General features: G+C 50.8%; 88 protein-coding genes, 1 tRNA gene and 1 pseudogene (1 of these 90 cut by a window edge). 48 read left to right on the top strand and 42 right to left on the bottom strand.

The window, feature by feature from the left end:
• Window positions 1-51 precede the first annotated feature (51 nt).
• The 3 genes from AC5JLP_RS34390 to AC5JLP_RS34380 all read right to left on the bottom strand — a co-directional run bounded on the left by AC5JLP_RS34390 (window position 52) and on the right by AC5JLP_RS34380 (window position 4,024).
• Window positions 52-1,221: an SMI1/KNR4 family protein gene (locus tag AC5JLP_RS34390; protein ID WP_496072383.1), complete on the bottom strand. Its 1,170-nt coding sequence runs from the start codon at window positions 1,219-1,221 to the stop codon at window positions 52-54.
• Between the two features lie 48 nt (window positions 1,222-1,269).
• On the bottom strand, window positions 1,270-3,315 hold the full coding sequence (locus AC5JLP_RS34385; protein WP_496072382.1) for a M48 family metallopeptidase: 2,046 nt from the start codon (window positions 3,313-3,315) through the stop codon (window positions 1,270-1,272).
• 118 nt (window positions 3,316-3,433) lie between these two features.
• Window positions 3,434-4,024 (bottom strand): LemA family protein, encoded by a 591-nt coding sequence (locus AC5JLP_RS34380; protein ID WP_496072381.1) that lies wholly within the window; start codon window positions 4,022-4,024, stop codon window positions 3,434-3,436.
• A 356-nt stretch (window positions 4,025-4,380) separates the two neighbouring features.
• On the opposite strand from AC5JLP_RS34380, the gene AC5JLP_RS34375 reads away from it, so the two are divergent.
• A complete protein-coding gene (locus tag AC5JLP_RS34375) occupies window positions 4,381-6,192 on the top strand; it encodes a M3 family oligoendopeptidase (protein ID WP_496072380.1) in 1,812 nt (603 codons plus the stop codon).
• Between the two features lie 69 nt (window positions 6,193-6,261).
• Here AC5JLP_RS34375 and AC5JLP_RS34370 read toward each other — a convergent pair whose 3' ends face one another.
• From AC5JLP_RS34370 to AC5JLP_RS34360, 3 genes are all read right to left on the bottom strand, one after another.
• Window positions 6,262-6,957 (bottom strand): Uma2 family endonuclease, encoded by a 696-nt coding sequence (locus AC5JLP_RS34370; RefSeq protein ID WP_496072379.1) that lies wholly within the window; start codon window positions 6,955-6,957, stop codon window positions 6,262-6,264.
• A gap of 220 nt (window positions 6,958-7,177) precedes the next feature.
• Entirely contained in the window at window positions 7,178-8,431 is a 1,254-nt protein-coding gene (locus tag AC5JLP_RS34365; RefSeq protein WP_496072378.1) for a hypothetical protein, read from the bottom strand.
• Between the two features lie 84 nt (window positions 8,432-8,515).
• A complete protein-coding gene (locus tag AC5JLP_RS34360; RefSeq protein WP_496072377.1) occupies window positions 8,516-11,053 on the bottom strand; it encodes a tetratricopeptide repeat protein in 2,538 nt (845 codons plus the stop codon).
• Between AC5JLP_RS34360 and AC5JLP_RS34355 the strand changes: the two genes are divergently transcribed.
• Together AC5JLP_RS34355 and AC5JLP_RS34350 are read left to right on the top strand one after the other, a co-directional pair.
• The gene (locus tag AC5JLP_RS34355; protein ID WP_496072376.1) at window positions 11,031-12,068 is read left to right on the top strand and encodes a leucine-rich repeat domain-containing protein; all 1,038 of its coding nucleotides are present in this window, start codon (window positions 11,031-11,033) and stop codon (window positions 12,066-12,068) included. The genes AC5JLP_RS34360 and AC5JLP_RS34355 overlap by 23 nt on opposite strands.
• Before the next feature lie 45 nt (window positions 12,069-12,113).
• Complete coding sequence (locus AC5JLP_RS34350) at window positions 12,114-12,758, top strand: Uma2 family endonuclease (RefSeq protein WP_496072375.1); 645 nt, start codon at window positions 12,114-12,116, stop codon at window positions 12,756-12,758.
• A gap of 152 nt (window positions 12,759-12,910) precedes the next feature.
• Here the strand turns inward: AC5JLP_RS34350 and AC5JLP_RS34345 are convergent, their stop codons facing one another.
• Window positions 12,911-13,099: a hypothetical protein gene (locus AC5JLP_RS34345; RefSeq protein WP_496072374.1), complete on the bottom strand. Its 189-nt coding sequence runs from the start codon at window positions 13,097-13,099 to the stop codon at window positions 12,911-12,913.
• 51 nt (window positions 13,100-13,150) lie between these two features.
• Window positions 13,151-13,537, bottom strand: a complete 387-nt coding sequence (locus AC5JLP_RS34340) for a hypothetical protein (protein ID WP_496072373.1) — start codon at window positions 13,535-13,537, stop codon at window positions 13,151-13,153.
• Window positions 13,538-13,593: 56 nt separating this feature from the next.
• On the opposite strand from AC5JLP_RS34340, the gene fbp reads away from it, so the two are divergent.
• From fbp to AC5JLP_RS34315, 5 genes are all read left to right on the top strand, one after another.
• On the top strand, window positions 13,594-14,646 hold the full coding sequence (gene fbp / locus AC5JLP_RS34335; RefSeq protein ID WP_496072372.1) for a class 1 fructose-bisphosphatase: 1,053 nt from the start codon (window positions 13,594-13,596) through the stop codon (window positions 14,644-14,646).
• Window positions 14,647-14,737: 91 nt separating this feature from the next.
• Window positions 14,738-15,886 carry a transaldolase gene (gene tal, locus AC5JLP_RS34330; protein WP_496072371.1) on the top strand — a complete coding sequence of 383 codons (1,149 nt, stop codon included), beginning with the start codon at window positions 14,738-14,740 and terminating at the stop codon, window positions 15,884-15,886.
• 106 nt (window positions 15,887-15,992) lie between these two features.
• Window positions 15,993-17,522, top strand: coding sequence for a glucose-6-phosphate dehydrogenase (zwf, locus tag AC5JLP_RS34325; protein WP_496072370.1), 1,530 nt, complete (start codon window positions 15,993-15,995; stop codon window positions 17,520-17,522).
• A gap of 180 nt (window positions 17,523-17,702) precedes the next feature.
• Complete coding sequence (opcA, locus tag AC5JLP_RS34320; protein ID WP_496072369.1) at window positions 17,703-19,034, top strand: glucose-6-phosphate dehydrogenase assembly protein OpcA; 1,332 nt, start codon at window positions 17,703-17,705, stop codon at window positions 19,032-19,034.
• Between the two features lie 240 nt (window positions 19,035-19,274).
• Window positions 19,275-20,747, top strand: a complete 1,473-nt coding sequence (locus tag AC5JLP_RS34315; RefSeq protein WP_496072368.1) for a cobyrinic acid a,c-diamide synthase CobB — start codon at window positions 19,275-19,277, stop codon at window positions 20,745-20,747.
• 15 nt (window positions 20,748-20,762) lie between these two features.
• Here AC5JLP_RS34315 and AC5JLP_RS34310 read toward each other — a convergent pair whose 3' ends face one another.
• Both AC5JLP_RS34310 and AC5JLP_RS34305 read right to left on the bottom strand, forming a co-directional pair.
• Window positions 20,763-21,326 (bottom strand): helix-turn-helix transcriptional regulator, encoded by a 564-nt coding sequence (locus tag AC5JLP_RS34310; protein WP_496072367.1) that lies wholly within the window; start codon window positions 21,324-21,326, stop codon window positions 20,763-20,765.
• 489 nt (window positions 21,327-21,815) lie between these two features.
• Window positions 21,816-21,950, bottom strand: coding sequence for a hypothetical protein (locus AC5JLP_RS34305; protein ID WP_496072366.1), 135 nt, complete (start codon window positions 21,948-21,950; stop codon window positions 21,816-21,818).
• A gap of 566 nt (window positions 21,951-22,516) precedes the next feature.
• Here AC5JLP_RS34305 and AC5JLP_RS34300 point away from each other — a divergent pair.
• From AC5JLP_RS34300 to AC5JLP_RS34285, 4 genes are all read left to right on the top strand, one after another.
• Entirely contained in the window at window positions 22,517-22,747 is a 231-nt protein-coding gene (locus AC5JLP_RS34300; protein WP_496072365.1) for a hypothetical protein, read from the top strand.
• 183 nt (window positions 22,748-22,930) lie between these two features.
• Window positions 22,931-23,983 (top strand): cation diffusion facilitator family transporter, encoded by a 1,053-nt coding sequence (locus AC5JLP_RS34295; protein ID WP_496072364.1) that lies wholly within the window; start codon window positions 22,931-22,933, stop codon window positions 23,981-23,983.
• A 68-nt stretch (window positions 23,984-24,051) separates the two neighbouring features.
• The gene (locus AC5JLP_RS34290; RefSeq protein ID WP_496072363.1) at window positions 24,052-24,267 is read left to right on the top strand and encodes a hypothetical protein; all 216 of its coding nucleotides are present in this window, start codon (window positions 24,052-24,054) and stop codon (window positions 24,265-24,267) included.
• Between the two features lie 241 nt (window positions 24,268-24,508).
• The gene (locus tag AC5JLP_RS34285; RefSeq protein WP_496072362.1) at window positions 24,509-26,473 is read left to right on the top strand and encodes an alkaline phosphatase; all 1,965 of its coding nucleotides are present in this window, start codon (window positions 24,509-24,511) and stop codon (window positions 26,471-26,473) included.
• Window positions 26,474-26,637: 164 nt separating this feature from the next.
• On the opposite strand, the gene AC5JLP_RS34280 is transcribed toward AC5JLP_RS34285, so the two are convergent.
• A complete protein-coding gene (locus tag AC5JLP_RS34280; RefSeq protein ID WP_496072361.1) occupies window positions 26,638-26,985 on the bottom strand; it encodes a hypothetical protein in 348 nt (115 codons plus the stop codon).
• Window positions 26,986-27,662: 677 nt separating this feature from the next.
• Between AC5JLP_RS34280 and AC5JLP_RS34275 the strand changes: the two genes are divergently transcribed.
• The 7 genes from AC5JLP_RS34275 to AC5JLP_RS34245 all read left to right on the top strand — a co-directional run bounded on the left by AC5JLP_RS34275 (window position 27,663) and on the right by AC5JLP_RS34245 (window position 32,757).
• Window positions 27,663-28,040 (top strand): hypothetical protein, encoded by a 378-nt coding sequence (locus tag AC5JLP_RS34275; RefSeq protein WP_496072360.1) that lies wholly within the window; start codon window positions 27,663-27,665, stop codon window positions 28,038-28,040.
• Window positions 28,041-28,404: 364 nt separating this feature from the next.
• On the top strand, window positions 28,405-28,737 hold the full coding sequence (locus tag AC5JLP_RS34270; protein WP_496072359.1) for a hypothetical protein: 333 nt from the start codon (window positions 28,405-28,407) through the stop codon (window positions 28,735-28,737).
• A gap of 139 nt (window positions 28,738-28,876) precedes the next feature.
• Complete coding sequence (locus AC5JLP_RS34265; protein WP_496072358.1) at window positions 28,877-29,506, top strand: thioredoxin family protein; 630 nt, start codon at window positions 28,877-28,879, stop codon at window positions 29,504-29,506.
• A 97-nt stretch (window positions 29,507-29,603) separates the two neighbouring features.
• Entirely contained in the window at window positions 29,604-30,296 is a 693-nt protein-coding gene (locus AC5JLP_RS34260) for a cytochrome c biogenesis CcdA family protein (RefSeq protein ID WP_496072357.1), read from the top strand.
• Between the two features lie 34 nt (window positions 30,297-30,330).
• On the top strand, window positions 30,331-31,056 hold the full coding sequence (gene msrA / locus AC5JLP_RS34255; RefSeq protein ID WP_496072356.1) for a peptide-methionine (S)-S-oxide reductase MsrA: 726 nt from the start codon (window positions 30,331-30,333) through the stop codon (window positions 31,054-31,056).
• A 21-nt stretch (window positions 31,057-31,077) separates the two neighbouring features.
• Window positions 31,078-31,680, top strand: a complete 603-nt coding sequence (locus AC5JLP_RS34250) for a cytochrome b/b6 domain-containing protein (protein WP_496072355.1) — start codon at window positions 31,078-31,080, stop codon at window positions 31,678-31,680.
• Between the two features lie 357 nt (window positions 31,681-32,037).
• A complete protein-coding gene (locus tag AC5JLP_RS34245; protein WP_496072354.1) occupies window positions 32,038-32,757 on the top strand; it encodes a molybdopterin-dependent oxidoreductase in 720 nt (239 codons plus the stop codon).
• Window positions 32,758-32,792: 35 nt separating this feature from the next.
• Here AC5JLP_RS34245 and AC5JLP_RS34240 read toward each other — a convergent pair whose 3' ends face one another.
• Both AC5JLP_RS34240 and AC5JLP_RS34235 read right to left on the bottom strand, forming a co-directional pair.
• A complete protein-coding gene (locus AC5JLP_RS34240; RefSeq protein ID WP_496072353.1) occupies window positions 32,793-33,647 on the bottom strand; it encodes a HEAT repeat domain-containing protein in 855 nt (284 codons plus the stop codon).
• A gap of 165 nt (window positions 33,648-33,812) precedes the next feature.
• Window positions 33,813-35,561 (bottom strand): EAL domain-containing response regulator, encoded by a 1,749-nt coding sequence (locus AC5JLP_RS34235; RefSeq protein WP_496072352.1) that lies wholly within the window; start codon window positions 35,559-35,561, stop codon window positions 33,813-33,815.
• Between the two features lies 1 nt (window position 35,562).
• Between AC5JLP_RS34235 and AC5JLP_RS34230 the strand changes: the two genes are divergently transcribed.
• Together AC5JLP_RS34230 and AC5JLP_RS34225 are read left to right on the top strand one after the other, a co-directional pair.
• Window positions 35,563-35,739: a hypothetical protein gene (locus tag AC5JLP_RS34230; RefSeq protein WP_496072351.1), complete on the top strand. Its 177-nt coding sequence runs from the start codon at window positions 35,563-35,565 to the stop codon at window positions 35,737-35,739.
• Window positions 35,740-36,170: 431 nt separating this feature from the next.
• Window positions 36,171-36,629 (top strand): CAAD domain-containing protein, encoded by a 459-nt coding sequence (locus tag AC5JLP_RS34225; RefSeq protein WP_496072350.1) that lies wholly within the window; start codon window positions 36,171-36,173, stop codon window positions 36,627-36,629.
• A gap of 273 nt (window positions 36,630-36,902) precedes the next feature.
• Here AC5JLP_RS34225 and AC5JLP_RS34220 read toward each other — a convergent pair whose 3' ends face one another.
• Complete coding sequence (locus AC5JLP_RS34220) at window positions 36,903-37,490, bottom strand: (2Fe-2S) ferredoxin domain-containing protein (RefSeq protein ID WP_496072349.1); 588 nt, start codon at window positions 37,488-37,490, stop codon at window positions 36,903-36,905.
• A 239-nt stretch (window positions 37,491-37,729) separates the two neighbouring features.
• On the opposite strand from AC5JLP_RS34220, the gene AC5JLP_RS34215 reads away from it, so the two are divergent.
• The 3 genes from AC5JLP_RS34215 to AC5JLP_RS34205 all read left to right on the top strand — a co-directional run bounded on the left by AC5JLP_RS34215 (window position 37,730) and on the right by AC5JLP_RS34205 (window position 40,959).
• Entirely contained in the window at window positions 37,730-38,155 is a 426-nt protein-coding gene (locus tag AC5JLP_RS34215; RefSeq protein ID WP_496072348.1) for a DUF1824 family protein, read from the top strand.
• Window positions 38,156-38,209: 54 nt separating this feature from the next.
• The gene (locus AC5JLP_RS34210) at window positions 38,210-40,462 is read left to right on the top strand and encodes an ATP-dependent helicase (protein ID WP_496072347.1); all 2,253 of its coding nucleotides are present in this window, start codon (window positions 38,210-38,212) and stop codon (window positions 40,460-40,462) included.
• Window positions 40,463-40,779: 317 nt separating this feature from the next.
• On the top strand, window positions 40,780-40,959 hold the full coding sequence (locus tag AC5JLP_RS34205) for a DUF2949 domain-containing protein (RefSeq protein ID WP_496072346.1): 180 nt from the start codon (window positions 40,780-40,782) through the stop codon (window positions 40,957-40,959).
• A 60-nt stretch (window positions 40,960-41,019) separates the two neighbouring features.
• On the opposite strand, the gene AC5JLP_RS34200 is transcribed toward AC5JLP_RS34205, so the two are convergent.
• Both AC5JLP_RS34200 and AC5JLP_RS34195 read right to left on the bottom strand, forming a co-directional pair.
• Entirely contained in the window at window positions 41,020-41,145 is a 126-nt protein-coding gene (locus AC5JLP_RS34200) for a hypothetical protein (RefSeq protein ID WP_496072345.1), read from the bottom strand.
• A gap of 183 nt (window positions 41,146-41,328) precedes the next feature.
• The gene (locus AC5JLP_RS34195) at window positions 41,329-42,675 is read right to left on the bottom strand and encodes a TldD/PmbA family protein (protein ID WP_496072344.1); all 1,347 of its coding nucleotides are present in this window, start codon (window positions 42,673-42,675) and stop codon (window positions 41,329-41,331) included.
• Between the two features lie 261 nt (window positions 42,676-42,936).
• Between AC5JLP_RS34195 and AC5JLP_RS34190 the strand changes: the two genes are divergently transcribed.
• From AC5JLP_RS34190 to AC5JLP_RS34180, 3 genes are all read left to right on the top strand, one after another.
• Window positions 42,937-43,422 carry a phosphate-starvation-inducible PsiE family protein gene (locus AC5JLP_RS34190; protein WP_496072343.1) on the top strand — a complete coding sequence of 162 codons (486 nt, stop codon included), beginning with the start codon at window positions 42,937-42,939 and terminating at the stop codon, window positions 43,420-43,422.
• 55 nt (window positions 43,423-43,477) lie between these two features.
• Window positions 43,478-43,930, top strand: a complete 453-nt coding sequence (locus tag AC5JLP_RS34185) for a nitrate reductase associated protein (protein WP_496072342.1) — start codon at window positions 43,478-43,480, stop codon at window positions 43,928-43,930.
• 165 nt (window positions 43,931-44,095) lie between these two features.
• On the top strand, window positions 44,096-45,175 hold the full coding sequence (locus AC5JLP_RS34180; protein ID WP_496072341.1) for a BMP family protein: 1,080 nt from the start codon (window positions 44,096-44,098) through the stop codon (window positions 45,173-45,175).
• Between the two features lie 130 nt (window positions 45,176-45,305).
• Here the strand turns inward: AC5JLP_RS34180 and AC5JLP_RS34175 are convergent, their stop codons facing one another.
• Window positions 45,306-45,842, bottom strand: coding sequence for an orange carotenoid protein N-terminal domain-containing protein (locus tag AC5JLP_RS34175; protein ID WP_496072340.1), 537 nt, complete (start codon window positions 45,840-45,842; stop codon window positions 45,306-45,308).
• A gap of 218 nt (window positions 45,843-46,060) precedes the next feature.
• Here AC5JLP_RS34175 and AC5JLP_RS34170 point away from each other — a divergent pair, with 218 nt between their 5' ends.
• The 3 genes from AC5JLP_RS34170 to AC5JLP_RS34160 all read left to right on the top strand — a co-directional run bounded on the left by AC5JLP_RS34170 (window position 46,061) and on the right by AC5JLP_RS34160 (window position 49,591).
• A complete protein-coding gene (locus tag AC5JLP_RS34170; RefSeq protein ID WP_496072339.1) occupies window positions 46,061-46,429 on the top strand; it encodes a hypothetical protein in 369 nt (122 codons plus the stop codon).
• A gap of 395 nt (window positions 46,430-46,824) precedes the next feature.
• Window positions 46,825-47,910, top strand: a complete 1,086-nt coding sequence (locus AC5JLP_RS34165) for a BMP family protein (protein WP_496072338.1) — start codon at window positions 46,825-46,827, stop codon at window positions 47,908-47,910.
• 76 nt (window positions 47,911-47,986) lie between these two features.
• On the top strand, window positions 47,987-49,591 hold the full coding sequence (locus AC5JLP_RS34160; RefSeq protein ID WP_496072337.1) for an ABC transporter ATP-binding protein: 1,605 nt from the start codon (window positions 47,987-47,989) through the stop codon (window positions 49,589-49,591).
• A gap of 17 nt (window positions 49,592-49,608) precedes the next feature.
• Here the strand turns inward: AC5JLP_RS34160 and AC5JLP_RS34155 are convergent, their stop codons facing one another.
• The 4 genes from AC5JLP_RS34155 to eno form a co-directional block, all read right to left on the bottom strand.
• Window positions 49,609-50,331 (bottom strand): SDR family oxidoreductase, encoded by a 723-nt coding sequence (locus AC5JLP_RS34155; RefSeq protein ID WP_496072336.1) that lies wholly within the window; start codon window positions 50,329-50,331, stop codon window positions 49,609-49,611.
• Window positions 50,328-50,990, bottom strand: coding sequence for a glutathione S-transferase family protein (locus tag AC5JLP_RS34150; RefSeq protein WP_496072335.1), 663 nt, complete (start codon window positions 50,988-50,990; stop codon window positions 50,328-50,330). Before AC5JLP_RS34150 ends, AC5JLP_RS34155 begins: the two co-directional genes overlap by 4 nt.
• 528 nt (window positions 50,991-51,518) lie before the next feature.
• Window positions 51,519-52,094 (bottom strand): TetR/AcrR family transcriptional regulator, encoded by a 576-nt coding sequence (locus AC5JLP_RS34145; RefSeq protein WP_496072334.1) that lies wholly within the window; start codon window positions 52,092-52,094, stop codon window positions 51,519-51,521.
• Window positions 52,095-52,313: 219 nt separating this feature from the next.
• Window positions 52,314-53,588 carry a phosphopyruvate hydratase gene (gene eno / locus AC5JLP_RS34140; protein WP_496072333.1) on the bottom strand — a complete coding sequence of 425 codons (1,275 nt, stop codon included), beginning with the start codon at window positions 53,586-53,588 and terminating at the stop codon, window positions 52,314-52,316.
• Window positions 53,589-54,453: 865 nt separating this feature from the next.
• On the opposite strand from eno, the gene AC5JLP_RS34135 reads away from it, so the two are divergent.
• The 4 genes from AC5JLP_RS34135 to AC5JLP_RS34120 all read left to right on the top strand — a co-directional run bounded on the left by AC5JLP_RS34135 (window position 54,454) and on the right by AC5JLP_RS34120 (window position 64,393).
• Window positions 54,454-58,470, top strand: coding sequence for an EAL domain-containing protein (locus AC5JLP_RS34135; protein WP_496072332.1), 4,017 nt, complete (start codon window positions 54,454-54,456; stop codon window positions 58,468-58,470).
• A 246-nt stretch (window positions 58,471-58,716) separates the two neighbouring features.
• Window positions 58,717-61,785, top strand: a complete 3,069-nt coding sequence (pruA, locus tag AC5JLP_RS34130; protein WP_496072331.1) for an L-glutamate gamma-semialdehyde dehydrogenase — start codon at window positions 58,717-58,719, stop codon at window positions 61,783-61,785.
• Between the two features lie 32 nt (window positions 61,786-61,817).
• On the top strand, window positions 61,818-62,534 hold the full coding sequence (locus AC5JLP_RS34125) for a Uma2 family endonuclease (protein WP_496072330.1): 717 nt from the start codon (window positions 61,818-61,820) through the stop codon (window positions 62,532-62,534).
• 221 nt (window positions 62,535-62,755) lie between these two features.
• The gene (locus AC5JLP_RS34120; RefSeq protein ID WP_496072329.1) at window positions 62,756-64,393 is read left to right on the top strand and encodes an ATP-binding protein; all 1,638 of its coding nucleotides are present in this window, start codon (window positions 62,756-62,758) and stop codon (window positions 64,391-64,393) included.
• Window positions 64,394-64,404: 11 nt separating this feature from the next.
• On the opposite strand, the gene AC5JLP_RS34115 is transcribed toward AC5JLP_RS34120, so the two are convergent.
• Together AC5JLP_RS34115 and AC5JLP_RS34110 are read right to left on the bottom strand one after the other, a co-directional pair.
• Window positions 64,405-65,574: a sensor histidine kinase gene (locus AC5JLP_RS34115; RefSeq protein ID WP_496072328.1), complete on the bottom strand. Its 1,170-nt coding sequence runs from the start codon at window positions 65,572-65,574 to the stop codon at window positions 64,405-64,407.
• A gap of 178 nt (window positions 65,575-65,752) precedes the next feature.
• Window positions 65,753-66,046, bottom strand: coding sequence for an ISAzo13-like element transposase-related protein (locus AC5JLP_RS34110; protein WP_496072384.1), 294 nt, complete (start codon window positions 66,044-66,046; stop codon window positions 65,753-65,755).
• Here AC5JLP_RS34110 and AC5JLP_RS34105 point away from each other — a divergent pair.
• Entirely contained in the window at window positions 66,033-66,254 is a 222-nt protein-coding gene (locus tag AC5JLP_RS34105; RefSeq protein ID WP_496072385.1) for a hypothetical protein, read from the top strand. The two genes, AC5JLP_RS34110 and AC5JLP_RS34105, sit on opposite strands and share 14 nt — an antisense overlap.
• 148 nt (window positions 66,255-66,402) lie before the next feature.
• Here the strand turns inward: AC5JLP_RS34105 and AC5JLP_RS34100 are convergent.
• A pseudogene (locus AC5JLP_RS34100) lies at window positions 66,403-66,546 on the bottom strand (hypothetical protein); the annotation flags it as partial.
• A gap of 738 nt (window positions 66,547-67,284) precedes the next feature.
• Between AC5JLP_RS34100 and gorA the strand changes: the two are divergent.
• The 4 genes from gorA (at window position 67,285) to AC5JLP_RS34080 (ending at window position 73,966) form a co-directional block, all read left to right on the top strand.
• A complete protein-coding gene (gorA, locus tag AC5JLP_RS34095) occupies window positions 67,285-68,625 on the top strand; it encodes a glutathione-disulfide reductase (RefSeq protein WP_496072327.1) in 1,341 nt (446 codons plus the stop codon).
• A 740-nt stretch (window positions 68,626-69,365) separates the two neighbouring features.
• The gene (locus AC5JLP_RS34090; protein WP_496072326.1) at window positions 69,366-70,541 is read left to right on the top strand and encodes a transaldolase; all 1,176 of its coding nucleotides are present in this window, start codon (window positions 69,366-69,368) and stop codon (window positions 70,539-70,541) included.
• Between the two features lie 21 nt (window positions 70,542-70,562).
• A complete protein-coding gene (locus tag AC5JLP_RS34085) occupies window positions 70,563-73,100 on the top strand; it encodes a glycogen/starch/alpha-glucan phosphorylase (RefSeq protein WP_496072325.1) in 2,538 nt (845 codons plus the stop codon).
• Window positions 73,101-73,327: 227 nt separating this feature from the next.
• A complete protein-coding gene (locus AC5JLP_RS34080; RefSeq protein ID WP_496072324.1) occupies window positions 73,328-73,966 on the top strand; it encodes a histidine phosphatase family protein in 639 nt (212 codons plus the stop codon).
• Between the two features lie 11 nt (window positions 73,967-73,977).
• On the opposite strand, the gene AC5JLP_RS34075 is transcribed toward AC5JLP_RS34080, so the two are convergent.
• The 3 genes from AC5JLP_RS34075 to eat form a co-directional block, all read right to left on the bottom strand.
• The gene (locus tag AC5JLP_RS34075; protein WP_496072323.1) at window positions 73,978-74,448 is read right to left on the bottom strand and encodes a hypothetical protein; all 471 of its coding nucleotides are present in this window, start codon (window positions 74,446-74,448) and stop codon (window positions 73,978-73,980) included.
• Between the two features lie 61 nt (window positions 74,449-74,509).
• The gene (locus AC5JLP_RS34070) at window positions 74,510-75,952 is read right to left on the bottom strand and encodes an aldehyde dehydrogenase family protein (RefSeq protein ID WP_496072322.1); all 1,443 of its coding nucleotides are present in this window, start codon (window positions 75,950-75,952) and stop codon (window positions 74,510-74,512) included.
• A gap of 3 nt (window positions 75,953-75,955) precedes the next feature.
• Complete coding sequence (gene eat, locus AC5JLP_RS34065) at window positions 75,956-77,476, bottom strand: ethanolamine permease (RefSeq protein ID WP_496072321.1); 1,521 nt, start codon at window positions 77,474-77,476, stop codon at window positions 75,956-75,958.
• A 112-nt stretch (window positions 77,477-77,588) separates the two neighbouring features.
• Between eat and AC5JLP_RS34060 the strand changes: the two genes are divergently transcribed.
• On the top strand, window positions 77,589-77,948 hold the full coding sequence (locus AC5JLP_RS34060; protein WP_496072320.1) for a hypothetical protein: 360 nt from the start codon (window positions 77,589-77,591) through the stop codon (window positions 77,946-77,948).
• Window positions 77,949-78,071: 123 nt separating this feature from the next.
• Here AC5JLP_RS34060 and AC5JLP_RS34055 read toward each other — a convergent pair whose 3' ends face one another.
• The 3 genes from AC5JLP_RS34055 to AC5JLP_RS34045 form a co-directional block, all read right to left on the bottom strand.
• Window positions 78,072-79,538 (bottom strand): AAA family ATPase, encoded by a 1,467-nt coding sequence (locus AC5JLP_RS34055; protein ID WP_496072319.1) that lies wholly within the window; start codon window positions 79,536-79,538, stop codon window positions 78,072-78,074.
• 351 nt (window positions 79,539-79,889) lie between these two features.
• Window positions 79,890-81,953: a thioredoxin domain-containing protein gene (locus AC5JLP_RS34050; RefSeq protein ID WP_496072318.1), complete on the bottom strand. Its 2,064-nt coding sequence runs from the start codon at window positions 81,951-81,953 to the stop codon at window positions 79,890-79,892.
• 187 nt (window positions 81,954-82,140) lie between these two features.
• Entirely contained in the window at window positions 82,141-82,911 is a 771-nt protein-coding gene (locus tag AC5JLP_RS34045) for a hypothetical protein (protein ID WP_496072317.1), read from the bottom strand.
• Between the two features lie 646 nt (window positions 82,912-83,557).
• Here AC5JLP_RS34045 and AC5JLP_RS34040 point away from each other — a divergent pair.
• Complete coding sequence (locus AC5JLP_RS34040) at window positions 83,558-84,673, top strand: RuBisCO accumulation factor 1 (protein ID WP_496072316.1); 1,116 nt, start codon at window positions 83,558-83,560, stop codon at window positions 84,671-84,673.
• Between the two features lie 3 nt (window positions 84,674-84,676).
• On the opposite strand, the gene AC5JLP_RS34035 is transcribed toward AC5JLP_RS34040, so the two are convergent.
• On the bottom strand, window positions 84,677-86,500 hold the full coding sequence (locus AC5JLP_RS34035) for a glycosyltransferase family 39 protein (RefSeq protein WP_496072315.1): 1,824 nt from the start codon (window positions 86,498-86,500) through the stop codon (window positions 84,677-84,679).
• An 11-nt stretch (window positions 86,501-86,511) separates the two neighbouring features.
• Window positions 86,512-87,405 carry a LysR family transcriptional regulator gene (locus tag AC5JLP_RS34030; RefSeq protein WP_496072314.1) on the bottom strand — a complete coding sequence of 298 codons (894 nt, stop codon included), beginning with the start codon at window positions 87,403-87,405 and terminating at the stop codon, window positions 86,512-86,514.
• Between the two features lie 298 nt (window positions 87,406-87,703).
• Between AC5JLP_RS34030 and AC5JLP_RS34025 the strand changes: the two genes are divergently transcribed.
• Together AC5JLP_RS34025 and AC5JLP_RS34020 are read left to right on the top strand one after the other, a co-directional pair.
• Window positions 87,704-87,991: a hypothetical protein gene (locus tag AC5JLP_RS34025; protein WP_496072313.1), complete on the top strand. Its 288-nt coding sequence runs from the start codon at window positions 87,704-87,706 to the stop codon at window positions 87,989-87,991.
• A complete protein-coding gene (locus AC5JLP_RS34020; protein ID WP_496072312.1) occupies window positions 87,988-88,644 on the top strand; it encodes a glutathione S-transferase family protein in 657 nt (218 codons plus the stop codon). Before AC5JLP_RS34025 ends, AC5JLP_RS34020 begins: the two co-directional genes overlap by 4 nt.
• Before the next feature lie 975 nt (window positions 88,645-89,619).
• Here the strand turns inward: AC5JLP_RS34020 and AC5JLP_RS34015 are convergent.
• A tRNA-His gene (locus AC5JLP_RS34015) sits at window positions 89,620-89,692 on the bottom strand.
• A gap of 248 nt (window positions 89,693-89,940) precedes the next feature.
• Here AC5JLP_RS34015 and AC5JLP_RS34010 point away from each other — a divergent pair.
• Complete coding sequence (locus tag AC5JLP_RS34010) at window positions 89,941-90,369, top strand: DUF4359 domain-containing protein (protein WP_496072311.1); 429 nt, start codon at window positions 89,941-89,943, stop codon at window positions 90,367-90,369.
• A 107-nt stretch (window positions 90,370-90,476) separates the two neighbouring features.
• Here AC5JLP_RS34010 and AC5JLP_RS34005 read toward each other — a convergent pair whose 3' ends face one another.
• From AC5JLP_RS34005 to AC5JLP_RS33985, 5 genes are all read right to left on the bottom strand, one after another.
• Window positions 90,477-91,511 (bottom strand): class I SAM-dependent methyltransferase, encoded by a 1,035-nt coding sequence (locus AC5JLP_RS34005; RefSeq protein ID WP_496072310.1) that lies wholly within the window; start codon window positions 91,509-91,511, stop codon window positions 90,477-90,479.
• A gap of 195 nt (window positions 91,512-91,706) precedes the next feature.
• On the bottom strand, window positions 91,707-92,633 hold the full coding sequence (locus tag AC5JLP_RS34000; protein ID WP_496072309.1) for a class I SAM-dependent methyltransferase: 927 nt from the start codon (window positions 92,631-92,633) through the stop codon (window positions 91,707-91,709).
• 58 nt (window positions 92,634-92,691) lie between these two features.
• A complete protein-coding gene (locus AC5JLP_RS33995; protein ID WP_496072308.1) occupies window positions 92,692-95,973 on the bottom strand; it encodes a glycosyltransferase in 3,282 nt (1,093 codons plus the stop codon).
• Between the two features lie 70 nt (window positions 95,974-96,043).
• On the bottom strand, window positions 96,044-97,852 hold the full coding sequence (locus AC5JLP_RS33990) for a methyltransferase domain-containing protein (protein WP_496072307.1): 1,809 nt from the start codon (window positions 97,850-97,852) through the stop codon (window positions 96,044-96,046).
• 12 nt (window positions 97,853-97,864) lie between these two features.
• Window positions 97,865-98,677 carry a TylF/MycF/NovP-related O-methyltransferase gene (locus AC5JLP_RS33985; RefSeq protein WP_496072306.1) on the bottom strand — a complete coding sequence of 271 codons (813 nt, stop codon included), beginning with the start codon at window positions 98,675-98,677 and terminating at the stop codon, window positions 97,865-97,867.
• 631 nt (window positions 98,678-99,308) lie between these two features.
• Here AC5JLP_RS33985 and AC5JLP_RS33980 point away from each other — a divergent pair.
• The 3 genes from AC5JLP_RS33980 to AC5JLP_RS33970 all read left to right on the top strand — a co-directional run bounded on the left by AC5JLP_RS33980 (window position 99,309) and on the right by AC5JLP_RS33970 (window position 104,421).
• Entirely contained in the window at window positions 99,309-102,266 is a 2,958-nt protein-coding gene (locus tag AC5JLP_RS33980) for a PAS domain S-box protein (protein ID WP_496072305.1), read from the top strand.
• 57 nt (window positions 102,267-102,323) lie between these two features.
• Entirely contained in the window at window positions 102,324-103,007 is a 684-nt protein-coding gene (locus tag AC5JLP_RS33975) for a hypothetical protein (RefSeq protein WP_496072304.1), read from the top strand.
• A gap of 493 nt (window positions 103,008-103,500) precedes the next feature.
• Window positions 103,501-104,421 carry a peptidoglycan-binding domain-containing protein gene (locus AC5JLP_RS33970; RefSeq protein ID WP_496072303.1) on the top strand — a complete coding sequence of 307 codons (921 nt, stop codon included), beginning with the start codon at window positions 103,501-103,503 and terminating at the stop codon, window positions 104,419-104,421.
• Between the two features lie 40 nt (window positions 104,422-104,461).
• Here AC5JLP_RS33970 and AC5JLP_RS33965 read toward each other — a convergent pair whose 3' ends face one another.
• The 4 genes from AC5JLP_RS33965 to AC5JLP_RS33950 all read right to left on the bottom strand — a co-directional run bounded on the left by AC5JLP_RS33965 (window position 104,462) and on the right by AC5JLP_RS33950 (window position 108,488).
• On the bottom strand, window positions 104,462-104,917 hold the full coding sequence (locus AC5JLP_RS33965; protein WP_496072302.1) for a Fur family transcriptional regulator: 456 nt from the start codon (window positions 104,915-104,917) through the stop codon (window positions 104,462-104,464).
• A 364-nt stretch (window positions 104,918-105,281) separates the two neighbouring features.
• The gene (gene sigC, locus AC5JLP_RS33960) at window positions 105,282-106,520 is read right to left on the bottom strand and encodes an RNA polymerase sigma factor SigC (RefSeq protein WP_496072301.1); all 1,239 of its coding nucleotides are present in this window, start codon (window positions 106,518-106,520) and stop codon (window positions 105,282-105,284) included.
• Between the two features lie 663 nt (window positions 106,521-107,183).
• Window positions 107,184-107,918 carry a triose-phosphate isomerase gene (gene tpiA / locus AC5JLP_RS33955; RefSeq protein ID WP_496072300.1) on the bottom strand — a complete coding sequence of 245 codons (735 nt, stop codon included), beginning with the start codon at window positions 107,916-107,918 and terminating at the stop codon, window positions 107,184-107,186.
• Window positions 107,919-108,122: 204 nt separating this feature from the next.
• Complete coding sequence (locus AC5JLP_RS33950; RefSeq protein ID WP_496072299.1) at window positions 108,123-108,488, bottom strand: response regulator; 366 nt, start codon at window positions 108,486-108,488, stop codon at window positions 108,123-108,125.
• Between the two features lie 437 nt (window positions 108,489-108,925).
• On the opposite strand from AC5JLP_RS33950, the gene AC5JLP_RS33945 reads away from it, so the two are divergent.
• A protein-coding gene (locus AC5JLP_RS33945; protein WP_496072298.1) for an NAD-dependent succinate-semialdehyde dehydrogenase crosses the window boundary here: on the top strand, window positions 108,926-109,260 show its start. It continues 1,030 nt past the right edge of the window; the window shows 335 of its 1,365 coding nt (coding positions 1-335); the start codon lies at window positions 108,926-108,928; its stop codon lies beyond the right edge, outside the window.

The following is a 109,260-nucleotide window of genomic DNA, read 5'->3' as shown; positions in this document are numbered from 1 at the left end:
CTGTGTCAACAACTCAAACATCCATCGCTCAAAATGGCTTGTGCGTAAGTCCTATTGGTCTATGCCATATAACTCACAATATTCATTCAAAATGGTAAAACCATTAGAGGCAAGAAGGAAGTTTCGGTAGCCTAAAGGTAATTTTGCTTTTAATCGGTTCTCCAATTCAGAAATTTCTTCTTCAGTTGCGCCTTTCCTAAAACAGGACTGACTTTCTAAAACATCTAAATATTGAGAGCTATAGTTATCGATATGTTCTTCATCAAGATTGTTAAATATTGCCTCGTTCCATTTTTCTAAGAACCTATTCCAATCATCTACGGTTAGGACAAAGCCAATGCCTGCAGAAATATAGCTCCTTTTATCGATTGAGTCTAGAAGAGCTTGAACTTGCTCTTGGGAAAGATTAATTCTATTACGCAAAGTGCCTTCTGAAATCCTCTGCATAAAATTAGGCAGATAAGCCAAAAGATATAAACCACTCCTTAAATCTTCTAAAGATTGCCACCATCTTTGGATAAATCCATCAGCACTGATCGTGTCTCCAAGATGAAAGTAAGTGCGTATTCCAAAAACTAATATTTCCTGCTCCACATAACTTGAACAATCAATTTTCCACGTATCAATCACCTCCTCAAAAACTTTCAACCATTTACAGGCTGCTTGCCATTTCCTGTGATTGATGTAAAATTGAGAGATGACTCGGTGAAGCTCCTGCAAAAAACGACGTACTTTGAATCGATCCTCTCCTTCAATATCAACTTTTGGGTGCGTCAGGTCATACAAGAAAGCCTCATCCCAGTTACCTGATGGCATTTCTAGATGAAACCAGCGATCGATGCCTGATACGCCCTCAAATTCTCGAAGTTTACTTTTGATATATTTTTCAAGCTCATCAAACGACATTGCCTGCTCTGAAAAAACAGCAGGACAAGGAAGCCTCATTAAATAGCACAAAGCAGGAATAATTGCTTTTATGGGATGAACAAGTGAACTTGCTTCACTAACTTCTAATTCTCCCTGTGTTAACTTAAGAAAGCCTTGATAGGCAAGCTCAGGAAAGCCCGCAAACAAAAGGATTGTACTAGCTTCTAATAAAAGAGGTGATGCTTCTTCAGGAGACAATGTCTGTATCTTATGCTCTAGCTCAGATAGATACTGGAAGTCTATTGAATTTGCGCCTTTCACATTTACCTCAACAATTAAAACAATCTGAACCACTAAGGGGATATCTCAGCAAAGCTTTTCAAAAGTCAGCCATCACGCAGACTACAGTCCTTTTGCAAGCATTTTGCTGCCAGTGTTTAAGAAGGGTGGCATGGGGCAGTCCAGCAGAATGACGATCGCCCTCAATAATTCGGCTTCTTGCACCGTGACTTTGTTATCTAGCAAGACGGTATGAGCGCACGCATCGACGATCGCTTGCTTGAGTTTCGGGGTCGCCAGATTCAAGCGATCAAGGCTTTGCTTGAGGGTTTTCATATTGCTGGCTGGGGGCACTTCGGGCACCGTCTCCTGTCCCGCTCCTGGCAATCGATAGACACCCGAACGAAACGCGTAGGCGATCGCATCGGCACCCGTTTGGCCCACTTGCGCCAGACTCGACAACAGCAGCAAGCAATCTGACCAGATTTGACCGATCGTCGTGAACTCGGTAGACGTATCGATCACCGCATTAGCAGAAGGCTGCAACCGATGGCGCAACACAGCATACAGCACAAATTCTGACAACGACCAGCGACCGTCTGCATTTGCCAAACCTTGAATGCACTTAAACAGCCGCTGCTGCTGCTCGGTGTCGCGCTGACGCAGCACGGGTACGGTGAGATCTACTAGAGGCAGGCGCGATCGTGGATCGAGCGCATCAATATCAGCACTCAACGTCAGCGTTTTCTCAATCACATCGGCAGGTTCAACCTGCTTGAGCCACTCCAGTTGCTTGGTTCGTACCTGGAGATTTTGGGTGTCGAGCAGCAGTCCATAGACGATCGCGATCGCGCCTTGTGGCTCTCGAATGCCCAACACAAGCGATTCAGGCAACTGCTCCAACAATGCCTTCGCATACGCATAGTGTTCAGGTGTGACAGTGCCAATTTGTTCGATAACCTGGGCCGGATTTGCCTGGATGTGTGACGGCTGTGCTGCTGTTCCACCACTCGAAAACCCCATCATCAAGGATTCCTGCCCTTCTGAACTATGAGAAGAAAACCGAGGTGCTTGTCCTGCATACTGCCGCTTTGAGGCATCCAGACGACGAATGCGTTGTGCCAGCGGTGGGTGGGTGGCAAACAGATCTTCAAAAAAGCCGAAGCGCAAGGCACTGCCGAAGAAAAGGTGACTGTTGCTTTCTGCTGCGGGTGTTTTCACTAACGAACTGTAGTGGTGCTGAGCGATTTTATCCAACGCTCCTGCAATCCCAGCAGGGTTACGCGTAAACTGCACCGCAGAAGCATCGGCTAGAAATTCACGCTGACGAGAAATGGCACTTTTGATTAGCCGGCCGCAGAGCAACCCCAGACTGCCGATGACCATGAGTGCAATACCAAATGCCAGCATGGCATTGCCTTTTTCGCCGCGCGATCGCCAATCAATGACAATACGTCCTGTAATGTAAAGCAGCAGCAGCCCATGCAATACGCCAATGAGCCGGATATTCAGCCGCATATCGCCATTCAAAATATGGCTGAATTCATGCCCAATCACGCCTTGCAGTTCGTCGCGAGACAGCAGTTCTAAGGTGCCACGTGTCACCCCAATGACGGCATTATTGGGTGTGAAGCCTGCTGCGAAGGCATTGATTCCCTGCTCGCCATCCATCACGTACACAGCGGGAACTGAGATGCCTGCCGCGATCGCCATCTCTTCCACCACATTCAATAGCTGACGTTCTTCTGGATGCGCCATTTCTGCTAACAGCAGCCGTCCACCCATTTCCTCTGCAATGACGCTGCCACCCGCTTTCAACGTCTGAATTTTATACAGACTGCCTAACCCTACCAGTACGACGGTACCCGTACTGATCGTGAGAAACAGCGAGGGATTCCACCAGCTAAAGGTTACCTTCCTCGTAACAGGCATACACGGCGGCAATTTCGTTGTTGCGTCGTCAATTTCGAGGGGATGTGTGCGTGTAATCTGGGGGCAGTTGGCCGATTGATAGCGGGACGATCGTGTCTTTCCCTTAAACGAACTCGACAGCGTGATCACCGCCGCCAAATACACCGTAACCGTAATAAACAGCAGCGACAGCCCAAAAAGCAGAATCAGCTTTCGCGTGTTGCCCCGTGCCTGATCTTGATGCTCAAAAAAGTTCATGATGCTCCGTCAGGAGGAGTTTGGCAGGTAGAACCTGCCAAACTCTAAAGGTGAATGGGTTGAATTGACGTTCTTTAGACCTCCGAAGTCTTTGAGACTTCGGAGGTCGTTGACCTACCTAACTAAACGACACTCGTGGTGCTGCTTTCACTTCTGGAGCCGCTTCCTCAAGCAATTCTGCCGCCGTGAAGTTAAAGCCATTTGCCACCAAATTGCTGGGAAACACTTCGCGCTTGGTGTTGTAGAGCGTGACAGCATCGTTGAAGGCTTGACGGGCAAAGGCGACTTTGTTTTCGGTGGACGACAGCTCTTCCATCACGCGCGTCATTGTCTGGTCTGCTTTCAAATCGGGGTAGGCTTCCGACAGCACCATCAAGCGTCCCAGTGCACCTGTGAGGGCACCTTCGGCATTGCCTAACTGCTGCATTGCGCCTGGATCACCGGGGTTGCTGGCAGCGCGACTGCTGGCTGATAAGGCGGCATTCCGAGCAGCAATCACGGCTTCCAGCGTTTCCCGTTCATGCTTCATATAGCCTTTTGCGGTTTCTACCAGATTGGGAATCAAGTCGTAGCGCCGCTGTAGCTGAACATCAATCTGGCTGTAGGCATTTTTATAACGGTTGCGAAGCGTAACAAGACCGTTGTAGCCATCCATCAAGATGAAGCCAACAATCAGTATCAGTACAACGAGAAAAATCAAGGCTCCCATAATGTCTCAGTCCTAGAGTCGATAGGTCGGTGAAGAAAACTTGTGAAGCGGGAACGGTAGCGACGATCGACGGATCGTTAGTGCGAGGTTTTAAGCTGTTTTCGCTTTAATTTGCTGGCAACAGGAAATTTTCGCTCAAGCTGAAGTGTGCCCAATTAGCGCGTTCTTTTAACAGATTCAAGCGTCACATGGCTGAATGCGGAAATTGAACAGCATCAAGCCAATATTTATCAGCGCTTTGCCAAACTGTTTGCTTTATTGAAGTTTGTCTAAGATTGAGAAAGCAGGAATTCGGGTGCTCTCGAATTGCTGCGATCGCCCCTACATGGCCCCGTGATTGAACGAAAGGAATTTTTATGGTACAAGCTGCTTCTCATGTCACCAGTGCCCAACTCGAGAACCCACAAGAATGGAACCTTTCAGATCTATACCAGGGCTTTGACGATCCGCGCTTGACGCAAGATTTGGCAGACTTGGAGCGGACGGCAGCAGCGTTTCGGCAGTCTTATCGAGGCAAGGTGAGTGAGTTGCAGCCGGAGGCGATCGCAACGTGTTTGCAGCAGTTAGAGGCGATCGCGCAGAAATCAGGCTACCTCTACGCCTTTCCCGCGCTGGTGTTCTCGGCAGATACGCGCAATGCTGAAGCCAAGCAGATGCAAGATAAAGTGCTGGAAGCCATCACGGGCATTGAGAACCAGCTTTTGTTTTTTGATCTGGAATTGAAAAAGCTGGACGATGCCACCTTTGCAGCACTTGAAAACGCGCCTGTTCTGCAACCCTATCGCCACTACTTCTACAACATTGCAAAATTCCGCCCCTACACCCTTTCTGAAGACGTAGAGCAGACGCGAAACCAGGATAGCCTTACAGGACGGCAGGCGTTTATTCAACTGCGATCAGTGCATCTGGGTGAGCAGGAATACGAACCCGTCACGACACCCGACGGCAAAAGCGCTAGCACCGATGCGGAACTGAGTGCGCTGCTGTTCCATCCCGATCGCGACATTCGCTACAACGCGTATGCCTCCGTGCGGAAGGTGATGTACCAGCACAATTCGTTGTATGGCTACATTCTCAGCACCGTAGCGCAAGACCACAAGCTTGAAAACCAGATGCGCGGGTACACCTCAACGCTACACAAACAGCTACTTGCAGATGAGGTGTCGGAGCCTGTATTTCGCGCCATTATGGACGGCACGCGCGATCGCTTTGACCTGTGGCAGCGCTACTACACGCTGAAAGGTCAGGCACTGGGGCAGAAAATTCGCACTTGCGATGTGTATGCACCCTGGGGCAGTGATGCCGTGGAACCGTTGCCCTATAAAGCAGGTGTGGAAACATTGCTGACGGCATTGGAGCAATTTGACACAAACTATGCCCGTCGTGCCGAAGAGTTTTTCCTCAACAACTGGGTGGATGCTAAAGTGCGTCCCGGCAAGCGAGGAGGCGCGTTCTGCTGGTACAGTCACGGCAAGCACAGCTATCTGCTGCTGTCCTACACAGACGATTACAATTCGCTGTTCACCCTGGCGCATGAGATGGGTCACGGGCTGCACTTTGCCTGGATTGACGATCGCCAATCCTATTTCAACAGCAACCCGCCAATGGTGCTGGCGGAAATCGCTTCTACCTTCAATGAGTTGTTGCTGCTGGATTATTTGCTCAAGCAAGCCGCAGAGAACCCTGCGTTGAAGAAAACGCTGATTACGCGCCAGTTGGAAGATCAATTAAATCTACTCTTCCGTCAAAGCACGATCAGTCGGTTGGAATTAGCGGTACACGATCGCGCCACACAAGGCAGCTTCGATCAATCCTTTGTCAACGAGCAATGGCGATCGCTGTATCAGGAACTCTGCGGCGATGCTGTAGAAGTCTTGCCCGAACACCAGTATGACTGGGCACGTATCGGACACATCTACTTCAAACCCTTCTACTGCTACCAATACACCGCTTCTAACATTGTTAGCCTCGCCTGCTATCAGAAATATCTGCAAGTGGGCAAAGATTTCATTCCTGGCTATATGGAACTGCTAGCAGCAGGCGGCAGTATGGATCAGGTGGAAGCGTTGCGAAAATACGTGGATGTCGATCTAGAAAATCCTGCGACTATTCATGCCGCCTTGAAGTATGTGGAAGGTCTGCTGGATCAGTTGCAAGCAGCGTTGTAGGTGGCTTGTAGGGGCGCATAGTTGCGCTTAGAGATTAGAAAATCTCAAAGCCAAACGTGCGATCGCCCCTCAAAGCCCTTCTGGGTCTTCTCCTAGTTCTCGCAGTCGTGCCGCCAGTCTTTCTGCTCGCTGGCGTTCTTGCTCCGTCTGTGTTTCCGCTTGTTGCAAAGCGGCTGTTTGTTGGGCTAAGGCAGTCGCTAATTCATCTGGAATGAGTAGCTTTTCTCCAGTATCTAGGCGATAAAAGGCAATCAGCTTGCCATCCACGGCTAGTCGCAACTGTAAGGGCTGACTTTGAGCGTCTGTAATGAGTTCGTATGTCTCTCCTCGCAGACGATAGCCTCGCAACTGTTCGGGTATCCATTCTCCTTTTGGGTCAAACTGCCAGTATTCCTGCACTCCAAGCTGTTCGTAGAGCGTTTTCTTGAAGCCTTCATCCTGCTGCCGAGTGCCTTTAGAAGTCATTTCAAAGATCACCGCAGGCACCTGCCCTTCTTCCCAGATTTTATAGTTGTCTCGCCCACCAGGAGGCACATCAAAAATCACCATGACATCAGGAGCCGTTCGCAGGCGCGGAAACCCCTGGGCATAGTAGAGAAACTGATTGCCTAACACCGTTGCCTGTCGATCGACGAGAAACTGACGCAATACTTCTAAGACGATCGCCAGTACATAGAAATGATCATAAGTTTCGGCCACAGGTTCACCATCACCAGTTGGGTAAAAGGGTTCAGTGGGTGGACGATGCGGTAAGAGTGTTGTCATAGGGTTCTACTGCCTCTGTGCCCCAGTTTTCCAGATTCAGTCCGGTTGAAGAACGCACGCAATGAGTCTTTTGATCATTCTAGCTGGGTTAGTTTAACCGATTCCTCTGAATCGGACGGTGTGTCAGCAGAACTATCACCCGGAAACAGGATCTTTTGTGAGCTACCTCCGGCATCTGCACTTGAGTAATCCACTCCAAAGGTTTTTCCGGTAAATCACCTTAATTGAACCAGGCGGCAAAGCCAAAAAATTGCCCGCGAAAGACCTGGATGAGTTGTGTCCACACAACCCGATCGGTCATCTTGCCCATTTCTAAATACGGTGCGGCGGCTGCTCCTTGCAGCCATAGCACGACATCCATTGTGCGTGGCTCTAGAAAGGCTTTGCGGAGATTGACTCCTCTTATTTCGCGTGCACGCCAGAATGGTACGAGCGTCTTACCTTCTAGCAAACCATCCGCTTCATCTAAAAAGGCTAGCCAGCCATCAATCATCGCCTGGGTGACGCGTGCATTCGGAATCACGCCTGTTTGTTTAGGATTAGGGAGCCATTCGCGATCGTTATCCTTCTCAGCAGCAATCAGCTTCCACGATTGACGGCTTAGCGCTGTAGTGGTCTGCAAATACTGCAAGGCGGTTGTCATCCGCTGGGGTTCAGCGACAGGAAAGCGTAGCAGATGCACAAACGCCACAATATCTACAAAATCGATGCCGCCAAAGCTGTAGGGATTCTGTTCTGGACGACCATCGACTAGAAATTTGTATGGTGTCTCTGGTTTCGTAAAGACCACATGCGCCAATGCGTTAAAAAACTCCTGCCCATCATGCGCCAGGGCAAATTCACCGATCGCGCCGAATAGATTGGTGTAGCCCTGCAACCAGATGGTATCAGCGGTATCAAAGGCGATCGTAAAGCTCTTCGCCTGCTGTTCCGTGACGCGCAGCCGATTAATAGCAGCAAAAATGCGCCACAACGATTCTGTTGATTCAAGCTTGCCATTACCATTCAAATCGAGCCGGATGAGTCCAAGCCTTAGCGGTAGTTTGATCGCAGGATCTTTGATGGGTGCCAGTGTGGTACGAACGGTTGCCAGATCATTCAAAAATGTCTGGAGGATTTGCCGCGTGTCTTCATACCGAATGACCTGAGGGTTAGGATTTTCTGGTATCGGCAGACGCAGAAAGGGCAACATACCCGTCAGCGCGTTGCGGCGCAAGCCATAGCGATAGAGCGATTGCGTCAACCGTTCCACACCACTCATCAACTGCGTGACCCCCAGACTGAACCGCACCTGATCATCCTCTGGTTGTGCCTTTAGTCGTGCCAGCATCGCGGCTTCACCTTCGGCAAACTTGCCTGCTATCAAGAAGGGTTCGATCGCAGGCGGCGTTTCAACGGCTAGAGTGCGGGGCACCCAGAGCGCAAGCAGAAGCAGCGCAGCACAGAACAAAACGCGCACAGATAATTTCAGCATGAGGTTCGCAGTCACCGTAGTTAATAAGGGTCTTACACAACAGTTCTACACTCAAACATCGGACGTTTCGGGCAAAAATAGGCGTTAGTCTAATTGTCCGTCTTCAATCGTCTTCGCCTTTTGCTGATCCGCGATCGCCCCTTGCGAATCTCCCATCTTCAACCGAACTTTGCCGCGCAGATCGTAAGCATCTGACAAATTGGGATCTTGCTGAATAATTTGATTAGCATCGGCGATCGCGCTCTTGTAATCTTTCAACTCATAAAGTGCATCTGCGCGTGCAAAGTATGCGGATAAATTCTGAGGATCTAACCGCAAAATTTGGTTGAAATCTGCGATCGCGCTTCGATAGTTTTTCATGGCTTGATAGGCATACCCTCGGCTGAGATAAGCGCGAATATTTTGTGGATCTAAGCGCAAAACGTGGTCGTAATCTTGAAGCGCTTTTTGCTGGTTTTTGAGCGCAAGATAAGCACCTGCCCGTCTGAAATAGACATCGCTACTGTGCGGATCAAGACGTAGAATTTGGGTGTAATCGGCGATCGCGCCTTGAGTATCCCGAAGCTGTAGACGAAACTGGGCGCGTTCCAAATAAGCATGGGTATTTTTGAGATCTAGCCGCACTGCCTGGTCGTAATCTTGCTTTGCCGCTGCGTCTTCATGCAATTGTCGGTGTGCTTTGCCCCTTCTGAGGTAAGCATCGACATCATTTGGATTCACGCTCAATACTTTATCGGCACTTTCAATATCTCGCTTAAGCTTCTGCTGGTACGCCTCTTTGGGGTTTTGTGTGTAATAGCTGACCATACTCATGAGGAGGTTGACATCAGGGATCAACGCATAGAGGGTGCCAATAATGCCTCCCAGTAAGGTAAACAGATATAAACCCGCCAACCCTGCTCTGGTGCATCGTTTGGCTTTGGTTTCCCGGTGGCTTTCGACCAGGCTGAGCGCTAAGGCATAACGTTTGGCAAAGGGTTTCGTGCCAAAGCCGTTTTGCTGGAGTAAGGTGAAAATGGCGTGTAGGAGCTGATTGCGATCGCCCACGGGTACAGAAGCCAGTTTTTTTCGCAGCTTGGCAACCCGAAAGCTCGTGGGAATCGTCAGCGCAATTAAGGCTGCAAACACCAGAAACGGAGGCTGCCCCAAGCCCAACAGCATGAGCAGCAGCACGCCGATACTTTGAAACACCACTGCCAGATAGGGATGACGAGAAAACAGCAGCAGGTTTGCAATTTGCCCACCATCCAACGGGTAAACAGGCAGCAGGTTGAATAGATTCAAGGAAATCAGGATCATGCTGGTGGTATGCACCCAGTCTGGATAGGCATTGGCATCTGAGCCAGAGAGAGCATGATCACCGATCAGAATCGCTAACCCAATGCCCAGCACCAATCCCGGTAGTGGACCTGCCAGCGACACCCAGAATTTTTGCGTCAGCGTAGCATCATCGTTCCGAGCGGTTGCCAGCGCACCCAAGAATGGCACAAAGAAGACGGTGGTATCCTGGTAGCCCGACAGCTTCATGGCAACCAGATGCCCCCCTTCGTGGAACAAAATCACGCCGACAAAAATCAGCAGCGTCTCCCAGCTAAACAGTTGCGTGTAGCTCACGGCAAACAGAGCGAGGCTGCTCAGCAAGAGCCACACCTTTGCTTTGCGAGAGAATAGCCCCTTTTGCCTTCCCTGCAACTGCTGAAATTCTGCCAGATCAAGGGCGATCGCGGCATCGGTTGTCAGCGTTGCGCCCGCGTCCTGCTGCCCGGTCTGCTTTTTACTCGACCTTTTATACCGTCCGCGTGCCACTTTCAGCACAGCAGTGAACGCCACCCAATTTGTGAGACGGTAGCCGCGATCGTCTTCAACTAAATGAACTTCTCCAGCCTTCCCCAGGCGGTTAATGTTCTCCCTCTCATGCGCCTCAAACGTTTCAACAAACCCGTCAGGCGTTAGATTGAGCGGTGTTTTGGTTTGGCATAGCGCCGCCAGTTTGTCTTTGTGCGCCTGCCACAGCGTTTCTAAGGAAGCATCTTCGATCGCCTGTAGGATATCTTGAGGATTGTCGCTAAAAAACCCGTAGAGCTTGTTGTTGCCCGTCATGAATCGGGTGCCATCGGCAAAGAAGGTCGAAAAGCCAAAGCTAAATGGAGCAGTGGCATTGTAGGGCTGTCGTACTTCAACCCCGGCATAGGTCTGACACGCCTCATGCTGGAGCAGGCTATACCAAACGTGATTGCCCTCGGAGCGCTCAGTCTGATGATAGGTGCAGAACTCAAAGCCCAGGGTTTCTAAGGCGACGATCGCAGGTTGCACCGTTTCTTTGAGGTGATCGGGAACGGCTTCGATGTCTTGCCGCTGAAACCGGGCATAGGGAAATGTTGTTTGGCGCGTTCGCAGATAGACAATGAAATAGGGAAAGGCGTAGATGAGAACAACCAGCAGCAGTGGGTAAAGCAGAGATAGCATGACAGAGCGCGGATGGATGACCGTCGTTAGTATGCCCGTGGTCGATCGTTCGTTAGCACCTGTCAGGGAACCCTGGTGGAAAATCATGACGAGCGTTTTGCCCGTGTGTGTGACAGCAAAGAGGACGATTGGAGTGCCTTTCCGCAAACGTGCCACGATCGCCCTCAGTAGCATTCTCTGCCTCTATCTTGTTTGGATCACACCAGTTGCTCTGGCACAACCCTTACCTGGACAGCCTCCCACGTTCACCGATCTCTGCTTGCAGCGATCGAGCCTACCTGCTACGACAGCGCACACGATCGCTGTATTGTTGCAGAGCGCGCAGACCGCTAGCTGTCTCCAGGCAAACCAAGCGCTTTCACGCCTCACTACGCTAGAACTTACGGATCATCATCTGGTTGACCTTAGCCCGCTGCGATCGCTCACTCGCCTTACCGTACTGAGATTAGATCAAAACCAGATCGTGGATCTCAGCCCGTTGAGCGCACTGACGAATCTGACTGCACTCTACCTGAGTGAAAATCGGGTAAGCGATCTCCGTCCGTTGCGATCGCTGACAAAACTCACCGCCCTCTTCCTCATCAAAAACCGCGTCACCAATCTTGAACCGCTTGAACCGCTGATCGAACTTAGCGATCTGTTTCTGATTGGCAATCGCATTGATGACATTAGCCCGTTGCGATCGCTCACTAACCTGACAACCCTTCTGCTGAGCGACAATCGAATCGATGATATTAGCCCGTTAGAACCATTGCAATACCTGGTTATTCTCGGTCTACGTCGCAACCGCATCAGCGATCTCACGCCGCTCAGTAGACTCACCCGATTAATCGAATTAAATCTTGGCGAGAATGAAATCATCGATCTGGAGGCGTTGCGATCGCTCACTAACCTGTCAGAACTAATTCTTAGCGATAATCAGATTGACAACCTCAGCCCGTTGCAGCTTCTCCGTCAGTTGACCCAACTCAACCTGAACCACAACGATGTTACTGACTTGAAGCCTTTAAGCTCACTGAACAAACTCCGAGAATTGAATCTTGAGGACAATCGTTTGACGGATGTTAGTGCACTGCGATCGCTCACAAAATTGGAGCAATTGGCTTTGGCAAAGAATGCGATCGACCAACCGCTTTGCCCCATCAGACCACCCTCTATCTGTCTTTTTTAAAGCATTTGTTCTACTCTAGAAATACCTCCACTTCAAGCTCTAGTGATGAGTCCACTACAAACTCAACGGCTGACAGATACCTGGGTAGCCGCTCCTTGGAAAGAGTATGCCCAACTCAGTGAAAATCCGGTTTATGAGAAGGCAAAGGGGTACTATTACCGGGGACACATGAGGCTAGAGATGCTGCCTGTTGGGTTTGATCATGGACAAGACCATACAATTGTTTTACTGGCGATCGAACTCTTTGCGATCGTCAAGCAGCTTCCCCTTACGGCGCTTGATAGTGTGAGCTATCGGAAGGAAGGGGTGCAAGACTGTCAACCAGATGTGTCGTGTTACATTGGCACGAATGCACGGGCAATTCCATCGGGTACGAACATTGTGAACTTGAATCAGTATCCAGTGCCGGATTTAGTGATCGAAGTGTCAAAGACAACGCTATTGGATGATTTAGGCATCAAGCGATCGCTCTACGAAGAGTTGGGAGTTGCTGAATATTGGGTCTTAGATGTGCAGAATATTCAGGTTTTGGCTTATGCGATCAGCGATCGAGGTTCCCAACGCATTGACGAGTCGCAAATCTTACCTGGACTCAAACTAACAACGTTAGAAGAAGCGCTTCGTCGTAGTCGCGAAACCGATCAGTCACAAGTTGGAGCCTGGTTGTTGAGCCAATTTCAAAGCTCATAATACCGACGCTAGGATGTGAACTTTGATGATTCAGAGCGATCGCGAATTTTGTAGATTAGGTTGAAGCACAAAACCCAACACGCATCATTTTTTGCTTTGGCAAATTGTCTTATTATTGTCTAAGCACTCTTGAAAAGTTGAATCTCCCTAGTTCATGAAGGATCAAAAATTGCTCTAGAGATTTCACTTCGACCTTCATAGTATTCTTCAACGGCTCTTTTAAAGAATCTTCTCCGCACATCTATAGACATCAGAATATCTCTAAGGGCCAATTCCTTCAGGTACTCATAATCTGGGTTTGCTTTGAAAGCTTCTTCTGAAGCATAGGAGCCATTAGCCAATTGAGCGGTTCCTGTATGGATGTCAAAAGTGGCTTTAACTTCTGGAATGCATCATCCCCATAATTGATCCTTTTCTAGATTGCGAGAAATTTCCTCAACCCTCTTAAGGTCTTTCAACTTTAAATAGTCGCCATCATGCCTCGCTGCCTTAATTTCAAAAGTAATTCCGCTCGGCATTAGTACCTCCTTTTTGAACAAAAACAAACAGCGCGATCGCGCTGTTTGTTTTTGGGGCTTCATCTCCTCAACCTGGTCTACTGGCCTGTGTTTTTCTAAACATTTCGCTTTCGCCTGTGGACTCAACAACGTTACTTCCTGCCCTCTGCCTCCTGCCTTCTCCTCCGTATTCTCCAACACCTGCCAGTAGTCCATTTCTGTAGTTGTTCTAAAGGAAATGCCGATCTTCTCATGGCTTCCTAAGATAGAAGGTGGAATCATACCGCATAATAAAGCGGAGTCATTCCGACCAAGCTCGGCTATCAGGAGGTTAACCAATGGTCGAAGCCTACGAATCACTAGACTACGAATATGCGCTTGATCACGACTGCACCACACTGTCGCGTCACGTTTTTCAGCAACTGCAAACGTTCTCAGCCGATGCTCAGGATCTGAGCGCAATCATGAATCGCATTGCGCTGGCAGGCAAGCTCATTGCTCGTCGCCTCAGCCGTGCAGGGCTAATGGAAGGAGCGCTGGGCTTTACGGGTAGCGAGAATGTGCAGGGTGAATCCGTTAAAAAGATGGACGTGTATGCCAATGAGGTCTTCATCGCCGTCTTTAAGCAGAGCGGGTTAGTCTGCCGTCTGGCTTCCGAAGAGATGGAGAAGCCTTACTACATTCCTGAAAACTGTCCATTGGGGCGTTATACGTTACTGTACGACCCGATCGACGGTTCCTCAAATGTTGATATCAACATTAACGTCGGCTCGATTTTTGCGGTGCGTCAGCAGGAAGGCGACGATCTGGACGGTACGGCGAGCGATCTACTGCAAAGCGGACGCAAGTTGATTGCAGCGGGTTACATTCTCTACGGTCCCAGTACCGTGCTGGTGTATTCGATCGGCAAAGGAGTCCACGCCTTTACCCTTGATCCCAGCCTGGGCGAGTTTATTCTCTCTAGTGAAAATATCCAGATGCCAGAGCATGGTCCCGTTTACAGCACTAACGAGGGCAACTTCTGGCAATGGGATGAGTCTATCCGCGATTACATTCGCTATGTTCATCGGCATGAGGGCTATACCGCTCGCTACAGTGGCGCCTTGGTCGGAGACTTCCATCGCATTCTGTTTCAGGGTGGTGTGTTTCTCTACCCCGGCACGGTCAAAAAGCCAGAGGGTAAGCTGCGACTGCTTTACGAGACGGCTCCACTGGCATTTTTGGCAGAACAAGCTGGGGGCAGAGCCAGCACGGGCACTCAGGACATTCTGGATGCCGTGCCAGAAAAACTTCACGCCCGGACACCACTCATCATTGGCAGTAAAGAGGATGTGGCGTTAGTGGAGTCGTTTATTCAAGAACGATCGCGTCAGGCGATCGCAGCGCATTAGGTAGTTGTTGGTTTTTGGTTGTTAGTTGTTAGACGGAGCTTTGACGCTGATAGCTGGGAACTTGCATTTAGGAGATTTAGGAGAACGTACGATGACAGCGACGAATCATCTGTTTGAGATTAAAGAGTATGGTCAGAGCATCTGGATGGACAATTTGGCGCGGGATCTGATTAAATCCGGCGATTTGAAGAAGTTCATTGAGACCCGTGGACTGCGTGGGATCACATCCAATCCCGCCATTTTTGAGAAGGCGATCGCGGGTAATGCGATGTATGACGCAGACATTGAAGCCGGGATCAACGCGAAGAAGTCCACGCTAGAAATCTACGAATCGCTTGTCTTTCAAGATATTCGAGATGCATGCGATGTTTTCAAGCCGATCTATGACGAGTCTGGTGGCCTAGACGGTTACATCAGCATTGAGGTGCCGCCCGATATCGCGAATGACACTGGAAAAACCATTTCGGAAGCGCGTCGCTATTACAACGCGATCGGCAAAGAGAACGTCATGATTAAGATCCCCGGCACCTCAAAAGGCATTCCTGCCGTAGAGCAAGTGATTAGCGAAGGGATCAACGTGAATGTCACGCTTCTCTTTTCGGTAAGCAGCTACGTCGAAACGTTTTGGGCCTACATTCGAGGCTTAGAAAAGCGCGTGGCTGAAGGGAAGGACATCAGCAAAATTGCCTCCGTCGCCAGCTTCTTCCTGAGCCGCATCGATACTAATATTGACGGCAAGATTGACGAAAAGCTGAAAGAAGGCGTACCCGATCAAAATATTCGCGATCGTCTGGTGGCAGTTAAAGGAAAAGTAGCGATCGCTAACGCAAAGGTTGCTTACCAGGAGTATAAGAAGATTATCCAAAGCGATCACTGGAAAGCGCTAAGTGCCAAAGGTGCGAACGTCCAGCGCCTGCTGTGGGCTAGTACAGGTACTAAAAACCCTGACTACAGTGATGTCATGTATGTTGATGAGTTGGTAGGCCCTGATACGGTGAACACACTACCCCCTGCCACGATCGAAGCCTGTGCCGATCACTGCAGCGTCGATAATCGTCTAGAAACAGGCGTTGAAGAAGCGTACAACCTGATCGAAAGCCTCAAAGACCCTGACATCAACATTAATCTTGACGAGGTGATGGACGAACTCCTCGCTGATGGCATCGACAAATTCGTCCAACCCTTCCAGTCGTTGATGAAATCGCTCGAAGACAAAGTGAATCGCCTTGCTACGGTGTAAGAGTTATGAGTTTTAAGTTATGAGTTTTGAGTTGAATCCAATCACTCAAAACTCGTAACTCAAAACTTTCAACTTCATCCCTCATCCTTATATCCTTCTCTACCTTATGGTTACTCTGCTCGAAAACCCCCTTCGCGTCGGACTTCAACAAGACCGTATTCCCGAACCGCAGATTCTAATCATCTTTGGTGCCTCTGGTGATCTCACTCAGCGCAAGCTTGTGCCTGCCATCTATCAGATGAAGCGAGAGAGACGGTTGCCCCCTGAGTTGACGATCGTTGGCGTGGCTCGTCGTGATTGGAGCCATGACTACTTTCGAGAACACATGCGCGAAGGCGTAGAGGAGTTTGGTGGCGGTCTCGGAACGCAGGCGCTTTGGGATGACTTTGCCAAAGGCTTGTTCTATCATCCCGGTGACCTGGATAACCAGGATGATTACCAGAAGCTCAAAACCTTTCTGGCAGAGCTTGATCAGCAGCGCGGCACACGAGGCAATCGCGTGTTTTACCTTTCCGTTGCACCCAAGTTTTTTGCGGAAGCGATTCAGCAACTTGGCGCTGCTGGCATGATCGAAGACCCCAAAAAGCAGCGCCTCGTAATCGAAAAGCCCTTTGGCCGCGACTTGGCTTCAGCTCAAGCGTTGAATCGAGTCGTGCAAAAAGTCTGCGACGAACAACAGGTCTACCGTATCGATCACTATTTGGGCAAAGAAACGGTGCAAAACCTGATGGTATTCCGGTTTGCAAACGCCATCTTTGAGCCGCTCTGGAACCGCCAGTTTGTCGATCACATTCAAATTACCGTAGCAGAAACCGTCGGTCTAGAAGGGCGGGCAGGCTACTACGAGACGGCTGGTGCCCTGCGTGATATGGTGCAAAACCACTTGATGCAGTTGTTCTGCCTCACGGCAATGGAAGCCCCAAACTCCCTGGAAGCAAACAGCATCCGCAACGAAAAAACGAAAGTGCTGCAAGCCACACACCTGGCAGATCTGGAAATTCTTGGTAATTCAGCCGTGCGCGGACAATACACGGAAGGCTGGATGAAGGGTAAACAAGTGCCAGCATATCGGCAAGAAGAAGGGGCAGCACCCGAATCGACGACACCCACCTACGCTGCCTTGAAGCTGACGATCGACAACTGGCGCTGGAAAGGGGTTCCCTTCTACTTGCGAACCGGGAAGCGCATGCCCAAAAAGGTATCAGAAATCGCCATTCAGTTCAAAGAAGTGCCATTTTTGATGTTTCAATCAGCCGCCAAGCAAGCGAACCCAAACATCCTGACCATGCGGATTCAGCCCGACGAGGGCATCGCGATGCGCTTTGAGGTGAAGACACCGGGCACGTCTCTGAGGACGCGATCGGTCGATATGGACTTTCGCTATGACACGGCCTTTGGACAGGCCAACACCGATGCCTACAGTCGGTTACTTGTAGACTGTATGTTGGGCGATCAAACCCTCTTCACCCGTGGCGATGAAGTCGAAGCGTCCTGGCGCATTCTCACTCCATTGCTCAATGTTTGGGATGCCCCTGCCCCACCAGAAACCATTCCCCTCTACGAAGCTGGCACTTGGGGCCCGGTTGAATCAGAACTGTTACTCAACCGCGATGGACGCAATTGGAGAAGACTTTGAAGAAGGGATGAAAGATGAGGGATGAGGGACGAAGGCTAAAAAGTTGTTAGATGTTAGTTGCTAGCTAACTTTAACTGCTGACTCTTCACTAACCACCAATGCTCTTCCCCCAACTCCCCACTCCCGATTCACGACTCCCTAATGCTTCTAACCACTGACAACTAATCACTAACAACTCTTATGACCACCACTCCACTTGTTGCGCTGCAAAGACCCAAAGATATTTCTCTCGATGAAATTGAGGCAGAACTCAGTGCCATTTGGCAGACTCAGAATGTGGATTCGCCCAATCAAGGCGCTACCAGAGCATCGACGTTTAGCATGGTGATTTATGAACCAGAAGAGTTTCAGCAACTGCTAGCGGTACTGGGTTTTTACGAAGGGCCGATCGATGGTATTCATGGCCCCATGACGAAAGCAGCGGTGCAGGACGCCCAAAAGTCTTATGGGTTGTCTATTACAGGTCGCGTTGATCCAGGTACGCTGGCAAAACTGCGAGAAGAGTTTGCGAAGAAGCCCAGCGATCGTGTCAAGTTTGAAAACTTAAATGCGCGCGGGTTTAGTATTAGCGATGCGATCGCGGTACAAAACCCCTGCCGGATTATTACGGTTTGTCCAATTCTAGGTGAAGACCAGGGTGTCACGGCTCAAGTATCTGCTTACTGTCCGGTGCAGCAAGGCAGCAGCACCCATCTCATCTGCTGCGAGTACATTACCCTACGGGGCACTAAAGCTGCTCTAGAGCGCGTTGGTGAGTTGGTTGCCTCGCTCATGATCCACGATCTTCCCAAATTTGTGTGGTGGAAGGCGACCCCTAACCCTGAGCAAGCCCTTTTTAAGCGGTTAGCTGAGACCTGTAATTGCCTGATTCTAGACTCTTGCTACTTTAGTGACCCAGAATCTGAGTTTCTTAAGATTCAAAATTTGGTTGATGAAGGCACGTATATTGCTGACCTTAACTGGCATCGCCTTGAACCCTGGCAAGAACTCATGGCGGCTGCGTTTGATCCACCGGAGCGCCGTGCGTCCCTGATTGAAGTGGATCAGATTGCGATCGACTATGAAAAAGGCAATGCGGCTCAAGCATTTATGTATCTGGGCTGGATTGCCAGTCGGCTAGGTTGGCAACCTGTGGCCTTTAAAGAGACGGGGGGAGACTATGACCTGAAGCACGTGACCTTTAAGGGAGCGAATCAGCGCGAAATCACAGCTGAACTAGCCGCCATTCCAACCGCTGACTGGGGAGAGATACTAGGCGATCTGGTGGGTATCCGCGTTACCTCCACCAACCTGCAAGCAAACTGCTGCACCATTCTTTGCTCAGAAACAACGGGCTGTATGCGAATGGAAGCCGGTGGCAGCGCTCAAGCCTGTCAGACCGAAATTGTCTCATCCCTTTCAGATCAAAAGGCTGAATTTCTGCTCAGCCAGCAGCTACAGCGCTGGGGACACGATGTTTTGTATGAAGAAAGCCTGTCAGTGGTCGCCAAAGTGTTGGCATTGCACAGCTAGACAGTTTTTAATTGTTCGTTTTTAGTTGCTAGAGTTTAAGACCTGGTTGACTGACAAATCTTTTAGCGATCACCTGACCCGCCCTGCACTGAAAGTGCGGGCTAATGGAAGGAAGTCCTCTCTAGGTTTTGCCTTCCCCAAAGGTAGAGGACTGCAAGCGTTTTGTAACCCGGTTGAAAGGGTTCTCACACCTTGTCAGTCAGATTTAAGGCTATCAGCTAATCACTAACAACTATTGTTATGGTTCTCATTGTTGCAGGCGAGCGCAGTGGGGTGGGCAAAACAACGGTCACTCTTGCGTTGCTGTCCTGCTTACGACAGCGAAATGTGTCGGTGCAATCGTTTAAGGTTGGGCCTGACTACATCGATCCAATGTTTCATCGTTATGTCACGGGTCGCGCTTGCCGCAACCTTGACCCGGTGCTGACATCCGAAACCTATGTGCAGCAGTGTTTCGATCGCCATGCGAAGACAGCTACTCATGCGCTTGTTGAAGGGGTCATGGGGCTATTCGACGGGGCTGCTGGACGCAAAGACTTTGCCAGCACGGCTCATGTTGCCCGGTTGCTAAAGAGTCCCATTCTTTTGGTGCTAAATTGCAGCGGGATGTCTCATTCGATCGCCGCCATTGCCCACGGGTATCGCTCGCTCGATCCGCGCCTTCAGTTTGCCGGAGTCGTGCTCAACCGGGTTGGCAGCGATCGTCATTTGGAACTTCTCACCGCCGCATTGGAACCCCTCGACATCCCCATTCTGGGTGTTCTACGCCGACAGGATGAGATTACCATTCCCGATCGTCACCTGGGCCTGATCCCGACTGCCGAACTGGAAAACCTGAACGCGATCGTCGATCGACTGGCTTATGTGGGTGAAACATGTTTTGACTGGGCACAGTTGATGCCGTTATTGGAGTCGGGAGTCGGGAGTTGGGAGTCGGGAGTCAGAGGGCAGAAGGCAGAAGGCAGAGGGCGGGAATCGGAACTCAAAACTCAAAACTCTCTAGCGTTCGCGAAGCGTGTCCAACGGACTCAGCGGCACGAAGTGCTACTCAAAGCTCTCTCGCTCCCCTCTTCCCCCCGAATCGCGATCGCCCAGGATGCTGCCTTTAGTTTCTACTATGCCGACAATTTAGACTTGCTGGAAGCGTTAGGCGCTGAGTTGATTTCCTGGAGTCCTCTATGCGATCGCGCGTTGCCAGATGGCGTGCAGGGGCTTTACTTTGGCGGTGGTTTTCCAGAAATGTTTGCTGAGCAGTTGGCAGCGAATGTGTCTGCTGGCGACAGCGTACAAGCGGCGATTCAGACTGGCATGCCGACTTACGCAGAATGTGGTGGCTTGATGTATCTCTGCGAAAAAATTACGACCTTTGAAGGACAGTCGTTTCCGATGACGGGCATATTACCGACCACGGCTGTCATGAGCAAGCGCTTAACTCTGGGCTACCGCCATGCGATCGCCCGTCAAAATAGCCTGATGCTAGAGCGTCACTCAACGGTTTGCGGACATGAGTTTCATCGCTCCTATTTGACTCAGGAGCCAACGTCTCCGCTTTTTTCCCTACTCCCTACTTCCCACTCCCCACTTCCCACCCCTGAAGGCTGGCATCGTCCCAATCTCCATGCATCCTATCTTCACTTGCATTGGGGAACGCATCCAGAAAGCCCGGCTCGCTTTCTAGAATGTGCTGCCAGGTATGACAGCCACACGGGATAATGGCAAGATGCTGACCTACGATGCCTGACTCGATCGCCATTCTGCCTCGTCTTCTGCCGCCTGTTGTTTGAGGTGGATGTTCTTCAAGTGTTTTTTGACCGTATCAAGCGCAATATAGAGGTTCGTTGCGATCGCCTTGCGGCTACAGCCCGATCGTCGTTGTGACCAAACTTCTGTTTCACGGGGGGTCAGTCCCCACTTTTGGGCTTCGGCCAGCGCCAGACTTTGTACCGACTGGTTCTGGTCTTGCAGGCGCAGCAGCAGACAGGGCCGTGAGGCAATCTCCAGCGCCAACCACTGTGCCCGAATGCGGAAGGTCGTTTTGGACGTTACCACTTCTGATTCAAGCACGATCGGCTTGGTGGGGCACATGGCTTTACTTTCAATGAGCGACTGATAAACACGCTGAATTTCACGCGGTAGCGGATCAGACGTGTCACGCCATAGCTGGGCATAGATAGCGCGCGCCATCCCGTTGGCATAAACAAGGTCATGCTGATCGGTCATGACCAAAACACCATCAATCAAGCTTTCTAAGATCGATTGCAGTAAATTATCGAAATTGATTGAGTAATTCATAGTTATTGTGTTCATTGGGGGCTGAAATGAACGTTTTGTTGCCTTAGTTGCACAAAAACTGTTTAAGCAAAATGGAATTTAACTCACACACACCACTGTTTGAGATCACAGCGCTTTTTGTCATGGCGGCTTAACCGCATAGTCTTTACCTCCAGTTCTGTATAATGCAGACGTTGGATGATCCTGATCCGGTTGACTGTAAGAAAAAGTAATACATTGAGCCAATGCAATATTGAGCCAATACGAGGCAGCAAACTGCTTTTAGGCGCAACGTTTAACGCTTTTCAGCCTTAAGAAACCGTTAATAATGGTTACAGCTCGAATTGCAAAATTACGCATAGATGATGCAGTTTGTCTGCTGTAGATAATGGCATTGGTGTTCATCACGGCGATTGCTGTAAGGAGATAACCTGTAAATCCTGCGCCGTTGATCCTGCCTTTACAACCTGCATTTCACCTGCTCAAGCAAGACGTCTTGCTTGAGTCAACTTAGCGATCGCCATTATCATCTGGCTGGCTTACAGCACGGTTTTTCGTAATGCGAACGTTTGCTGCTTTGTAACACATGATTAAGCAGACACAGCCCATCCTTAAAGCCTGTGGATTTACCGCTGTTTTGTCCATGACAACCAGACTCAGCAGAGTCTTGGGCTTCCATCTAGCCCCATCTATTAGTGCAGATTTTTCCTCTACCCGTCTACACTCGATTGAGTGATTTCTGCTGATTTTGAAAGTGCAGCTATGGCAATTCTACTCTTTTGGAAAAACGATCCTGGATTGGTCTTCAGCCTTCGCTTTCAGTAGACAGCACTCAATGTCAGGCAAACCAAGAACGACTGTCAACTTACATAACGACGCACCTTGTATCGATAGATCGGAATGTTTTAGCAACTACACTAATACAAACATGTCTTAAAGAACAGAATTCAACAGATAGCTTGAACTCATAAAAGTACGGCAGTAGAAAGACTAAAGCATTTTTTTTATAGCTCCTTTTATAGATAGAATTCAAGCGCAAGCTTACGTACTGTGACAATACAAAATAATTTAAGCTAACTGCCTCTGAAATGTGGATTAATTCGCTCGTTACACACTGGTGCTCTGAGGCAAACCTGATTGACTGACAAAAGTTCTGAAAGGTTACTGGCTTCGTTACTTACCCGCCCGTAATTCAAAGCCAGGCTAACGACATGAAACCTGTTGTAGGCTCTGAAGCCGGATCATTGAAGGCACGATCGCTAGTAAACGCTAGTAAAGCGGCACACAGTGCCTACAGCAATGCGTTTGATGTACAGAATTTAACTGGCAATGAGCATGCGATCGTTCCAGGCACTTTACAGCCATTTGCCACCGCGACGCAGCAATACAGTCTGCTTGAAAGCCGCTTGAATGTTGGCGCAGATCAAAAGTTATCTTCATAGAATCTTCACAGAATCGCTGCTCTACTAAATTCCTTTGGTGAAGTGATTTGTGTGGTTTTACTGAGCTTCTAGCGATGCTCTTAACCAATACCTACGCAATATTAACTAGACCTTATCGCTTTATTAACTGCATCACTGCTAGCCTGTTCAGAGGTTCGTTGATTTATCTACCAGGCCTGCTGAATGACGATCGCGGTGACACAGGGGCGTAATTCTTCTGTTAATGATTGGAACTGTCAATGTTGTGACTTGGATAACCTGGCATCAGGTCAGTCTCGACGAGCCACTCGTCGGTTGTGGCTTGTGCTTGTGCTACTCGTTTGTCTCTGGTTTGCAGAGTTAGGCATTGGTTCATGGAGTCACAGCTTGTCGCTGCTAGCTGATGCAGGGCATCTATTTTCAGATGTGGGCGCGTTGGCAATAACGCTCGCTGCAAGTTGGTTTGCGCGTCGTCCGGCGACGGGTCGAGCCACGTTTGGGCATTGGCGCGTTGAATGGTTGGCAGCTCTAGCGAATGGGTTTAGCTTGCTGGCGATCGCCGCGCTAATTGCCTGGGAAGCTTTAGAGCGCTTTCACTTTCCTGAGCCTGTTTTAAGTTTGCCGCTGTTGCTAGGGGCTGGGTTGGGGCTGCTTGTCAATGGTCTTAATCTTAAACTGCTGCACAAGCATAGTGTCAACGATCTCAATCTTCAGGGCGCATTCTTACATGTTCTTGCGGATGTTGCTAGTTCGGTAGGCCTTTTGGTCGCTGCGCTAGTCATTTATAGCCTGCACTGGCTGTGGATTGATGCGGTTGCGGGTCTGATGATCGCTTGCCTGACTGGGTTGAGCGCACTGCCGCTGATTTGGAACAGTCTGGAAGTTTTGCTGAACTATGCACCGCGATCGACCGATCCAGGAACCGTAAGGAAATGCCTGGAGTCCTTTGCAGGCGTTCATCAGGTGCAAACGCTGAGCATCTGGTTAATTGCTAGCGATCGCATTGGGCTTTGTGCGCAGTTAGCGATCGACCCGTTGACAGCAGCAGAGCGCGATCGGTTGTTAGCAGCGCTGCAAGCTGAACTGAGCCAAACCTTTGGTATTCAGGAAGCAACCTTGCAGTTTAACAATCGCTATGCCGTGAGTTTGGAAGGTTTCCAAATGCTAGACAGCCGTTTAAGTGCCCACGTAAGTGCAGCAACAACGTTGGGTGATTTAGTGACTGCTGAAGGGTCGATGCATCACAGCAGCCAGTAATCATCGTGTGCGGCGATCGTCGCACACTTCAGATAGAGTTCACGATTCGCACAAGGAGACCGATCACAATGTCCTTTTTGAGTAACCGCCAGCGCTGGTTTGCTTGCTTTTTGGGTGGGCTGTTGGCAGCGATCGCGCTGTCTTTCGCCACTATGACGGCAAGTCAGCCATCTGCTGAAGCTGCTACGAAGGTATGGGGCGATCAAACAGCCATTACAGCTATAGGCGTTCGCGTTACGGCTGATGCTGCTAGCTCTCATCAAGAGCCTAATTTTTACCAATAGGACTTACGCAAAAGCGGTCATCTTTCGCCCCCTAGCCCCCAATTTTGGGAGAACAGAGCCAATTAAAGCCCCCAATGCTGGGGGCTAGGGGGCAAGTGCGTAAGTCCTAACCAATAAGTAGTTTGCTAGTCGCTTAGCTGATAGCAGTACGAGTTTACCCGCTGTAGTGGATCGCCAATCCAGCTATCTTCGGCTGCTGTTTTATTTTGCATTTTGTCCTGCACACCAAAGGTCTCTGCCAATGCTTCGCTTTTTTAGCACCTTTTCACGTTGGTTAGCACTGCTTGCGGCTACCGTTTTTACCTCATCCTCACTGTTGTTCAGCCCGATCGGTCTTCCGCCTGCGCTTGCCGACAGTGGTTCCGGTAACGGCGTCAATGTCATTTTAATGATTGGCGATGGCATGGGTTGGGAAATGGCTCGCGCGGCTTCGATCGCGAAGGGTGCTCCTGCCTACAAATCTGGCAAGGGTACTGGGTTGTTCATGCAACAACTGAAGGGCTACACCTACGCCACCACCTACGGCACCACCATTCCTGGTGCGAACGGAGTCTACAACGATGGCAACTCTGCCTTGAATGCATCCGACTCTACCTGTAGATCAACGACCAATCCGACTGGTATTGATTGTGGTGCGACAGGTGCGGCTCCACCCCTTCCTGGCTTCACCTTTAGCCCAGAGTTCAACCCCGGTACACCTGCACGTAACTTGACGGCTGCGGCTCTCCAGCCTTGCCGCACGGGTGGCAGTACCTCTGGTGGTAATTTGGTTGGCTACGACCCAGCGAAGGGTGGCCCTAATCCCTGGACCCCGATTAGCCCTGCGGTTGCCGAAGCTCAAGGGTACGATCGCGACTACATCACGTGTAGCTATCCTGACTCGGCAAACACGGCAACATCGCTGTATACCGGGGTTAAAAGCTACAACAACGCGATCGCTGTTGATATTTTCGAGAAGCTGCTAGAAACCATTCTGCAAGCTGCCAACAAGCTTGGTAAAGCAACAGGGGTAGTGACATCCGTACCCATTACCCACGCAACTCCTGGTGCAGCCATCTCTAGCGTTAACCGCCGTGCCAAATACGATGCAGACTACCCAGCACTGGATAACATTCTGCAAGAGGCCATCCGCTCGGATCTCCCCGGTGAGCCGTACCTACCCACCGTGCTGTTGGGTGGTGGTCATCCTCTAGACTTTGAGAATACGGCTGCTGCTAGCACGATCGTGCCCAAAGGCTTTACGTATATCAGAGAATCAACCTATAACGAGCTGCACAGCAAGCCTGACTCAAACCGTTATGGCTACAAGTTCTTAGAGCGTGATACCCGCGTCACAGACTTGAGTGTCAAAACAAAGGACATTGTGAACGCTGGTAAGCAACTGCTGGATGTGTCTAAAGACCTTGATCCGAATCAGGGACAGCGTTTGCTGGGGCTGTATGGCGCACGCGGTCAAAACGGCAATATTCCCACTCGTGGGTCTACAGGCGATTATGCCTTGACTGGCTTGGATAACTTCTCGGTCTACTCAAGCGCGTCTGCTTCCACTGCTGCAACGGGTCAACCCGCCAACAACGGTACGCAGATTCCGACCCCTGATACCGTGCGTCCGCTTGTGCTAGGTGAAACGCCAACGAACTTCATTCAGCGCGAACGCAAAGCGAACCCAACGCTTGCTCAAATGACTAAAGCGGCACTCAACGTATTGAGCAAGGATAAGGATGGCTTCTGGCTGATGGTGGAAGGTGGCGATGTAGATTGGGCTGCCCATGATAACAACATGGAAAACCTGATTGGTAATGTGATTGCCTTTGACAATGCGATCGGCGAAGTCATTCAGTGGATTGAGGGTCATGGCGGCTGGCGCAAGAATGTGTTGGTTGTCACGGCTGACCACGACCATTACCTGACCATCAACGACAACTTCCCTAAACTGCTCGATCGCTATGGTGCGAAAGATTTGACCTTTGCCAAGCACACTCCTAAAACGGCTGGTCACTTCTGGGGTGCTTACGACACGATCAAGTACGGTTGGGGCAACCACAGCAACCGTCCTGTGCCCGTTTACTACCAGGGCGCACCGCTGAACCTGAAGCAATACGTGGGTAAGGACTTTGAACAGTATGGCTTCACCATTCCTGGTCTGCCCAAGCATGTCGATCAATCGCAAATCTATCAGGCAATGCTGGCAGCGCTGAAAAGCTAACTGCAAACCCCCTTGTCATCGTGACAGTCTTTGGTTGGCACGGTGATGTTAAAGAATGACTGAAGATCTCGATCGCGAGAGCCTCTGTCACTTTAGAGCGTTAAACATGGCTGGGATGGTAGCGATCGCTGCCATCCCAGTCTCTTTAAGCCTTTGCACCCTCCTCAGTAGCGACCATCATCTGAGTCTGGATTACCTTGAGCATGGCTTCCAGTTTGCTCGCCTGCCTGTGGTGGAACGCCTACTTGAGTTGGTGCGGCTTGAGGCAATCGCGTTCTTGGTGTTAACTGATTGGTCGCAGGGTCGAGTTGCGTCGATTGGGGAGGCGTTCGGCTGCAAAGGCTCTGCAAATTTACAATTCTGCCATCCTGGGTTCGCATATAGCATGGCGGCTCATCAATAGGGTTGATTGTTGCACCAGTGGCAGCCGTTGGGGTGATACAGGCGATGAAGCCCAGTGCCGTTGTCCACCTAAGCCAGGTGAGCGATCGAGAAGCATTGTTCAGTTTCATTGTTCGAGCGCTGGTAGAAGTACGAACTGGTTATAAGTAGGAGGATGAAATTAATTGTAAGATGGAGCGCCTGCTCAATACGCGTATTATGCCTGCCCCTTTACGCATTCTTTTAACCCCTATAGGACTTACGCAGTCGCCCCCTAAATCCCCCAATTCTGGGGGACTTTGAGTGCTTGCTCCCCCAAATTTGGGGGCTGGGGGGCTAGTTTTAGAGAATTTGCGTAAGTCCTGCCCTAAAGAAGATCGGATCTTAGAGAATAGTGAAGTATTTGATCAAGCAAACCAGGCAGGAATTGGTTTAACCTCAGCCCGTTCTTACTACACAAAAGATCACATCCACTCTTGGCTTCCAGCGATGCCCCGTGATGGGATGAGTTCGCCAACTATAGAAGCTGGCTGCTGTTCCGTTGACAGGTTTGGTATAAGTGCTAGTTGCTTTTCCATCTCCTGATGGGTTGGCGGTTGAACAGTTAGGATCTGGTCTCATCTAGCCTTCACAAGCTGAGAAATCGCTGAGAGATGTCTGAGAACACTATTGGCTGAATTTCAGGCAATTTCTTGTTGCGCTTCAGACAGGTTTCAGTGCTGGCTGCGATGCTTTGAGTGTGAATCAATGGTGATTCAACTGACAACACGCCGCAATCACTATCCAAATCTTTCAGTAGGAGTGCCCAATGAAAATAGCTTCTTTGCTCACAGGTGTCGCAATGGTTGGTTTGGTTACGATTGGCGATGCATCACTCAAAGCATTCAATCCATCACTGGTTGGTAAGGCGATTGCCGCTGAAGCAAAGCAATCAGGGCCTAGCGTCCAAGAAAAAATTGACCTGATTACAAAAAACAAGGGCCAAATTGGCGGTGGTGACCAACTGCGTCGCTTTTTCTATGGTGACTTGGAGCCGATCGGCATTCAAGTAGGAGGTGCTGGTCACGTCGTAAACCTTTACAACAAAGCGAACGATGTCACGTTTGCATACTGCTCCCATTTTGATGTGGTTGTTGCCGTAAAGAAAGGAAAAATCGCTCAATTTCCTGCTGCCGAAGTGAAGTAACTACGAAATTTGACCCGGCACTAAAAGGTTTTGGCAAAGCCTGTTTTATCGGGTGGTTTTTACCATTGAAATTTCCACATCGGCGAGCGGCTTCAACCTCGTCAATGCTCAAGTCGGTAAAGCCTGGTAAGTATCAGAAGTTTGTCAGGCTGACATTTCTAAGGTGATTGACTCTATACGTACTGAGCCAATCACTTTAGCTCCTGTACAACTGAAACCAACTTTACCAGGCGTAAGTAAGAGCACCGCTGTTGGCATCGCCTTTACAACGAGATCCTACGAGCAATTGTGTTCGTACTCCAAGCATCACCTGATCAATCAAAAGCAGCTTTTCTCATTCCATTACTCTAAGGATGAAATCACCATGAAAGCAAAACTGTTGTGTCTCATTGCAGGTCTAACGATGGCTAGCCTTGCTGCTTGCTCCAGTACGCCAACCGTTAATCAAGCATCTCCTAGTAGTGCTCCCGCCGCTAGTACCAGCCCTGAAGGTGCCATGAAAGGTGATGCCATGAAAGGCGACGCGATGAAAGGCGATGCCAAAGGTGATGCCATGAAAGGCGACGCGATGAAAGGCGATGCCAAAGGTGATGCCATGAAAGGCGACGCGATGAAAGGCGATGCCAAAGGTGGTGCCATGAAAAGTGATGCCATGAAAGGCGATGCCATGAAGAAAGAGACCACGACCAAACCATAATCGATCGTCTCATTAGGGTAAAGCCGCATTGCAGCAGATGGTACCCTCACGAACGCTTGTTGTAACAAACAGCAATTACAAGCATTCGTAAGGGTATCTGTTATGCATATGTCTCATCATGTTTTTTGAGGGAGCAGAAATGGAAAACCTTTCACGGCGCAGAAGGCAACTCCTGTCCTATCTTGGTTTAGGAGTTGCGGGTGCAGGCGTTGCAACGGCTTTGGGCGTCATTTCAAGACGAGCCGTTCCAGAGACGACGATCGCTCCCTCTAGTTCATCCTCTAGCAGCAGCACTCCTGCTGAAGTTGCATCAAGTAATAGTTCTCTAATCGCGTCCAGTAGAGGGTTGCCAGACTTTCAGGGTATCAGTCAGTGGCTTAACTCGGCTCCATTGGCAGTTAGTGATCTCAAGGGGAGTGTTGTGCTGGTGCAGTTCTGGACGTTTGCCTGCATCAACTGTCAGCGTACGTTGCCCTACATTGTGCAGTGGCATCAGCGCTATAGCGATAAAGGGCTGAAGGTGATTGGTATCCACACGCCAGAGTTTGCCTTTGAGCGCGATCTTAACAACGTCAAGCAGGCCTTACAGAAGCACAACATTACGTACCCTGTGCCGATCGACAACGAGTTCAAAACCTGGAGAGCTTACAACAACGAGTATTGGCCGCATTTGTTCCTGGCTGATCGCCAAGGCTTACTACGCTACGACCACATCGGTGAAGGCGCATACGATACCACCGAGCAAACAATTCGCAAGCTATTGGGCTAACGGGGCGTTTGCTATTTCTCTTAGCCTCCTCTGTGACCCCTGCTCTCTCTGTGCTGCTTTTTGTCTTCTGCCTCCTGCCTCTCCCCCCCGACCGCCAATGCCTCCCTCTACTCTCTCTATAGGACTCGCTTTTCTCGGTGGCATTCTGACTGTACTGTCGCCGTGCGTGTTGCCCATCTTGCCTGTAGTGGTTGGACGATCGCTCCAGTCTCATAAGTATGGCCCGATCGCGCTAGTGATTGGGCTGGTGGGTGGATTTGCTGTCGCAGGAAGCCTTTTGGGGATTACAGCAAGTTGGTTTGCCGCGCTGGCAAGTGTGCTGCGGTATATCGCGATCGTCATTTTGCTCTTGCTCGGCCTTTTAGCCATTGTGCCAGCCTGGAGCTACCGGATCTTTAGCTATCTGCCTCTCCACCGTTGGACGAAGGAATCGATGCGCGGTGGGCTAACGGGTGAATTTTGGTTAGGTACACAACTGGGACTTCTATGGACACCATGCGCTGGGCCAGTGCTGGGCGGCATCTTAGTGTTAGCAGCCGTTGATCATCATGTTGGTAGCGCGCTTGGGTTGCTAGTTGCCTACGGAGTCGGTGCGGCTGTTCCCTTGTTGGCGATCGCGTATGGCGGACGTGCTGCCAGCCGACGCCTGCTTAACTTACGCGCTCACAGCGCTACCCTACAACGGGTAGGAGGTGTCATGATCGTGTTTACCGCGATCGCCATCTTGCTTGGTTGGGATGTTCAAGTGCAGCTTTGGCTAGCCCCGTTTTTTCCGTCTCTACCGCTTTGAACGCAACTTACTCCTCACTTACACCACCCACACCATGTCAACATCTACAACGAACCTTATTTTTCGCTCTCTACGTAAGCTATCAATCTTGTCGTTAGTAGCACTCGCACTGATAGGCGGAGTCTCGTATTTGCGGTTCTCTCAGTCTGCCGCTAACTCGTCGATCGCGATGGTGAGTAAAGTCTTTCCTGACCCAGCTGTTAATCTCCCCACTTCAAAAGCAAAGGAACTGCGGACGGCAGTTTTTGCGGGAGGCTGCTTTTGGGGCATGGAAGCTGTGTTTGAACACCTCAAAGGGGTTTCTGATGTCGTGTCGGGCTACTCTGGTGGCAATGCCGAAACAGCCCATTATGGGTTAGTCAGCTTTGGGCAAACGGGGCATGCGGAGGCGGTCAAAATCACCTACGACCCCACTCAAGTCTCCTACGGTCAACTGCTCAAGGTTTACTTTTCGATCGCACACGACCCAACGCAGTTGAATCGGCAAGGGCCTGATGCAGGAACGCAATATCGCTCAGCGATCTTTTTTGCCAGCCCAGATGAAAAGCAGGTGGCCCAGGCGTATATCGACCAACTGAACCAAGCGCATGTGTTCCAAAAGCCGATCGTGACTCAGCTTGCTCCCTTAACGGGATTTTATGAGGCCGAAACAGAGCATCAAAATTTCATTGACAACAATCCAAATCATCCCTATGTTGTCATTCACGATTTGCCGAAGCTTGACCAACTTAAGACCAAATTTGCCGCTCTCTATCAGTAACCTTTGCATTGGTTGTCGCTTATGGATGCATCCGTTCCAACTAAACGCAAGGTAAAAGCGCCCAGCCAAGCGATCGCGGCGAAAGCCTTTCACTGGATCAATATTATTAGCTTGCTGCTCATGCTTGCCAGCGGCTTGCGCATTTACAATGCCAATCCTGTGTTTGGCGGGCGCGCAGGTTGGCATTTTCCACGCGTCTTGGTGATTGGCAGCGGGCTAGCAGAGGGGCGCGATTGGCATTTTGCCCTCATGTGGGTGTATGCGTTGAACCTGCTGGCTTATGGGCTGTATGTGTTTATTACACGTCGCTGGCAGCATCGCTACGCGAGTGGTAATGACGTGAAAGCAATCCAGGTAAGCCAAAATGCCAAACGCAAAACCTATGCGTGGCATCGGCTGGTTTATACCGCAATTATGCCGATTTTGCTGTTGGCGATCGCCAGTGGTCTTGCCATGTACAAACCTGCCCAATTACATTGGCTTGCTGCCCTCTTTGGTGACTGGCAGACCCTCCGCACTATTCATTTCATCACCGTCCCCACCGTGTTGCTGTTTACACTGATTCATTCACTCCTCGCCCTCCGAGTGGGCAACATTCGTCTGGTTAAGTCGATGTTTTTGTAGAGAAGAAAGGCAGAGGGCAGGAGGCAGGAGGAGCGGGGGAGGCAGAAGGGTTAAGTGAGTCCCTTAAACTATACCGATCGACTGTCTAGACTTACCCCTTCGAGTGCAGACCTCGACCTTTCTAGTGAAAAGCTCGACGTTTCGACCTTAAACCTCAACCTTTCGCGATCAAAGCTTCACCTTCCGAGTGCACACCTGCATCGTTCAACCTCTAAGCTCAACCCTTCGAGTGCAGGCCTCGACACTCCGAATTCAAATCTCCCCCGCTTCCCCTGCTTCCCTTGCTTCCTCTGCCTCTTTCTCTCTCCTTCCCCCTGCACCACTTGCTTCCTCCGCCTCTCTATCCCACTCTTCCCCATGAACCTGATTCTCCCCAAACGCACCCTCTCTCGCCGTCGCCTTCTGCAATGGTCTGGGCTCTCTGGTGCAGGGCTGCTGTTAAACGGGTGCGCGTCGTCGTTGTTTGCCGAACAGGTCGGTCGGTTTTCAGAACCGTTGAATGAGCGGGTTGAAGCACTGATGCTTTCTCAGAAACCTGTGCCAGAATTTGCAACCAGTGCCCTTGATCCAGCAGAAAAGCTGCTCATTAACACGTTTGACTTCACACCCAGGATTGATCCAGCGACCTTTCGGTTGACGATCGATGGTGACGTCAATCGCTCCATGCAATTAAGCCTGGCAGACCTGCAAAACATGCCGCTCACGTCGATGAACATTCGCCACGTGTGCGTTGAAGGCTGGGCAGCGATCGTGCAGTGGAATGGTGTGCGTCTGCGCGATTTAGTTACCCTGGCACAACCCAAAGACACGGTTCGCTACGTCTACTTCACCTCAGCCGATGGTTACTATGAAAGCTGGGATCTCGCTTCAGCAGTCCACCCCCAAACGTTGATGGCCTATCAGCGCAACGGGCAACCGCTCACTCCAGACAATGGCGCGCCGTTGCGATTGGCATCCCCTGTCAAGTTGGGCTACAAGCAAAGCAAATGGGTCACGCAAATCACCTTTTTAAGCAAGCTGACACCGATGAAAGGCTATTGGGAAGATCAGGGCTATGAATGGTTTGGAGGGCTGTAGCAAAGGGGCGCTTAGCACGCGATCGCGGTTGCCTGCTACCAAAACCACTCGCGTTCTAATTCTTCTATTACCTGTAGGCCACGAGGATCGCCTACTTTGAGCAGTGCCGCCTTCGCATCTTCTCTCACGCCCAGCTCGCCATCTTCAGCAAACACCTCCAAAAGAGCATCAATGGCTGTTCCATAAATGATGTTGGATGGAAGTTCGCGGCAGAGTTGCCCCAGCGTCCAAGCACAGTTGCTCCGCACAGCCGCGATCGGGTCGTGTCGTACCGACTCAATGAGCGGTGGAATGGCAGCGATCACAGCCTCATAGCTAACGGCTGCAAGCTGAGCTAATGAACTAGCTGCCCACAACCGCACTGCCGAAATATCCGTTTTCAGCGCCTCAATCAAGGTTGGTAGTGCACGGCGATCGCGGCAGTTGCCTAGTGCCCAAACCACCCCTTTACGGACATAGCCATTCCAATCGTCGTTAAAGCGCGTAATCAAAGGCTCTACCGCATCCACACTAGGGTTCCGCCCTAGCGCATAGGCGGCACTCACCCGCACCAACGGACAGGGATCAGTCAAGAGTTGAATCAGTCGGGGTACGGCGCGATCGTCTTGAAGTTCGCAAAACGCCCGTGTTGCCAACATCCGCTGGTTTGGATCCGTGGCTTCTAACAGCCGCAACATTTCCTCCGGATCAGGCTTTGGCTCCTCTAACCCAGCATCAGCAGGCTCCATGTGATCCAGAGGACTCTCCAGATCGTCCTCAAAATCGAGGACACTCAAGTCATCGTCATCATACATATCTGTAACTTTACCGCACCAAGCGACCTCGCTGAAAGGCGGAGAAGGCAAAAGGCAGAGGGCAGAAGGCAGAAGGAGTTGTAAAGCCTTCGGCATGGCTTCACTAGGGTTGTTAGTTTTTAGTTGCTAGACACTGCTAGAAGGTAAGAGGCTGACCGCTGACGGCTGATAGCTCAAAAATGAAAGGTAGAGGGCAGAAGGTAAAGGAAAGAAGTTTTTAGTTGTCGGAAGATACCCCAACCCCCTCCTCCATTTCGACCTCTACTCAACCACATCGTCTTTCGCTATGGTGCTGCTATCGAAGCGTGCGTCTGTTCGCAAAAGCTCCTGAAGTTCAGATGTAGATATAGGTGGGCTAAACAAGGTGCCCTGCATGGCATAACAGCCACTTTGCCGCAAAAATTTAAACTGCTCGATCGTGTCTACACCCGTAGCGATGACTTTAAGCTGTAGGCTTTGCCCGATCGCAATCATCAGTTTGGCAATCGCAGCAGCATCACTATCGGTCAACATTTTTTGAATAAACGAAGAGTCAATCTTCAGCCCATCCAGGGGAAAGCGCTTCAGGTGGCCTAGAGATGAATAACCACTACCAAATTCATCCAGGGCAAGGTGGAGGCCGATCGCCTTGAATGCTTGAAATTTCTCACTGGTCATATCCACTTCTTTCATCGCGTAGGCTTCGGTCAGTTCTAGCATTAGCACCTCTGGGTCAAGCGCGGTTTGCTGCAACACGGCAGAAACGGTAGACACCAAGCGCTCTTGTGAAAGCTGAAACTGCCGCGCTGACAGGTTTACTGCTAGACGGATGGGGCGCTGTGCTACGGTTTGTAACTCTTTTGCTTGCGTGCAAACAGTTTCTAACATCCATTGCTCGATCGGGTCTACAACCGCCTCCTCTGCAACTGGCATTAGCACACTGGGATGCATCAAGCCCCGCTCTGGATGATTCCACATGAGTATCGCTTCTGCGCCAATGATCCGCCCGGTGATTAAATTCACCTGTGGTTGATAGTAAATTTCTAGCTCATGCTGATCCAGCGCAAGTGTGAATTGGCTCTCCATAAAGCGACTTTCAGCCGCTATAGTCGCCATCACGGGAGTATAGACCTGATACTGATCGTTCTGACTGACTGACTGCACGGCCAGATCAGCACAGGTTAGCAACTCGCCAGGGGCGTTACCATGATCTGGGTAGAAGGCAATGCCCGCTCTCATCTGCACTTGAATGCTCTGTCCATCAAGCTGATAAGGCTCAGTGAGGGCAGCCAGAAGTCGTTTAGCCGCATCTGCGATCGCGCTTTCGCTGGGGAGAGCATTGAGCAAAATGCCAAAATCGCTGCCTGCAAGACGCGCTACCGTATAGTTGGCAGCAGCTTGTTTGAGGCGTGCGGCGACCTTTTGCAGCACGTGATCACCGCTAAAGTAGCCCAAGGTCGTGTTGATTGCCCTAAAATCTTTCAAATTAAACTGCACAATAGCTACAAGTCGATTGGACTGCTGTGCATGCTCGATGGCTTTTTGGCATTCAGTATGAAACGAAATGCGATTGGGAAGGCTCGTGAGAGGATCGACATACGCGATTTGCCCCAAAGTACTGGCAGCCCGCTTCATTTCATCAATGTAGGGTTTGGTCAAAGCGGCCTGTTTGTTTAGACGGGCGGCGATCGCACCCAGTAGCTCCGCACGCTTAAAGGGCTTTGTCAGGTAATCATCTGCACCGAGTTCCATTCCCTGCCGGAGATCTGTGCGATCGGCTTTGGCACTCAAAAAAATGAAAGGGATCATGGCCGTTACTGGCTCATGGCGAAGTTGCTGCAAGACTTCATAGCCGTCAAACTCAGGCATCATGATGTCGCAGATGATCAGGTCAGGTTCATATGCCTGCGCCAATTTCACACCTGTAAGGCCATCATCAGCGAACAAGACCTCGAACGCTTCAGCTTTCAGCAGCTTGAGTATCAGCGCGCTGACAAGGGGGTCATCCTCAATCACTAAAATCTGAGCCATTGTGCTTCTCTTTTGCCAACCCGCACGGTTGAGCAGTGGACAATATGACAAGGCGATCGCTCAGCCGTTACAGGCAAAGCTAGCGCTAAGGACAAGCGGTGTCGTGTTAATCAGGAACCGTTGCGATCGTCCAATCGGTTGTCACCTTCCTGGTGATGGCAAACGGGAGCCTGAATGACGTTATGCCAAGCATCTGTGGCACAACGTGTCGCTTTTAGCATGCCCGTAGCAGACGCTAAATTAACTTGAGTAACGTTGAAAACAGGCAATTATGCGCCTGTATAGGCCCAACTGTGGGCTATCTCGCTGTAACCAGCTAACCTTTGTGTTCAAAACGTCTCATTGGAGAGTATGATGCGGTCGGTTGCAGCTAAGATTTTTAATCATTCAACTGCACCAGAACTGACCTGTCTTGCTAAGGTTGAGAGTGCTACGAGCGCGATCGATCGGGTTTGTTGCACTCTTGCTTAATCCGTCTTACTAGTGATAAAACCTGACTTTAAGGTTGTTAGTGTTAAAAAAAGCTGCCGAACCAGACTCGTCGTTCGATTGCTGGGAGATTTCTCTTGATCCAGCACTGCCCAGGTTGTTAATCCCCAGGTTATGAGTATGAACCCTGACGTTAAAGAAACCGAATTTCCTGATACAAGCCCTTCAGACTTTGCTCCTGAGACAAATTTGTCCCTGGAAGAGCCACCATTGTTGCCGCCTGCCTCTGAGACAGAAACAGAGACAAGCCAGCAGTTGAAGCAGGTTGCCGATCGCATTTATGCCTTTTTGTCTGGATTGCCTGACTATTTATCTGACTTTTTTGGTGAGTATAGGCGTCCCATCATTACACTTGGCTTGATTTTTGGGTCGATCGTTTCAGTTAAACTGACGCTCGCCCTCCTGGGTGCCATCAACGACATTCCTTTACTGGCTCCCACCTTTGAGCTGATTGGGTTTGCCTACACAGCCTGGTTTATCTATCGGTACCTCTGGAGAGCATCCAACCGAGAAGAGCTAGCGGCTAGTTTCGGTTCCTTGAGAGACCAGGTATTAGGCAGAGGCACCCCTAAGATCTAGTTCTTGTGCTCATTTGGTAAGACATAAATTGCAAAGCACAAACGGTTGCCCTCATGGAACACAGTTTGGCAATTTCCCTTGGTGGGTAAGCCTACTGGTCATGAGGGCAACACGATATTTGGCTCAGATCTTTATTTCTTTATCTAAACTTATTTTCAAGAGAAGATGGCGTTTCCCGCTCTGAATCAAGCAAAGCTTAAACGCCGTTCTTCTTACCTGCGTACGCTTGGCTTCATAGACCCGAAGCAGTCCAGAGCCAAGCTAAAGTGTTGATCATCCGTTGTTGGCAGCGCTGGCTTCTGGGTGCGATATGCGCGGGAAGTGTTCATCCACCAAAGCTCCGATGTCCTCGGCGGAGACGCGGCTGTAGCGAGTTTTGTCAGGCATAAACACAATGTTAGGCCCCGCCTTGCAGTGCTTCATGCAGCCTGTGCCCTGAATTTTGACATCAGATAGCTCACGATCGCTCAAAGCTGCTTCTAGAGCATGACAGACTGCTTTACCACCTCGTTTCATACAGTCTGACTTTTGACAGACGAGAATTTTGGCGCTAGCGGTAGGTCTGGGCACGGTCACTGATGGCGTTTCTTCTAGCTTTCCAGGCGTAGCAAGGCTCACTCTGTAGGCCTTAAAGGTTGTCTGCTCAGGCTTGTGGCTCAGTTTCTTTTTGCCCAAAACTTGAATCCACGCCCCTGGAACGATCGCTTGATCCAGCGAGAACCGCACCTCTTTTGCCAGCTTCACTACATGCTCTCCATCTGCCGTTAAAAGCCGTAAGCACTTGGGAGTACCCTCTTTAAACACGAAGCCTAAACACCGTCCTTCCAAGCTCAAGGTCGATCGCCGCTCTGTTTTGCTCATATGTTGTTCTAAGGGGTCGTTCTAAGGGTTGTGGGGACGTTTCTATTGAGAAAATTACTCAATAAGTCTATTCACTAAGCTACAACAAAAAAGTGCTCTTGCAAGCCCCCCGTCAGGCGTTTTTTGACAGATTCAACGCGATCGCGGCTGCTCGATAGCTAGTCATGACTCCGCAGCGTCTGCCTATCGGGCGTTACGATGAATGATAGGCTGAGGAGATGGACATTAGTTGAAACGTTATGCCAACGCTTAAATCAGATTTGACTACAGAAACGGCTCAAGGTGTTTTGAGGCCGTTTCTTTGCGTCGATCGATCACCTGAAACCACTCCCGAAGCTGCACTCATACGACAGGCACTCTTGCTCGTTGCTGCCCATTCTGACTATCAAATCTTAGGCATCTGTGCTGACACAATCAACCAGGCCACGATCGCGCTCAAGTCTTACCTCAAAGCGCTAGGCTACGAAGCAACGCCTGAAGTCACCTTGCTAGAAGGCTCTGTGTACGTCAAATTCAACCCGAAGAGCGATCGTTGCCACGTTGCGCCCTATACAGGTACCCATCGAGGCGTCCTTGTTTCCTGCCAGTCTGCTTATGATGGTGACGTGAACGAAACCTTTGGGCATTTGCCGTTAGATTTATTTGAAGAGCCAGCTCAAAGCTAAAACTCCCCCTTCGCCTTCTGCCTCCCCTGCTCCCTCCGCCTCCCCCGCTTCCTCATGTTAGCGACCCCTCTTCCCTTAGCGCTAGAGCAACTCCGCGATACGTTACGTCCAGGGCAGCGAGAGATTGCGCTGTGGCAAGGAGGCCTGTTAGCAGTTTCGGCAGTTCCAGGAGCTGGGAAGTCTACCGGGATGGCGGTAGCCGCCGCGATCACTATTGCTCAGCATCAGCTTAATGCCCGCCGTCAACTCGTAGTCGTGACCTTTACGCGATCGGCAGCCGCAAACTTAAAGGCAAAAATCCGTCAGAACTTGCAGGCGTTGGGGTTACCACCAGGAGGCTTTTTGGTGCAAACGCTGCACGGGCTGGCGTGGGCGATCGCGCGTGCCCATCCAGATTTATCCGGCTTGAACCCAGACAGCGTGTTAGTCACGCCAAACCAGAACCATCGGCTCATTCGTACCTGCGTTGAACAGTGGATCTCGGCGAATGCCCGTCACTATCAACTTTTGCTGGAGGGGCGGCAGTTTGACGGCGAGGAAACCGAGTGCCTCCGTCGGCAATCTGTGTTGCGATCGGAGGTACTGCCAGCGCTGGCAACGACCGCCATCCATGAGGCGAAAAGCTCCGGCTTAGTGCCAGATGAACTGCGATCGCAAAGCAATGAGATTGACGATCCGTATGCTGTTTTGACGATCGCCGCTGGACTATACGAGTTCTACCAGACCCAACTCCGCTTTCGGAACCTGATTGACTACGACGAAATGATTTTGGCGGCGCTGCGCGTGTTGGATGATCCGGTAGTGCGCCAGTTCTGGCAGCAACAGGTGTTCGCCGTCTTTGAGGACGAGGCACAAGATTCCAGTCCCCTACAGACCCAACTGCTAGAGATTCTAGCGGCTGATCCGGCTGATCCAGAAAATCTCGATCGAAAGAATTTGGTGCGCGTAGGCGATCCCAACCAGGCAATCAACTCCACTTTTACCCCAGCAGATCCCATCTTTTTCCGAGACTTTTGTGACGCGTGTCGTGCCCAAAAGCGGCTAGCTACGATGACACAGGCAGGACGCAGCAGTCATCCCATCATCGATGCAGCCAATTTTGCTTTGCAGTGGGTTAACCAATCCAGATTGGCAGGGGACGAGCAACCCTTTAGTGTTCAAATAATTCAGCCAGTTGCTTTAGATGATCCGCAACCCGATGCGAATCCTGCGCCAGAAGGTGTGGGACTGGAGCTACACACGCCAGACGACGTGTACCAAACGGTAGAACGCATCGGGCAACGATCTCTGGCATTGTTCAAAAAACAGCCTGAGCGACGGGCCGCGGTACTGGTTCGAACCAACGAGCAAGGGCGCTTTGTGGCAAAGGAACTGCACCGATGGTATGGCGATACCTTGCGGGTGTATGAAGTTGGTCAACGCGATCGCCAGTCGCATGTACCAGCCGAAATGCTGACCTTACTGCAATTTCTCGATCGCCCCCACTCGCCCGATAACCTGAAAGCGGCTCTCACGGTTCTGGTTGCCCGCAAGCGCATTCCTACTCAAGATCTCAACGCGATCGTCAGCTTTCCAGAACAGTTTCTCTATCCTGGCCCCCTCGACCCCGCCCAACCTGATGCCGTAGCCGAAGCACGCCTCTACTGCACCAGCCTTCTCAACGCCCGCCTACAACTTCCAACCGCCCAACTCATTCCGTTTCTGGCGCAGACACTTGATTATGAGCAAACAGAGCTAGCCACTGCCGACAAGCTCACAGAGCGCCTTGCCCAGCAGACGACTGACAACCACGCTCTTTCAGGCGTTTTGGGGCTTTTGAGCGAGATCGTCACCTCAGAGCAGTTTGAACCCGTCGAGACAGATGATGCGGAAGAGCGCTACATCCGTGCTGGGCAGTTAACCGTCATTACTATGCACAAAGCCAAAGGACTGGATTGGGACTACGTGTTCATTCCCTTTCTGCACGAGCAAACCATTCCTGGGACCCAATGGATTCCACCACAGGCGCAGTTTCTCGGTGACTTTACGCTGGCAGAGATCGCACGCGCCCAGATTCGCGCTAATTTGCATCATCAGGTTTTGCTGTCTTCGATCGAGGATGCCTGGGCGCGCGCCAAACATTTGAAAACGGCAGAAGAGTTTCGTCTGCTTTACGTCGCCATGACGCGAGCAAAACGGCTGTTGTGGCTATCGGCAGCTCAAAAAGCCCCTTTTACGTGGAACAAACCAGAAAATTTGCAAGAACGTGAACCGTCTGCGATCGTACTTGCCCTAAGAGAACGGTTTCCCGCCGCTATTATGGTGTAATACGCATCGGTATCATACGTATTACGGTGTCATACATGCGGTAATCCGAATCAGGAAAATGAGTGTCTAGCCGTGAAGATGAAAGAGTCGCATCACGCCAAGACTCATGGCTTTCTCATTGGACGTTAAGTTAATGCGTCTAAAGTGAGAGTGGAGAATGGTTTAACTGTGCTTAAAGAGCTTACAAAGCTATACCCTGAGGTTGTTGTTTCGGTGGCTTTTTGAGAGAGAATAGTGAGAGCAACATGAGAGAGTGTTGCAAAAGTTAACAAAAACCCTTAAATACGTTTAGTGCCAAATGGCTGGATGGAGGCTCAATGGAAGCCCGTTTGATTAGATTTTTACAAGAAGAACTGGCAATTTCGGATTCTGCAATCGCTACAGTTAAACGCCACCAGGAGTTCAACGCAACCTTGCTGCCCATGCTCCTATGGCAATATGGACTTGTAACGTTAGAAGAACTCGATCGGATTTTTGACTGGCTTGAAACGGCTTAATAGCAAAGGGCAGCGCCTACCAGCAGTAATCTCAAAGTCCGCGATCAACTGCCACGCCTTCTAAATAGCGCTGCTAAAATGCCTGAGTTTGTGCTGGGTTCCCTGCGCGACGCACTGCAACAGAAAGGCAAGATTGTTTAGCCTGACGATCGCGGCCTGGTTTGGCAAAGGCTTGGCTTCAGTCACAACGGGCCGCGCACTAGGCAGTGTTTTAAAACTTCAATCGTTTCATTGCTGATAGCTTCTGCCCCCTTTTCTTGTATGCCCAAAGGGCTTTAAGCCCCCATGCTGGGGGACTTTGAAGCTGGTTTGTAAGCCCCCAAATTTTGGGGGTTGAGGACTTCCGAGGGTTTTAAAACACGCACTAGCCTACTCTCCCGTAATCGACAGTTCCTCGACCCAGATGTATGGGCAAACGCCACCAGGCGTCAGATGTGCCTCTGGCTCAATGTAAAGGATGGTTTTGAGCAACTCCAGAAAATCACCTGCAACGGTGGCAGATTCAATGCTGGTGCGCTGACCGTTGTTAACCAGCCAACCATCAAACGGTAGCGAGAAGGAACCTTGAAGCGCCTTCACACCTGCATGGAGGGCATGGAGGTCGTCAATGAGCACGACGTTTTCGGCAGTCTCTAGACGATACGCTTGCTCGGCCGATTTGCTAGTGAAGACGTGGTAAAAGTGCGGACTGACCGTTACTTTTGCACCCATATTTGCATGTCCTGTGGGCTGGGTGTTGAACCGCTTCGCCGTACCAGCGCTGTGAAGGAAATTGACCAGCATTCCATCGGCAATCAGTGGAATCCGACGAGTGGGTGTGCCTTCGCCATCAAAGGTGGCGATCGCGATGTTGTCTTGATGCAGCGCATCATCCGCTATAGACAGTAAAGGAGACGCAATCTGAGTGCCCAAGGACTCCGGCGTTGAGAGGCTCTGGTGATCGAGAATGCTTTGGGCGTTGAACAAGTTGGAGAACGCGCCCAACAAGCTCAAAAACGCTTCTGGTGAAAAGACAACGCGATATTTGCCAGTTGGAATTTTCTGATAGTCGAGGTGGCTGATCGTTTTTTCAATAGTTTCTTTCAAGCAGCCATCCACATCGAGCGACTCGAGACCGCGACTAATGCGGAATGCACCTGCACTGCGAGGTTTTTTGCCGTCTTCTTCCGTTTTGGTGTAGAGATAGAGCGAAGTGGTAGAGTAGGCTTCTGTCCTCAAAGCACCGTCGCTGTTGAGGTAGAAGTGATCGATGTCGCGTTGTGCGAGTCCGTTATAAGGAACAGACGCGATCGCGGGATGTGCCTCCGTCAGCTCCTGCTCCGCTGTAACCAGTTTTTCGACGAGAGTTGAAATCGGAGCCTGTGGCGCTTTCTCTGCAAATTCGCGTGCGAGGGGAGCCGTCGCTTCAGGGCTAAAGTCCGGAGCGTTTTCTTTGACGCCAAAAAAACTGGCTTCGTAAGCAGTTTTAAGTGCGAGTGCTAACCCGTTTGGATCAACATCGGTCGTGGACGTAATGCCCATTGTTTGGTCGTCGTTCCACACTCGTACAGTCACGCTAGAACGATTGGACGCTTTTACCTGATCGGGTTTACCTTGATCGACCTTGGCGCTGCTTTCATCCACCGTAGAGCCGTAGATGTCGAATTTGTGGATTCCCAAGCGATCGGCAGCTTCTTTTGCCTGCGTCGCTAATTCTTTGATTGTCGGCACAGCCATTCTCTCAACCCTTAAAAACTTCCGATGTGACGGTCTCTTTCAGTATGAACGATCGCGCTTACTTGAGCTTGATTCTAGCAAGTCGCAGTCTTAGAGGGCTAACAAAGCCTGATGAGGGTTTTAGCTCATCCATCGAAAATCCAGGTTTTGGGTGAGCTACCGTCACTTGCGCCCACTCTTTCATTTGCGTTAGCGCATGGCATCGGGTATTCTCACTCCATTAGATATTTTCACTTCGTTAGACATCGGTTTGGTTGAGCTATGCGATCCTGGCAGCGAGTGGCACGCTTCTTCCAACAGACCTTTAGCGACGACAGCTTTCTAAGGGCGTTACGAGGGTTTGAAGGGCTAATCTCTAAGATTTTGTCGATCGCAATGGTGTTTGTGATTCTACTGGCGGTTTACGACTTAGTCACGTTTTTAGGGTCAGATCTTTTTAGGCAGCCTTATGGCCGCTTTGGAACAACCCTATTCACGATCTTTGGGTTGTTCCTAAATGTTCTCATTGCCCTAGAGATTTTGGAGAATATTACGGCCTATCTGAAAAATCACGTGATTCAGGTGGAACTGGTGATTGTCACCTCGCTGGTTGCCGTTTCGCGAAAAATCATTATTTTGGATCTGCAAAAAACAGCAGGTTTAGATCTCATTGCCCTGGCGGCAGCAATCCTAGCGTTATCAATTAGCTACTGGCTTGTGCGCCATGTGAATCGACACGCTAAGACGCGCGATTCGGATGAGTCTTGAGTTGGGTGGGTGTGAATGTGTAGGGTGTAGAGTGTAGGGCAATGAAAGCTAATGTATGACTGAGTTCTTTCAATTTGAAGCCGATTTTGTCGAGTCGCTGCGCTGCATTCCCATGCAGGTACGGCTAAAGCTAGATACCTGCGGCATTAAGCTGAAGCTGCCGCAGTGGCACCAGATGACGCAGGACGATCGTCGATCGCTCCTTGAATTACCCTGCGAAACAGCTTTAGACGTGCAAGCCTACCGCCACTCTCTGACCCAGCTTGTTCGGGAACGAACGGGTGCTGTTGCCTCAACGTTGGCGATCGACTCCGCACCACCCTGGCTGGATACGACCGCTATTCCAGAAAGTGTGCAAACAAAAGCCCTGGAAGTTGGCGTTGCGATCACCCTTGACCAATGGGATCAATTGCTGGTCGTTGAGCGCTTTGCACTCATTAAACTCAGCCGTTCTAACCATGAAAACGCCAATTTTTTACCTGCACTAAAAGAATTTCACGTCATCTAATAGCTGTGGAAAGGAAGGCGCGGCGTGGATGCGGCATGAATGAATGGAAAGATCTGGGTGAAGAGATTCTGTCGCAGGCCTGCCCTGTACGCATGCATAAGCACAATCGTAGAGAGCACCATAACGTATTCTTGTAGAGACTTTATCAAGGCAAGGAGTCTGAGCATGGTTCACCGCTACCGTCGTCGTCAACTGCTGATCTATGCTTCGACGGCTCTAGGGAGCAGTTTGTTGTTGAAGGCGTGTGCGAATCCAACGCCTACGGAAAGTCCAGCGGTGAGTAGTGCTGCCAATTCATCACCCGCAGGAACAGGCTTTAAGGTCGCGATCGTCTTGCCAGGGCCAATTACAGACAAAGGCTGGAACCAGGCAGGCTATGAGTCAATGGCTATCGTTAAAACCAAGCTTGGTGCCGAAACAGCCTATGTGGAAAAGGTGGCTCAGGCTGACCAGGCTGAAGCGCTATCTGACTTTGCTCGACGTGGCTTTAACCTGATCATTGCTCACGGTGGACAGTTTGAAGCCGCCGTTAAGCAGGTAGCAACGCAGTTTCCAAACGCCTTTTTTGTGATTTCAGACGGAGTTGCCACTGGCAGCAATATTGCCTCTCTGCAAGTGAACCATCTACAAATTGCTTACCTATGTGGGATTGTGGCCGCCGAAATGAGCAAAAGCAACAAAGTGGCCTTCCTCACAGCCCAGTCGTTCACCACAACTGATCAAGAACGTCGGGGTTTTGAACTGGGGGCAAAGTCGGTAAAGCCAGCGATCGAAGTCAAAGCCAGTTACACAAACGACTGGAACGATGTCAGCAAAGCAAAGGAGGCAACCCAAGCGCTTTTAGCAAGCGGTGTTGATGTGGTTTACAACATGCTGGACGCCGCCGCCGCAGGTGTGATTGAAACGGTAGCAGACAAGCAAGCCTACGCGATCGGCTACTTTGAAGACCAGCTCAGCCGCGCCCCCAAAACCGTTTTGACCAGTGCTGTGCAAAATTATGGGCTGGCGATCGAGACCGTGGCTGAGATTGCGAAAAATGGGCAGATCAAAGGAGACGTCTATACGCTAGGACTCGATAAACCCGACATCTTGCGCTTGGGTGAGTTCAGCGCGATCGTCTCTGAAGCCACTAGGCAGAAGGCATTACAGGCAAAAGACGCACTCGCCGCCCAAAAAATTGCCTTTGAAGATTGCAAACTAGGTGGGAAAGCGAGTTGGTGTATCAAGGGGGCAAAAACCACATAGAGAACAAGAGAATCTAATAGAAGTCAGGAGTCAGACTGCATTCAGGAGATAAACTGCGCTTACCATCACTGGCTTCTGGCTCCTGACTCCCCTTCCTATCTACACTGCTACAAACGGCACGAACGGTCACTCAAAGGCTAGCCGTTTTGCCTGTTTCTGCTTGCGATGGAATGGGTTGAATATTACTGAAACCCATGCCACTGACGATTTCACGCAGTAGTGAAATTTGCTCCTCAAACTCCAAGCCTTCAATTTGTCCAACCGCTTCTGTAACAGGTTTGGCTGCTTGATAGCCTGCTGGTAACCCAACCACGCTTTGACCCATAGCCTGCGCCCAGGCAAACCAGACCATCAGTTGGTTATTTTCTTTTAAAGCCCCATAAGCATGACCATACTCACTATCCACCCCATTCACAATGTCTCGCATAATATCAAGCTGCGTGTCATGAGACAGGGTGTAGAAGTTGTCCATTAAAAGAGGCGCTAGCTCAGGGTCTGTGGCAGAGGGAGCCGCAGGCGTGATTGAATCTCCCATTTTTTTATACACAAGGTACAGCAACGCTAGCTTTGCGTCAGTATCCAGCTTTTTAAAAGCCTTTAGTACCGCTTGTGTCTTCTCTGGTAAGTACTCACTTGAAGACACATCTTGACTAGCAGATTGAGACATAACAAACTCCGTTAGAGAGGCGAAATAGACATCATTTATAAGGTGTATCGAATCTTACAGTTACTAACCCCTTTCCAAAGGGAGAGGTTCAGCGAACAGTTTTTCTGATTGATGTCTTTCCCTGGAGGAACAGCGAGATCTGCCCAAAGGTGATCAAGTGATGACGATCGCTTTGCTAGGGTATCCATATTAGTCAAAGCGTTCTAATAGGAGTCTTTATGTCTGAAGTTGCCAATAATATCGACACGGCTGAGAATTACGATGCTCAGCAAATGGTTGAAGAGATTGAAACGACTGATCGCAAAGCCCCTGATGCCAATGTGGATGCTGACTACGAAGCGTCAAAACAGTTTAGTGTGAGCAACATTGATCGCACGGAAGAGGGGGCTAATGCTGCCGAGGCGGCGACTGCTCCTAAATTTGAGGTTCCCATTACAGAAGAAGCTACGCTGCCAGCCGATGCGACGGGTAATCCTGACGATTACAAGCAAATAGCAGCCGATGCGAATCCAAACTCACAGGCGACCAGCAATGTGAATGATGACCTGGTGCAAAAGGCGTTAGAAAAAGGCAACGCTGGTAAATAATTCTTTTTCTGTTTACTTGGTTAGTCGAGTTTAGCTAAGGGGCTGGCGATCGTCAGCCCCTTTTTTGGCATAAGGTAACGGCTTGTTTGAGCGCTAAATCGGCGCTTCAGCCATGCTTTTTAGGTCTAGAGCAAGTAAATGTGCTTGAAGATACAGTTTGCTCCTACAGAAGCCGTTTAATGACTGCTTAGAGCACGATCGCATAACGTGAAATTCGCGCAGTGTCGAGTTCGGGCAACGTTGATCGTAGACGGTGAACGTTAGACCATCAGCGCGTTCACTGCTCGACTAAAAGCAATGCCTGACTGAAAGCAAGGTTCTGCTTCAAAACGTACTGCTCCAATCCCGTTCTAACCGCTGCTGTTTAAAGCCCGTCTACAAGGAAGAGAGAAAGCATGGCCGGATTCAATCGTCGTCAGTTTCTGGTGTATGGTTCAGCCGCACTGGGCAGTAGCCTCTTGTTTAACGCCTGTGCCAATAGCCCGACCACTAGCAGCAGTCCTGCGTCATCCGCTGCGTCTCCCTCTGTATCTTCCAGTGCGGCAGGCTCAAAGACTGGGTTCAAAGCGGCAATGGTGCTACCAGGCATTATCACCGACAAAGCCTGGAACCAGGCAGGGTATACCGGGTTAGAAGAAATCAAGTCTAAACTCGGTGCCGAAACCGCTTATGTCGAGAAGGTTGGTCAGGCAGACCAGGCCGAAGCGCTGTCTGACTTTGCTCGACGTGGATTCAACCTGGTATATGCCCACGGAGGGCAGTTTGACGCGGCGGCCAAGCAGGTGGCTACCCAGTTTCCTAAAACGTTCTTTGTCGTGGTCAACGGGTCTGCCACTGCCCCTAATGTGGCCTCTCTGCGGCTGGATAATTTGCAGGTGAGCTATCTGTGTGGCATTCTCGCTGCCTCTGTAAGCAAGTCGGGCAAACTAGCCTATATTGCTGGGCAAGAATTTTTGGCGACACAAGAAGAGCTACGCGGCTTTACGCTGGGTGCCAAATCAGTCAAACCGAGTGTTGAGGTGAAACATACGTTTACAGGCGACTGGAACGATGCGGCAAAAGCCAAAGAAGCCGTCGATGCCCTTGTCTCTGCGGGCGCTGATGTGGTCTATCCCTGGCTCGATAATGCCGCTCCCACTGCACTAAAAACGGCAGAAGAAAAAGGAGCCTACACGATCGGCAATACGGTTGATCAGTATGACATCACGCCAAAATCCATTCTGACTAGTGCGGTGAAGCGAATCGATCTGGCGATCGGTAAACTCGCTGACCTGTCATCCAAAAATGAACTCAAAGGGCAACTCTATTCTTTAGGGCTAGAGGAACCCGAAATTCTGTATCTCGGTAAATACGGCAGTGCGGTACCTAAAGCACTTCAAGATAAGGTGAAAACAACTGAAGACGCCATTCTGGCTAAAAAAATTACCTTTGAAAGCTGCTCTGAAGGAGGCAAAGAAACTCGCTGCGTCAAAGGGGCGTGAGGAGAGAGAAAGGAGTTGTTGGTTGTCAGTTGTTGGTTTTTAGCAAGAGGCAGAAGGCCGCATAAAGGAGGCAACCATGCACCTAACCCCTACACCCCACACTCCCTACCTCCGCCTTGACGGTATCACCAAGCGCTTTGGCAACTTTACCGCCAATGATCAGATTAATTTAGAGATCCAGACGGGGGGCATTCATGCACTGCTGGGTGAAAACGGTGCGGGCAAAACGACTCTGATGAATATTCTGAGTGGGCTGTACCGTCCCGATGCGGGGCAGATCTATCTCAACGGGCAGCCTGTGGAGATCACATCACCCAATGTGGCGATTCAGCAGGGCATTGGCATGATCCATCAGCACTTTATGCTGGTGCCCCAACTGTCGGTCGTTGAGAATATCGTGCTGGGGACTGAAACCACGCTACGCCTGAACTTGCGGCAAAAGGCTCACGAAATTGCCGCGATGTCAGAAGGCTACGGGTTGGCGATCGACCCCTATGCCAGAGTCGGCGACTTACCTGTTGGCACACAGCAACGCGTCGAAATTTTGAAAGCACTGTACCGTCAGGCAAAACTGCTGATTTTAGATGAACCAACGGCGGTACTGACACCCCCAGAAGTCAACACGTTTTTTGAGGTTTTGCGTCAACTAGCCGCCAAAAATCACACGATTATCTTTATTAGCCACAAGCTAGAGGAAGTTCTGAGACTGTGTGATGCCGTGACGGTACTGCGGCGTGGAAAGGTCGTGGGCACAACCACAACGAAAGGCTCGACCCGTCAAGCGCTAGCACGGCTCATGGTCGGTCGAGAGGTTTTGTTTCAAGTCGATAAGCGATCGGGTGATGCCACCCAGCAGGAGACCATCGATCGGGCCCTGCCCGATCGTGTGGTCTTAGAACTTCGAAACCTTCATGTGAATGACGATCGTCAGCTAGCTGCATTGAAGGGCATTTCTTTGCAGCTCCACGCTGGAGAAATTTTGGGTGTGGCGGGTGTAGATGGCAACGGGCAGCGAGAACTGGCAGATGCGATCGCGGGACTCCGCTCGGCCTCGCAAGGCAGCATCACGCTCAATGGCATCAACATTACCCAATGGACAGCGCAACAGCGGGTCAAGCAGCTTAAACTTGGCTACATTCCCGAAGATCGCCAAAAAATGGGATTGGTTATGCGCTTTAGCATCGCCCGCAACCTGATTCTCAAAGCTTTTCAACGGTTGCCCTTTTGCCGCCACTGGTTGCTTCAGCGATCAGCGATCGCCACTAATGCGAATGAAGCCATTCAAGCCTTTGATATTCGAGCCACCAGCGGCGACCTTCAGGTGCATCAATTGTCGGGCGGCAACCAACAAAAAGTGGTGCTGGCTCGTGAACTAGCAGGCGAACCCGCGTTAATTATTGCCATGCAGCCCACGCGTGGTCTAGATGTCGGCGCAACGGAATATGTGCAAAAAGCCCTGCTGGCAGAGCGATCGCGCGGGGCCGCTATCCTCTACATTTCTACGGAATTGGAAGAAGTAATGACCATGAGCGATCGCATCGCCATCCTTTATGAAGGCCAATTTCTGGCAATTTTAGACGCTGAAACCGCAACAGTGGCAGAGATTGGACTTTTGATGGCGGGCGATCGACCAGCGGTACAGCCAACGAGCTTAACGACCACCAGTGAGGGTGATAGTTGAGCTGCTCGTAACAGGCATCAGACGAGGCGATGCCCACTATCCACGTGGAGTACCTCTCCGGTGACAGTGGCGCTGTTCATGAGAAAAATCACAGCTTGAGCAACCTCTGTAGCCAGGGAAAGGCGCTTCACTGGAACCTGAGTTGCCACCCCGCTAAATACCGTCTGCTTCTCTGCACCCAGAATGTTATCCCACATGGGCGTATCCGTCCAGCCTGGAGAGACCGCATTGACTCGAAGGGGAGCTAATTCAAGCGCCAGTGCACGTGCTAGCTGTTCGGCCGCCGCCGTAGCAACCGCCGTAGCCCAGGCTCCTGCGACGGGTCGATCGGTCGATAGCCCGCCTGTAAAGGTCAGCGAACCTGTCCCATTCATTTTAGGCACTGCCGCACGCACGACATGCACTGACCCCCAAAGACGGGTATCGATCGCTCGACGAAAGTCAGCCATGCTTCCTTCCAAGACATTACCGCCCACAAAGCCGCCTGCTGCCACATAGACATGGTGGATAGTAGGCAAGTCTGCAAAGGCCGCATGAATCGCCGCTTCGTCGGCAAAATCAGCGATCGCAAGGCGCACACCACCCAATTGCGTTGCCACCTGCTTTAGTTTTGTTGCCTCACGGCTGATAAGGGTCACATCAGCTCCCAACTGTTTGGCAAGGGTGCCTGTAGCCAGCCCAATACCGCTACTTCCGCCCACAATCACTACGTGCTGATTGTTTAAGGGGTGCAAGCTCATGCTTCAACGCCTCCCATGCTCTTGCCCTGCAACAGGCCAGCCAAACTTTGTTGGAAGCTTTCTCGCTGGCTCAATTGGCTGAGCCACGTAGCCGTTTTGGGCCTTGAGCGGATGAGCGTCGCCCCTTCTTGCGTCATGTTGACGTAGTACACCATCGCGCCTGTAAGAATGTCTGCCAAACTCAAGCGATCGCCCACCAGAAACGTATCGACCAGTTCGCGCTCCAGGACATCCAGTGGTAGTGCGATCGCAGCTACCGCAGCTTCCACAACCGCCTCATCGGGTTGGTTGCCCAGGATGGGAGACATCACCCGTTGCAGAAACAGTTGCATCACCCCCACTGGATACAAATAGTGAGCCGCAATCCCAAACCACTTGTGCATGTGTGCTCGCGCTTTGGGATGTGCAGGTTGCAAAGAAGCACCGTCAAAAGCTTCGTCAATGTAGCTCAAGATAGCAGGGGTTTCATAGAGAACAAACTGCTCCTGCTGCAAGACAGGCATTTTCCGAAAAGGATTGAGTTTGGTGTAGGCATCTGTGGTGAGATAGTCAAACCCAATCTCATTGAAGTGGTAAGCCACTCCTTTCTCAAACAAGGCAATGCGCGCCGATCGCACATACGGGCTAACGGGGAAACCATGCAAAATCAGTTCGCTCATAAGTGTCGTGGGAAATAAATGTTACTTGAATGCGTATTCAATTTTAACGTACATTCAAAATAGCTGCGAAATAATTCATCTGTCAAGCCTAGGCGGGACACAATAACGATTCAACTCATCGCTCCAAAAGGATCGGTTCAAGAGCATGTCATACCGCTTCAATAGTGTTTGTGCCAGATGTTCTAAGCCAGAAATCAGGAGTCAGAAGTTAGAAGTCAGGAGGCATAGTAATTACGGCTTCTGGCTTTCCAAGCCTGCTGCTGTTGCCTTTGCAAATCAAACTGGTATGAGCAAAGCCTTGCTTTATGTCTTCAGCTACAGGGAATCGGGATGACCAAGCTGAAATCTGCGACAGTTTTGCTTCTGATACCGATTTAAAGAATGACGGCTACAGATCAATCAGTGGGTAGGGGCAAGGCAATGCCTTGTCCCTACAGGATGTGTTGCATTTTCAATTCAAATTGGTATGATTCTTGAATAATCTTTCAAATCCGCAAGAGGCTGGCATCGAAAGCAAGCTCAGTTCGGTCAAGCTTTAAGCAGCGCGATCGCCCCTTTGGCAATGCTATGCAGCGTTTGACTATCACGGCGCATTCGTGCCACTGCCAGCATGCCGACGACCGTACCCAACAGCGCTTTTGCTGTCACATCCACATCATAGTTTTTTGGCAAAGACCCATCTAGTCTAGCCTGATGCAGGTTTTGGCGGAAAAATGACTCGATTTCATCCAGCCGATCTTCAATGATAGCGATCGTGCTGGGCGAGTGTGCTTCTCGTTCCATTGCCGTATTGATAATCAGGCATCCTTTCTGTTTTGGGTCTTTTGCCATCGCGTCAGCCAGGTACTCAAACCACTGTTGAATACAATCCAATGGCGGACAGTTGCGAGGCATAAAGGCGCGAAAAAAGTCTTGAGTATACTTACGAAGCGCTTGCTGAAACAGCTTCTCTTTATCACCAAAGGCACTGTATAAGCTTCCAGGCTGCACACCCGTAGCTTGAACCACATCTTTCATTGATGTGTTTGTATAACCGCGCTGCCAGAACAGGTTCATGGCGATCGCTAAGATGTCGTCCGTATCAAACTCTCTTTGACGAACCAAGGCACTAGACTCGGAATTTGGTGATTTACCTGAAGTCCCAGTATACGTTTTTTTGAATGACTATACAAGAATGTCGCTTTGAACGATGACCAAACGGCTCAAATCAACGGATAGCAAAAGTGGTGGCTTTGAGGGTGATGGCTTTTGATACAGCCCCATGCCCCCGCTGATTTGAACCTGTTTGGCTATGCCTAACCTGAACGGTACATCTTTGAGCCGTTACTTAAAGGCCGACTTGCCCGCAAAGCGAGCCGATTTGCCCAATTGCCGTTCAATTCTCAACAACTGGTTGAACTTGGCGACCCGTTCACCGCGACAACCAGACCCCGTTTTGATTTGTCCGGCGCTGGTGGCTACGGCGAGGTCGGCGATCGTGGTGTCTTCCGATTCCCCAGAGCGATGGGAGACGAAATACTTGTAGTTGTTTTTGCCAGCTAACTCGATCGTGTCCAGGGTTTCGGTCAGCGTGCCGATCTGGTTCACTTTGATCAAGACAGAGTTAGCCACACCTGCTTCAATGCCCTCGGCCAGAATTTTAGTGTTAGTGCAAAAGAGGTCATCGCCAACAAGTTCTACCGTGTCACCGATCGTCTCGGTTAACAGCTTCCAGCCCTGCCAATCGTTTTCGCCCATACCGTCTTCAAGTGAGACGATCGGGTATTGCCGTGCCCAGGAAGCCCACAGATCCACCATTTCTTCAGACGTTTTGGTGGATTGATCTGATTTGAAGAACACATACTTACCGTCTTTCCACATTTCGCTGGTAGCGGGGTCAAGACAGATGGAAATGTCATCACCGGGTTTGTAGCCTGCTTTCTCGATCGCTTCTAAAATGACTTCAACCGCTTCGACATTGGACTTGAGGTTTGGCGCAAAGCCGCCTTCATCGCCCACTCCGGTACTCAAGCCTTTTTTGTTGAGAATCGACTTGAGGGCATGGAAGGTTTCCATCCCCATGCGAATGGCTTCGGTAAAGGACGGTGCATTATGGGGCGCAACCATGAACTCCTGAAAGTCCACTGTATTATCTGCATGGCTACCACCGTTGATGACGTTCATGCAGGGTACTGGTAACAATGACGCATTAATGCCCCCCAGGTAGCGATAGAGCGGCAACTGCTGATAGTTGGCGGCGGCTCTGGCAACCGCTAGTGAAATCGCAAGGATCGCGTTAGCACCCATTGCAGCTTTGTTGGGCGTGCCGTCTAGCTCAATCATGGCAAGGTCGATCGCCCGTTGGTCGGTGACAGCCATGCCCACGAGTTCTGGTGCAAGCTTGTGGTTCGCATTTTCGACGGCCTGGAGTACGCCTTTACCGCTATAGCGTTTGGGGTCACCATCGCGCAGTTCGACCGCTTCTTTTTCACCTGTAGAGGCACCAGAAGGCACGATCGCCGATCCTTCTGTGCCATCCTCAAGTACCACGCGTGCCTCGACAGTCGGATTGCCCCGTGAGTCCAGCACTTCGCTGGCAATAATTTCCTCGATGTACATGCTAACTACTCCTTTCGAGTGGGTTGAGAGGGGGTGAAGGACAGCGCATATTGCCCGTGCCGCGTATTGCCTAGACATCGTACTGTACGATGCGCATCTGTAGGGGTACCACAGGCAACAGTTACCGCCAACGCCCAGCGAAAGCCCGTCATGATACCGCTTTAACGAGTGTTTGTGACGAATGTCAGGAGTCAGGAGAAGTACGTATTCTGACTTGATTGACTAACGGGTAAGTAGTTGGACGTCAACCTATTGGCTACCTCCATCCTCAAACGCTCATGCTAGAGAGCCAGGAAGCAAGATGTATGAACAGAAGGCGTTTGAAAGATTTAGTTTTGTGTCGCTTGTTGCTAAAATCGGCATTCGTCTCAAGCTAACGTTAGAGATTAGACTGTATACAAGGAGCTTTCTACCGTATGGCTTCAGGGTGCCAAAATCATAGTGCTAAGGTTAGGGTGCTAAGAAGTTTCACAAGCATCCTTTCATGAACAGGCAAGTGGTGTAACAATGATTACTCCCAATGTTCAGAAGGGCTATGAAGATTAGCTGACATCAAGCGTTGCCGCAGCAACGAGCGGGCGTTGTTTATCTTGCCTCTGGGTTTCGTAGTCAATCAGAAGTCATGCTCATGCTATTGATTTAGACGATCCTTAGATTCAATCCAGTTTTGCTGGCAAATTCTGCATAGACTGTGAAAAACGGGTTTGGTTGTTCACTTAGAGTTATACGCCCCAACAGATGAGGTAACATATATTACTACGTTCCCTGGTGATTCTGCTGAGTTTCTCCGCCTAAATGTTCGGACTTTTGTGAGTGCCCTGTCTGCAGTTAGCGCTATGGTTACGTTCAAGCTTTTACACTGCTGATGTCAACGTCTTCATCAAAGATTGAGCTCGGTAGCACGACTCTCAATACAACCGCTACAGCCATACAGATAGCGGCCTGTGAACGATCGCAAGCAGAAGCTTCCCTGCTGCAAGGAATTATGCACGCGATCGCGGGTGTACGGGAGTTTGAGCTGGCCCTAAGCCTTGTGATGCAGCACGTTTGCCAGAGTATGAACTGGATCTTTGCCGAAGCCTGGGTTCCCAACCAGGATAAAACCCGGCTTGAATGCAGCCCCATCTGGCATGGTAATCCAGACCATTTGCACCATTTTAGAGCGGTCAGTGAGCAAAGCAGTTTTGCTCCTGGTGAAGGTCTGCCGGGGCGGATCTGGCTCACCAAGCAAGCAGAATGGCTTTCTGACGTGAGCCACTCACCTGATCATGAGTTTTTGCGCGTGCGCGTGGCTCAGTCGGCTCAGCTTAAAGCAGCTCTGGCTGTGCCCGTGCTGACTCAGCGTGAGGTCATAGCCACGATCGTTTTTTTCCTGGATACTCCACGACCCGAAGATGAGGAAGCGGTGCGGCTTGTCTGTAGTGTGGCATCACAGTTAGGCAGCCTCATGCAGTACAAGCAAGCTGAGGCTGCACTAGGGCAAAATCAGCAACGCCTGTTTACGCTGATCAACTCGCTTCCGGGCATTGTCTTTACCGGAAGCAATGACCCAGAGTGGTCGATGCTGTATTTAAGCGAAGGGTGTCTGGCGATCACAGGCTATTGCAGCCAGGAACTGGCTGGCAATCAACGTCAGCTTGCTTACAACGACATTTGCCACCCAGATGATCTGTCGCTCGTGCTCAGCCGTATCGAACAGGCGATCGCCCAGCAGGAACCTTACGTGGTTGAATACCGCATTTACACAAAAACCGGGCAGGAAAAATGGCTGTGGGAGAAAGGCCACGGACTTTACGACTCAAGCGGCATCGTTCTGGGCATTGAAGGGTTTATTACCGACATCACCGAACTGAAGCAGGCCAATAAAGCGCTCCTCGAAACGGAAACCTTTCTGAGGCTGGTACTTGACAACCTCCCCCTTGCCATCTTTTGGAAAGACACCAACTCGGTGTATCAGGGCTGCAACAAACAGTTTGCTAACAATCTCAACTTGGGTGCAGTCACAACGGTTGTTGGCAAAACGGATTACGAGTTGCCCTACAGTAGCACCCTCGCAGCACGGTTTCAGCAGCAAGACCAGCAGGTGATCCGCTCTGGTATCCCCCTCTTCAACCTCACCGAGCAGAATACGATCGCCAACCGTCAGCCGAACTGGACTCAAATCAGTAAAATCCCCATCCACGACGCGAACGATCGTGCCATTGGGGTACTCGGCACCATCGAAGACATTACTGATCGCCTACAGGCAGAAGAAGTTATCCGCTTGCAGCTAGCTGCGATCGAAGCCTGTACCGAGGGCATTGCCGTACTCAACGCCAGCGGTGAATTTGTTTACTTGAACCAGGCGCACGCCCAGTTCTATGGCTACGACCAAGCTAGCGACTTGCTAGGCAAACACTGGCGGCTGCTCTGTGATCCGATCGAGGCACAGCGTTACGAGGCTGAGATCCTGCCCGTGTTACAGCAGCAGGGACGCTGGCAAGGAGAAGCCACCGCAACGCGACGAGATGGCAGTACGTTTGCAGAAGAAATTTCCCTGACGCTGTTGGAAGATCAAGGGTTGCTCTGTGTTTGCCGCGATGTCAGCGATCGCAAACGCAGTGAAGTCGATCGCAAACAGGCAGAAGCCGCACTCAAGCAGGCAGAAGAGAAGTACCGGAGCATCTTTGAAAACGCCGTTGCAGGCATCTTTCAAACCACGCCCGAAGGTCACTATCTCACCGCAAACTCAATGCTGGCAAAGATTTATGGCTACGACTCGCCCGCAGAATTAGTCGATACCCTGACGGATATTCGGCACCAGCTTTATGTCGATCCACAGCGGCGGGACGATTTTCGCTGCCTGCTTCAAGCGCAGGATGCTGTACTGGATTTTGAGTCGCAGGTGTATCGCAAAGATCGCCGTGTCATCTGGATTTCTGAGAATGCCCGGGCGTTGCGCGGCTCCAATGGCAGCCTCTTGGGGTACGAAGGCACCGTCGAAGACATTACCAAACGGAAGCAGGCAGAAACCGAACTGCTCAAACGCGATCGACTACTAGAAGGGGTGGCAATCGCCATGACCCATCTATTGACCGACACAAACTATGAAGCGGCGATCGCGAAAGTCCTGGAAACGTTGGGGCAATCTACAGGTGTCGATCGCGTCTACATTTACCAGAATGATCCCCATCCCGAAACGGCTGAGGTGTTGACAAGTATCCGCTACGAATGGGTGCGCGAGTCAATTCTACCCACCATTCACCAACCGTACTGGCAAGACCAGCCTTACAGTACGCCGGGGCTGCATGGTTGGTACGATGCACTGGCAAGCGGCCAATCCGTCGGCGGCGTGATTGACGATTTTGAGGAAGCAAAGCAGCAAGTGCTCCGCTTAGATCAAATTCTATCGGTGCTGCTGGTGCCGATTTTGGTTGATGAGCAATTTTGGGGCTTTATCGGCCTTGACAATTGCAAAACGCAACGCCGTTGGTCAAGCAATGAAGAGTCGATTCTAGTGGCAATGGCTGCCAGTATTGGTGGGGCACTCAAACGCCAGCAGGCAGAAGCCACTATCCGCTATCAGGCGTTTCACGATTTGCTGACAGGCTTACCCAACCGGATGCTCTTCAACGATCGTCTCCCGCTAGCCCTGGCAAATGCCCACCGCACAAATACCATGCTAGCAGTAATGTTCCTGGATCTGGATCGGTTCAAAACCATCAACGATACGCTAGGACACGCGATCGGTGATTTGCTTTTGCAAGCAGTAGCCGCTCGCCTCTCCGATTGCATGCGAGAAGGAGACACGATCGCCCGCTGGGGCGGAGACGAATTCACCCTGCTATTACCCCAGATTAGCAATGCAGAAGATGCAGCCAAAGCGGCTCAGCGCATTAGCGAAGCACTAAAACCTGCCTTTTATCTAGAAGCGCACGAACTTTACATCAGCACCAGCATTGGCATTGCCCTTTACCCTCACGACGGCGAAGATGCGCAGACGCTGCTCAAAAACGCCGATGCCGCGCTCTATCGCGTCAAAGAACAAGGGCGCAACGGCTACCAAATTTATACGCCTGCCATCAACTCTCAAGCATCCGAACTCCTCGCGCTGGAAAGCAGCCTCCACCACGCCTTAGAACGGCAGGAATTTGTGCTGCACTACCAGCCGCAAATCAACGTCATCACTGGAGAAATCACCGGGATGGAAGCTCTGCTTCGCTGGCAGCACCCGGAGTTAGGCTTAATCTCACCCAGCGTTTTCATTCCTCTTGCCGAGGAAAACGGGTTGATTATCGCCATTGGTGAATGGGTGCTACGCACGGCCTGTGCTCAAAATCAAACCTGGCAGATGGCTGGTTTAGCCCCACTTCGTATGGCAGTTAATCTTTCGGCGAGGCAATTTCAGCAGCCCCAGTTGGTAGAAACGATCGCCCAACTCCTAGCAGAGGCACACCTGACCCCAGACTCATTGGAACTAGAAATTACAGAAACGACCGCCATGCAGAATGTAGACTTCACGATCGCCATTTTGAAGTCGTTGCGATCAATAGGTGTCCACATTTCGATGGATGATTTTGGCACAGGCTACTCGTCGCTTGGCTATCTGAAGCGCTTTCCGCTCAATACCATTAAGCTTGATCAATCGTTTGTGCATGAATTGACCACCGATCCCAGTGATGCTGCGATCGCCGATGCCGTCATTGCCCTGGGACGCGGACTGGGCCTCAACGTGGTAGCTGAAGGAGTCGAAACCCAGGCACAAGTAGATTACCTGCAATCGCGCCACTGCGAGGAGATGCAAGGCTATTTGTTCAGTCACCCCATGCCAGCGACAGCAGCGACCCAATTCTTGCAGGCACATCAGCCCCAAATGCTGTTCACCGTCACAAAGGTTGAATAGCGTTGAAAAGTAACCGCTGAGGCGCGGAGAACACAGAGTTAGGATCTTGGCGACCTCTGTGTCTCTGCGGTAGATCATCCGTCATGCTGTCATGCAAGCGTCCGATCCTTGTGAGAGCCGCGCTTGACCAATGGCGATCGACGTTACAATAAATAGGTTCTACAGGCTGAATCCTCCCGCAGCTAGACCGTTTGCAGCATCCGGTCGCACGGATTGTTCGCCGACCTTTGATAGGAGCCCATTGCTGTGGTCGCACAAATTTCTACCGATCGCTACGAAGCTCAAACCCAGGCGATCGCCCGTCAGTTGCTCAGCGCTACCCGCGAGAACCGCTCCTTTTTTGCCCAAATGCGCGACCAGATGCGGTGGGATGACAAGCTGCTTGCCTGGACGATGGGCAACCCTGGCTTGCGGGTGCAGTTGTTTCGCTTCATTGACTGTCTGCCCTCACTCCGCAGCAAAGCTGAGATTGCCCGTCATCTCCAGGAGTATCTGGGCGACGAGACGGTAGAGCTACCCGCCGCGTTGAAAGGAATGCTCAACTTTGCTAACCCCGACTCTGTACCCGGTCAACTGGCTGCAACCACCATTTCCACGGCTGTAGAAACCCTGGCGCACAAGTACATTGCAGGTGAAAGCATTCAGCAAGTGCTGAAGACGATCGAGCGTCTACGTAAGGATAAAATGACCTTCACGGTGGATCTGTTAGGCGAAGCCGTCATCACCGAAGCCGAGGCACAATCCTATTTCGATCGCTACCTCGAACTCATGGCACAACTGACGAGTGCCGCTCAAAGCTGGTCAACCGTGCCCCAGATCGATCAAGCTGATGGTGAAACCTTACCCAAAGCGCAAGTGTCCGTCAAGCTCACAGCCTTTTATTCTCAGTTTGACCCGTTAGACGTGGAAGGCAGTCGCGATCGAGTGAGCCACTCCATTCGTCTCTTGCTACGTCGCGCCAAGGAATTGGGTGCCGCCGTCCACTTCGACATGGAGCAGTACGCCTATAAGGACTCGACGCTGGCTATTTTGAAGGCCCTGCTGCTGGAAGATGAGTTTCGTACCCGTACCGATGTCGGCGTGACGCTACAAGCCTACCTGCGCGACAGTGAACGTGACCTGACGGAACTCGTTGCTTGGGCAAAACAGCGCGGTACTCCACTAACAGTCCGTTTAGTCAAAGGGGCTTACTGGGATCAAGAAATCATCAAAGCCGCGCAAAAAGATTGGCAGCAGCCTGTTTTCAACGACAAAGCCTCGACAGACGCGAATTTTGAAACGATGACGCGCCTGCTGCTAGAGAACCACGAGCATCTCTACGCCGCGATCGGCAGCCATAATGTCCGCTCTCAAGCCTATGCAATGGCGATCGCCGAAACCCTGCAAATTCCACCCCGTCGCTTTGAGCTTCAGGTACTCTATGGCATGGCGGATAAGCTGGCAAAAGCGATCGTCGCTAAAGGCTACCGGGTGCGCGTTTACTGCCCCTATGGCGAACTCATTCCGGGTATGTCTTACCTGATTCGCCGTCTGTTGGAAAACACTGCCAATAGTTCGTTCTTGCGTCAAAATTTGGAAGAACGCCCGATCGAGGAATTATTAGCCGCTCCAGGGAGTCAGGAGTCAGGAGTCAGGAGTCAGGAGTCAGGAGGAGACGCGGAGACACGGGGACATGGGGACGCGGAGAATTTAACTCAAAACTCAAAACTCTCCCCCCCTACTCCCCACTCCCCACTCCCCACTCCCCATTTCCAAAATGCTCCCGATGCCGACTATGCCGATGCCGAACAGCGCGATCGCGCTGTGCAATCCATTCAATTCGTGCGACAGCGATTGGGTAAGACCTATCAGCCCCTCATCAATGGTGAGTACGTGGCAACCGAAACGCACATCAATTCGCTGAATCCCTCTAACTTTAGTGAAACAGTCGGACGGGTGGGACTGATCAGCGTTGAGCAAGCTGATCGCGCGATCGAGGCTGCTCAAGCGGCGTTTCTAAACTGGAAGCGCACTCCACCAACGGAACGAGCCGCCATCCTGCGTACTGCTGCTGATTTAATGACGCAGCGACGGGATGAACTCGCCGCCTGGATGGTCTTTGAAACGGGCAAGCCGTTGAATGAGGCGAATGGTGAAGTGTCGGAGGCGATCGACTTTTGCCGCTACTATGCCGACGAAATGGAGCGGCTCGACGCGGGCGTTGCCTACGATTTTCCGGGTGAGACCAACCGCTACCACTATCAGCCGTTGGGTATCGTCGTTGTCATTTCGCCCTGGAATTTTCCGCTGGCGATTCCCACGGGCATGACGGTTGCGGCATTGGTAGCAGGTAACTGTGTGTTGCTCAAGCCTGCCGAAACGTCGAGCGTGATCATCGCTAAACTCACCGAGATTCTCATTGAAGCAGGCATTCCCAGCGGCGTGTTTCAGTACGTGCCTGGTAAGGGTTCCACTGTGGGCGCGCATCTGGTCAAGCACCCCTACACCAACATGATTACGTTTACAGGTTCTCAGGAGGTTGGGTGTCGCATCTACGCCGATGCCGCGATTCTGCAACCGGGACAGAAGCACCTGAAGCGCGTGGTGGCAGAAATGGGCGGTAAGAACGCCATGATTGTGGATGAAAGTGCTGATCTGGATCAGGCTGTGCAGGGTGTGGTGCAGTCAGCCTTTGGCTACAGTGGTCAGAAGTGCTCTGCCTGCTCGCGTGTCATCGTGCTGGAGCCAATCTACAACCTGTTCTTGCAGCGTCTGGTGGAGGCAACCCGATCACTCAACCTGGGCCGCGCCGATCTTCCCAGTACACGAGTGGGGCCAGTGATTGATGCAGCCGCGCGCGATCGCATTCTGGAGTACATCGAAAAAGGTCGGCAGGAATGTGAACTCGCCCTGGAAATGTCCGCACCTGAAGGTGGCTATTTTGTGGGGCCAGTCATTTTTCATGATGTGTCTCCAACTGCGACGATCGCCCGTGAAGAAATCTTTGGCCCCGTGCTAGCCGTCATGCGCGCGCAGACCTTTGCGGACGCATTAGAGCTGGCTAATGGCACCCATTATGCTCTCACAGGTGGACTCTACTCCCGCACCCCATCGCACATTGAGCAGGCGCGCGCTGACTTTGAAGTGGGTAATTTGTACATCAATCGGGGCATTACCGGAGCGATCGTCGCACGTCAACCCTTCGGGGGCTTCAAGCTATCGGGTGTTGGTTCCAAGGCAGGTGGCCCCGATTACCTGCTGCAATTCCTGGAACCCCGCGTGGTAACTGAAAACATTCAGCGTCAGGGCTTCGCACCGATTGAAGGCGCAGATTAACGTTTAGATCACGCGATCGTGGAGGTCTGCTCATGCTCACCAGTCCTACTCGCTATGCTGTCACCTGGGAGAAACTGCCCGATGACTTTGTGCTACCCGATGATCCTGTAGACAATATCAATCAACCCCTGCTGACAGCCGCTTTAAGCGATAGCCTGGAAAACTCTGGCAAATTGCCGTCGTATGCGTTGACCACTACTAACTATGGCATCTGCGCCACAGTCAACGAGAAAATCGTTGTAAAAGCGCCTGACTGGTCGTACATCCCAGCGATTCGGGTACCGCGAATTGAGGTCGATCGCAGCTACACGCCTCAACTTCAGGGCGACAGTCCTGCTGTGGTAATGGAGTTTCTGTCAGCGACGGATGGTGGCGAGTATTCGGTTAAACCAACCCATCCACCCGGCAAATGGTTGTTTTACGAACAAATTCTGGCAGTGCCCACTTACGTCATTTTCGCGCTGGATACAGGTGTGCTGGAGGTCTATCACCTGAACGACGCTGGGCGCTACCAGTTGAGTACACCTGATGCCAATAACCGCTATTGGATCGCGCAAATGAACCTGTTTTTGGGCGTTTGGCAGGGCACACGCGAAAATCGCACCGGAAACTGGTTGCGCTGGTGGGACGACGCTGGCAAGCTGCTGCTGTGGGGGGTTGAAAAAGCCGCGTTATTACAGGAAAGAGCCGATCGCCTTGCAGCTCAACTCCGAGCCGCTGGCATTGAGCCAGAAACTGAATCTTGTTAGGCGACGCTCATCAAACCTATGAAAAAGACGTATCTCTGACAATAGGTATGCCCCATTACACAAACTGGAGGATTAGAGAGATCACTGCCACATTGCTGTGGGCTTGATAGAATTGCTTCGGAAGGGAACGGGTCGATCGCACATCAGCCGTCACGCTATTTCACTAGCCCCATTTCACAGCGCTTCAGAACAGTGTTCAACTGTTTGCCCTACACTCACTCATGACTTCAACACCCGCTTCAGATGTATCGCTCTATGAGTTAGCGCTCGAAATAGATCCAGCGCTTTCCATTCTTCAGGTTAGTCCCGCAACGCTCAAATCGGTCTTTAGCGCTCTGATGGATCTCCTTACAGAGCGTGAGCTGCCTGCGATCGTGTGGGCAAAGTTACCTAGAGGCGTGGTTTGGCAAACAGAACTGGAACGCTATAGCACATTGGAGGGGGTGCCAAAAGCTATTTACGTCTTTAAAGACTATCGAGATGACAGTACGGACAGCGTGAGTGCAGACCACTCTAGTGCAGAGGTCGATACCTGTGCAGAAGCGACGATCGCACCAGCCTCAGCCGCTATAGAAATGTCTGCTGTGACAAACACTGAAACGACTGACCCTGCGTGGTTAGAAATTCTACTTGACTCAGAAAGCTGCCTGCGACGTGAGTATTTTTTGTTTGTCTGGACTGCGCAATTCCAGGGGAGCGTGCTGGCTCATCGTCCACGATCGGCCCAATTGGCGAAAGCGCCTGAACCCAACGCTGTAGAAGCAAGTGCAGCACTCGTCGATCTATCCCTGGCTGGTGCGATCGAAGACAGTCAAGAGCGGCGACAGCATCTGCTGATTCTATCGTCGTTTGATGGAAACTTAATGCAACGAGTGTTAAGCGGCTTAGAGCAGGCAAAAACTACAATGGGGCGATCGACGACCGTTGATGCCAGCATCTCACCGACTATGCTTTTGCAGGAAGCCGTCGCGCAATGGCAACAGACAATCAGTACCATGCCGAGCACAACGCCCGATCCGACCAGTTGGGGGCAGCTTTTTATGAAGCAGATTCAGCGGCAGGAAGAGGTTTTGCAGCGCAATGCCATCTATCGACGGCAAGCGGATCTGGTGGAAATTCTTCAGTTGCAAAAAGAGGAGTTGACCAATGCACTGCAAGCAAAAGCCGACTTTATCAATACCGTTGGGCAGGAGTTGCGCACCCCTCTGACTACGATTAAAACAGCGCTCACGTTGCTAAATTCGCCTAATCTGAAGCCACCGCAGCGTCAACGCTATATGGATCTCATTGCCAAAGAGTGTGATCGCCAAAGTTCGCTCATTACCAGCCTGCTCGATCTGGTGCAGCTTGATCAGGCTGTGAATCCCGCGGTGCTACAGTCCATTCGCGTCTCTGATGTTGTACCTGGTGTGGTCAGCACCTATCAGCCCCTTGCAGAAGAGAAGGGCGTAAAACTTGTCTATACAGCACCCGAAGATCTGCCCGCGATCGCCTGCATGGGCAACTGGCTGAAACAGATTGTGATTAACCTGTTGCACAACGGCATCAAGTTTACGCCTGGCGGCGGTCAAGTCTGGGTACGCGCTAAGCAGCAGGGCAACTATATCAACTTGGAAGTGCGAGATACCGGCATTGGGATGGCTCCTGGTGAACTACCCAAAATTTTTGACCGCTTCTATCGAGTGCGGCAGTCTTCGCTAGAAGATGCTAGTGGCGCTGGTTTAGGGCTGACTATCGTCCAGCAGTTACTCCTTCACTGTGGCGGCTCGATATCTGTTAAAAGTAAACCAGGTGAAGGGTCTACGTTTACAGTACTGCTACCCGTTCGGAAGCAACAGCCGCCATCGCCACTTCCTTGATGAGAATGCGATCAGCATCCCTGAAAATCCGCTAGCTTGTCATGCTTCAGACGACGCTCTGCGCTAGCGTCGGGCTTTTCCTCTTTGTTTAGCCATCGCGGAATCTCAATGATGAACGTCGCTCCTCCTCCGGGCGTGGTGATGCACTTTAAATGCCCGCTATGCTTCCCAACCACAATTTGGTAACTGATTGAGAGACCTAGTCCAGTGCCTTTGCCCACAGGTTTCGTGGTAAAGAGCGGATCAAAGATCTTGGACTTAATTGCATCACTAACGCCCAACCCATTGTCTTGAATGCTGATCTGTATCCAATCTGAATAGAGCAGACGTGTACTAATTTGAATGGTCGGTGCTAGCTGAACGCCCTGCCGTTGTTTACTGCTAGCGGCTTCTTCAAGTGCGTCGATCGCGTTGTTTAGGAGATTCATAAAGACTTGATTTAGCTGCCCTACGTAGCATTCTACGGGCGGTAGTTCGCCGTAGTCTTTAATGACCTGGATTGCTGGAAGGTCAGGTTTTGCTTTTAGTCTTAATTGGAGTAACAATAATGCACTGTCAATGCCCTCGTGCAGACTAATTGCCTTGATGGCAGCTTCATCCAAACGTGAGAAATTGCGTAAGGACAGTACCATTTGACGAATACGTTCGGTACCTGCCTGAATGGAAGCAATCACCTTAGGCAAGTCTGTTGCCATATAGGCGATGTCGTGATCTGCCATAAAATCAGTAATCTCAGGCACAGGGTCAGGATAATGATGCTGGTAACGCTGAATCAACGCCAAGAGAACTTGCGTGTAGCCATCAACATATTTAGTGTTGCCGTGGATGAAGTTAATAGGATTATTGATTTCATGGGCAATACCTGCGACTAACTGCCGCAAGCTAGACATTTTTTCGGTTTGTACCAGTTGTGCTGTTTGCTGAAGCTTTTGTAGCGAATCTTCTAGCTGTTCTGTTTGCTGTTTGAGACAACCTTGCGATTGTCGGAGGGTCTGTTCAACCTGCGATCGCTCAGTAATCTCCTGCACCAGCGGACGGTATAGAAGACCGTATAATGCTGGGGCAATCAAAATCGACAAGAGTGTCGAATCTAAAAACGCTTCAACCAAATCAGGAAACTTTGGTAAGACTAAGAAAAGCAACATGATGAACGTTTCAGCCAAAAAAACTGAAAGGCTCATTGTAATTAAGAAAAAATAAGGAGATTTCTGCCGTAATCGCCACTTCATTTGGGGTTACTGATTATTGGTTTTTTGCTTTTGAGTTGTTAGTTGCCTAGATCGGCTGCTTGAACCGATGTCTTTATGCTTCCCCTACTGACCTCCCGATCGCCCCAAGGAACGCGAATTCAATCATCTGTCATGCTGGTTTGACTGTGTCATGCCATCGCGGCAGACGTTGGTCGCAGACAAGCTGCAGGTTGGCTTGGCAGCCTGCAGCGACTTTTCGACCGCTTTGATACACTTTAGCGAGCCTTGTCATAATGCTCTTGAGACCTGTACGCGTCGTTACTTTTGCCAGCCATGCTTTGACCAGATGGACAGGCTCCAAAAGGGCTCTTTGACACATTGTTGAGCCGTGAGGGCACAAGCGAGGTTCAAGCGGGTTGGCTTTGGCGGTGTAGGGCGGAGAGTGAGCAATGCAAATTTTCATCCCTAACGCGTTGACCAAGGCTGGCAAGGCTAGCTTGAACATGAGTCATGAGACCTGTTGCTACCGCCGCCCTCGCAGAGCCGCAAAATCGCGTCTGCGAGGGGCTAGCGTCCTTGACCATCGGTGTTCCACCAGTCGCGCATCGCTTCGCAACCTCACTGGTCGCATGACTGGTGCCAATCTGCATGTAGCCGATAGAATCGCTTAAGTCGTACTACCCGTGAGGAAGGGCTACGCCTGCTGCCAGTGTTGCCCAATCATGGTCCAAGCCTGCGACTCCCTGCTCCTGGGTGTACAGTTGCCCCGCTCGAGACAATGTACCCATCAATGCTCTTTTTTGTAGCCATACTCATGAGGGGCTTGCCAGTAGCTTGATCGATGTCTTTCCACGGCTCAAGCCGCTCAAATTGTTCCTTGCGCTGTTCACGCTCTCCGGTCGCCAAAGTTTTCACGGCTTTGCGCTTACGAAAGTTGTGCTTCTCCAACCACGGCTCGACCACTGTCACACTTACCTCAATCCCCTCGTCTTTTCACAAAGCCACCATTTCATGCCGTTTAAGGTTCGTCCATTGCACCGTTGCAGCTATCGGCGAATCGGCCGTGTGTTGCTTCAGCACACGCAAAAATGCTTCATCTAGCCCATCAAGGCTCTCAAAGGCTGACTTGCGCTCACCCCCACTTGACGCCTCCGTTCCGGTTCGAGGACCGTTTCGTCGCCCAGTGCTGCCAGCCCCAACGCTAGGGTTTCATGATGGCAGCCGAATAACTGTCGGATAGAAACTTGCCCTCCGTAGCCAAGTTTGCTCGCTTCAATCGCAGCATAGCGACGGCGTCAAATAACGATTGATAGTACCGTCGCATTTGAGCTTCAATCACAGCAGGGTAGGGTTGCATTGCTTTTCCGGTTCATGGTCTACTTCTCTAGCTTACAAAGGCAAACGGTAGCATTAAATAAGAGCCGAATGCGTTCAATCTCATCGCCATCTCGCAAAGCAACGTAATCGTTCCACGTTGCGGACTGCCACTGCTAAGGCTGGCTGAGAAGGGCGGCCTTCCTATCCTTGGAGATAAATACTCCTGCAGAATTAGAGTAATGCTGCTCCTATTATGGCAAGTTAGTGGCGATCGCACCTACTACCACCATTGCCTCAGAACTCCGACTTTTGACTGTATCGGGATTGCTTGCTAACTCAGTAGGCTAGCAGTACGTTTCGTTACCTGTAAGTGAGCAGCAAGGTATGGGTTATGATTACGACCTGTTTGTCATCGGAGCTGGGCCAGGCGGTCTTGCGGCAGCAAAACAGGCAACAGAGTACGGTGCAACAGTGGCGATCGCTGAGCAAGCGCAGGCTGGCGGCGGGTGCGTCAACCGGGGGTGCATTCCTAAAAAGCTAATGGTTTACGCGGCTGCATTCACGCGGCTCGATCAGGATGCGATCGCCTACGGTTGGAGTGCCTGTGAGCGGCAGTTTGACTGGCAGCGCTTTGTTCGTGCTCGAAACCAGGAAATTGAGCGGTTGCAGCAGACCCAGGTGCAGGCATTGCAGGATGCAGGCATTGCCTTTATTCATGAGCACGCCAGTTTTGTCGATGACCACACGCTGGTAGTGGGTGATCGCAAACTGACAGCCAAAGACATTCTGATTGCGGTAGGTGGTCAGCCCATCAGACCCAAAATCGACGGTATTGAACATGCTCTTGTTTCGGACGATCTGTTTAACCTGGAAGCACTGCCAAAGCATATTGCCATTTTGGGTGGCGGCTATATCGGCGTTGAGTTTGCGAGCATTTTGCGTGGGTTAGGCTGTCGCGTGACGTTGATGAATCGCGAAACGTGCATTCTTCCGGGGTTTGATGATGATTTGGCAACCACCGTACGCCAGGGATTGATCGATCGTGGCATTCAAAGCTTGTGTAGCACGACGATCGCAGCCATTGAGCCAGCTAGTGAAGGCTTTAACCTGACGCTAGAGGGTGACCGTCCGGAAACATTGCTGGTGGATACCATTCTTTGCGCGACAGGCCGCGCCCCACGACTGGATGAGTTAAAACTAGACAAGGCAGGGGTTAAAGCGGATAAAACGGCGATCGCGGTTGATGGTGACAGTCGTACAAATCAGCCACACATTTTTGCGGTCGGTGACTGTACCAATCGTCTGCAACTGACTCCGGTGGCACGAGCAGAAGGAAAGGCCGTTGCCGCCACCATCCTTGGTCAAGACCCTGAGGCGTTGAACTATGACCATGTACCCTCTGCCGTGTGTAGCTATCCAGAGGCCGCTTCGGTCGGTTTAAGCGAAGCGAAGGCTCGCGAAACGTATGGTGATAAAGTGTGTGCTTACCGAACGGAGTTTCAACCCTTGTTTTATAGCCTCACCGATCGCAGTCAAATAAGCTTCATTAAGGTGGTGGCGCAGGGCGATACCGGTCGTGTGCTAGGCATTCATATGGTTGGCGATCACGCGGGGGAAATTATCCAGAGTTTGACGGTTGCTTTACAGCTTGGCGTGACAAAGCAAGACCTCGATCGGACGATCGGCATTCATCCTTCTTCTGCTGAGGAAGTTTTTTCTCTTTGACATGAACGTGCTGACATTGCTAACGATCGCGGCTTAAATAACTTCGACAAGTGAGATGTTCTGTAGGGGACGCACGGCCGTGCGCCCGTACCTCAAGATCACACTTAAAGTAATTCTCGTTCCTAAACAATCGTCGTCAGAAAAGGCTGAAGAGTGATGGTAGTAATCGCGTTCATGACAGCATTGCGGTCTGCGGCAATCAGCGCAGCGCTCATGGGAGCCGTTGACATACGTCTTTCTCTATTAAGAGGGTGGTTTCTCTTATCATTCCCACGCTCACATCACAGTCACACTCCTGACTGACTAACAAAAATCTTGAAAGGCTGATCGCTCGTTGCTCACTCGCCCGTGATTAAAATCTGAGCTAACAGTGTGAAAACCCGTTAAAACGGGTTACAAGACGCTTGCAGTCCTTTAAAGAGGGCTTCCCTTCATGAGCCCGCACTTTCAGCGCAGGGCGGGTCAGGCGATCACTAAAAGATTTGTCAGTCAACCAGATCACACTCGTATCGTAGGGTGCCCTGACTGCCAAAACCTTAAGAAACCTGTTAGGTTTTACCCTGCGGTCAGTAGTGAGCGAAACAGTAGATTAAAGCTTTTGGATGATAATCTCCGTTCTGACAAACGCCCAGTAGTATAGCCGTAGCGAAACTGATCGCGAGTGCGATGGTATAACCTGTACGTCACGTTTAACGCGCTGCCCCACTGCCCACTTTGCGTCCATCCCTTAGGAGTCACTCATGGCAAAGCATTTACTCGAACAACTGCGGGAGATGACCGTTGTCGTCGCAGATACCGGGGATATCCAAGCGATCGAAACCTTCAAGCCGCGCGATGCGACGACCAATCCTTCCTTGATTACGGCGGCAGCACAGATGCCCCAGTATCAGGAAATTGTGGATGGTACCCTGAAGCAGGCAAAGCTGGATGCGGGTGAAAGTGCTTCAAATGAAACGATTTTGACGCTGGCGTTCGATCGCCTTGCTGTAGCGTTTGGACTCCGCATTCTCAAAATTATTCCCGGTCGCGTTTCAACGGAAGTGGATGCTCGCCTGTCCTACGACACCGAAGCGACGATCGCTAAGGGGCGTGCTCTCATTGCCCAGTACGAGGCGGCGGGTGTCTCCCGCGATCGCGTTCTCATTAAAATCGCCTCTACCTGGGAAGGCATTAAAGCGGCTGAAGTGTTGGAAAAAGAAGGCATTCACTGCAACCTGACCCTCTTATTTGGCATCCATCAAGCGATCGCCTGTGCCGAAGCGGGGATCACCCTCATCTCTCCGTTTGTAGGGCGCATTCTCGATTGGCATAAAGCCAGCACGGGCAAAGACTACGTAGCGACTGAAGATCCTGGCGTGTTGTCTGTTACCAAAATCTACAACTACTACAAAAAGTTTGGCTACAAGACGGAAGTGATGGGGGCCAGTTTCCGCAACGTCGGCGAGATTACTGAACTGGCAGGCTGCGATCTGCTCACCATTTCACCTGCCCTGCTCAAAGAACTGCAAACCACTGAAGCCGACTTGCCACGCAAGCTTGATCCCGCTAAAGCTGCTGGGCTGCAACTGGAAAAGATCACGATCGACCAGGACACCTTTGATAAGCTTCACGCTGAAGACCCGATGGCAACGCAAAAACTTGACGAAGGCATTACAGGCTTTACAAAAGCGCTGGTGGCTCTCGAAAAGCTCCTCGAAAAGCGACTCTCGATGCTAGAGGGCGAAGAAGCTGTCATCCATGCCGCCGAAGATATTTTTCATACCTACGACCTGGATGGCGACGGGTTCATCACCCGCGAAGAATGGATGGGCACGGATGCCGTGTTTGATGCCCTGGATGTCAACCACGACGGCAAAATTACACCAGCCGAAATGGGCGCAGGACTAGGAGCCGCGTTCCACCTGGCTGAAGCGTAAATTCTGAAAAGGACTCAAACTATGCAGACCGCACCAAACCAACCGATCGAGTGCGTACCCACAATTGTTGTTGAGGACGATCGCACAGGGCTGAGCATCGAAACCCTGAAACGCGCCTTTCAGGACAATCTCTTCTACATTCAGGGCAAATTTCCCAAGATCGCAACCCAAAACGACTACTACATGGCGCTGGCCTACACCGTGCGCGATCGACTGCTGAGACGCTGGCTCACCACGGCTGAGACCTACACCCAACAGACTGTGCGAACGGTTGCTTACCTGTCTGCCGAGTTTCTCATGGGGCCGCATCTGGGCAACAACCTGATTAGCCTGGGCATTTACGACGAAGTGAAGCAAGCGATCGAAGAACTCGGTCTCAATTTCGCTGAGATTGCCAACCAGGAAGAAGAGCCTGGACTTGGCAACGGTGGCCTGGGGCGTTTAGCGGCCTGCTACCTCGATTCAATGGCAACGCTTGACATTCCCTCGATCGGCTACGGCATTCGCTACGAGTTTGGCATTTTTGACCAAGACATCCGCGATGGCTGGCAGTTTGAAATTACCGACAAATGGCTACGCTATGGCAACCCGTGGGAGATTGCCCGTCCTGAATGGGCCGTAGAAGTCAAACTGGGCGGTCACACCGAAACCTACACTGACGCAACGACGGGTCGCAACCGGGTACGCTGGGTGCCCAACGAACTGGTCATGGGCATTCCCTACGACACTCCCATTTTGGGCTACAAGACCAATACGGCGACAACCCTCCGACTCTGGAGTGCAGCGGCGGCTGAATCATTCGACTTTGCCGCCTTTAACTCTGGCGACTACTTCCGCGCGGTGCAGCAAAAGACCGTTTCCGAAACCCTGACGAAGGTACTCTACCCCAACGACGAGTCGTCTCAAGGGAAGAAACTCCGTCTGGCGCAGCAGATTTTCTTCGTGTCGTGTTCCTTGCAAGACATGATTTTAATCTTGCTCCGCCAAGACATTCCGCTTGACCAATTCCATGAAAAGTTTGCGATTCAGCTCAACGACACGCACCCCGCGATCGCCGTGGCGGAACTCATGCGCCTGCTCATGGATGAACACGCGATGGAATGGGAAGCCGCCTGGAGCATTACCCAAAAAACCCTCGCCTACACCAACCACACCCTGCTGCCCGAAGCCCTGGAGCGTTGGGGACTGAATCTCTTTGGCACACTCTTGCCGCGCCACCTCGAAATCATCTACGAAATCAACAGTCGCTTTCTCGACGAGATTCGCCTGAAGTTTCCCGATGATCTCGATCGCCTCAACCGTATGTCGCTCATCGACGAAGCGGGCGAACGCTATGTCCGCATGGCGCACCTGGCCTGTGTCGGTAGCCACGCTATCAACGGAGTTGCCGCACTTCACAGCGAACTTCTCAAACAAGACGTACTGCGCGACTTTTACGAACTTTATCCCGAAAAGTTTAGCAACAAGACAAACGGAGTCACGCCCCGCCGTTTTATGGTGTTGAGCAACCCCCGATTGTCAAACCTGATCACCAGCAAGATTGGCGATGGTTGGATCAAGCACCTGGACGAACTGCGTCAGCTTGAGCCCTACGTTGAAGATGCCGAGTTTCGTCAGCAGTGGCGGCAAATTAAGCTGGAAATCAAGCAAGATCTCGCGGCTTATATCAAGCAAGTTAACGGGATTGACGTTGATCCCACTTCATTGTTCGATATTCAGGCCAAGCGCATCCACGAATACAAGCGGCAACATCTGGATGTCCTTCACATCATCACGCTTTACAACCGCATCAAAGCCAATCCTGATGTCGAAATCACGCCGCGCACCTTTATTTTTGGTGGCAAAGCGGCTCCTGGCTACTATATGGCAAAGCTCATCATCAAGTTCATCAACTCGGTTGGCGATGTGGTGAACAACGATCCCGATGTGCGCGATCGCCTCAAAGTTGTGTTTCTCAAAGACTACAACGTGAAATTTGCCCAGCGCGTGTATCCTGCCGCTGACCTCTCTGAGCAGATTTCGCTGGCAGGAAAGGAAGCCTCCGGTACAGGCAACATGAAATTCTCGATGAACGGGGCTTTGACGATCGGCACCCTGGATGGTGCCAACGTAGAAATCCGCGAAGAAGTGGGAGCCGACAATTTCTTCTTGTTCGGACTCACGACTCCCGAAGTCTACGCCCTCAAAGCCAGCGGCTATAACCCCTGGCAATATTACAACGGCAACGCTGAACTGAAAGCCGCAATGGATCTCATCGCCTCTGGTGGTTTTTCTAACGGCGATACCAACTTATTCAACGCGCTAGTCAGCACTTTGCTGTATAAAGACGATTATTTACTGATGGCAGATTACCAGTCCTACATCGACTGTCAAGATCGGGTCAGTCAGGCATATCGGGATCAAGAGCACTGGACACGTTTATCGATCCTCAACTCGGTGAGGATGGGCAAATTCTCGTCTGATCGGTCTATCCGGGAATACTGCGAAGACATCTGGCACGTCAAACCCATCACGATCGAGCAAAAGGAATATGTTCAGGCAGGAGCGGCGATCAGCTAATTAGTTGTTGGTTGTAAAGCCTTCGGCATGGCTTCGCTAGAGTTCTTAGTTGTTAGAAGGGAGTCAAGAGTCAGAAGTCAGAAGTCAGAAGTCAGAAGTCAGCTTTCTTTTTAGCCTTTAGCCTTCTTTTTAGCCTTTAGCCTTTAGCCTTCATCCCTTCCTCCCTCATCCCTCACCCCTCATCCCTTCCTCCCTCATCCCTCCCCTACCAGTCCCCCCAAAGCCTCATGAGTCTAAAGCTATATTTTGTGCGTCATGGCGAAACGACCTACAGCATCACGGGTGGGTATTGTGGCGAGCTTGACCCAGACTTGACTGCCAACGGGACTAAAATGGCAGAAGCTTTTGCCACAGCGTACAAGTCGATGGAGTGGACGGCGGCGTATGTGAGTCCGATGAAGCGCACGATCGCCACTGCTAAACCCCTTTGTCAGGCGATCGGGTTGGAGATGCAGTTCCGCGATGGCTTGAAAGAAATTCGTTACGGTGAATGGGAAGGCAAAACCCAGGAGTATGTGAAAGAACATTATGCAGAAGACTACATTCGCTGGTTAACGGAGCCTGCCTGGAATGCACCTACAGGCGGCGAAACGTCTGTGCAAATCGCCAGCCGCGCCTCTCTTGTGGTTGCCGAAATTGAGCAAAAGCATCCGTCGGGCAACGTCCTAGTTGTATCGCATAAAGCCACCATTCGGATCATCCTGTGCAGCTTGTTAGGCATCGATTTGGGACGCTACCGCGATCGCATCAGTACCCTTGCAGCCTCGATCAGCGTCGTTAAATTCACGGAACATGGTCCCATGCTGGAAGTATTAGGCGATCGCTCCTACATGGATGACGAACTGCGCGCCCTGGAAGGAACGTAAAGCTCACATGTCTAAGGATTCAGGCTTAAACGGCGATCATCGTCCAGCCGAATCACTAAATCCGAGTTGACGATCAAAAGCTCAGCCGCAAGATCTGGTAGGGCTTGGCTACAGAAAAGGGAGCAGTCAGAATTGGCGAACAGTAGAACCTCAAGCTCAGTCAAAACAGCTACCCAATCGCGTGTTGGCAAGATTTGGAACAGGTTGTAGTAAAGCGCTAGAGAAAGGCTAATGTGTCCATCTTGCAGATCGATCGCAGCAAGACGTTGATCCACTCCAACCCAAAGTGTTTGGCGATCGTGAGCATATGCAATCACTGGTTGAATGAGTGGAAGATTGCTACGCCAGCTAAGTCCATAGCAGCCCAAGGATTCGCCCAAATCTAACCGCGCAAACTGTCGAGGATGGTCGTGGACAATAATCCGTCTAGCACCATCAATTGCTTGAAAAGCTTCTAAGCTGATGCTTTGAAGGTTCACCATTACGTTCCATTCTGTTCCTGATCTCATCACGAATTTGCCTGTGGCGCGGCTCTCCTAACTCCTATTCAGCAATAAAGACGCTTTTCCATTCGCTGTAGTGGTCAAGCGCCGCTAAACCTAACTCGCGTCCCAAACCACTACGTTTCACGCCGCCAAAGGGGGCTTCGAGGTGGGCGCTGTGCCCGGTGTTGATAGAGAGTACGCCCGTTTCGATCGCCCGTGCCACTCGCAAGGCTCGACTCACATCCCGCGTCCAGATGGAGCCAGAGAGACCGTAAAGGCTGTCGTTGGCAATTGTCACCGCTTCTTCTTCCGTGTCAAACGGGAGTACGCAAACCACAGGCCCAAAGATTTCTTCTTGCACAATCTGCATGTCGGGGGTCGTATCGGCAAAAATAGCGGGTTTCAGGTAGGCACCTTGAGCCAGTGATCCCGTGGGAATGTCTCCGCCGCACAGCAGTTTAGCTCCTTCGGCTTTGCCAAGGTCGATATAATGATGGACGCGATCGCGATGCCCTGTCGATATGAGTGGCCCAATCTCAGTTTGGTCGTCTAAAGGGTGCCCGACCTTGAGCGCTTGAAATTGTTCAGATAACTGGCTGAGAAACGTATCGTAAATGGGACGCTCGACGAGAATGCGCGATCGGGCGCAGCAGTCCTGCCCCGCATTACCCAGGACGCTCCACAACGATTTCACCACGGCTTTGTCCAGGTCAGCATCGGCAAAGACGAGGTTGGCAGATTTACCGCCCAGCTCTAGCGTGACATTTTTAATGTCATCGGCGGCCAGTTTCATGACCTGCGTGCCAATTTCAGTTGATCCCGTAAAGGAGATTTTTCGTACCAGAGGATGGCGCACCAGCGCATTACCAGCCGTACCGCCTGCACCAGGCACTACATTAAACACACCGGGGGGCACACCTGCTTCCAGCGCCAGTTCACCCAGGCGCAAGGCGGTTAGAGGAGTCTGGGAGGCTGGCTTGAGAACGATCGTGTTGCCCATTGCCAGGGCAGGCGCAACTTTCCAAGCGGTAATGGCGATCGGAAAATTCCACGGCGCGATCATGCCGCACACCCCGATCGGCTCCCGAAAGGTCAGGTGCGTCCCTGCTGCTGCCACAGGAACCGTTTGCCCACCCACCTTATTGATGGCTCCAGCGTAATACTCAAAGCAATCGGCCGCTAAGTTCACCTCATCGCGTGCATCACGAAGCGGCTTACCTGCATTGCGGCTTTCTAAACGCGCCAACGATTCCAAATTGGTGCGGATCAAGTTGGCGAGGGTAAAAAGCATACGAGCACGATCGCGGGAGTTGACCTTACGCCAACCTACCCGTGCCTTCTCTGCGACCTGCACGGCACGATTAATGTCTTCAACGTCACCAGCGGCTACCGTTGCCCAGGGTTCACCTGTAGCTGGATCAATCAAGGAAGACTGCTGACCGGAGGCCGCAGGGACGCGATCGCCTCCAATCAGCAGCATTTCTGTTAACAACGAACCCATACGTTACTCTGCCGCCTTTGGTTGCTCAATTTCTTGCAAGGCTCTTGCCAGCAGAGCGTTTTCCTCTTCTGGTGCCCGTGCAACCAATTTTTTGCGGGAATAGAGCAAAAAGTAAGCAATCATCACGGCTAAGAAGATGACCACCCAGACAACCGCTGGCTGATACGCCGGATCGGCAAAGCAAGCAAACAGAGCGATGATTGCCAAGGCCGCACCGATCGAGGCACCCGCAATCCCCAGCGGACTTTGATACGGACGATGAATGTCAGACCGCGAAAGCTTTAGCTTCACGTAGCTGATCATCACCATCGCGTAGGAGATCACAGCACCCAGTACCGCCATATTAATGAGCGTGCTGCCAATCAGCGCTGACTGGCCCGTTTGCTCCAGAATAAGCAAGCAGATCAGACCGACGGCAGCACCCACAATCAGCGCGATCGCAGGCGTATGCCAACGACTGGTGATCGAAATCCACCGTGGATAGTAGCCTGCTCGTGACAGCGAAAACAGCACACGTCCGTAGGCGTAGATGATTGTGTGAAAACTGGCAATTAACCCAGTTACCGCCAGCGTGGTCAGGATGGTGAAGATGGGGCCATCACCAAAGATGGCTTTAAATCCATCCGCGATCGGCGCACCTGATTTGCTGATTGCTGCCGCTCCTGTCAAGGTCTGATTGGTTGCCGGGTCGGTAAAAGTCGTGGGTAGACCAGGATTCAACACCAGCACAAACAGCGACAGCAACAGGAGGGTAATAATACCCCAGTTCAGCGCTTTGGGAATATCCCGCACGGTATCGTGCGCTTCTTCTGCGGCTAACGGCAATTGCTCGATCGCCAAATAAAACCAGATGGCATAGGGCAACGATTTAAATACACCACCCAAGCCAAACGGCAACCAGTTAGGATTTCCCGGTTCGGGTGGAATATTGAACAGCAGATCTGGCTGAAACTTACCCGAAAAAAGCGCCGTGACAAAGAAAATGACCAGTACCCCTGCCGCGATCGCAGTCACCACCAGCCCCGCTTTCAGCGTGAGTTCTACACCCCTGATATTGACAAACACAAAAATGGCATAGAATACCACCCACCAAACTGCCAGCGGCACACTTGGCAGCAGCGTTTGCATGTAACTACTGATAAAGAAGACTACAACCGCAGGGGTGACCACATACTCAATGGTGTCGGTCACCCCGCAAATAAAACCGCCTAATGGCCCAAACGCACTGCGCGTAAAGGAGTAAAAGCCACCCGCATGAGGCAAAGCTGCCGACAGTTCGGCGATACTATAGACCATGCAAACGTACATCAATGCCATCAAAAGGGTCGCAATGGCTAAGCCCCCAAAACCACCAGAGGCCAACCCAAAATTCCAGCCAGAGTAGTCACCAGAAATAACCGCGCCAACGCCCAGTGCCCACAACAAGACCCAACCTGCACTACGCCGTAGCTGGCGTTTTTCCAGGTAGTCCTGTTCAACCGATTCGTAGCGGACGATTCCCCTCGGATTTTCATTTTCTGTCATAGGAAAAACTGTACTCGTTACAAACAGCAGATACTGAAACTTAATAGCATGAGGTATCCTTTTTGACGCTCAGACTTAATTACTCTTAAGAGATACAGCGAGATAGGCAATTATGGCTGCTCCAGACCCGTTTGAGAATCAGGACATCAAACGTCTTCAGCTCTTCGTTTATTTGATTCCCGTTGTTGGCTTTTTTCCCGCTCTCTGGACGCTGTATCGCGATCGCGGCACACGACAGCAAAAAACCCTCAGCCGCCTGGTCATCACTTTAGCGCTAGGCTGGCTCCTGGGTTACGTCTTGCTGGGCGCAGGTGCAAACGCCTCAGAAGCCCTTTCACTCCCACTGCTAATCACCAGTAGTTTATTCACCTCTGGCTATTTTGTGGTAAACCTTTGGTTGATGGTACAGCTATGGCGGCGCAAACCGATGCGGCTACCGATCGTGAGTAAATTGGGCGATCGGTTGCCGTAGGAGGCAGAAGGCACAAGGCTGATCGCTGGTGGCTGGTGGCTGACCGCTGACCGCTGACCCCGCTTAATCAACTTAAACCTCTCCCCCTGCTTCCCCTAACTCTTCTGCTTCCCGCTGCTGCTGCTACTTCCCCCGTTTTCCTTTCACCATTTCACACGCCCGAATCAGATGATGTATTGTCACGTGCGATGCTTCGGCAGCAGCGTAGATCGCAGCGTCACGGGCGATCGCGTTGATTTCTCCCCCACTCAAGCTAAATTGTTTGGCTAACCAGTGCCAGTCGATCTCAGCATTCAGAGACACTTGCATTGGAAAGGCTTGCTGCCAAAGCTTGAGACGAGCGGTGTAATCTGGCAGAGGAAAGTCCAGTAAGGGCGTGATTTGTCGTCGCCAGTGGGCGGTAAGGCGCTGCTTGTGATGCACGCTCAGGAGAGTAATGCCATTATGCTGTTGTCGCAGAGCAAGAAATTGCTGTACGACGGTGGGAGGTAGCAGCGCTGTCCGACTCAGCCAAACGTGGGCGGACTTAAGCAACAGAACCATTGGGGCTTGAACGGCAATGGTTTGGAGTAGCTGCAGTGCATCTTCTAACGGCACTTGGGCCAGATCGACACAGGCTAAAGGGGTTTGCAGGGTTTGCGCGATCGCCCGTGCTGCGAATGTTTTACCTGTACCAGGAGCACCCACCAAAAGCGCGATCGTGCCAAGTGCCGTGAGCGCTTCAGTAGCCGCGAAACCCCAGTCTTCATTGACTTGTTGCCCAAACTGTACCCGATGACACAGGTGGTGCAAGTCTGTAAGCAACGGGGGCGAGAAAATCAGTTGTGCCCAAAGGTCCTGGGAGGGGGGAGGGAGAAGGGAGAGGGGGGAGGGAGGAGGCGAGAGGGAGGAAGGGAGCGGGTCTAAAAGGGACTCCAGGACATTGCTTTCGGGTTGATCGGCTAATAAATAGTTGACCAGCGGATCGGGGAGTTTGACAAGATGGGCGAGAAGCGACGCGGTTTGAGGCGATCGCAGTTCCAGCAGATGATGCTTGATTAAGGCAGAATCGTCAGTGAGGGATGATCGGAGCGATCGCCATTCTGCATCGGTTCGGCACAGCAACCGTAGCGCTAAATCGACCGTTGGTAGCCCGGTCGCTTCGGCCTGTTCGGTTTCTTGCAGGTAGTTATAGAGGCGTGCATAGCGACGGCTAATTTCAGGCGCAAGTGCCATCAAGAGCAAATTTTTCTCAAGAATGCTTAATTGCAAGCGATGGCAGAGCAGTGGCAAACCCAGCAAAATACCGCGCTGGTGACTCACCTGGATTTTTGCTTCTAGCTGCTGCTGATAGCTGGCTTTAGATAGGGTTGATCGACGACGAGGGTTTTCGGCTGGCGAGTCGTAGGATGTCTCTCCTTCTAACGTGACCAACCCTTTCCACCAATGGCTGGTTACTCGATCGCCCCGCGTCCGCGCAATCCGATCAACGACTTTTGTCTCCTGTCGCTGCCGCGCGATCGCCAGACTCAAAACTCGATCGAGCCAGCCCAGTTCTGCTCTGAGGTATGCCCAATTATCGACAAAGGGTTCGATGGAATCGCTTGGCATTTGAGGAAGACACCGTGCTGTACGAGAGATCGTTTGTTTGATCTTATACTGCGCGTTTGGCGATCGACTGACAGTAGTCCCGGACTTTGTTGCTCAACCCAGTTTGCTCAGCAGGAAGCTTTATACCAATTTGAATTGAAAATGCGACATATCCTGTAGGGGCAAGGCATTGCCTTGCCCCTACCCACCGATTGATCTGTAGCCGTCATTCTTTAAATCGGTATTAGATGTTGAGTTGGTTGAGCGATTAGCGGTCAGCCATCAGCCATCAGTCATCAGTCGTCAGCCTTCTGACTTTTACCTTCTGACTTTTACCTTCTGCCCTCTGCCGTCAGCCTTCTGCCTTAACTTCTAACTTCGCACCTGACTCAACTTCACCTGCTCTTGCAACTGTTCTTGGCTATACGCAGGTTCCCGACAGCTTAAACCCTGGCACACTAAACCAATGGTTCCTTCCGGTAAGTCTGTTGCTAGCTTGAGAACAGCCGTCGGCAAATAGTGCGTGGAAAGCGCTGCAAGCTGATCAACCGTCGTGCGGATCAGGATGTGGTTGTGGAACCAGTCGAGGGCGGTGAAAAGACTGGGACACGCTTGGGGCGATCGTGTCATCACCTCACTAAACGCCTGTAAGGATTGCTCTGCTTTGTCCAGATAGCTGAGGTCTTCGGTCAGCAGCGCTAAGCGGACTAGATTTGTAGCAGCAATGCCATTTGCTGAAGGGGTGGCATGGTCGATGTAGCTTCGTTCTCGCAGCAGCAGATCGTCGCTTGCATCCGTACTGTAGTAGCCACCCAACTCGATGCTCCAGAGAAACTCGTCAAATTCAGTCTGGACGGCGACAGCGCGATCGAGCCAGGAGTAGGGAGTGGGGAGTAGGGAGTGGGGAGTAGTAAGGGACGCTTGATCTAGATCGAGTAGGGCCTTGATGAACAGGGCATAATCTTCGGACTGTGCCAAAACATCTGGTTTACCGTCGTAATTGACGCGATGGAAGCGTCCATCAACCCACTGGTGCTGAAGGATGAAATTGGCGGCGTTGATTGCCGGCGTGAGGTAAGACGGTTGCTGAAACACGCTGGCGGCACGGGCAAGGCCAGAAATCATCAGACTATTCCAGGCGACGATCATCTTTGTATCCGTCACAGGGAGAATGCGCCCTGTCCAACCCGTACTCTTGGCTTCCTGGCTATTACGGGCTGGTGGAACCGTCGGCAACGCCTCAGCAGACGCGCTGTAGCGGACGAGAAAGAGTTTCCCCAACGTCTTTTCCACGGAAGCGGTGAGTTTGCCAGGGTGAAGCCGTTGCAGGACATTGAAGCCCTCAAAGTTACCGCTTTCCGTGACGGTGAATTGGTCTTTTAGTGCTGCCAGTTCGGGCAGCGTCAGAAGTTCCGCAAGTTGCTGGTAATCCCAGGCGTAGAAGGCTCCTTCTTCCGGTTCGGCAGCAGTAGGGTCGGTAAAGCTATCGGCATCTTGAGCCGCGTAAAAATAGCCTTCTGGTGCAGTCATTTCGCGCCGAAGCCACTGGACCGTGGACGCGATCGCCCGCTCAAAAGCGGGCTCTTGCACCCCAGCCGCCCACAGATTTGCCAGGTATTCCACAATTTGCCCATTGTCGTAGAGCATTTTTTCAAAGTGCGGTACCGTCCAGGTGGAGTCAACGGTATAGCGATGGAAACCGCCGCCCACATGGTCAAAAATGCCACCTAGCGCTAACACCAGTCCTCGCTCCTCACTAAGCTCAATGGCAGTGGGACGATCGACTGTGAACCGTCGCGATCGCAGTGCCACATCTGCATAGGGAATCATGGGAAACCGAGAGCCAGGATTTTGAGCTGCTAGCACACTCAGATTTGCGTCTAACCCTGTTTGCAAGACATCTGCGCCTAGCGCCTGGGCAGATTGTAGCGTCGCTGCTCCTTGCAAGGCCGTCAAAATCTCGCTCTTGATGCCCTGAAGCTTGTCTTTTTGGGTGTCGTAATAGTGGCGGATCGACTGGAGCACCTGCAAAAAGCCGGGTCGATCGAAGCGAGGCTCGACAGGAAAGTACGTGCCTCCATAAAATGGCACCAGGTCGTCAGGCGATAGAAAAATGTTGAGGGGCCAACCGCCTTGCCCAACCATCAACTGCAATGCCTGCATGTAGATACTGTCGAGGTCGGGGCGTTCTTCTCGATCGACTTTGATAGGCAGAAAGTACGTATTCATGTAATCTGCGATCGCCCCGTCAGAGAAGGCTTCCCCTTCCATCACAGTGCACCAGTGGCAGCTAGAATAGCCGATCGAGAGAAAAATCGGCTTATTTTCACGTCGAGCTGTTTCTAGCGCTTCGTCGCACCAGTACCACCAATTAATAGGGTTCTCAGCGTGTTTACGCAAGTAGAGGCTGTTGGCTTGGGCGAGACGGTTCGTCATGGGGCGGTAAGAATGCAACGGTGAAAGCGCGATCGATGAAAGCACTCCTTAGTGTATCGGTGCATTCTTAAAAGGAACAGGGAGTGGGGGAAGAGGGGGAAGCAGTTTTGAGTTTTGAGTTTTGAGTTGGCTGAGCGATCGCTTGCTTCTAACCACTCCCCACTCCCTACTCCCTAATCTGCCTTCTCTAATACGAGCCGTTCAGCGCGGCTGGTCGATCGTCCGCCAATTGTTTGCTTTTCAGGTTGCCTAGCTGCACTTGCAGTTGAAGCTGCTGGCGAATCTGGTCTTCTGGAATGCCCAGCCGTTCTGATAGTTGCGCAGGCGTAAAGCTCAGATTGCCCAACTTAACCCGCAAGTCTTCATCTAATTGGGCCTGACCATTCTTCACCTTTGGCTTACCTTCAACGCCAACGTAAAAGCTCTGGCGACCCAACTCTGGAAACGCCGTCATCAGTTTAGAGAAAAAGGCGCGTTCGTCGGGTGGCAACTGATCGGGCGAAATGCCACTCAAGTTCACGACCGCTCCACTCTCAACAGTGCCGTTTTGCATCGTGGTATTGGCTCCTTTCAACGCACTGCCCAGCTTCTTGCTTTCTGCCTTGCGGGTAATTTCGGTTGTAAAGAGTCGCGTCAGCTCGTTTTGGCGTAGCTGTTGTTTTGTGGGCTGCTTCTGAGCCTCTAACGGTGCGGGTTGCGGTGCTTTAGTGCTTGGAGGCTTTGTGGTGCCTGACTGAACGGACGATCGCGAATCTGGAACTGTTTGACCAGAGCGGTCTTGGTCAGCATTGGCGACAACTGTGGGAGATTCGGCAGATGGTTGCTGAGGTTGAATGGTCGAGTCAGATTGACTGGTTGTATACCAGGCAGGCAGTTGAGTTGCTTGTTGCCAGTAGTAACCCACAGTCGCAGCAACCCCAGCCAGCGCTAAAGAGACAACAATCAAAAGTCGTTTCATATGAAAAGCTCATCTAAGCTGCACAAGTTTTCTAATACAGGACTTACGCAAATTCTCTAAAACTAGCCCCCCAGCCCCCAATTTATAGCCCTAGCGGGCATACAAGAAAGGGGGAGCAAGCACTCAAAGTCCCCCAGAATTGGGGGATTTAGGGGGCGACTGCGTAAGTCCTAATAATATTAACTGTTGTTCATAGAAGCTTAAAAATCCTTAAACATGGAAGTAAACAGGCTGCTAATGTGCGTAGTTTCGTTGTGACTAATGTATGAAATGCCCAACAACTGGGGCTTTAACCCTTAGACGAAATTAAGGTGAGCCCCTTAATTGTTTTAGGTACAGGGCTATACAAACAACAATTTGCTGATCTCTATCTTTTGGTAGATTTTATCGAGCTGTGTTTTGCTTTCGTGACATTTGGTGCCGTTCCCTCGCCCCTTCCTCTTGCGATACCATAAAGCCAAGCAGCAAATTGGCACGGACAATTGACGCAGCTTCTTTTCACGTTTGGGGCTAGCAGCGCTTTAGACTCAAAATGCACGTCAAAACGCCAAGCGATCGCGCGTTTTCGTCTACTGTTTGAACTAGCGGCCAAAAGCAATCCGTCTTGAACTCGACGACAACTCTCACGTAGCTCGAACTCAGCTCTATGACAGACACTCCTCAACATTTCTCCCAGCCTCAACCTCAAGCCGATGTCGATGCAGAGAGCTTATTAAAATTACTACGGCAGAAAGAAGGCACCTGGGTTGACTGGGGTCAGGCTTGTCAGACCTTACAAAAAGCGGGTCATAATCCACAAGCCATTTTTGAAGCAACGGGCTTTGAGCCAATTCAGCAAAACCAGATTATTGTCGGTGGGCAGGTGTATGGCAGTGCGGTAAGCGCCGGGGTACCAGAAGCTGTCAAAAGCCATTTTGAGCGGAAAGGGAGTGATCTCCTGTACGAATTTCGCATCCTAACGCAGCCGGAACGGGCTGCTGCCGCCATTCTGGCAGTGGAGAAAAATATTGATGCGGATGAAGCGCGGGATGTGGCGAAGGCCATTAAAGATTTTTCGCGACTCGGTGCCTTACCCGAAGGGTTTACCGATCATCCGGGGGATGCGATCGCCTATCAATGCTGGAAGCTTGCCCGCCAGAAAACAGATTTGCAGGAACGATCGCGCCTCATTGCCAGGGGGCTGCGCTTTGTCCACAGTGACAATGCCCGCAAGCAAATTGAACGTTTGCTGACTGATTTCAGCGTTGTGCGCACGATCCCCGCTCCCTCACTTCCAGTCTATCGGTTAGAAAGTGATGAAGAATTGCCGCGCGTGCTGCCTGTGGTTGGCAAACTACCGCTAACAAAAGCCGATCTCCAGGCTGTGCCGTTAATCGATGCTGTCGAACCGTTTGGGATGGTGAAGTTTGAGGGTGCAGCGGCCTGGGTGCCCATTCCTGGCTGGCAAGTGATTTTGGTGGCAGGCGACCCGATCGTGCTGTTATGCGATAGCCATCAGGATCTCCCAACACCGCTTTCTGGCAAACCGCAGGCTGTGCTGGTGGTCGTCGATCGGGCACAGCGAGAGTGGCGGAACGATCGCTACTTCATTACTGAAGCCACCAACCAACTTCAGATTCAATGGTTCGATGTGCAGCCCGATCAGCCGTTACTGGGCGAAGTCATTCTCATCATGCGTCCGAAAAAGGTGTTGGATGAGGATTCCACCAAGGACTTTTTTGGTAGCCGACCAGGGTATGACGGCTGGCAAACCGATGAGTAATCCTTACGGTTTGCAGCGATACAGTTGGTAGGGAATGCCCCGACGGTAGAAGCGATCGCGATCGACCTGGCAGGCGATCAGTGTTCCTGAAGTCTGGAGCAGTGACAACCTGGGTGGATAATCGGTTTGCTTCAATCCGGGTGCCACCATCCACAAACCAAGGGGCGGATGCAGCGGTAGTTTGAGTGCTGCCAGATTTTGCCACGCTTGAGCATAGGTTGGGGTTTGTGAGGCGCGATCGACAGCGCCTGTTGAAGGCTTTGCCGATGGTGCTTTGGCAAGATGGACACGGGGGATGAAGGCGAAATATGGCTGGGGATCAACCGCGCCAACGTTCGACTGTAGCGCCAACGCAAAGCTCAGCCCCAGCGCCACATCCTGCAAATCGCCGTAGGTCATGCTCATCAAGCGGGCAGGTTCGCCGTCAAGCTGCACGGTTCTAGCGACCTGGTCTGGCTGATAGGGCTTGAGAAATACTTGATTGGCAACGACCAGCGTACTGCTCAGAACGCCTACCATCAGCACGATCCAGATTAGAAATGGTTGAAAGCGGCTTGGAGTCACGATCGCAGCGGGTGGCCTTTCTGCCTCGTCCCAGCGCTTGATGACCCGCTCCGGTTGTGCAAGACACGCTCCCACCAGCGCACAGATGGCTGGAAAGTACAGGAAGTTGTAGCGGGGCACAGAGGTGATATCCTTTCCCAATCCGTACACGATCGCCAAAAATTCCAGCAGCACGCACAGCACAAAGACGACCAGCATGCGCGTTGCCAGATGCGTTTCAGGTGCGCTCCAAAGCCACCCAAAGCGCCGCGAAAGCTGCCAGAGCAACCAACCTGTAAACAGCACCATCAACAGCACCATCACGATCGCAATCCAAAGGGGCTGATTTTCGACAGGCAACGCAATCACCATCAGAATCCAACCCATTGGCAATTGGTACAGCGGCGCGATCGTGTCCATCCAATCTGGTTCAAAGGGCTTCATCCAGTCCGTTTCGGGACGGTTGATGTGGCTGAGAAAGGTTGGCAACCAGGGCAGATAGGTGAGGCAGACAGCAGTAGCAGCAAGCGTAACGGCAATCAGCGCGCGGCGTGGGTGCAGGGTGTAGGGGCTGGGGTGTAGGGTGGGTAAGGCTTTGAAGGTCAGAATATTGATCAACAGCGTGGCGACCTGGGCGGCAAAGGCCAGTAAAAAGAAATAGTGGACGTAAAAGCCGAGGCTGTTGACGATGACCCAGCCGAACCAGACGCCAGGGCGAATTCGTCGTTGATATAAATCGGTTTGTACCTGGTATAGCCCCAGTAGTGCTAGCGTCACCAGCAGCATGGGCAACGTGTAGTGTCGGGCTTCCTGTGAGAGGTAAACGGCAAAGGGGGAGACGGCCATGATCATGGCTCCCATTAAGCCTGCGCCTGGAAAGAAGGCGATCCGGTTGAGTTGATAGAGTGCAGCGATCGCCACGACTCCCACCATCGCAGGTAGTGCCCGCAGTTTCCAGACCCACGATAGCGGTAACGCCTGCACCCAGCGCAGCCAATCGTGCATCCAGCAAAAAAAAAGCGGCGGATGCACCGACTGGGTCGCGATCGTTTGGGCAATTTGGGCACAGCTCGTTTCTGGCTTCAGCGTAAACACCTGATCCAGAGCTGTAAGGGGAAACACCTCATGCAACGGCACATCATAGTAGGTGCGCCCCAGACTAAACAAAGCTGTAATGACTTCATCTAACCAGATCGGTTTTAAGTCCAGATGCCAGAACCGGAGAATGCCTCCCAGGAGCAGAAGACCCACCAGAGCCAGATAATGTCGAGACGGTTTCATCATGCTTATCTACATCATCCAGCCGTCACCAGGCTCTGCAAATCGAAGGTTTTCAACGTTTCTAGAAAGGCAAACACGGCTGGCGTGTGGAGTGCTTCTGGCATTGTCGCTACCCCAATGACCCGCTTAAGTGGAATGGGTAGCGGGTGAACGTGCAGCGCCGATGGAATCGGTTCTGCGGCCAGACGCGGTAAAATTGCGGCCCCTAGCCCCTGCATGACCATACTGACGATCGTCGAGTCTTCTTGAATATCACAGGCCGTATGCATCACTGGCGCAATCGTCTCCAGGTGTTTGTGAAGCATCCGCCCGCACGGTAGACAGGGCAGCAGAATGAGTGAGTATGCCGCTAAATCATCCCATGTCAAGTGTGCGCTGCGGAGATTGGCTTTAGGCGGTAAGAGCACAATGTAATCATCGCGCAGCAGTTCCCAAACTTCAAATTCAGCACTTGTGGGCAGATAGGTGATGCCGATGTCGGCGCGCCCCTCACGTAGCGTTTGCTCAATATCCAAATAGTCGGGGCGTTCAATGATGGTAATGCTCACGTTAGGGACATGATCGCGGAACTGGGCAATTACCCTGGGCAATAAATGGGTTGCCACACTGCGAAATGAGGCAATCCGCACCTGCCCACCGTCTAGCCCCCGTTGCAAGTTAGCCTCTTTCTGCATGAGTTCTAAATGGTGGATCACCTGACGGGCATGGGTCACAATTTGCTCTCCGGCCGCCGTCAGCACTGCACCCCGACGACCTCTGGCAAAGAGACACACACCCAGTTCAGCTTCCAACGTGGCGATCGCATGGCTAATTGTGGGCTGCGACAGGTTTAGTTCCAACGCAGCTTCACTAAAATTGCCATATTCTGCCACGGCTACCAGAGCACGCAGTTGAGACAGCTTCATCATGTTCCCTTTCCTTCACCCTTGCGCCGCGATCGACCGTCACCATTCACACAAACCACTCTTTTGTGTTGCATTTACCCACCCGCTACCGTTCTGCTGAGCGCTCACGTCGAAGCCCTACACCCCCATCCGTCAGACTCAAGCCTCGCTAATCCAGGCGATCACCGCTTTAACAGCCTTGCACAGTTCGCTGAACGCTTCTATAGATTCTATCGATAGAACCCATCCACGCCACCATTTGATTGCTTGTTGGAGCCTTGCTAGCGTAAGCAATATCCCGTTCATGCCAGGAGAAATTCCAATGAACAGCCCAGATCAATATGCGCCCTTAAAGCCACTTGAAACAAATAATGGAACGATCGCCTCCACCAGAAACCCATTCTGGATCGGGCTAACTAGCTTGCGGCAGCACTTGCAGCAGTTGATCATCCGGTTAATTTATGCTCAAGAACTCCACGTCTGGCAATGCACCGATCGCGCTGGGCGACTTTACTGGCAAGCCTATGATCCCGTTACTGGGCGATCGACTTCTGGGTCGGAAGCCGACATTCGCGCCTGGATTGAGCAACTTCACTACCTAAAGCGATGACACTAACCCTTGTAATTGGCAACAAAAACTACTCCTCCTGGTCGCTACGTCCCTGGCTAGCCATGCAGCAGTTTGGGCTTGAGTTTAACGAGGTGCGCCTGACTCTTTACACACCAGACTCACCGCAACAAATTCAGCAGTATTCCCCAGCGGGTAAAGTCCCCGTGCTGATCGATAACACACTGACGGTTTGGGATTCGCTCGCCATTCTTGAGTATTTGGCAGAACGCTTTCCTACCTTACCCTGGTTGCCAGAACCCATTGCAGCCCGCGCGATCGCCCGTTCAATCTGTGCCGAAATGCATTCTGGCTTTGCAGCGCTGCGTCACCACATGCCTATGAACTGCCGCGCCAAACTTCCCGGCAAAGGCATGACCCCTGATGTGCAAACGGATATCGATCGCATCACCGCGATCTGGCGCGATTGTCGGCAAACCTATGGTACCAGTGGCTCACTGCTGTTTGGTGCCTTCACGATCGCGGATGCCATGTTTGCTCCCGTGGCGTTACGGTTTGTCACCTATGAGGTGCCGCTCGATCGCACTTGCAGCCAATATGTTGAGTCGATCCTGGCGCTACCCGCCATACAAACCTGGATTCAAGCGGCCAAAGCCGAGCCAGAAAAGCTGCCCAGCTTTGAACTGCCCCAGTAATTGTATGCAGTATCTAGCTGATCGTTCTGTACTGCGTGCATCCAGGAACGACCCCCACAGCGTGTTTTAAAAGTGCTGAGGACTGAGTGCTGAGAAAAGGCGCATACTCAGTCCTCAGCGCTCTTTCAACCGATGTTGCAGAACTTTCGATGCGCTGTACTAGGGCGCGTCATCAATGAAGCTCAAAAACCTTGAGTATCAGCCTTACCGCGCCCGTTCTAATAAACAAGACTAGGGGCTGGAACCCCTGCTGTAAGTCATATGTACGAATCATTGATGACAGCCCCTAGAAGCAGGCTGAGGTTCATCCCTTTACGGTCTCCGCTGGAACCTCTTGTGGCACAAGCGTCATCTGCTTTCCACAACAGATCTCAGAAGGAGACGATTTTTCTCCTGAACAGGGACAAGGTTTCTCGTAAACAAGCTGAGCTCCGCACTGTTCGCAGGCATAACGATCGCCGATTTTACGTTGCATTTCAATCTCCTCGTTCGCTTGGTTGAGTAAGCCATTCGTTGGATACGAACCCCGTCTGAAAGCATGAACATGGCTTCTGAGCACGGCGAGCTTGAGCCAATGGCAGTCAAACGGCTTGAGGTCAGCCAGAAACGGCTCGCGGTCGAATCTAGATACCCTTTCGCCAAAAATCGAAAGATTCAACGATTTAATTTTTCTTCAAGATTTTATCATAACGTCTTAGGTTATTTAGCCTCCAGGAGCTACAATCTTGCACCTAAAGGCTAAATAAGGGGTTGAGCCACAGAGAGCCAACATACAAGATGAGGTAGCAAGCCTCATTTGACTCCTTTGCAGAAAATTGACCAAAGCAGGGGTAGCGGCAGAATGGCCGCAAGGGCGTGCAAGCTTAGCCCTTCCTGTTCGAGGGTAGTAGTCTACAGTCGGCAACGCTCTAATGCCTTTCGACATCTATTTGCCAGACTCCTACCCTATCGCTCAGGACTGGACTGGAAACAAAGGGCGAACGATGGGACTCGAACCCACGAGTGGAGGAATCACAATCCTCTGCCTTAACCACTTGGCTACGCTCGCCGCGCGTCATTTATCATAACACTTGCAGGAGCAGCGTGGATTGATTTTTCTAAAAGCTCTACTGGTGGCAAAGCCTTAAGTCGCTCATATACTTAGAGGTGTCTACTTGACCATTCTGAAGTGTAGGGTTAAAAGTAACCGCCTAAGATTCCTTTGCCTTCAAAGGGAGCGCGTATAGATTACACTCATCTGGAGGCGATCGAGGTCTTCTTCACTCTGTTCTGGCGATCGAGGTTACGCAATTAATCATGGCTATTCGTCTGAAGTCTGTAGAAATCCCTGCCGCCCAAATCAGTAGCCCTATGAAGACGCTCAAAACTGTGGCGATCGTGGGGGGCTGCGTACTGCTAGGAGTCAGCGGCATCCTGGCAGTAACCAATCCTGGACAAGCGGCTTATGACGAATTTGCCACACAAGCCGCGATCACGTATCTCAAAGCAGAGGCATGCGCCAAAGCTCCGACCGCTTTTGGTTTGCAAAAGCTCTGCCAGTCAGAACTGGAGGCCAATCAATCTAAAATTAAACAGATCATTCGCGATGGCACACAGCGACAAAACTTTGTCGTCTTCAGTCTCTACACGACGGATCTATCCATTAGTTCAGATTTGCCGTCCTATCATGTGGAAAGCGTTGGTGTATTGGGACAGTTCATTCTCTATAAAACGCAAAAACGCTAAGAGGACGTTTGCGACGGTTTCGTCAGACGTCTTCTAGTGCTGGAAAAGGTCAGGAAACGCGCGATTGATCGGTAGCGGCTGGTGAAAAAGGCTCCTGATGCAAGCGCCTACAGTAGACCCAGTGCTTGTTTAAGCTTGAGCCAAAGCATTCTCATCTGCCAAAATTTACTGCTTTCCATTGCCTTGATGCATGCTTGCAGATGCGATCGCGCCTGTTCATACTCCTGGCGTTCCTGTTCTGCCTTCTTCTCTATCGCTTGTTGTTCCAGATGCTTACCCTGGAGCTGTTCCTGCAAAACTTTGTTTTCTTCTACAAGTACTTTTGAGAGCGTTTTGCTCACTTCGGGTTGTGGTTGTATCAGGGATGGGTAAACGGGATGATCTACAGCGCGTAAGCTGACAAAGAACTCGCAGCCTTCAGTTTCATAAAGCTGTACTACCTCAAACTTCAGCAGACCTAATGCGGCTATTTCATCCAATAACTTAAAGAAAGAACTAGGCGTAAAAACCCAGCAATGTATGTCGTGATAAGCTTGTGATTCAAAAGCAGATTTCGCTATTGCCTGTGCGTCATGCAAAGAATGATAATGCGTTAATTTTACGGCATCATCAACAGCTTCACTCCATGTAAGTCCTCCTTGGTAGGAGACAGCAGACGCAACATAATCGAAGATTTGGCGCGGCGACGGTCGCTTGCGGCGATGTAAATATGCTTCAAACACATCGCAAGTGCGAGTTGTGTGACGTTTATAATCAAAACAGTGGCGTTTGTCTGGAATTGCAAGAGACAGAACGCCACCAGGTTTGAGAATCGCCCTGATCTCACCTAACCAGCCAATCAAATCAGGCACATGCTCAATGACATGGGATGCAATCAAATAATCAAAGGGTTGCTGATCTTGAGTCAGTTCTGTCAGGCTTTTTTCACCCCAAACATAGTCCACAGCAACAATTTTGCTGATATCAGTGGCTGGATCGTTTGCATACTTTGCCTGTAGATCTGCTGTAGAGGCATGGTCAACATAGTAAATTAAGCCCATGTCGCGGGTAACGATTGGATTTGTCAATGGCCCAATTTCAACGCCTACCTGCTGGGCGGGGTTAATGCTATGCAGCAGCATTTTGTTACGAGTTAGTAACATTTTATTGAAAGACTGAGAGGGGCACAGATCTAGTGGGTGTGGCTAGTAAACTCAGCATACAACAGGCAACGTTCTTAACGTTTGTACGCTCGATCGCGGTTCCGCTTTAGATGAGAAACAGCCTACATTCTATGCCATACCGTACAAGGCACATCCTACTGACTTGAAAAGGCGTCGGCTGAGCTTTAGCCGTGATTAGCGACGCTTTGCCACGATTGCAATGCTTGGTCCATGCGGATGATCAGGTTGTTCAAAATTGACTCCTTGAATCTCAAATCCAAAGAATTCTAAACAGCGAAAAATATCGTCACGCGTCATCCAGGCACTCTCTAGAGCACTGCCGCCACAGAAGCCATTCCATGCCAGTGCAGCCTGATATTCTTGCCGATAGAGCGTATGCTGAAACCCTTCATACTCGCTTTGAGTAGCCTTGTTAAACTTCGGCGACAGCGATGGGTCGGCTGAGATAACTGCTGCATCGTAGTAATGCGTCCAGAGAAACAAATGCTCTAAACAATGGCGTGAGAGTAGGGCAATGAGTTCGGCTGGGTTTTGCATGTGGTAGAGAACGCCACTCGCAAGGCAAACCTGGAAACGGGGAGTTTTCTCTTGATGCAGAAAAGCGATAAAATCACCGTAAAGGAAACGGGCTTGTTTTAACTCAAACAATTCCTTAATGATTAAGGATTTCAGAAAAGCATGGGTGTTGGATTCGATCGCGACGATCGAGGACGCACCGAGCTTTTCTAGCATATAAGTGTGGCCTGCTTCTAAAGGCCCAAGTTCCAAAACCGACTTATTGGTAAAACCTTCGATCGTGTCAGCTAACCAGTGTATGCGAGCATCATTGAATAGATTGGCTTTGCCAGCGTTGAAATGAGAGAACGGTTCTGGCAATATGGAAGACCACTCACCCTTAAAAACGTCTAACGCATTCTGTGGGCTTGGGGCTGAACTTATATACAAATCAAGTACGGACGGTTGGGGCGTTGGCGCGATCGATAGATCAGGCGGTGGAGTGGGGGCTGCTTCAGGTTCGCTGGCTGGTGCTGGAACGAGAGCTTCAGTCGGCTGATCAGTTACCTGATCAGCGCCGCTAGACGTGCTGCGACTCGTTAACATCCTGAACAGGCCTGAAAGCTTCATAGAAATACTTCTTGGTATGGGAATTGTTTAAAGCTCAAATATTTAAGCTGTAGTCTGCTTTTCGTCGCGTTAAATGAGGGCTGTAGCAAGGATCATGTGCAATTAGCGCCGACCATCGACGCTGCATATAAGCTGTTTCTTGCTGAAATCTTGCTTTTTTTTCGGGTGTATCTTCAATGCCCCGACTTTTCGATTCGTAGTGATACAGTTTGACGTGTGGAAGGTAGATATTCCGATAGCCCTTCTCCAGCATTTTGAAGCAAAAATCAACATCATTGAAGGCAACCGCTAGTTGTTCTTCAAAGCCCCTAACCGCCATGAAAACATCACGGCGGCACATTAAGCATGCGGCTGTAACCGCAGAATAATTGTTGATTGTTTGAAGCTGGTTGAAGTAGCCTGCGTCATCACGAGAAGATTGCCAATGGCTATGGCCCGCGATGCCACCAAGCCCTGCAATCACCCCTGCATGCTGCACGGTGTCATCTGGGTAAAGCAATTGCACGCCGACAGCACCAATACTCGGTCGCTGCGCTTGCTCTACCATTGCGTTAACCCAGTCAGGTGTAATGATCTCAGTATCATTGTTCAGGAACAGTAAAAACTCTCCCTTTGCTTGAGTCACTGCGTAGTTGTTGAGGGTTGAGTAATTAAAGGGAATATCGAGCGGATAACATTTAAATCGATGTGGCTGTTTCTTTGACCAGCGATCGATTAGGTTAGCTGTCTCTTTTTCAACACTACCGTTATCAATCACAATCACTTCATAGTTGGGATAAGTCGTGTGCTTAAAAATCGATTCAAGACACTGATTCAGCATCTGACTCAAATCTTTAGTTGGAATAATAATGCTGACCAGCTTATAGTCTTCAATTTGATATCGCACCATGTAATGCCCGACACAAGTAGGGCTGTTAATAATTTTCCCAGGTGTACCTCGTCGTTGAAAGGCTTCTGTCAGAGCTTTTTCAGCCGCCTGATAGGCATACGGTTTAGCATCGGTACTGCTTGCAGCCGAAGCGGCATGAATTCGCCAGTGATAAAGAATCTTGGGAATATGAAAGATGTGATCGGTCTTTTCGGTAAACCTGAGCGCCAAGTCGTAGTCTTGACTGCCTTCAAACCCTGGTCTAAACCCTCCGATCGCCTCAAGCAGTGATCGCCGATACACTCCTAAATGGCAGATATACATTCTCGATAAAAACGAGTCTGGACACCAATCAGGCTTGAAGTAAGGTTCCCGAAGTTCGTCTTGATCATTGAGTTTATCTTCATCGGAGTAGATCAGGTCTGCTTCTGGATGACGATTCGTGAGAAGAGCCACTTCATAGAGGGCATCGGGAGTCAGAAGATCGTCATGATCTAGCAGGGCAACAAATTCACCAGTTGCTAGCTCCAGAGCTGAGTTAGAGCAACGCGAAATATGACCATTAGTCGTGCGGAACGTGACTTTAATGCGGCTATCTTGCGCCTGATAAAACTCCAAGATGGGGCGAACATAGGGCGCAGTTGAGACATCATCCGCAAGGCAAAGCTCCCAGTGCGGATAAATTTGGTCAATGACAGAGTCGATCGCGGCTCGCAAAAACGCCTCTGGAGGGTTATACACAGGCATCACCACGCTAATGAGTGGTTTGTAAGCCATCAAATCAATGGTCTCAGCGAGTTTTCGTAAATCGTCTGGTCGAGGGGTATGTTTCTTTTGCCAGAGGTGATAAGGGGACGCTTGGGCTTCGTCCGCCTCCTGCGCCTGTACTACGGGCATCGCTTTCTCGACAGAGGGCGGAGACGGTAGCGCTATGTCGATTGGATCACGATGCGGTGAACGCAACAGCCGCTCTCGTAACGTTAGCCAGGCTAGGCGGATCTGCCAAAACTTACTGGTCTGCATCCATCGCACAACAGCAGAGACATGCTCAGCAAGCCTCTGTGCCTGTTGCAATTGGCTCTGCGTTTCTTGCAGTTGGCATTGCGTCTGCTCAAACTCTTTTTGAGTGTGTTGAAACTGGCTCTGCATGTGTTGCAGTTGGGTTTGCGTTTGTTGCAATTGGCGCTGCGTAAACTGAAGCTGACTTTGCGTTGGGTGAAGCTGGCTTTGTGCGTGTTGGAGTTGTGTTCGCGTCTCCAAAAATCTGTCACTCAGCGCAGCACATTGCACTTTTAAGATAGAAACAATTGTGTCTCGATCGGCGATTTCTGCAAAATTAGGCTCTGGGAAAAAGCGCTCAATCAGCTTGAGAATTTCTGGCGCGAGTACGTTAACGTCATGACGTTCTTCAACCTTTCGTCGCGCCTGTTGTCCAAGGCGATCGCGCAATGCTGGCGCATCTAAAAGCTCCAGGATTCTGTCTGCCATTGCCTCTGTATTGAGGTAAGGAACGACAAAACCACAGTCTTCTTCAACAAACTCTTTCATGCCGCCAGCGTCATCAAAGCAAACAATTGGTTTGCCAAGTGATGCGGCTTCTAAGCAGACCAGCGGGAACGGATCCTCACGAGAAACCAAAGCAAAGACATCAAAGGCCGCAAAATAATTCAGTGGATCTGTCTTAACACCCACAAAGTGAATATAGTGTTCCAAGCCCAGCAGCTTAACGTCGGCGTAGATGCCATCAAAAAAGGCACTATCTGTTGGCCCGCCTACCCATAAAAAATAAATGGGTGCGTCTACTCGCTGTTTATGGAGTGTGCGCAAAAGCTGCACAAAAATGTCGGCCCCTTTTCGCCACTCGATTGTGCCACAACTGCCGACGATAAACGCATTCTCAGGGATGGCTAGCTCGGTACGAAGGGCTTGCTTGCACTCAATCGAGTTAACTGAATCAGAACGAATGGGAATAAATTCATAAATAACGTTTAACTTTTCAGCCTCAATCCCGTGATTGAGATGCAAATTATTTTTAACAGCGTTCGACGCAACAATATATTGAGTCGTATACCTTTCTACCCATTGGAAAAAGCTTAGATTGACGTAATAGCGTATGGTTTGTTCCAGTTCATGAACATGAGAAATAATCGGACATTGAAAATGAGACAATGCTTTTAAGAGCATCCCATTTACAATCGTATTTGAATAAATTAAGCGAACATCATATTCCTCTAATTGCTCTGCTATAGTCTCTTCTGCGAATCCTGCTTGATTTAAGACAATCACAGGCCCGATCGCTTCAAACTCCGATCGTAACGCTCCATCTTCTCTTAACAGAATGAGAAAAGGAAGATGCGTATGGTCACGAAACCACCTTAGGAAATTGAGAAGAACGATCGGTGCGCCTGTGCGTGAAGCGTCATGAGAAATAAAGAGGATTCTTTTCATAAGCCAATTAAATTTCTACAGGAATGTTGGCTGTTTTGTCTAAGCGCTTATCTGCGAGGAGCAGTTCTTCTCAACCGTTGCTGCCAAGTTTGGTTTTTCGCTTGAGCCAAAACCATAGCTTCCTGAGTTGCCAGAACTTACTACTTTCCATAGCTTGTATTCGTTCATTAGCGAGAGCATGCATCGCGTTTGAGTGCACTAGGGTAGCCTCAACGGACTGCAACTGACTACGCAACCGCTCTAACTCTACTCTTGCCGCACTGACATTGCAGAGTTCTTGCATGAGTACCTGGTAAGCCTGTTGAGAAATACTGGCCTGGTTCCCAATCAAAGACTCGTCAACATTAAGCACTGCGATATAATTGTCAGCGTTTTCAATCGAGGAAAGATGCTCTAAGTATTGGCTGGTGAAAAAATCGGACGGTAACGGTTGATGATGTGCTCCAAACTGTACATCTTTCAAGCCAGGAGCATAGGGCTTCATGATGCAACTAGCAACCGTTAAATGTTGCCCTACAAAAACGCCCTCAGAAAAAATAGACAAATACAAATCTCGAAATTCTATAAATCTAAACTTATGAAGATGAAACTCGCTTACTCCAGGAGAGACGCGGTAGTCGTTAGGGCAGGAGATGAAAAGTTGACCATCGGGTTTGAGCAGTCGCCGCAGCTCCAAAAGAAATTGTCTGGGGTTTTGTAAATGCTCAATGGTCTCAAACGACACAATCACATCAAACGAAGCGTCTTTTAAGGATTGTATAGCATGCGCATCGGACTGAATAAAACTTACGGCTGGATGCTGGTAAAACTTAGAGGCAAATTGAATGGAACGTTCATCAACATCAACCCCAACGACTTGCTGTGCTCCTTGAAGTGCCAGATAGCGCGAACCGTAACCGCTGCCACAGGAGATGTCTAGCACTCGCTTGTCTTTAATAAAGGCAGATACGAACGCATACCGAACCATGTGATCCACATTCCACAACGACAGGTCTACCCCCGCTAAGGCTGGAATATATCGCTCTCCCGTGAAGTCAAGTTCACTAATTGGCGTTGATGGCTCTGATTGCTCACTCAGTTCTTCCACAAGCATGGTCTTATCAATCCTTTGGTCAGAAAGAGGGGATAGTTGACTGGTATTGTTCGATCGGGGCATTTCACTGATCACTTGTGAGGGCAGGAAAAGACTAGAACGGTCTCTAGAATCTTCTGCTGGCTTTGTAGCAACCGCAAGATAGGTCAAGCATAGTCGTCGCGTGGGAAACATTAGCTCAAGCCACAAGGCGAGTCGATTTAACGCTCCAGTCATTAAAGTGGCAAGGCGTTGATTTTTAGTTGACCAGCCCACATGATACTCGTCGATGAACATTTGCAATAAGACGGCAAAAAGTCCTTCAAGCGGATGGATTGCAATATCAACGTATCCAGCTTGTTCGAGCAAGGAGCGCAGCCCATGTTCTGTGTATCGGTAAAAGTCAAACGGTTCTTCGTGCAAACCCCACACCATTGGAGCAGTCAAAATTAGGCTACCGCCAGCTTTTAGTAAACGGTAGGATTCTTTGAGCATGCGATCAGGTGTAACCAAATGCTCCAATACTTGGGTAGAGAGAATCGTGTCAACTGACGCATTGGGTAGCGGAATGTTGTAGCAATCTGCACCAATATCCACGTTTTCGACAGACGGACGATCGATGCAAAGATATTCACTAACATAGGCTTTGAACAAGTCTTCATACCCACGCAGCGGCCCACTACCAATGTCGATCATGCGCCCTTTAACGGTCGGTGCCAATTTCTTTAAAGCCGCGATGATAGTCGAACGGGCAATATAATGGCGCTCTTGAGGATGAGGGTTCAGATAATAATGAAAATCTTCCATTAATTTAAACTCTTAAACCTCACGATGCGCTTGCTTGATCATATAAGCTGATGAAAAATCGGCGATTGAACGAATGCGATGGTTTAAGCCCTGCTTACCTAAATACTCATGCACTGCAAGGGCGCAACCATCCCAATAGTAATAATCATCAATGATGATAATACCGTTTTCAGAAACCAGCGGATACAGGTTTTCCAGGCATACCTTTGTTGACTCATACCAGTCACCATCAAGCCGAAGGATGGCAATCTTGCTTTCAGGATTTTGTTGCACAAACTGAGGCACTGTTGTTTCAAACCAGCCTTTATAAAATTTCACAGTAGAGTTTAAAATCCCAAGCTGGTGAAAGTTCTGCTGGACTAATTCTAGTGAGGCTGTACAGTTATCAAAATATCCAGGGCTATTCACGTCTTCTTGCCAGCGACGGGCCAGGGGGCCATCGATTGACTGCACAGGCGGCAGACCCTCAAAACTATCAAACAAGTGCAACAACCGGGGCGATTGAGGCTGTAATAAATTTTCAGTCAGTCTCATGGCAGCAGCACAGCCACCTTTCCAAACACCGCATTCCACAAAGTCTCCGGGAATTTGCTGCCCTATCACAGACTGAACAGCCTGAACCAGATACTCAAGCCCCAAGTTTGGCACCATGCTGTAGGGGCGAATTTTTGGAATAATCTGCTCAATCGCAGAACCTTCGGTCGCAGACAGATCCGAAACAGGGTGCACCCCTTCAGCAGGCAAGGAGGTAGGCTCTGCGATCGCCATTGCGCGATTACCTTGAAGCACTTTCTGCAAAAATCTGGGTAAATAATGACGCAACATAAGCGTTTGAATAGCAGTTAAGCAACCTTAAGTCTCAATGTAACCATAGTCCAGAGCCGTTTTGGTCTCATAAAGTAGTGCAGGATTTTCAGTCGCTCACTCATAGCCAAGGCGATCGTGCCTGCAACCATCTCGCCTCTGGCTCAAAAGCTTGTGGCATCACGTTCGAGCGCTTTACGTCCCGGTGAGGTTTTACGTCCCAATTTGTTTCTACTTCCCAATTTATAGAGAAGATAATGCAGAGCCGATGAGACGGCCAACCATTCAGACTCATCACTACAATTGCTCTGATGGAAGCAAGGCCAAACAAGACACTAGCCCTAAACCGTCCCTAAAGCAACCCCCGGCGTTGTGTCACCAGCATTGAGCAGTTGGATACTATCCTTGGCCTCAAGCGCTTGCAACTCAAGCGACCCCTAGCTTCAGCAGCGGCTAAGAAGCAGTTGATTGGCGGCTTCTGCTTGAAGTATTCGGCATTTTGGCGGGTTTGGTACTGGCTCAAGTAAAGTACAGTGGCTGATTGAGTATAGTTGTCTTAAACTTTTACGAGTTAGCGTCGTCTCAGTCTTTAGGACAGGGTCACTCTAAGACAGAATTGCTCTAGGACAAAATTACGCTCTTTTATCTAAAATTGCGACCTTCAACGCCGTCTTTACCTCGTTACCCTCGACAAAAGATTCCACTGCTTGCTGTACTGGTAGTGCCGTTTGTCATGCAGACGATCGTTGCTGTTGGGGGAGTGGGCTATTTCTCCTACCGTCATGGACAGCAGATGAGTAATCACCTTGCCAGTCAACTGGCAGGAGAGGTTGGTCATTGCATTGACCAGAACCTCATGGGAGATATACGGGCTTCAGCGGAAATGTCTCGCAGTACGGCAGCGGTCATCCAGTTTGATGCTTTTACCCGTCGCGATCGTGTCGCTTTGCAGCAGTTGTTTGAACAACAGCTAAGGCGCTTTGATCAACCGAATGCGATCGCCTTTGTGGATGAGCGTCGCCTGCTGTTTGCTGTGGAAAAGCAACATGGTTTAATGTCTGTCATCGTCCACAACGGTACGAGCGATGACGTGCTGAACCGTTACTTGGGCAACATTCCGACAGTAGAATCACCGCCTTCCATTGATACACTTAAACGCCAGAAGGCTTTGGCTTTAGATTCGTGGTATCTAGCCGCGAAAAGCTCTCGGAAACCGCTTTGGCGCTTGGCTTTAGAGCTGTCAACGTCTGAGCAACCGATGCTAACAGCCATTAATTTTCAGTCACTATATGATCACCTTGACAGATTTCAGGGCGTTTTAGCGTCTTCGATCTCGCTGACCACGTTGAGTAACGAACTCAGAAGCTTAAAAATCGCTAAAACCGGACAGGCGTTTATTGTTGATCAACATGGGCTGCTCATCGCCAATTCCAACGGCGATCGCCCCTTTCGGCAACTGAGACTCTCAGACCAACGCTCAGCGCTGCTAGCGCCTGCAAAGACGAGTAACCCACCTTCAGAACTTGCTTACCAACGGTTGCGCGCAGACAGAAGTTACGATACGTTGACGGAGCAAGCAGCCTCCTCAATTGTGGAGCAGTTTGGCGGGTTCGATCGCATCCAAGACAGGCAGCACCTCAGTTTTGAGGTCGATCATCAGCGCTACTTTGTACACATCGAGCCGCTAGGGCGTGACCAAGAACTGGGTTGGCTAGCCGTCGTTGTGGTGCCAGAGGCTGACCTACGAGACGCGATCGCCAGCAATCATCGTGTAACGCTCTGGCTCTGCATTGGAGCCTTGACTGCTGCGATCGCGCTGAGTTGGGTAACCGCCTCCTGGATCGCCAAACCGATTCTCCGCCTAAGTCGCGCTAGCCGTGAACTGGCCTTGGGAGAGTGGAACCACCCCATTGATGCCACAAGCAAGATTGCCGAATTAGAAGTGTTAGGGCACTCTTTTAACCAAATGGCAGAGCATCTGCAAAAATCATTTGATCAAGTGATAACGGCGCTGCAAGAGTCAGAAGCAAAGTTCACAAAGGTCTTTCGTGCTAGCCCAGATGCCATTGCCATTATGACGCTGCCAGAACGCCGTTACCTTGATGTCAATGTCCGCTTTCTGGAGTTTACTGGCTACTCTCGTGAGGAGGTGATCGGTCAGAATAGCGTCAGTCTCAAGCTCATCGTTGCCCCTGAACAGATAGCGCACTTTGAGCAAGTACTGCAAACACAAAATCGCGTCCGCGAGATCGAAATCGATTATCGCAATAAGCAAGGGCAATTGAGAACTGTCCTGGTTTCGGCAGAGGTGCTGGAGCTAGAAGGACAGAAGCGATTGCTCTGTATCTACCGTGAGATCACGCTACGAAAGCAGCTAGAACTAGCACTGCAACGCTCTGAAACAAAGCTAAACGATATTCTCATTAGCGCGATCGCCTCCATCACCAGCATTCATATCTTCCCGGATGGCTCATGGCATTACGACTATTGGTCTAAGGGGTGCGAAACCGTGTTTGGTTACTCTCCCGAAGCCTTTATGGCAGATCAAACTCTCTGGCTCAGTTTGGTGCTACCAGAAGATTTGGATCGAGTGCTGGTTTGTAACCCCAAGCGGCTGCAGAACCAGCAGACAATGATCGCTCAATACCGCTTCCGGCACAAGGATGGTACATTGCGGTGGCTATCTGGCTATGCCACGGCTCGGTGGGACGAAACTCTGCAAGGCTGGATTGCAACAGTTGTAGATGTCGATATAACCACCACAATGCGCCTTGAAGCCGAACGTAAGCAGGCAGAGGCCGCCTTGCGCCATAGTGAGGCAACGTTACGCGAAGCCCAACGGGTTGCACATATCGGCAGTTGGGAATTTGATGTCATTGCGCAAACCACGCGGTGGTCAGAAGAATTGTTCCAGATTCATGGGCTTGATCCTCAGCAGCCCATACCTAGCCCTGTGGAAACCTTACAGTTTATCCATGCAGACGATCGCGCCGCCCTGATCGATTTAGTCTCTCAAGCCATTACCACCCGTAAAGCCTACGAGCGAGATCTCCGCATTGTCCGTTCTGATGGCTCCATTCGGTACGTTGAAGTGAGAGGTATGCCACTGTTTGACGAACAGGGAACGTACATCCGTATGTTTGGCACAACGCTGGATATTACAGAGCGCAAGCAAGCAGAAGAAGCACTGCGTCAAAGTGAGCAACGGTTTCGCAATGCTTTCGATACCACCGCCGTCAGTATGTGCCTGACGTCTCCGCAGGGACAGTTCTTGCAGGTCAATGCATCGCTGTGTCAAATGCTAGGTTACAGCGAAGCAGAATTGCTGGCACTGACGTTTGCAGAACTGACCCACCCAGATGATCTGCCCCTGACACTGGCCTGTGCACAAAAGCTTCTGTCTGGAGAACTGTCTTACTATCATCTTGAAAAGCGCTATCGGCACAAAGACGGTCATACCATCTGGTGCTTGCTGAGTGTGTCACTTGTGCGCGATCGTGAAGAACACCCACTGTATTTCGTTGGTCAAATGCTACCTGGAACCCATTCACTACAATCACGCCTGCTCGCTTCAGCGTCTGCTCCATCTGTCGCCGATCGCTCACGCTAAACGACGCCCCCATTTGAAGGTACGTTAGAGGCACTTAGCAAGCGGGGTGAAAAACACATGATAACCTTGGTAGCAATGGTAAAGGGATTGGGCACAGTGGCAAGCTGTACCAGTTTCCTTCTCTTTGCCTTCTCCTTTTTACCGTTGCTATTGGCACAGAATACCCCGACGCTGACAGAACGCGCAGACCAAATTGATACCTGCCGTGGGACAACGACTCCACTGACCATTTACACAACCTCCACGTTGACAGGCGCGATCGGTACCGTCCTGGAAAATTCTAGTGTCACGCTCACAGGCATCTTTGGTACTGACGTTGTTCAGATTAAAGCTCCTCAGTTGGGATGGATTGCCACCAACACACTGGTCTCAAATTGCGGTGGAGCCCCTGATGGGGGTTTACCTGTAGATCTTGATACCAATCCTCAATATTGTCGGCGGTTACGGAGCGTCGCATCAGATGGCCCAGCTTACGCCGATCTAAACGCTGGGTTAGTCGCACGAAATACAGCAAATGGCATCTTTCAGTATGTAGGCAACTCTAATCAAACAGATGGGCCTACAAAAGCGGCCATTGTGAGATTCTCTGGTAAAGCAACCGATTTACAAGACGGTGGTGGCCGACGCTGGATTCGTGTCAAATACATCGGTCTTGCAGGCCTTCCTCGCGTTGGTTGGGTACCCAATGGGCCAGAGGGGGTTAATCGTAACATTGCGGCTTGCACCAGTGGGCAAAACTAGCGACACGCCATGCTTTCTGACTACAGACGGACCCTCATCCACTATGCTGAGCAGCAGTCGAATAAGAAAAGTATTCATTCCTCTGCCTGAAACGTGACCTGAACGCTGCTGTAGCTGTGAGATGCTCAGCAACCTATCAGCAATGAGTGCAGAGAAAGCGATGTTCGGCAATCGGTTCATTCGCTCCAGAAGCATTTTAAGCAACAGTTTGAAGCTCAAAAAAGAGTATGGCATCAAACATCCACATCACCTCTCAAACATATCTTAGGGGCGAGAATTAATTAAAGCGTGATCTTGAAGTACGGGCGCACGCCCGTGCACCCCCTACAGAGCATCTAATTTGTCGAAGTTATTGAATCCGCGATCCTTAGCGAACTACCATGCAACTTTTCGCTAATACTTCCCTTTGTGGATTAATAAAGCTAAGATTTTTATTAACATTAACGTCCAACTCTTGTTTGTAGACTAGCTAACTAATTGTTGTGGGGAACCTATGGAAACTTTTGCCTACCTGCATACTGCGTGTGCCTATGAAGATCCCGAAGCAACGGACCTGGCACTGTCTTTTGATCGCTTCAACGTGAAGCAGCTGTCTGGTCAAGCTAGCTTACTCATGCTGCAATTGCTTGTTCCTGCTGCAATTCTGGCAGTCGCAGGACACGCTTCAGCACTTCAGGTTGGCGATCGTGGCCCTTCTGTGACCACCCTGCAAAATCGGTTGAGATCGGCAGGCTACTTCAATCGCAGTTCCACTGGGGTTTACAGCACCCTCACTGAAAGTGCAGTCAGACGATTTCAGGCATCACGCGGTTTGGCTGTCGATGGTGTTGCGGGCCCAGCGACGCAGCGTGCGCTCAGAGGACAGCCATACGCTGTATCGGGAAGCAACTATCGCCCCATTAGCTATAGTGGCGGCTTACGGCGCGGCAGTACTGGCGCTGATGTGAGAGCTATCCAACAACAGTTGAGAAACCTGGGCTACGACATCACGGTCGATGGCGTTTTTGGCTCAGCAACCGATCGTGCTGTCCGCAGCTTTCAAGCCTCTAACGGTCTATCTGCTGATGGCATCGTTGGTTCGGCCACTCGCAGTGCTCTTTCTAACGGTACCAATATAGGTTATCCGTCTCCATCCGTTGATCCAGGCAATCCATCTTATAGCAACGGTGACTATATCTCTCCAATTGCTAACCGTCCCGTCGCTGGTGTTAACAACCGTTATGTCGTTGTCGTGCCAGCAAAAAGCAGCACCACTTTATGGCAAGTCCAGCGGTTTGAGCCTAGAGCCGTTTATACCTCTTCTAACCTGGGTCGCTATGTTTGGGCAGGTGCGTTTGCAGAGAAGGGAATTGCTGAAGCAAGAGCAGCACTTTTACGGGCCAACAGGCTAGATGCTCAGGTACGCTACTTCTAGTTTCTGATCATGCTCCATACCTGCTGCTACATAGCACAGGTTACATGGGCAATAGCGATCGCTGGCAGACAGGACACACCGCATGGATGGTAAGCTGACAGTCTAACAAGTGATAGCCTTCCTTCTGTGCGGTTTTGACCCCCACTTTAAGAATCGAATCGCTCTTAAACTCGATCGTTTTATTGCAGCGAACGCAAATTAAGTGATGGTGGTGATACGACGGCTGATTGAGTTCATAGTGCTTATGGCCTTCTGCCAGCTCTAGTTCTCGCAGAATGCCCATGCGCGCCATCAATTTAAGTGTGCGGTAGATAGTAGAAAGGCTAATCGCTTCTCCATCATCTTTCAGCAGGTTGTACAAATCTTCGGCGCTGAGGTGGTTGCCCTTCGACAAATTTTGAAAGACTTGCAAAATTGTCTCTCGCTGAGGAGTAAGTCGCCAACCCTTTTCATTCAGTTCAGCTTTCAGTGAAGTGGCTGTGTAGGGAACTGCCATTGTCTTCTTCTCAATAAATCTGTATTAATGAGAATAATACACAATAAAACTTTTATTTTCAAGTAGCACGTCTTATTGAGAATAGATCCCAAAAAGAATCGTGCATAGCAGCAGAGATTTGAGTCTGGAGCGTGCGATCGCGCAGGCGACAATAGAATTTGTCGCAGTAGGCAGAGTATGGTCAGCTCAATGTGAGCAGATGCCACTGTGGAACTCGCGCCAGTCTGTGCAGAAAGCTAGACGATGCAAAAGCCGGATTATGAAAAAAGCCAGACTGTGCAGAAAACAATCCTCCAAGGTCGTCAAAACCCTGGAGGATTCAAGTTTCAAGGCATGAACCTAACTTTAAGGCATGAAGCTAGCCCTAGCTCAGAGACTCTAAATAGTCACGTACACGGTTGCGACGCTTGGGTTGTCTCAGCTTTTGCAGCGCTTTTGCCTCAATTTGGCGCACGCGTTCCCGCGACAGGTCAAGCGCGCGGCCAATCTCTGCGAGTGAGTAAGGATGTCCGTCACCTAACCCAAAGCGCATTTGAATCACATCGCGCTCACGAGTCGTTAGATCTGCCAAAAGCTGCTGTAGGTCGCGGCGAAGCGCTTCTCGCATCAAGGTATCTTCTGGCGACACATCATCGGTTTCCAGAAGGTCTCCAAGTTCAGTGTCTTTTTCCTTCCCAACCTTGGTTTCTAGAGACACCGATCGCGGCACTCGTAAAAGCACTTCCCGCACCTGAGGCGCAGTCATTTCCAATTCAAGCGCAATGTCTTCGATGGAAGCGGTACGCCCTTTTTCTTGAGAAATTTTGCGCTGCGCTTTCTTGATCTTGTTGAGCTTTTCGGTGATATGGACGGGCAGGCGAATCGTGCGGCTCTGGGTGGCGATCGCACGGGTAATCCCCTGACGAATCCACCAGTAGGCGTAGGTACTAAACCGATAGCCTTTAGTGGGGTCAAACTTCTCAACCGCGCGCTCCAAGCCCAGTGTTCCTTCCTGAATCAGATCTAGTAGCTCAAGTCCACGATTCTGATATTTTTTGGCAACCGAAACTACCAGGCGTAGGTTCGCCTTGATCATGTGCTCTTTTGCTCGACCGCCTTCAGACTGGATCTCGTCTAGTTCTTCAATGGTTAAACCAGCCAACTCAGCCCAGTGGCGCTTTCCTTCTGCTAGGGCAGGTTTGAGGTCTGCCACAGCAACACCACCTTCTAGTGCCCACCGCTCTAAGGAGGGACGATGGCCCAAGTGAGATGCTAGGCGATCGTGCGCATCAACCAACTGCACATAGAGTTGGATAGAGCCACCTGCCGTTTCAGCGGCTTCTGTGCGCATTTCTAGTAAGCGCATGTAGCGTTGGACTCGCTGAGCCTCCGAGACTTCCTCGTCACGACCTAAGAGACGAACGCGACCAATTTCCTGAAGGTATAGACGCACCAGATCGGTTGTGCGACGACTGACACTGCGCTGGAGGTTCGCTGCGTCAGCGTACTCCATTTCGATGCTTGCAAAGTCGTCGCGGTCTCCATCAGGATCACCGGGTCGAAAGCCCTGGGCATGTAGCTGTTCGTCGTATTCTGCTTCAGCGTAAAAAGAAGATGCTGGCATAGTGCTCGTCTCAGTTGCTCCGGGTAAGAGTAGGCTTCGGTCGGCTGCTTTTAGATAGTGTTCCCGCCATTGAGGACTAAAGAACATCTTGAAGAGTTCCGTTTTGTCCTTTTTTGGTTAATCCGCCAGGATTCTGTGCCGCTTTAAGACTGCTCTAGCATGCGATCGCGCAGTAAGCTTGCTAGCTTAGCGACAAACCAACAGGCTAGTAGCAGGGGCATATCGTTTCTGCGGCTTGGCAGATAGTATAGGAACAAGATCGGGGTCAAACTGGTGACCTGAATCAGATGCTAGGTTAACCTACATCACTTGTAGGGTAATTTCCTGACGTTTTTGAGGTCTGTTGACGATCTTCATGAAGGCTTTGAATGATGACTCTTTCAATTACAGGTCTGTGAAGTCACAACCCAGAGCGATCGCCTTGAATTTACAAAAGCTTTATAAGTAAACGCCTGATGGTGCTCGGCAGTACTGACAAAGCAATTGCTTAGTCTTGAACCCAGAGCGTTCCGTCCACGGGCTGTCACTCACTCAACCAGAGGCTGTAGAACCAGCCATGACAGCAGCTAATAAGTTTGAATAACGGTAGGCTGATCCATCCATACAAAAGAGGCTGCTTGAACGTTGGTTCAAGCAGCCTCTTTGCCGTTTTGTTGTGGTTGCCTATGAAGCGGCGGAAAAGTTGACAATCCGAGCAAAACTGTCAGGTTGGAGACTGGCCCCCCCTACAAGAGCCCCATCAATTTCAGGCTGCTGCAAAATTTCGTCGGCATTATCGGGCTTGACAGAACCACCATACTGAACAGGCACATCAGGATTGGTGAGTTTGCTTCGAATGAGACCAACGACACGATTTGCTTCGGCTGAGGCGCATGTATCCCCTGTCCCGATCGCCCAAATCGGCTCGTAAGCAATCACCAAATTGGTTTGGTCAATTTCTTTGAGACCATTGTCAAGCTGGCTAAAAATGACTGATTCAGTTTCACCAATATCCCGCTGTTGCTTGGTTTCCCCCACACACAAGATTGGGGTCAAACCAGCCGCCTGTGCTGTTCGTAAGCGCATATTGACGGTTTCATCCGTTTCACCAAAGTATTGCCGCCGTTCACTATGCCCGACGATGACATAGCGCACCCCAATCTCAGTCAGCATGGGGGCTGCCACTTCTCCGGTATAGGCCCCTGACGTCTCCCAGTGAACGTTTTGAGCACCAAGGCGAACCAAACTGCCGTGCAAAAACTGAGACATCTTGACTAACGCCGTAAAGGGGACGCAAAGCACGACCTCTCGATCGTCTGCAACGTCGTTGAGCTGAGGCATAAATCCTTGCAGAAACTCCATTGCTTCTGCTTGGGTTTTATACATTTTCCAGTTGCCAGCAATAACAATTTTTCGCACGGGTCGTTCGGTTGGGGTTGAATGCACAATTTACTGCATCATCCAGTCTAAGGCTTCTGGTGACCAACCGATCTAGTTTGACCAAGAGAGCGCTGAGAAACAGCGCACAGTGCGAAAAAGAAGCGCCTGCGAAGCCAGGTTGGCTCAACGTTTTGAGTTTCCAGGCTTCCTGATTTTTAAGCTTCAATTGGTGTAGTCAAGGTGCTAGGCGCACGATAACGTTGTTTGCTTTAACCAGCGCTCTACGGCGAGTTCTAAGTCTTCTAATAGGTAAGGCTTGCTAATGCAATCGTTGCAGCCTGCTTGCAGTAGCTTTCGGCAGTCGTCTACCCTCGCTAGAGCCGTAACCGCAATGACGGGAATATGCGCAGTGGTGACATGTTGTCTTAGACGATGCAGAACATCAAACCCGCTGAGGTCAGGCAGCAAGATATCGAGCAGAATCAGATTTGGCTGCAAAGTCTGGGCTAAAGCCAGCGCTGTTCTACCAGTTTGAGCCGTGAGCAGGGTGCGATCGCTCCGAGTGAGAATCTGGGTGACGAGTAGCAAATTGTCGTCATTGTCATCCACTGCAAGAATGCACGAAGTTGTGTGGGTTGATTGCGAGTTGAGGTGGCAAAAATCCATGCGTTCTGGTGGAAGAAATGGCGTTATGGCACGTAAACGAAGAGGGCTTTGGCGGAGAGATTATTTTTCGGTAGATTAGGTTAAGCAGATGTAACAAATCACCATGAAATGTGAATAACCCTACTCCTCTAGTCAATTCTAAGCGCAAATCTTAATTTTAGTTTAATTTTTGAGGTAGATTGACTGCCATTGTTTCGCCTTCGTCTTGCTGATGTTGCCAACGACGAACGTTGATCTTCGCTTTCACCAAACACCGCTAAGACCTTAGTTGATGAAACATTTTTAGCCGCAAGGCTTTGTACAGCCAAGTGAATTGAGAACGATCGCTGGTAGGGCACAATGAGCCACCATTAGGAGCACTTTAAAACTGGAGGACAACGATGGGCATTGCAACCGTTAATCCCGCTACGGGAGAATTTATCAAGGCGTTTGATGCGTTAACCGATGCAGAAATTGAGCACAAACTGGCGTTAGCGCAGCAAACGTTTGAGCAGTATCGCCATACCCATTTTGAGCATCGATCGCAGTGGTTGACCGCAGCAGCGAAGATTTTAGAGGCAGAAAAAGAGGCGTTTGGCAGAACCATGACGCTGGAGATGGGCAAACCATTGAAAGCCGCGATCGCAGAGGTCGAAAAATGTGCCCTGGTGTGTCGCTTCTATGCCGACCGTGCGGCTGAGTTTCTTGCGGATGTGCCCATTGAAACCGATGCCAG

The sequence above is a fragment of the Stenomitos rutilans genome, from assembly GCF_059505485.1.
The sequence above is the reverse complement of the archived record's forward strand: the minus strand, read 5'-3'. Positions and strand labels throughout refer to the sequence as shown.

Coding starts and splice junctions, on each gene's coding strand:
- AC5JLP_RS34155 (WP_496072336.1), bottom strand. CDS start 50,331: ATGAGCTTGCACCCCTTAAACAATCAGCACGTAGTGATTGTGGGCGGA.
- AC5JLP_RS34175 (WP_496072340.1), bottom strand. CDS start 45,842: ATGTCTCAATCTGCTAGTCAAGATGTGTCTTCAAGTGAGTACTTACCA.
- msrA (WP_496072356.1), top strand. CDS start 30,331: ATGTCAACATCTACAACGAACCTTATTTTTCGCTCTCTACGTAAGCTA.
- AC5JLP_RS34220 (WP_496072349.1), bottom strand. CDS start 37,490: ATGAGCAAAACAGAGCGGCGATCGACCTTGAGCTTGGAAGGACGGTGT.
- AC5JLP_RS34160 (WP_496072337.1), top strand. CDS start 47,987: ATGCACCTAACCCCTACACCCCACACTCCCTACCTCCGCCTTGACGGT.
- sigC (WP_496072301.1), bottom strand. CDS start 106,520: ATGCCAGCATCTTCTTTTTACGCTGAAGCAGAATACGACGAACAGCTA.
- AC5JLP_RS34080 (WP_496072324.1), top strand. CDS start 73,328: ATGAGTCTAAAGCTATATTTTGTGCGTCATGGCGAAACGACCTACAGC.
- AC5JLP_RS34315 (WP_496072368.1), top strand. CDS start 19,275: ATGGTTCTCATTGTTGCAGGCGAGCGCAGTGGGGTGGGCAAAACAACG.
- AC5JLP_RS34365 (WP_496072378.1), bottom strand. CDS start 8,431: ATGCTGAAATTATCTGTGCGCGTTTTGTTCTGTGCTGCGCTGCTTCTG.
- AC5JLP_RS34250 (WP_496072355.1), top strand. CDS start 31,078: ATGGATGCATCCGTTCCAACTAAACGCAAGGTAAAAGCGCCCAGCCAA.
- AC5JLP_RS33985 (WP_496072306.1), bottom strand. CDS start 98,677: ATGTTGCGTCATTATTTACCCAGATTTTTGCAGAAAGTGCTTCAAGGT.
- AC5JLP_RS34190 (WP_496072343.1), top strand. CDS start 42,937: ATGCGATCCTGGCAGCGAGTGGCACGCTTCTTCCAACAGACCTTTAGC.
- AC5JLP_RS33975 (WP_496072304.1), top strand. CDS start 102,324: ATGATAACCTTGGTAGCAATGGTAAAGGGATTGGGCACAGTGGCAAGC.
- AC5JLP_RS34005 (WP_496072310.1), bottom strand. CDS start 91,511: ATGTTACTAACTCGTAACAAAATGCTGCTGCATAGCATTAACCCCGCC.
- AC5JLP_RS34110 (WP_496072384.1), bottom strand. CDS start 66,046: ATGAAAATTTGCATTGCTCACTCTCCGCCCTACACCGCCAAAGCCAAC.
- AC5JLP_RS34235 (WP_496072352.1), bottom strand. CDS start 35,561: ATGGCTCAGATTTTAGTGATTGAGGATGACCCCCTTGTCAGCGCGCTG.
- eat (WP_496072321.1), bottom strand. CDS start 77,476: ATGACAGAAAATGAAAATCCGAGGGGAATCGTCCGCTACGAATCGGTT.
- AC5JLP_RS33995 (WP_496072308.1), bottom strand. CDS start 95,973: ATGAAAAGAATCCTCTTTATTTCTCATGACGCTTCACGCACAGGCGCA.
- AC5JLP_RS34060 (WP_496072320.1), top strand. CDS start 77,589: ATGGCTGCTCCAGACCCGTTTGAGAATCAGGACATCAAACGTCTTCAG.
- tal (WP_496072371.1), top strand. CDS start 14,738: ATGACAGCGACGAATCATCTGTTTGAGATTAAAGAGTATGGTCAGAGC.
- AC5JLP_RS34205 (WP_496072346.1), top strand. CDS start 40,780: ATGGAAGCCCGTTTGATTAGATTTTTACAAGAAGAACTGGCAATTTCG.
- AC5JLP_RS34090 (WP_496072326.1), top strand. CDS start 69,366: ATGGCAAAGCATTTACTCGAACAACTGCGGGAGATGACCGTTGTCGTC.
- AC5JLP_RS34120 (WP_496072329.1), top strand. CDS start 62,756: ATGACTTCAACACCCGCTTCAGATGTATCGCTCTATGAGTTAGCGCTC.
- AC5JLP_RS34350 (WP_496072375.1), top strand. CDS start 12,114: ATGAGTCCACTACAAACTCAACGGCTGACAGATACCTGGGTAGCCGCT.
- AC5JLP_RS33965 (WP_496072302.1), bottom strand. CDS start 104,917: ATGGCAGTTCCCTACACAGCCACTTCACTGAAAGCTGAACTGAATGAA.
- AC5JLP_RS34270 (WP_496072359.1), top strand. CDS start 28,405: ATGAAAGCAAAACTGTTGTGTCTCATTGCAGGTCTAACGATGGCTAGC.
- AC5JLP_RS34265 (WP_496072358.1), top strand. CDS start 28,877: ATGGAAAACCTTTCACGGCGCAGAAGGCAACTCCTGTCCTATCTTGGT.
- AC5JLP_RS34075 (WP_496072323.1), bottom strand. CDS start 74,448: ATGGTGAACCTTCAAAGCATCAGCTTAGAAGCTTTTCAAGCAATTGAT.
- AC5JLP_RS34275 (WP_496072360.1), top strand. CDS start 27,663: ATGAAAATAGCTTCTTTGCTCACAGGTGTCGCAATGGTTGGTTTGGTT.
- AC5JLP_RS34180 (WP_496072341.1), top strand. CDS start 44,096: ATGGTTCACCGCTACCGTCGTCGTCAACTGCTGATCTATGCTTCGACG.
- AC5JLP_RS34050 (WP_496072318.1), bottom strand. CDS start 81,953: ATGACGAACCGTCTCGCCCAAGCCAACAGCCTCTACTTGCGTAAACAC.
- AC5JLP_RS34380 (WP_496072381.1), bottom strand. CDS start 4,024: ATGGGAGCCTTGATTTTTCTCGTTGTACTGATACTGATTGTTGGCTTC.
- gorA (WP_496072327.1), top strand. CDS start 67,285: ATGGGTTATGATTACGACCTGTTTGTCATCGGAGCTGGGCCAGGCGGT.
- AC5JLP_RS34000 (WP_496072309.1), bottom strand. CDS start 92,633: ATGTTAACGAGTCGCAGCACGTCTAGCGGCGCTGATCAGGTAACTGAT.
- eno (WP_496072333.1), bottom strand. CDS start 53,588: ATGTACATCGAGGAAATTATTGCCAGCGAAGTGCTGGACTCACGGGGC.
- AC5JLP_RS34245 (WP_496072354.1), top strand. CDS start 32,038: ATGAACCTGATTCTCCCCAAACGCACCCTCTCTCGCCGTCGCCTTCTG.
- AC5JLP_RS34285 (WP_496072362.1), top strand. CDS start 24,509: ATGCTTCGCTTTTTTAGCACCTTTTCACGTTGGTTAGCACTGCTTGCG.
- AC5JLP_RS34105 (WP_496072385.1), top strand. CDS start 66,033: ATGCAAATTTTCATCCCTAACGCGTTGACCAAGGCTGGCAAGGCTAGC.
- AC5JLP_RS34115 (WP_496072328.1), bottom strand. CDS start 65,574: ATGAGCCTTTCAGTTTTTTTGGCTGAAACGTTCATCATGTTGCTTTTC.
- AC5JLP_RS33970 (WP_496072303.1), top strand. CDS start 103,501: ATGGAAACTTTTGCCTACCTGCATACTGCGTGTGCCTATGAAGATCCC.
- AC5JLP_RS34310 (WP_496072367.1), bottom strand. CDS start 21,326: ATGAATTACTCAATCAATTTCGATAATTTACTGCAATCGATCTTAGAA.
- AC5JLP_RS34045 (WP_496072317.1), bottom strand. CDS start 82,911: ATGAAACGACTTTTGATTGTTGTCTCTTTAGCGCTGGCTGGGGTTGCT.
- AC5JLP_RS34035 (WP_496072315.1), bottom strand. CDS start 86,500: ATGATGAAACCGTCTCGACATTATCTGGCTCTGGTGGGTCTTCTGCTC.
- AC5JLP_RS34260 (WP_496072357.1), top strand. CDS start 29,604: ATGCCTCCCTCTACTCTCTCTATAGGACTCGCTTTTCTCGGTGGCATT.
- AC5JLP_RS34340 (WP_496072373.1), bottom strand. CDS start 13,537: ATGATTCCACCTTCTATCTTAGGAAGCCATGAGAAGATCGGCATTTCC.
- AC5JLP_RS34305 (WP_496072366.1), bottom strand. CDS start 21,950: ATGGACAAAACAGCGGTAAATCCACAGGCTTTAAGGATGGGCTGTGTC.
- AC5JLP_RS34025 (WP_496072313.1), top strand. CDS start 87,704: ATGAACAGCCCAGATCAATATGCGCCCTTAAAGCCACTTGAAACAAAT.
- AC5JLP_RS34070 (WP_496072322.1), bottom strand. CDS start 75,952: ATGGGTTCGTTGTTAACAGAAATGCTGCTGATTGGAGGCGATCGCGTC.
- AC5JLP_RS34040 (WP_496072316.1), top strand. CDS start 83,558: ATGACAGACACTCCTCAACATTTCTCCCAGCCTCAACCTCAAGCCGAT.
- AC5JLP_RS34370 (WP_496072379.1), bottom strand. CDS start 6,957: ATGACAACACTCTTACCGCATCGTCCACCCACTGAACCCTTTTACCCA.
- AC5JLP_RS34085 (WP_496072325.1), top strand. CDS start 70,563: ATGCAGACCGCACCAAACCAACCGATCGAGTGCGTACCCACAATTGTT.
- AC5JLP_RS34375 (WP_496072380.1), top strand. CDS start 4,381: ATGGTACAAGCTGCTTCTCATGTCACCAGTGCCCAACTCGAGAACCCA.
- AC5JLP_RS34185 (WP_496072342.1), top strand. CDS start 43,478: ATGACTGAGTTCTTTCAATTTGAAGCCGATTTTGTCGAGTCGCTGCGC.
- AC5JLP_RS34170 (WP_496072339.1), top strand. CDS start 46,061: ATGTCTGAAGTTGCCAATAATATCGACACGGCTGAGAATTACGATGCT.
- AC5JLP_RS34300 (WP_496072365.1), top strand. CDS start 22,517: ATGAAACCTGTTGTAGGCTCTGAAGCCGGATCATTGAAGGCACGATCG.
- AC5JLP_RS34125 (WP_496072330.1), top strand. CDS start 61,818: ATGCTCACCAGTCCTACTCGCTATGCTGTCACCTGGGAGAAACTGCCC.
- AC5JLP_RS34020 (WP_496072312.1), top strand. CDS start 87,988: ATGACACTAACCCTTGTAATTGGCAACAAAAACTACTCCTCCTGGTCG.
- AC5JLP_RS34165 (WP_496072338.1), top strand. CDS start 46,825: ATGGCCGGATTCAATCGTCGTCAGTTTCTGGTGTATGGTTCAGCCGCA.
- AC5JLP_RS34010 (WP_496072311.1), top strand. CDS start 89,941: ATGGCTATTCGTCTGAAGTCTGTAGAAATCCCTGCCGCCCAAATCAGT.
- AC5JLP_RS34210 (WP_496072347.1), top strand. CDS start 38,210: ATGTTAGCGACCCCTCTTCCCTTAGCGCTAGAGCAACTCCGCGATACG.
- AC5JLP_RS33990 (WP_496072307.1), bottom strand. CDS start 97,852: ATGGAAGATTTTCATTATTATCTGAACCCTCATCCTCAAGAGCGCCAT.
- AC5JLP_RS34290 (WP_496072363.1), top strand. CDS start 24,052: ATGTCCTTTTTGAGTAACCGCCAGCGCTGGTTTGCTTGCTTTTTGGGT.
- AC5JLP_RS34195 (WP_496072344.1), bottom strand. CDS start 42,675: ATGGCTGTGCCGACAATCAAAGAATTAGCGACGCAGGCAAAAGAAGCT.
- AC5JLP_RS34055 (WP_496072319.1), bottom strand. CDS start 79,538: ATGCCAAGCGATTCCATCGAACCCTTTGTCGATAATTGGGCATACCTC.
- zwf (WP_496072370.1), top strand. CDS start 15,993: ATGGTTACTCTGCTCGAAAACCCCCTTCGCGTCGGACTTCAACAAGAC.
- AC5JLP_RS34240 (WP_496072353.1), bottom strand. CDS start 33,647: ATGCCGAAGGCTTTACAACTCCTTCTGCCTTCTGCCCTCTGCCTTTTG.
- opcA (WP_496072369.1), top strand. CDS start 17,703: ATGACCACCACTCCACTTGTTGCGCTGCAAAGACCCAAAGATATTTCT.
- AC5JLP_RS34150 (WP_496072335.1), bottom strand. CDS start 50,990: ATGAGCGAACTGATTTTGCATGGTTTCCCCGTTAGCCCGTATGTGCGA.
- AC5JLP_RS34295 (WP_496072364.1), top strand. CDS start 22,931: ATGACGATCGCGGTGACACAGGGGCGTAATTCTTCTGTTAATGATTGG.
- fbp (WP_496072372.1), top strand. CDS start 13,594: ATGGTCGAAGCCTACGAATCACTAGACTACGAATATGCGCTTGATCAC.
- AC5JLP_RS34030 (WP_496072314.1), bottom strand. CDS start 87,405: ATGATGAAGCTGTCTCAACTGCGTGCTCTGGTAGCCGTGGCAGAATAT.
- AC5JLP_RS34225 (WP_496072350.1), top strand. CDS start 36,171: ATGAACCCTGACGTTAAAGAAACCGAATTTCCTGATACAAGCCCTTCA.
- AC5JLP_RS34215 (WP_496072348.1), top strand. CDS start 37,730: ATGCCAACGCTTAAATCAGATTTGACTACAGAAACGGCTCAAGGTGTT.
- AC5JLP_RS34135 (WP_496072332.1), top strand. CDS start 54,454: ATGTCAACGTCTTCATCAAAGATTGAGCTCGGTAGCACGACTCTCAAT.
- AC5JLP_RS34280 (WP_496072361.1), bottom strand. CDS start 26,985: ATGAAACTGAACAATGCTTCTCGATCGCTCACCTGGCTTAGGTGGACA.
- AC5JLP_RS34385 (WP_496072382.1), bottom strand. CDS start 3,315: ATGAACTTTTTTGAGCATCAAGATCAGGCACGGGGCAACACGCGAAAG.